Annotated in this window: 102 protein-coding genes (2 of these 102 cut by a window edge); 58 read left to right on the top strand and 44 right to left on the bottom strand. The window is 46.9% G+C overall.

What is annotated here, in order from left to right; genetic code table 11:
* Window positions 1-31: the 5' portion of an exodeoxyribonuclease VII small subunit gene (xseB, locus tag AOC28_RS05090; protein WP_072582862.1), read on the bottom strand. 203 nt of this gene lie to the left of the window's left edge; 31 of the gene's 234 nt are visible here — the first part of the coding sequence; the start codon lies at window positions 29-31; the stop codon falls past the left edge of the window.
* Window positions 32-193: 162 nt separating this feature from the next.
* Here xseB and AOC28_RS05085 point away from each other — a divergent pair, with 162 nt between their 5' ends.
* The gene (locus AOC28_RS05085; protein WP_072582861.1) at window positions 194-1,300 is read left to right on the top strand and encodes an aromatic ring-hydroxylating dioxygenase subunit alpha; all 1,107 of its coding nucleotides are present in this window, start codon (window positions 194-196) and stop codon (window positions 1,298-1,300) included.
* Between the two features lie 70 nt (window positions 1,301-1,370).
* Complete coding sequence (locus AOC28_RS05080) at window positions 1,371-2,201, top strand: sulfurtransferase (protein ID WP_072582860.1); 831 nt, start codon at window positions 1,371-1,373, stop codon at window positions 2,199-2,201.
* 6 nt (window positions 2,202-2,207) lie between these two features.
* Here AOC28_RS05080 and AOC28_RS05075 read toward each other — a convergent pair whose 3' ends face one another.
* From AOC28_RS05075 to polA, 3 genes are read right to left on the bottom strand one after another with little or no spacing between them, the layout of a single operon-like run.
* Window positions 2,208-2,981 (bottom strand): ZIP family metal transporter, encoded by a 774-nt coding sequence (locus AOC28_RS05075; protein ID WP_143143880.1) that lies wholly within the window; start codon window positions 2,979-2,981, stop codon window positions 2,208-2,210.
* Window positions 2,982-2,986: 5 nt separating this feature from the next.
* The gene (locus tag AOC28_RS05070; protein WP_072582858.1) at window positions 2,987-3,862 is read right to left on the bottom strand and encodes a dienelactone hydrolase family protein; all 876 of its coding nucleotides are present in this window, start codon (window positions 3,860-3,862) and stop codon (window positions 2,987-2,989) included.
* Between the two features lie 36 nt (window positions 3,863-3,898).
* A complete protein-coding gene (polA, locus tag AOC28_RS05065) occupies window positions 3,899-6,724 on the bottom strand; it encodes a DNA polymerase I (protein WP_072582857.1) in 2,826 nt (941 codons plus the stop codon).
* Window positions 6,725-6,840: 116 nt separating this feature from the next.
* Here polA and AOC28_RS05060 point away from each other — a divergent pair, with 116 nt between their 5' ends.
* From AOC28_RS05060 to AOC28_RS05050, 3 genes are read left to right on the top strand one after another with little or no spacing between them, the layout of a single operon-like run.
* Window positions 6,841-7,212 carry a hypothetical protein gene (locus tag AOC28_RS05060; RefSeq protein ID WP_237767737.1) on the top strand — a complete coding sequence of 124 codons (372 nt, stop codon included), beginning with the start codon at window positions 6,841-6,843 and terminating at the stop codon, window positions 7,210-7,212.
* Between the two features lie 22 nt (window positions 7,213-7,234).
* Complete coding sequence (locus AOC28_RS05055; protein ID WP_072582855.1) at window positions 7,235-8,209, top strand: homoserine kinase; 975 nt, start codon at window positions 7,235-7,237, stop codon at window positions 8,207-8,209.
* Window positions 8,206-8,985: a BPSS1780 family membrane protein gene (locus tag AOC28_RS05050; protein WP_072582854.1), complete on the top strand. Its 780-nt coding sequence runs from the start codon at window positions 8,206-8,208 to the stop codon at window positions 8,983-8,985. Before AOC28_RS05055 ends, AOC28_RS05050 begins: the two co-directional genes overlap by 4 nt.
* Window positions 8,986-8,993: 8 nt before the next feature.
* Here the strand turns inward: AOC28_RS05050 and AOC28_RS05045 are convergent, their stop codons facing one another.
* Complete coding sequence (locus AOC28_RS05045) at window positions 8,994-11,360, bottom strand: UvrD-helicase domain-containing protein (protein WP_072582853.1); 2,367 nt, start codon at window positions 11,358-11,360, stop codon at window positions 8,994-8,996.
* A 24-nt stretch (window positions 11,361-11,384) separates the two neighbouring features.
* Between AOC28_RS05045 and AOC28_RS05040 the strand changes: the two genes are divergently transcribed.
* Window positions 11,385-14,276, top strand: a complete 2,892-nt coding sequence (locus AOC28_RS05040; RefSeq protein WP_072582852.1) for a valine--tRNA ligase — start codon at window positions 11,385-11,387, stop codon at window positions 14,274-14,276.
* A gap of 22 nt (window positions 14,277-14,298) precedes the next feature.
* Complete coding sequence (gene galU / locus AOC28_RS05035; protein ID WP_072582851.1) at window positions 14,299-15,189, top strand: UTP--glucose-1-phosphate uridylyltransferase GalU; 891 nt, start codon at window positions 14,299-14,301, stop codon at window positions 15,187-15,189.
* 91 nt (window positions 15,190-15,280) lie between these two features.
* Here galU and AOC28_RS05030 read toward each other — a convergent pair whose 3' ends face one another.
* Together AOC28_RS05030 and alaS are read right to left on the bottom strand one after the other, a co-directional pair.
* Window positions 15,281-15,508, bottom strand: coding sequence for a sulfurtransferase TusA family protein (locus AOC28_RS05030; protein WP_072582920.1), 228 nt, complete (start codon window positions 15,506-15,508; stop codon window positions 15,281-15,283).
* Between the two features lie 14 nt (window positions 15,509-15,522).
* Complete coding sequence (alaS, locus tag AOC28_RS05025; protein WP_072582850.1) at window positions 15,523-18,147, bottom strand: alanine--tRNA ligase; 2,625 nt, start codon at window positions 18,145-18,147, stop codon at window positions 15,523-15,525.
* A gap of 121 nt (window positions 18,148-18,268) precedes the next feature.
* Between alaS and AOC28_RS05020 the strand changes: the two genes are divergently transcribed.
* The 3 genes from AOC28_RS05020 (at window position 18,269) to AOC28_RS05010 (ending at window position 22,104) form a co-directional block, all read left to right on the top strand.
* A complete protein-coding gene (locus AOC28_RS05020; protein WP_072582849.1) occupies window positions 18,269-18,727 on the top strand; it encodes a tripartite tricarboxylate transporter TctB family protein in 459 nt (152 codons plus the stop codon).
* Window positions 18,728-18,745: 18 nt separating this feature from the next.
* Window positions 18,746-20,248 (top strand): tripartite tricarboxylate transporter permease, encoded by a 1,503-nt coding sequence (locus AOC28_RS05015; RefSeq protein ID WP_072582848.1) that lies wholly within the window; start codon window positions 18,746-18,748, stop codon window positions 20,246-20,248.
* A gap of 83 nt (window positions 20,249-20,331) precedes the next feature.
* Window positions 20,332-22,104, top strand: coding sequence for a glutamine--tRNA ligase/YqeY domain fusion protein (locus tag AOC28_RS05010; RefSeq protein ID WP_072582917.1), 1,773 nt, complete (start codon window positions 20,332-20,334; stop codon window positions 22,102-22,104).
* Here the strand turns inward: AOC28_RS05010 and AOC28_RS05005 are convergent.
* The gene (locus tag AOC28_RS05005) at window positions 22,085-22,981 is read right to left on the bottom strand and encodes an SDR family oxidoreductase (protein ID WP_237767736.1); all 897 of its coding nucleotides are present in this window, start codon (window positions 22,979-22,981) and stop codon (window positions 22,085-22,087) included. The genes AOC28_RS05010 and AOC28_RS05005 overlap by 20 nt on opposite strands.
* A gap of 27 nt (window positions 22,982-23,008) precedes the next feature.
* Between AOC28_RS05005 and AOC28_RS05000 the strand changes: the two genes are divergently transcribed.
* Together AOC28_RS05000 and AOC28_RS04995 are read left to right on the top strand one after the other, a co-directional pair.
* Window positions 23,009-24,049, top strand: coding sequence for a CDP-6-deoxy-delta-3,4-glucoseen reductase (locus AOC28_RS05000; protein WP_072582919.1), 1,041 nt, complete (start codon window positions 23,009-23,011; stop codon window positions 24,047-24,049).
* A gap of 77 nt (window positions 24,050-24,126) precedes the next feature.
* Window positions 24,127-25,320, top strand: coding sequence for an acetylornithine transaminase (locus tag AOC28_RS04995; protein WP_072582847.1), 1,194 nt, complete (start codon window positions 24,127-24,129; stop codon window positions 25,318-25,320).
* A gap of 3 nt (window positions 25,321-25,323) precedes the next feature.
* On the opposite strand, the gene ispH is transcribed toward AOC28_RS04995, so the two are convergent.
* Window positions 25,324-26,265: a 4-hydroxy-3-methylbut-2-enyl diphosphate reductase gene (gene ispH, locus AOC28_RS04990; RefSeq protein ID WP_072582846.1), complete on the bottom strand. Its 942-nt coding sequence runs from the start codon at window positions 26,263-26,265 to the stop codon at window positions 25,324-25,326.
* A 3-nt stretch (window positions 26,266-26,268) separates the two neighbouring features.
* On the bottom strand, window positions 26,269-26,715 hold the full coding sequence (locus AOC28_RS04985; RefSeq protein ID WP_072582845.1) for an FKBP-type peptidyl-prolyl cis-trans isomerase: 447 nt from the start codon (window positions 26,713-26,715) through the stop codon (window positions 26,269-26,271).
* A 30-nt stretch (window positions 26,716-26,745) separates the two neighbouring features.
* Between AOC28_RS04985 and radC the strand changes: the two genes are divergently transcribed.
* The 3 genes from radC (at window position 26,746) to rpmG (ending at window position 27,998) form a co-directional block, all read left to right on the top strand.
* Window positions 26,746-27,441: a DNA repair protein RadC gene (gene radC, locus AOC28_RS04980; protein ID WP_237767735.1), complete on the top strand. Its 696-nt coding sequence runs from the start codon at window positions 26,746-26,748 to the stop codon at window positions 27,439-27,441.
* A gap of 144 nt (window positions 27,442-27,585) precedes the next feature.
* A complete protein-coding gene (gene rpmB / locus AOC28_RS04975) occupies window positions 27,586-27,819 on the top strand; it encodes a 50S ribosomal protein L28 (RefSeq protein WP_011903570.1) in 234 nt (77 codons plus the stop codon).
* Window positions 27,820-27,830: 11 nt separating this feature from the next.
* The gene (rpmG, locus tag AOC28_RS04970; protein WP_015421876.1) at window positions 27,831-27,998 is read left to right on the top strand and encodes a 50S ribosomal protein L33; all 168 of its coding nucleotides are present in this window, start codon (window positions 27,831-27,833) and stop codon (window positions 27,996-27,998) included.
* Between the two features lie 90 nt (window positions 27,999-28,088).
* Here rpmG and AOC28_RS04965 read toward each other — a convergent pair whose 3' ends face one another.
* From AOC28_RS04965 to purN, 3 genes are read right to left on the bottom strand one after another with little or no spacing between them, the layout of a single operon-like run.
* The gene (locus AOC28_RS04965) at window positions 28,089-29,282 is read right to left on the bottom strand and encodes an acyl-CoA desaturase (RefSeq protein ID WP_072582844.1); all 1,194 of its coding nucleotides are present in this window, start codon (window positions 29,280-29,282) and stop codon (window positions 28,089-28,091) included.
* A gap of 28 nt (window positions 29,283-29,310) precedes the next feature.
* Window positions 29,311-30,870 (bottom strand): RsmB/NOP family class I SAM-dependent RNA methyltransferase, encoded by a 1,560-nt coding sequence (locus tag AOC28_RS04960; RefSeq protein ID WP_072582843.1) that lies wholly within the window; start codon window positions 30,868-30,870, stop codon window positions 29,311-29,313.
* A complete protein-coding gene (gene purN, locus AOC28_RS04955; protein WP_072582842.1) occupies window positions 30,867-31,496 on the bottom strand; it encodes a phosphoribosylglycinamide formyltransferase in 630 nt (209 codons plus the stop codon). Before purN ends, AOC28_RS04960 begins: the two co-directional genes overlap by 4 nt.
* Window positions 31,497-31,535: 39 nt before the next feature.
* Between purN and AOC28_RS04950 the strand changes: the two genes are divergently transcribed.
* From AOC28_RS04950 to dut, 5 genes are read left to right on the top strand one after another with little or no spacing between them, the layout of a single operon-like run.
* On the top strand, window positions 31,536-32,486 hold the full coding sequence (locus tag AOC28_RS04950; protein ID WP_072582841.1) for a bifunctional riboflavin kinase/FAD synthetase: 951 nt from the start codon (window positions 31,536-31,538) through the stop codon (window positions 32,484-32,486).
* Window positions 32,479-35,340, top strand: coding sequence for an isoleucine--tRNA ligase (ileS, locus tag AOC28_RS04945; RefSeq protein WP_072582915.1), 2,862 nt, complete (start codon window positions 32,479-32,481; stop codon window positions 35,338-35,340). The genes AOC28_RS04950 and ileS overlap by 8 nt, the downstream gene beginning before the upstream one ends.
* A gap of 11 nt (window positions 35,341-35,351) precedes the next feature.
* Window positions 35,352-35,843 carry a signal peptidase II gene (gene lspA, locus AOC28_RS04940; RefSeq protein ID WP_072582840.1) on the top strand — a complete coding sequence of 164 codons (492 nt, stop codon included), beginning with the start codon at window positions 35,352-35,354 and terminating at the stop codon, window positions 35,841-35,843.
* A gap of 9 nt (window positions 35,844-35,852) precedes the next feature.
* Entirely contained in the window at window positions 35,853-37,064 is a 1,212-nt protein-coding gene (gene coaBC / locus AOC28_RS04935) for a bifunctional phosphopantothenoylcysteine decarboxylase/phosphopantothenate--cysteine ligase CoaBC (protein WP_072582839.1), read from the top strand.
* A gap of 20 nt (window positions 37,065-37,084) precedes the next feature.
* Entirely contained in the window at window positions 37,085-37,534 is a 450-nt protein-coding gene (dut, locus tag AOC28_RS04930) for a dUTP diphosphatase (protein WP_072582838.1), read from the top strand.
* 10 nt (window positions 37,535-37,544) lie between these two features.
* Here dut and AOC28_RS04925 read toward each other — a convergent pair whose 3' ends face one another.
* The 4 genes from AOC28_RS04925 to clpS all read right to left on the bottom strand — a co-directional run bounded on the left by AOC28_RS04925 (window position 37,545) and on the right by clpS (window position 41,987).
* On the bottom strand, window positions 37,545-38,924 hold the full coding sequence (locus tag AOC28_RS04925) for an APC family permease (protein ID WP_072582837.1): 1,380 nt from the start codon (window positions 38,922-38,924) through the stop codon (window positions 37,545-37,547).
* A 136-nt stretch (window positions 38,925-39,060) separates the two neighbouring features.
* A complete protein-coding gene (locus tag AOC28_RS04920) occupies window positions 39,061-39,294 on the bottom strand; it encodes a hypothetical protein (RefSeq protein WP_072582836.1) in 234 nt (77 codons plus the stop codon).
* 42 nt (window positions 39,295-39,336) lie between these two features.
* Window positions 39,337-41,643, bottom strand: a complete 2,307-nt coding sequence (clpA, locus tag AOC28_RS04915; RefSeq protein WP_072582835.1) for an ATP-dependent Clp protease ATP-binding subunit ClpA — start codon at window positions 41,641-41,643, stop codon at window positions 39,337-39,339.
* A complete protein-coding gene (gene clpS, locus AOC28_RS04910) occupies window positions 41,640-41,987 on the bottom strand; it encodes an ATP-dependent Clp protease adapter ClpS (RefSeq protein WP_237767734.1) in 348 nt (115 codons plus the stop codon). The genes clpA and clpS overlap by 4 nt, the downstream gene beginning before the upstream one ends.
* A gap of 285 nt (window positions 41,988-42,272) precedes the next feature.
* On the opposite strand from clpS, the gene AOC28_RS04905 reads away from it, so the two are divergent.
* Both AOC28_RS04905 and AOC28_RS04900 read left to right on the top strand, forming a co-directional pair.
* Window positions 42,273-42,476: a cold-shock protein gene (locus AOC28_RS04905; RefSeq protein WP_011903586.1), complete on the top strand. Its 204-nt coding sequence runs from the start codon at window positions 42,273-42,275 to the stop codon at window positions 42,474-42,476.
* Window positions 42,477-42,560: 84 nt separating this feature from the next.
* Window positions 42,561-43,025, top strand: coding sequence for a DUF192 domain-containing protein (locus tag AOC28_RS04900; RefSeq protein ID WP_083564230.1), 465 nt, complete (start codon window positions 42,561-42,563; stop codon window positions 43,023-43,025).
* Window positions 43,026-43,109: 84 nt separating this feature from the next.
* On the opposite strand, the gene AOC28_RS04895 is transcribed toward AOC28_RS04900, so the two are convergent.
* From AOC28_RS04895 to argF, 3 genes are all read right to left on the bottom strand, one after another.
* Window positions 43,110-43,415, bottom strand: coding sequence for a pyrimidine/purine nucleoside phosphorylase (locus tag AOC28_RS04895; RefSeq protein ID WP_072582833.1), 306 nt, complete (start codon window positions 43,413-43,415; stop codon window positions 43,110-43,112).
* Between the two features lie 53 nt (window positions 43,416-43,468).
* On the bottom strand, window positions 43,469-44,701 hold the full coding sequence (locus AOC28_RS04890; protein ID WP_072582832.1) for an argininosuccinate synthase: 1,233 nt from the start codon (window positions 44,699-44,701) through the stop codon (window positions 43,469-43,471).
* A 79-nt stretch (window positions 44,702-44,780) separates the two neighbouring features.
* A complete protein-coding gene (gene argF, locus AOC28_RS04885; protein WP_192846854.1) occupies window positions 44,781-45,728 on the bottom strand; it encodes an ornithine carbamoyltransferase in 948 nt (315 codons plus the stop codon).
* A 152-nt stretch (window positions 45,729-45,880) separates the two neighbouring features.
* Between argF and AOC28_RS04880 the strand changes: the two genes are divergently transcribed.
* Window positions 45,881-46,195 carry a DUF3579 domain-containing protein gene (locus AOC28_RS04880; protein WP_083564229.1) on the top strand — a complete coding sequence of 105 codons (315 nt, stop codon included), beginning with the start codon at window positions 45,881-45,883 and terminating at the stop codon, window positions 46,193-46,195.
* 73 nt (window positions 46,196-46,268) lie between these two features.
* Here AOC28_RS04880 and rpsT read toward each other — a convergent pair whose 3' ends face one another.
* Window positions 46,269-46,535, bottom strand: coding sequence for a 30S ribosomal protein S20 (rpsT, locus tag AOC28_RS04875; protein WP_071466054.1), 267 nt, complete (start codon window positions 46,533-46,535; stop codon window positions 46,269-46,271).
* A gap of 151 nt (window positions 46,536-46,686) precedes the next feature.
* On the opposite strand from rpsT, the gene murJ reads away from it, so the two are divergent.
* Window positions 46,687-48,240, top strand: a complete 1,554-nt coding sequence (gene murJ / locus AOC28_RS04870) for a murein biosynthesis integral membrane protein MurJ (protein ID WP_072582829.1) — start codon at window positions 46,687-46,689, stop codon at window positions 48,238-48,240.
* Window positions 48,241-48,245: 5 nt separating this feature from the next.
* Window positions 48,246-49,088 (top strand): tetratricopeptide repeat protein, encoded by an 843-nt coding sequence (locus tag AOC28_RS04865; protein ID WP_072582828.1) that lies wholly within the window; start codon window positions 48,246-48,248, stop codon window positions 49,086-49,088.
* A gap of 46 nt (window positions 49,089-49,134) precedes the next feature.
* Here AOC28_RS04865 and AOC28_RS04860 read toward each other — a convergent pair whose 3' ends face one another.
* Window positions 49,135-49,779, bottom strand: coding sequence for a VTT domain-containing protein (locus AOC28_RS04860; protein WP_072582827.1), 645 nt, complete (start codon window positions 49,777-49,779; stop codon window positions 49,135-49,137).
* 58 nt (window positions 49,780-49,837) lie between these two features.
* On the opposite strand from AOC28_RS04860, the gene miaA reads away from it, so the two are divergent.
* Window positions 49,838-50,845: a tRNA (adenosine(37)-N6)-dimethylallyltransferase MiaA gene (gene miaA, locus AOC28_RS04855; protein WP_072582826.1), complete on the top strand. Its 1,008-nt coding sequence runs from the start codon at window positions 49,838-49,840 to the stop codon at window positions 50,843-50,845.
* Window positions 50,846-50,856: 11 nt separating this feature from the next.
* Here miaA and purM read toward each other — a convergent pair whose 3' ends face one another.
* On the bottom strand, window positions 50,857-51,909 hold the full coding sequence (purM, locus tag AOC28_RS04850) for a phosphoribosylformylglycinamidine cyclo-ligase (RefSeq protein WP_072582825.1): 1,053 nt from the start codon (window positions 51,907-51,909) through the stop codon (window positions 50,857-50,859).
* A gap of 72 nt (window positions 51,910-51,981) precedes the next feature.
* On the opposite strand from purM, the gene AOC28_RS04845 reads away from it, so the two are divergent.
* From AOC28_RS04845 to panB, 6 genes are read left to right on the top strand one after another with little or no spacing between them, the layout of a single operon-like run.
* Window positions 51,982-52,971, top strand: a complete 990-nt coding sequence (locus AOC28_RS04845; RefSeq protein ID WP_083564228.1) for an AI-2E family transporter — start codon at window positions 51,982-51,984, stop codon at window positions 52,969-52,971.
* Window positions 52,972-52,982: 11 nt separating this feature from the next.
* The gene (gene hda, locus AOC28_RS04840; protein WP_072582823.1) at window positions 52,983-53,738 is read left to right on the top strand and encodes a DnaA regulatory inactivator Hda; all 756 of its coding nucleotides are present in this window, start codon (window positions 52,983-52,985) and stop codon (window positions 53,736-53,738) included.
* 18 nt (window positions 53,739-53,756) lie between these two features.
* Entirely contained in the window at window positions 53,757-54,437 is a 681-nt protein-coding gene (locus AOC28_RS04835; protein ID WP_072582822.1) for an HAD family hydrolase, read from the top strand.
* Entirely contained in the window at window positions 54,434-55,834 is a 1,401-nt protein-coding gene (pcnB, locus tag AOC28_RS04830; protein WP_072582821.1) for a polynucleotide adenylyltransferase PcnB, read from the top strand. Before AOC28_RS04835 ends, pcnB begins: the two co-directional genes overlap by 4 nt.
* Window positions 55,835-55,886: 52 nt before the next feature.
* Window positions 55,887-56,414, top strand: coding sequence for a 2-amino-4-hydroxy-6-hydroxymethyldihydropteridine diphosphokinase (folK, locus tag AOC28_RS04825; protein WP_072582820.1), 528 nt, complete (start codon window positions 55,887-55,889; stop codon window positions 56,412-56,414).
* A gap of 17 nt (window positions 56,415-56,431) precedes the next feature.
* Entirely contained in the window at window positions 56,432-57,250 is an 819-nt protein-coding gene (gene panB, locus AOC28_RS04820; protein ID WP_072582819.1) for a 3-methyl-2-oxobutanoate hydroxymethyltransferase, read from the top strand.
* A 26-nt stretch (window positions 57,251-57,276) separates the two neighbouring features.
* On the opposite strand, the gene dnaJ is transcribed toward panB, so the two are convergent.
* The 5 genes from dnaJ to hrcA form a co-directional block, all read right to left on the bottom strand.
* A complete protein-coding gene (gene dnaJ, locus AOC28_RS04815; RefSeq protein ID WP_072582818.1) occupies window positions 57,277-58,413 on the bottom strand; it encodes a molecular chaperone DnaJ in 1,137 nt (378 codons plus the stop codon).
* 100 nt (window positions 58,414-58,513) lie between these two features.
* The gene (gene dnaK / locus AOC28_RS04810; protein ID WP_072582817.1) at window positions 58,514-60,451 is read right to left on the bottom strand and encodes a molecular chaperone DnaK; all 1,938 of its coding nucleotides are present in this window, start codon (window positions 60,449-60,451) and stop codon (window positions 58,514-58,516) included.
* A gap of 164 nt (window positions 60,452-60,615) precedes the next feature.
* Window positions 60,616-61,164, bottom strand: a complete 549-nt coding sequence (grpE, locus tag AOC28_RS04805; RefSeq protein ID WP_072582816.1) for a nucleotide exchange factor GrpE — start codon at window positions 61,162-61,164, stop codon at window positions 60,616-60,618.
* A gap of 66 nt (window positions 61,165-61,230) precedes the next feature.
* Window positions 61,231-62,325 carry a ferrochelatase gene (hemH, locus tag AOC28_RS04800; protein ID WP_072582815.1) on the bottom strand — a complete coding sequence of 365 codons (1,095 nt, stop codon included), beginning with the start codon at window positions 62,323-62,325 and terminating at the stop codon, window positions 61,231-61,233.
* A 51-nt stretch (window positions 62,326-62,376) separates the two neighbouring features.
* Window positions 62,377-63,387 (bottom strand): heat-inducible transcriptional repressor HrcA, encoded by a 1,011-nt coding sequence (gene hrcA / locus AOC28_RS04795; RefSeq protein WP_072582814.1) that lies wholly within the window; start codon window positions 63,385-63,387, stop codon window positions 62,377-62,379.
* Between the two features lie 37 nt (window positions 63,388-63,424).
* Between hrcA and AOC28_RS04790 the strand changes: the two genes are divergently transcribed.
* Window positions 63,425-64,330 (top strand): NAD kinase, encoded by a 906-nt coding sequence (locus AOC28_RS04790; RefSeq protein WP_072582913.1) that lies wholly within the window; start codon window positions 63,425-63,427, stop codon window positions 64,328-64,330.
* A gap of 26 nt (window positions 64,331-64,356) precedes the next feature.
* Complete coding sequence (gene recN / locus AOC28_RS04785) at window positions 64,357-66,027, top strand: DNA repair protein RecN (protein WP_072582813.1); 1,671 nt, start codon at window positions 64,357-64,359, stop codon at window positions 66,025-66,027.
* A gap of 13 nt (window positions 66,028-66,040) precedes the next feature.
* Here the strand turns inward: recN and glnE are convergent, their stop codons facing one another.
* Complete coding sequence (gene glnE / locus AOC28_RS04780) at window positions 66,041-68,854, bottom strand: bifunctional [glutamate--ammonia ligase]-adenylyl-L-tyrosine phosphorylase/[glutamate--ammonia-ligase] adenylyltransferase (protein ID WP_072582812.1); 2,814 nt, start codon at window positions 68,852-68,854, stop codon at window positions 66,041-66,043.
* Window positions 68,855-68,931: 77 nt separating this feature from the next.
* Here glnE and AOC28_RS04775 point away from each other — a divergent pair, with 77 nt between their 5' ends.
* The 4 genes from AOC28_RS04775 to AOC28_RS04760 are packed head-to-tail and all read left to right on the top strand — an operon-like array spanning window position 68,932 to window position 76,589.
* Window positions 68,932-73,083 (top strand): YhdP family protein, encoded by a 4,152-nt coding sequence (locus AOC28_RS04775; RefSeq protein WP_072582912.1) that lies wholly within the window; start codon window positions 68,932-68,934, stop codon window positions 73,081-73,083.
* Between the two features lie 6 nt (window positions 73,084-73,089).
* Window positions 73,090-73,923, top strand: a complete 834-nt coding sequence (locus AOC28_RS04770) for a carbon-nitrogen hydrolase family protein (protein ID WP_072582811.1) — start codon at window positions 73,090-73,092, stop codon at window positions 73,921-73,923.
* Window positions 73,924-73,943: 20 nt separating this feature from the next.
* Entirely contained in the window at window positions 73,944-75,434 is a 1,491-nt protein-coding gene (gene tldD, locus AOC28_RS04765; protein ID WP_072582810.1) for a metalloprotease TldD, read from the top strand.
* A 30-nt stretch (window positions 75,435-75,464) separates the two neighbouring features.
* A complete protein-coding gene (locus AOC28_RS04760; RefSeq protein WP_072582809.1) occupies window positions 75,465-76,589 on the top strand; it encodes a 3-deoxy-7-phosphoheptulonate synthase in 1,125 nt (374 codons plus the stop codon).
* A 42-nt stretch (window positions 76,590-76,631) separates the two neighbouring features.
* Here AOC28_RS04760 and AOC28_RS04755 read toward each other — a convergent pair whose 3' ends face one another.
* On the bottom strand, window positions 76,632-77,201 hold the full coding sequence (locus tag AOC28_RS04755; protein ID WP_072582808.1) for a cob(I)yrinic acid a,c-diamide adenosyltransferase: 570 nt from the start codon (window positions 77,199-77,201) through the stop codon (window positions 76,632-76,634).
* A gap of 42 nt (window positions 77,202-77,243) precedes the next feature.
* Between AOC28_RS04755 and AOC28_RS04750 the strand changes: the two genes are divergently transcribed.
* Genes AOC28_RS04750 through proC form a run of 5 tightly spaced genes read left to right on the top strand, consistent with a single transcriptional unit; the run spans window position 77,244 to window position 82,753 of the window.
* Complete coding sequence (locus AOC28_RS04750; protein WP_072582911.1) at window positions 77,244-78,734, top strand: FAD-linked oxidase C-terminal domain-containing protein; 1,491 nt, start codon at window positions 77,244-77,246, stop codon at window positions 78,732-78,734.
* Window positions 78,734-79,879 (top strand): glycolate oxidase subunit GlcE, encoded by a 1,146-nt coding sequence (gene glcE / locus AOC28_RS04745; RefSeq protein WP_072582807.1) that lies wholly within the window; start codon window positions 78,734-78,736, stop codon window positions 79,877-79,879. The genes AOC28_RS04750 and glcE overlap by 1 nt, the downstream gene beginning before the upstream one ends.
* 8 nt (window positions 79,880-79,887) lie before the next feature.
* Window positions 79,888-81,165 carry a glycolate oxidase subunit GlcF gene (gene glcF / locus AOC28_RS04740; protein ID WP_072582806.1) on the top strand — a complete coding sequence of 426 codons (1,278 nt, stop codon included), beginning with the start codon at window positions 79,888-79,890 and terminating at the stop codon, window positions 81,163-81,165.
* Complete coding sequence (locus AOC28_RS04735; protein WP_072582805.1) at window positions 81,162-81,887, top strand: YggS family pyridoxal phosphate-dependent enzyme; 726 nt, start codon at window positions 81,162-81,164, stop codon at window positions 81,885-81,887. The genes glcF and AOC28_RS04735 overlap by 4 nt, the downstream gene beginning before the upstream one ends.
* A complete protein-coding gene (gene proC, locus AOC28_RS04730; RefSeq protein WP_072582804.1) occupies window positions 81,884-82,753 on the top strand; it encodes a pyrroline-5-carboxylate reductase in 870 nt (289 codons plus the stop codon). Before AOC28_RS04735 ends, proC begins: the two co-directional genes overlap by 4 nt.
* Here proC and ubiA read toward each other — a convergent pair.
* Both ubiA and recG read right to left on the bottom strand, forming a co-directional pair.
* Entirely contained in the window at window positions 82,750-83,613 is an 864-nt protein-coding gene (gene ubiA, locus AOC28_RS04725; RefSeq protein WP_072582803.1) for a 4-hydroxybenzoate octaprenyltransferase, read from the bottom strand. The genes proC and ubiA overlap by 4 nt on opposite strands.
* 10 nt (window positions 83,614-83,623) lie before the next feature.
* Window positions 83,624-85,687, bottom strand: coding sequence for an ATP-dependent DNA helicase RecG (gene recG, locus AOC28_RS04720; protein ID WP_072582802.1), 2,064 nt, complete (start codon window positions 85,685-85,687; stop codon window positions 83,624-83,626).
* A gap of 30 nt (window positions 85,688-85,717) precedes the next feature.
* Here recG and queA point away from each other — a divergent pair, with 30 nt between their 5' ends.
* The 5 genes from queA (at window position 85,718) to secF (ending at window position 91,242) form a co-directional block, all read left to right on the top strand.
* Entirely contained in the window at window positions 85,718-86,764 is a 1,047-nt protein-coding gene (queA, locus tag AOC28_RS04715; protein ID WP_072582801.1) for a tRNA preQ1(34) S-adenosylmethionine ribosyltransferase-isomerase QueA, read from the top strand.
* Entirely contained in the window at window positions 86,761-87,918 is a 1,158-nt protein-coding gene (gene tgt, locus AOC28_RS04710; RefSeq protein WP_072582910.1) for a tRNA guanosine(34) transglycosylase Tgt, read from the top strand. Before queA ends, tgt begins: the two co-directional genes overlap by 4 nt.
* Window positions 87,919-88,052: 134 nt before the next feature.
* Entirely contained in the window at window positions 88,053-88,379 is a 327-nt protein-coding gene (gene yajC / locus AOC28_RS04705; protein WP_072582800.1) for a preprotein translocase subunit YajC, read from the top strand.
* 25 nt (window positions 88,380-88,404) lie between these two features.
* Entirely contained in the window at window positions 88,405-90,264 is a 1,860-nt protein-coding gene (gene secD, locus AOC28_RS04700) for a protein translocase subunit SecD (protein WP_072582799.1), read from the top strand.
* 3 nt (window positions 90,265-90,267) lie between these two features.
* Window positions 90,268-91,242 (top strand): protein translocase subunit SecF, encoded by a 975-nt coding sequence (secF, locus tag AOC28_RS04695; protein ID WP_072582798.1) that lies wholly within the window; start codon window positions 90,268-90,270, stop codon window positions 91,240-91,242.
* A gap of 21 nt (window positions 91,243-91,263) precedes the next feature.
* On the opposite strand, the gene AOC28_RS04690 is transcribed toward secF, so the two are convergent.
* Both AOC28_RS04690 and purB read right to left on the bottom strand, forming a co-directional pair.
* Window positions 91,264-92,613: a 3-deoxy-D-manno-octulosonic acid transferase gene (locus AOC28_RS04690; protein WP_083564227.1), complete on the bottom strand. Its 1,350-nt coding sequence runs from the start codon at window positions 92,611-92,613 to the stop codon at window positions 91,264-91,266.
* Window positions 92,610-93,989, bottom strand: a complete 1,380-nt coding sequence (purB, locus tag AOC28_RS04685) for an adenylosuccinate lyase (protein ID WP_072582907.1) — start codon at window positions 93,987-93,989, stop codon at window positions 92,610-92,612. Before purB ends, AOC28_RS04690 begins: the two co-directional genes overlap by 4 nt.
* 95 nt (window positions 93,990-94,084) lie before the next feature.
* On the opposite strand from purB, the gene AOC28_RS04680 reads away from it, so the two are divergent.
* Entirely contained in the window at window positions 94,085-94,699 is a 615-nt protein-coding gene (locus AOC28_RS04680; protein WP_072582908.1) for a glutathione S-transferase N-terminal domain-containing protein, read from the top strand.
* Window positions 94,700-94,773: 74 nt separating this feature from the next.
* Here the strand turns inward: AOC28_RS04680 and mnmA are convergent, their stop codons facing one another.
* Window positions 94,774-95,886, bottom strand: coding sequence for a tRNA 2-thiouridine(34) synthase MnmA (mnmA, locus tag AOC28_RS04675; RefSeq protein WP_072582797.1), 1,113 nt, complete (start codon window positions 95,884-95,886; stop codon window positions 94,774-94,776).
* A gap of 177 nt (window positions 95,887-96,063) precedes the next feature.
* Between mnmA and AOC28_RS04670 the strand changes: the two genes are divergently transcribed.
* The 4 genes from AOC28_RS04670 to AOC28_RS04655 all read left to right on the top strand — a co-directional run bounded on the left by AOC28_RS04670 (window position 96,064) and on the right by AOC28_RS04655 (window position 99,853).
* Window positions 96,064-97,194 (top strand): Re/Si-specific NAD(P)(+) transhydrogenase subunit alpha, encoded by a 1,131-nt coding sequence (locus tag AOC28_RS04670; protein ID WP_072582796.1) that lies wholly within the window; start codon window positions 96,064-96,066, stop codon window positions 97,192-97,194.
* A gap of 24 nt (window positions 97,195-97,218) precedes the next feature.
* Window positions 97,219-97,557, top strand: a complete 339-nt coding sequence (locus AOC28_RS04665; RefSeq protein WP_072582795.1) for a proton-translocating transhydrogenase family protein — start codon at window positions 97,219-97,221, stop codon at window positions 97,555-97,557.
* Window positions 97,558-97,590: 33 nt separating this feature from the next.
* Window positions 97,591-98,958, top strand: a complete 1,368-nt coding sequence (locus AOC28_RS04660) for an NAD(P)(+) transhydrogenase (Re/Si-specific) subunit beta (protein ID WP_072582794.1) — start codon at window positions 97,591-97,593, stop codon at window positions 98,956-98,958.
* Between the two features lie 103 nt (window positions 98,959-99,061).
* Window positions 99,062-99,853, top strand: a complete 792-nt coding sequence (locus AOC28_RS04655; protein WP_072582793.1) for a hypothetical protein — start codon at window positions 99,062-99,064, stop codon at window positions 99,851-99,853.
* An 11-nt stretch (window positions 99,854-99,864) separates the two neighbouring features.
* Here the strand turns inward: AOC28_RS04655 and AOC28_RS04650 are convergent, their stop codons facing one another.
* The gene (locus AOC28_RS04650; RefSeq protein ID WP_083564226.1) at window positions 99,865-100,599 is read right to left on the bottom strand and encodes a hypothetical protein; all 735 of its coding nucleotides are present in this window, start codon (window positions 100,597-100,599) and stop codon (window positions 99,865-99,867) included.
* A 317-nt stretch (window positions 100,600-100,916) separates the two neighbouring features.
* Between AOC28_RS04650 and AOC28_RS04645 the strand changes: the two genes are divergently transcribed.
* A complete protein-coding gene (locus AOC28_RS04645; protein WP_072582792.1) occupies window positions 100,917-101,894 on the top strand; it encodes a tripartite tricarboxylate transporter substrate binding protein in 978 nt (325 codons plus the stop codon).
* Window positions 101,895-101,984: 90 nt separating this feature from the next.
* Here the strand turns inward: AOC28_RS04645 and groL are convergent, their stop codons facing one another.
* Entirely contained in the window at window positions 101,985-103,634 is a 1,650-nt protein-coding gene (gene groL, locus AOC28_RS04640; protein ID WP_072582791.1) for a chaperonin GroEL, read from the bottom strand.
* A 28-nt stretch (window positions 103,635-103,662) separates the two neighbouring features.
* Window positions 103,663-103,953 carry a co-chaperone GroES gene (locus AOC28_RS04635; RefSeq protein ID WP_072582790.1) on the bottom strand — a complete coding sequence of 97 codons (291 nt, stop codon included), beginning with the start codon at window positions 103,951-103,953 and terminating at the stop codon, window positions 103,663-103,665.
* Window positions 103,954-104,269: 316 nt separating this feature from the next.
* Here AOC28_RS04635 and AOC28_RS04630 point away from each other — a divergent pair, with 316 nt between their 5' ends.
* From AOC28_RS04630 to dacB, 4 genes are read left to right on the top strand one after another with little or no spacing between them, the layout of a single operon-like run.
* Complete coding sequence (locus tag AOC28_RS04630) at window positions 104,270-105,112, top strand: diguanylate phosphodiesterase (RefSeq protein ID WP_072582789.1); 843 nt, start codon at window positions 104,270-104,272, stop codon at window positions 105,110-105,112.
* The gene (locus AOC28_RS04625) at window positions 105,112-105,735 is read left to right on the top strand and encodes a response regulator transcription factor (RefSeq protein ID WP_072582788.1); all 624 of its coding nucleotides are present in this window, start codon (window positions 105,112-105,114) and stop codon (window positions 105,733-105,735) included. Before AOC28_RS04630 ends, AOC28_RS04625 begins: the two co-directional genes overlap by 1 nt.
* 6 nt (window positions 105,736-105,741) lie before the next feature.
* Complete coding sequence (locus AOC28_RS04620; protein WP_072582787.1) at window positions 105,742-108,168, top strand: response regulator; 2,427 nt, start codon at window positions 105,742-105,744, stop codon at window positions 108,166-108,168.
* Between the two features lie 31 nt (window positions 108,169-108,199).
* Window positions 108,200-109,729 (top strand): D-alanyl-D-alanine carboxypeptidase/D-alanyl-D-alanine-endopeptidase, encoded by a 1,530-nt coding sequence (gene dacB, locus AOC28_RS04615; RefSeq protein WP_072582786.1) that lies wholly within the window; start codon window positions 108,200-108,202, stop codon window positions 109,727-109,729.
* Here dacB and AOC28_RS04610 read toward each other — a convergent pair.
* From AOC28_RS04610 to pyk, 6 genes are all read right to left on the bottom strand, one after another.
* Window positions 109,675-110,781 carry an L-threonylcarbamoyladenylate synthase gene (locus AOC28_RS04610; RefSeq protein ID WP_072582785.1) on the bottom strand — a complete coding sequence of 369 codons (1,107 nt, stop codon included), beginning with the start codon at window positions 110,779-110,781 and terminating at the stop codon, window positions 109,675-109,677. The two genes, dacB and AOC28_RS04610, sit on opposite strands and share 55 nt — an antisense overlap.
* Before the next feature lie 2 nt (window positions 110,782-110,783).
* Window positions 110,784-111,968: a 5-(carboxyamino)imidazole ribonucleotide synthase gene (locus tag AOC28_RS04605; RefSeq protein WP_072582784.1), complete on the bottom strand. Its 1,185-nt coding sequence runs from the start codon at window positions 111,966-111,968 to the stop codon at window positions 110,784-110,786.
* A gap of 4 nt (window positions 111,969-111,972) precedes the next feature.
* On the bottom strand, window positions 111,973-112,467 hold the full coding sequence (purE, locus tag AOC28_RS04600; RefSeq protein ID WP_072582783.1) for a 5-(carboxyamino)imidazole ribonucleotide mutase: 495 nt from the start codon (window positions 112,465-112,467) through the stop codon (window positions 111,973-111,975).
* Between the two features lie 49 nt (window positions 112,468-112,516).
* The gene (locus tag AOC28_RS04595) at window positions 112,517-113,416 is read right to left on the bottom strand and encodes a phosphoribosylaminoimidazolesuccinocarboxamide synthase (protein WP_072582782.1); all 900 of its coding nucleotides are present in this window, start codon (window positions 113,414-113,416) and stop codon (window positions 112,517-112,519) included.
* 7 nt (window positions 113,417-113,423) lie between these two features.
* The gene (fba, locus tag AOC28_RS04590; RefSeq protein WP_072582781.1) at window positions 113,424-114,488 is read right to left on the bottom strand and encodes a class II fructose-bisphosphate aldolase; all 1,065 of its coding nucleotides are present in this window, start codon (window positions 114,486-114,488) and stop codon (window positions 113,424-113,426) included.
* Window positions 114,489-114,554: 66 nt separating this feature from the next.
* A protein-coding gene (gene pyk / locus AOC28_RS04585) for a pyruvate kinase (protein WP_072582780.1) crosses the window boundary here: on the bottom strand, window positions 114,555-115,343 show its 3' portion. The gene runs 648 nt beyond the window's last position; the window shows 789 of its 1,437 coding nt (coding positions 649-1,437); its start codon lies off the right edge, out of view; its stop codon occupies window positions 114,555-114,557.

Genomic DNA, 115,343 nt, shown 5'->3' with positions numbered 1-115,343 from the left:
GTTTTTGACTCTCTGACTTCTTGGCTGGCATAAGCTGGATTCCTTGGTATTTCCCACACGGACAGCCCTATATATTAAAGCGAGAAGCCGTTTGGATGGGTATAATCCACCCCTTCCTTTCCAATATCGATCCGTCGATGGTTGGATTGGTTATTCCGCTTAGCTTCGGCTGACGTTTTCGGGGGTGGGGAGAATGACTAATCTGGCTACCGCGCAGAAGCTTGCGCCGTCCAATTTGCAATTGCCGGTTTCGGCATATTTTGACGCTGACCTGTATCAGCGGGAAATCGAACTGCTTTTTAAGCAGGGGCCCGGCTATGTTGGTCACGAATTGATGGTGCCTGAAATGGGCTCCTATCAAACTTTAAGCGCAGAAAACGAAGGTCGCATACTTGTTCGCAATGAGTCTGGCGTAGAACTCCTTTCCAATGTTTGTCGCCATCGTCAAGCATTGATGCTCAATGGTCGCGGTAAAGCTGACAATATTGTTTGCCCATTACATCGCTGGACTTATGACTTAGGCGGCAATTTATTAGGTGCCCCTCACTTTGAAGATAAGCCTTGTTTAAATCTTGGCAAATCCCCTTTACAAAATTGGCAAGGACTCCTATTCGAAGGTCCACGCGACGTACGCACTGACCTCGCCAAACTGGGCGTTGCCGATGACCTCAAATTTGAAGGTTACGTTCTTGACCATGTTGAAGTACATGAATGCAACTACAACTGGAAAACATTCATCGAGGTTTATCTCGAGGACTATCACGTTGTGCCATTTCATCCAGGCCTTGGAAAGTTTGTTTCTTGCGAAGATCTACACTGGGAGTTCGGCGATTGGCATAGCGTTCAAACCGTTGGCATTCACAAAGATTTACAAATTCCAGGCTCACCAACCTATCGCAACTGGCATGAAGCTGTACTTCGTCAATTTGACGGCAAAGCCCCACGCCATGGTGCCATCTGGCTTACCTATTACCCCAATGTCATGGTGGAGTGGTACCCAGGCGTTCTGTGCGTATCAACACTGCACCCTATGGGTCCCAGCAAAACACGCAATATTGTTGAGTTCTACTATCCAGAAGAAATCGCTTTGTTTGAGCGTGAATTTGTGGAAGCAGAACGTGCTGCTTATATGGAAACTTGCATCGAGGATGATGAAATTGCTGAGCGCATGGATCAGGGCCGAGCAGCCCTACTTGCCCGCGGCATTAATGAAGTAGGCCCATATCAGAGCCCAATGGAAGATGGCATGCAACATTTTCATGAGTGGTATCGCCGGGTCATGAACTTCGAAGACGCATAATCAAAACGAACTTTACGGTTTTATTAATACCCTTTATTAATAACCCCCATCACTAAAAATAGGAAGCATCATGACTCCTCTAATCTCAGCTAACCAGTTAGAAGAAATCATTAATAGCGGTGAAAATGTATTGCTCTGTGACTGTCGCTTTGATTTAGTCGACCCACTGATCGGCAAAAAATCCTACGAAGAAAGTCATATTCCTGGTGCCATTTATGTAGACCTCGATAAAGATCTCTCAGGAAACAAGACTGGCACGAACGGCAGACATCCCCTGCCCAGTCCAGAAGCCTGGGCTAAAACTAAAACGCGCTTGGGCATTAACCCCAATACCTTAGTAGTTACCTATGACAAACAAGGCTCAGTGTATGCCAGCCGTTTGTGGTGGATGCTCAAGGCAACAGGACACGCTAATGTTCGAGTGCTAGATGGTGGCTTAGATTCTTGGAATGGTCCTATGGGCTCTATTCCAAAATCGCCTAGCCCTTGCACCGAAGCTATTGGAGCGATGCCTTATGCGGGCCTAGTTCTAGTTGATGAAGTGGCGGCTAATCTAGAGACAAAGAAAAACAAAATCATCGATGCACGCACTGAAGATCGCTTTCATGGTCAAAATGAAACGCTGGATCCAGTTGGCGGGCATATTCCCGGTGCAATGAATCGCTTCTTCAAAAATAATCTCAATGCGACTGCATTCAAAACTCCTGAGCAGTTATTCAAAGAATTTTCAGCATTCCTCGGGACCACTAAAGCTTCTGAAGTTATTCACCAATGTGGATCTGGCGTCACTGCCTGCCATAACCTTCTAGCGATGGAGCTTGCTGGCTTTAAAGGCTCACGCCTGTATGCAGGTGGCTGGAGCGAATGGTGCGCAGACCCCAAAAGGCCTGTTGAACTTTAAAACTTGTTAGTGCAATAGGGACAGTAGGATCACAAACCCTACGCCACAAGCAATCAAGACCGTCTGACGTAAAGACTCGACCCAGTGTGGGCGACGGTGCATTTGCGGGATGAGATCACTCACCGCAATATAAATAAAACTACTAGAAGCGACAACCAATAAATATGGCATCGCTGCATGCGCTTTTTCCAAGAAGAAATAAGCCAATACGCCACCCACTACTGCTGATAAACCGCAGATAAGGTTGTACAACAAGGCTCGTGCACGGGAAAAGCCAGCATTTAACAAGACAATGAAATCACCAATCTCTTGTGGAATCTCATGGGCAATGATGGCAATGGCAGTGAAGATACCCACTTGATAGTCGGCCATAAAGGCTGCAGCAATCAAGATGCCATCTACGAAGTTATGAATGCCATCCCCAACCAAAATCATCCAGCCACTACGCCCAGCATTTTCTGCATCATGCCCATGGTGGTGGTGGTGACCATCACCTTCATGATGATGATCGTGTCGCAGTAAAGCGATCTTCTCAAGCAAGAAGAAACCCAATAACCCAGCAAGCAAAGTAGCAAATAAGAACTGAGGTTTTGCACCTTCCATGCTAAATGCTTCCGGCAAGGAGTGGAGCAAAGCGGTTGCTAGCAAGATGCCGACCGATAGGCTCACCATATTGTTGACCATCTTGGAGAGCATGGCCAAAGAACAGCTTGCAGCCACCAAGACGCTAGCAGTCCCCGCTAACGCAGTCACCAGGAGGATGCTTTGTAAAACAGTCATCGAGCTTATGCCACTCCGTTTTTCTTAAACCAGGCTAGGCACTTTTCCCAACCATCTTTCGCAGGACCTTCACGATAGCTAGCGCGGTAATCAGCATGGAATGCATGGGGGGTATCTGGATAAACCACAAATTCACAAGCCTTGGCAACAGGATTCTTAGGGGCGGCCTGCGCCAAAGCGGCGCGCATTTGATCAATACTCTCCAAAGAAATTCCGGTATCAGCAGCGCCATACAAGCCGAGCACTGGCGCTTTTAAATCAGCAGCAATATCTATAGGATGGCGAGGATTGCCCTCAGTCTTCTCGCCGATGAGACGACCGTACCAAGCTACACCGGCACGCACCTGCGGCAAGGTTGCGGACAACCAAGTAATACGACCACCCCAACAGAAGCCAGTAACACCGACGCGTTTTAAGTCACCGCCATTTTTGCCAGCCCACACTAAAGCAGCCTGTAGATCGTTCAAGACTTGAGCATCCGGAGTCTTGGCCACAATATTAGTCATAATTTCAGCAATGGTGCCGTAAGTATTGGGGTCGCCTGCACGAGCAAAGAACTCTGGGGCAATCGCAAGATATCCCAACTTCGCAAAACGTCTGGTGACATCAGCAATGTATTCGTGCACACCAAAAATCTCGCTCGCCACAATAATGATTGGCAAAGAGCCTTTAGCTTTTTCAGGTCGAGAGACATACGCTGGCAACTGAAAGCTACCAACGGGGATCATCTGCTCACCAGCTTTGATGCCTTTGAAATCGGTTTCAATAGCCGCAGCCATCACAGGCTCAGAGGCTCCCGCAAATCCAACCCCAATAGCAGTCGCGCTAATTGCAGATGTTTTCATAAAATTGCGTCGACTATTTTGAATGTCTTTACTCATTACCTTATCTCCTGACTTGCATTTCTCATTGAATACTTAGTGCGCTTCTTCCCAATTATCGCCAATCCCAATACTAACCACTAAAGGCACCTTTAACTGGGCGACATTGCACATCAAACCGGGTAATTTAGCTTGCACTAGCTCAAGCTCATCAAAAGGCACGTCTAGCACCAACTCATCATGAACCTGAAGTAAAAGCTTCGTCTTGAGCTGCTCCTTTTCGAGCCAGTCCTCAACGGCGATCATGGCCAATTTAATTAAGTCAGCAGCAGTACCTTGCATTGGGGCATTAATCGCTGCCCGCTCAGCTCCCTGGCGTCGCGGACCATTGGAACCCTTGATTTCTGGCAACCAAAGACGTCGCCCAAAGACCGTCTCTACATAACCATTCTCTCTTGCTTCGAGACGGGTGCGCTCCATATATTGAGCCACCCCTGGATAACGATCGAAGTATTTAGCGATGTAGTTTTGTGCAGCAGAACGCTCAATACCCAGATTGCCGGCTAAACCAAAAGCACTCATTCCGTAAATCAGGCCAAAGTTAATGACTTTGGCGTAACGACGTTGCTCAGAATTAACATCATCTAATGGGACACCAAAAATCTCTGCTGCCGTGGCTTGGTGAACGTCTTTACCTTCTTTAAATGCCGTTAATAGATTTTCATCTTCGGCAATATGCGCCATGATGCGCAACTCAACTTGGGAATAATCCGCTGACAATAATTTGCATCCGTCTGCTGGAATAAAGGCCTCACGAATACGACGACCCTCTTCTGTGCGCACTGGAATATTTTGCAAGTTTGGATCGCTTGATGCCAGGCGACCTGTAACTGCAGTAGCTTGAGAAAAGTTCGTATGAACGCGACCCGTCTTGGGATCGGCCATGCGAGGAAGCTTCTCAATATAGGTGGACATTAGCTTTGCCAAACTGCGGTAATCCAAAATGCGCGCAGGCAAGGGATAGTCTTCCGCTAGCTTCTGCAACACTTCCTCATCGGTAGAGGGTGCACCTGAAGGCGTCTTTTTAATTACCGGAAGCTCAAGTTGTCCAAATAAAATTTCTGCGATCTGCTTAGGTGACTGAATATTAAATGGCTGACCTGCTAGCTTGTGAATTTCGCCTTCTAACTCAAGCAAACGTTTGCCCACCTGCTGGCCTTGTTTGGCCAATAATGCTGAATCAATCCGAATACCGTTACGCTCCATGATGCCGAGCACACGCATAGCGGGCATTTCTACCTTTTCATAGATATAGAGCAAGCCTGAGTTTTCCTGAATCTGTGGCCATAACTCCAAATGCAGACGCAAAGTAATATCGGCATCTTCTGCCGCATAGTCTGTTGCAATTTGGAGATCGACTTGATCAAAACCAATCTGGTGGACGCCTTTGCCGCACACCTCTTCATAGCGAATGGTTTTCATGCCCAGATGGCGTTCAGCCAAGCTGTCCATATTGTGGGGCATGTGCGACTCGAGCACATATGACTCTAGCAAGGTATCGAATGCAACACCCTTTAAGGTAATGTCATAGTTTGCAAAGATATGAGCATCGTACTTTAAGTTTTGACCTACTTTTAAATGCGTTGCGCTTTCTAACCAAGGCTTCATGCGCGCAAGCACTAAGTCACGATCAAGTTGTACCTCACCGTTGCGGTGAGCAACTGGAATGTAACAAGCTTCACCCGGCTTTACTGATAAAGAAATTCCAACAAGTTCTGCCGCAAGCGCATCAAGACTAGTAGTTTCCGTATCAACTGCCGTTAACTCAGATGCCTCAATCTTCTTAAGCCACTTCTCTAAACTCGCTTCGTCCACGACGCATTCGTAGTGACGCTCGACCGCATCTTGTGAGTCTCGAGTTTCTTGTGACAAATCTTTAGTCGGCGAGCCAGCAATCACGCGTGTCTTTTTTTCTTTATCTGCTCCGCCCTCAGAGGAAGAAATTGGGCTACCTGCCAAATCAAAGCTTGCTGGCTCAGCCTTACTATCCGGGCTTGTGAGCTGCTTTTCCACGTCACGCAACCAAGTCTTAAATGCATAGCGCTCAAATAATTCACGTAATAAAGGCGCGTCTTCAGACTTGGCATGCAAGTCATCTAAGCTTGGTAAATGGGGCGATAAATCACAATCGGTTTTTACCGTAATGAGTTGACGAGCTTGCGGCAACCAAGGAAGCGTAGCGCGCAAGTTTTCACCAACTACGCCTTTAACTTGATCGGCATTTGCCATCAAGTTATCGAGATTACCAAATTCCGCTAGCCATTTATTGGCCGTCTTTGGTCCCGCCTTCGGAACACCTGGCACGTTATCGACGGTATCGCCGATGATAGATAAATAATCCACAATCAATTCTGGTGGTACGCCAAACTTTTCTTTGACACCTTCGATATCTAGCTTTTCATTTGTCATCGTATTGATGAGGGTGACTGAAGGATTTACCAGTTGCGCCAAATCTTTATCGCCCGTGGAGATGATGGTTTCCCAACCCGCTTGCGTAGCTTGGCAAGCCAAAGTCCCAATGACGTCGTCCGCCTCAACGCCGGAGACCATCAATACGGGCCATCCTAAAGCCTTCACCATGGCATGAATTGGCTCAATCTGTTTAAGCAAATCCTCAGGCATGGGGGAGCGATGCGCCTTGTATTCTGAGTACATTTCGTCGCGGAAGGTCTTCCCTTTAGCATCAAAAACACAGGCAATATGGTCGGCCTTAAGCTCAGATCGGGCCCGGCGCATCATATTCACCATGCCATAAATAGCCCCAGTAGGCTCTCCAGCCCCATTTCTGAGGTCTGGCATGGCGTGGAAGGCGCGATAGAGGTAGCTAGAGCCGTCTACCAACAAGAGTCTATGTTTAGTCATACCGCAATCGTACAATCTAGTTGTGAATTGCCTACAGGTCTGGTTAGGGAACCGACCGAGAGTAGGCTTGAAAAGGTGAAAAAATGCATTATTTAACGAACTTAATTAGCCGCTCAATGAGTCAAAGCCTAACCCTAATGAGTTTTTTGGTGGTTTTTGGACTTTTTGGCACCACTTCAGCCCACGCTCAGAATAACAGCCAGGCACTGAGCCCATCAGAATTAAACCGTATCAATAGTCAGCCACTCGCACCTGCTGTGAGCGCAAGTGGGGCGACATCCAACCCTGAGCAACGCAAGCCAAACTATCAATACCGAGACAAAAACGGCACCACCGTTACCGAATATAAGGATGTCAATTCTCCAACACAGGTAGATGTAAAAACGCCATACACCAGCTATGAAATGGCACCACCCACATCTGTGATGCCAGGACCTCCAAAAGATACAGATCTGATCAGCGTTCCTAGCGTCAGCATTCCCTTTTAATTTAAAAAGCATTTACTGATTTATGGCTGTATTTACCCCGATTGAGCTTGAAGATATTTCTCAATGGATTACTCAAGACTTTGATATCGGCCAAGCCACTGAAATTCGTGGCATTCATGGTGGTATTGAAAACTCTAATTTTTTCTTAGATACCACCAAGGATGGCAAGAAGCGGGAATATGTTTTAACAATCTTTGAAAGATTGTCTGCGGAACAACTTCCTTTCTATTTAGAGTTAATGCGCCACCTGGCAAACAAAGGTGTGCCTGTACCCAAGCCGATTGAAAACAAACAGGGCAACATTCTCTTTACCCTCAAAGGCAAGCCGGCAGCCATTGTTACCAAGCTACCAGGCCTTTCCAGACTCCAACCAGAAGCCAATCATTGCGCTCTTGTTGGCGGGATGCTAGCGAAGATGCATTTGGCTGGAAAGGATTTTCCAAAGTCCCAAGAGAATCTTCGTAGCCTTGCTTGGTGGCAGAAAACAATACCTTCGGTATTGCAACATTTAAGCACGCCCCAGAAAGAACTCATTACTCATGAGTTAAAAACTCAAGAGGAATTTTTTGCCTCAGGCACCTATGATGGATTGCCGCAAGGGGCGAGTCATTGCGATCTCTTCCGCGACAATGTTTTATTTGACCCCAAAGGATCTGATATCTCTCAAGATCAATTGGGCGGCTTCTTTGATTTTTACTTTGCCGGCACTGATAAATGGCTATTTGATATCGCCGTCACCGTCAATGACTGGTGTCTTGCTGATAACAAGCAAGATTTAGATCCTATTCGCTTAGACGCGTTCATGAAAGCCTATCAGTTGGTTCGCCCTCTCACCAAAGAAGAGCAAGTTAGCTGGCCACTCATGTTGCGTGCAGCAGCTTTACGCTTCTGGGTTTCAAGACTCTGGGACTTCTATTTGCCGCGTGATGCGCAGATGCTTACCCCGCATGACCCTACGCACTTTGAACGTATTCTTTTAAGTCGCCGCTCACTATGAAACTGAATTCCGTAGCACCCAAAGAAGGCTACACCTGGATTAGACAAGGCATTTGGCTCTTTAAACAAAATCCCTTGGGCTTTTTAATGCTGGTCTTTATGTACGTCTTTGCAGCGCAGCTAGCAGTCGTCGTTCCAGTGATTGGCGTCTTTGCAGTGCTTCTGCTCACGCCAACTCTTTCAGTTGGATTCATGACGGCTTGCCGCCAAGGCATTCAAAAGGAGCGCATTAGGCCGATGGTCTATTTGATAGCCCTGCGGTCTGGCCCTATCGTGCGAAAAAGAATTCTGCAATTAGGCCTGGTGTATGCCGGCATGATTTTGTTGCTCAGCTTTATCTTAAGTCTCTTAGTTGACTTTGAATTACTGCTTCCACTGATGACTAGTGATAAACCTATCACGCCCGAGGCTTTGCGTCAGGTTTACTTGGTGCTTTGCTTTGGCGCGATACTGTACATACCAGTAGCGATGTTGATGTGGTTTTCACCAGTCTTGGTTGCATGGACCGATATGTCTGTGCCACAAGCACTCTTCTCTAGCGCATTAGCGTGCTGGGCCAATAAAGCCGCATTCTTTCTGTATCTAGCCATTTGGAGCGCCATTCTGATTGCCATTCCGCTAACAGTGGGAATGATTTTTGATGCGCTTGATCTGGGGCAGGCAGCCTCGTTCATCATCGCCCCGATTTCTATGGCGGGCTTGACGATAATGCACTGCTCTTTTTATGCGACTTGGAAAGCTTGCTTCACAGAAGATGAAGTGGTGTTACCTGTTTAATTAATTTATCAGTCAATCGCAGCAAGCTTCGCAATACTCAGCTGTAACCACTTGATGCCATGACGCTTGAAATTAACCTGCGCCCTTGCATCAGCATCTACACCTTCTAAACCAGTCACGCGTCCTTCACCGAACTTCGTATGAAAGACATTCTGCCCAATGGTGAATGGATAATTGCCGCGAGGTGGGGAGGCTAGTCTTTTCACCTCCATCGACGCTGAACCAACTCGCTTCGCCGGTCTTTGACGTTCAGAGCCTGAATCAAAAAAGTCATTCGACTCATATTCGCGTTGACGGGTATAACCATCTTGCCAAGTAGATCCTGATCTTGAGTTTCCACCGCCCCAGCGTGCATCTCTTGCTTTAGGAGTAAGCCATTTCAATGAGTCGGATGGGAGCTCTTCTAGGAAGCGGGAAGGCATGTTGTAGCGTACTTGGCCATGCAACATACGAGATTGGGTGTGTGAGAGATACAGTCGCTCCTTCGCACGCGTAATCGCCACATACATCAGACGACGCTCTTCTTCTAAGCCATTCTGCTCGTTCACACTGTTCTCATGCGGGAATAAACCTTCCTCGAGACCGGTAATGAACACCGAAGTGAACTCTAAGCCTTTTGCTGAGTGCACTGTCATCAGTTGGACGGCATCTTGCCCTGCTTGGGCTTGATTGTCACCAGCCTCCAATGAAGCATGGGATAAGAAGGCCGCCAAAGGTGAAACCTCTACAACGCCTGGAGCATTCTCTCCCGGCAACATTGCAGCGGCTGCGTCTTGACCGTAACCTTCTTCGGCAATAAAGGCAGTGGCAGCGTTAATCAATTCTTGTAAGTTCTCGACGCGATCCTGTCCTTCGCGCTCAGAGAGGTAATGCTGAATCAAGCCACTATGCTGAATTACAAATTCGACTGTTTCTGGCAAAGTGTTGTGACGCGTAGCTTCACGCATGTGATCTACTAAACGCACAAATCCACTAAGTGCGGCGCCGGCTTTGCCTTCTAAAGTAGAGGCAGCTAAATATAAAGAACACTGTTGTGCTCTGGCAGCATCTTGTAAGGCTTCGATTGATCTTGCACCAATTCCGCGGGTTGGAAAATTCACGACTCGAGAGAATGAAGTGTCGTCATTCGGATTTTCGAGCAAGCGTAAGTATGCGAGTGCATGTTTAATTTCAGCACGTTCGAAGAAGCGCAAACCGCCATACACACGATACGGAATACCCGCAGAAAATAATGCGTGCTCAATAATGCGTGACTGGGCATTACTACGATAGAGCAAAGCTACTTCAGTACGCTTGATACCACTATTGACTAAAGCCTTGATTTCGTCCACCAGCCAAGCGGCTTCGGCATGATCGCTCGGTGCTTCATAGATACGGACTGGCTCGCCATGACCAGCATCCGTTCGCAGGTTTTTACCCAGGCGCTCAGAGTTATTCGCAATCAGGTGATTTGCCGTATCTAAAATATGGCCGTGTGAGCGATAGTTCTGCTCTAACTTCACCATCAATGGGTGATATTGCTTTTCATAGAGACGCATATTTTCAACGTCGGCGCCACGGAATGCATAAATACTTTGATCATCATCCCCCACCGCAAAAACGGAACTACTACCCATGCCACTGACATTGATGCGACTTGCGTCATGACCCGATAACAATTTAAGCCATGCATATTGCAAAGCATTGGTATCTTGAAACTCATCAATCAAAATATGACGAAAGCGCTCTTGATAGTGAGTCCGAATCGCCTCGCTATGTTTGAGTAATTCATAACTGCGCAATAAGAGTTCAGCAAAATCCACCACACCTTCGCGCTGACATTGTTCATCGTAAGCCGCATACAGTTGCGCCATCTTGGCTTGGAAGTCATCGCCCAGCGCTAAATCTTTTGCGCGTTGACCGCGCTCCTTGGCGTGGGCAATAAAGTATTGCAACTGCTTTGCAGGATATTTTTCATCATCGACTTTTAAGCCCTTTAAAAGGCGCTTAATTGCAGAGAGCTGATCTTGGGTATCCAAGATTTGGAAAGTCGACGGTAAACCCGCTTCCTTGTGATGAGCACGCAATAAACGGTTACAAAGACCATGAAAGGTGCCAATCCACATCCCACGTGTATTAATCGGCAGCATGGCACTGAGACGCAGCATCATCTCTTTGGCGGCCTTATTGGTGAAGGTCACCGCTAGGACGCCAATAGGGGATACCTGGCCGGTCTGAATCAACCAGGCTATACGGGTGGTGAGGACGCGGGTCTTGCCGCTCCCTGCCCCAGCCAAAATCAAGGCTGACTGGGCTTGGCCATTTTCGTGGACGGGCGGGAGGGTCACTGCCTCGCGCTGTTCTGGATTGAGGTTCGCGAGCAAGTCTGAGTACATCAGCCCAATTATAATTTGCCTCTTATGCCAAATGCCTCAAATACCCCTAATTCACCAGCGGCCAGCTCAGCGGACGAGCTCGCCAAATCCTACGAACCCGCCCCGATAGAGGCCTACTGGGGTCCAGAGTGGGAACGTCGAGGTATCGCCGACTCGACTATGGATGAGGGCAAGGGTGACTTTTCTATTCAGCTGCCACCGCCTAATGTGACCGGCACCCTGCATATGGGTCACGCATTCAATCAAACCATCATGGATGGCTTGGTACGTCATGCGCGCATGTCAGGCAAAAATACTTTATGGGTACCGGGCACCGATCATGCCGGTATTGCGACTCAAATTGTTGTGGAGCGTCAACTCGATGCGCAAAAAGTTTCTCGCCACGACTTAGGCCGCGACAAGTTTTTAGAAAAAGTATGGGAGTGGAAAGAAACTTCCGGCAACACGATTACCCGCCAAATTCGTCGCTTAGGTGCTTCGATCGATTGGGGCAAAGAATATTTCACGATGGACAGTAAGATGTCCAAGGCAGTTGTCGAAGTATTTGTCCGCCTACATGAACAAGGTTTGATTTACCGCGGTAAACGCTTGGTGAACTGGGATCCTGTTTTGGGTACGGCAGTTTCTGATTTAGAAGTAGTGAGCGAAGAAGAAGATGGATCGATGTGGCATATACGCTATCCATTAACCGATGGCTCTGGCCACCTCACTGTTGCCACTACACGTCCAGAAACCTTATTAGGCGACGTTGCTGTCATGGTGAACCCAGAAGATGAGCGCTACAAGCATCTTATCGGCAAGTCAGTAAACTTGCCTTTGTGTGATCGCCAGATCCCCGTGATTGCTGATGACTATGTTGATTTGAACTTTGGCACTGGAGTTGTGAAGGTAACTCCCGCACATGACTTTAATGACTATGCAGTAGGTCAACGTCATCAACTACCCATGATCAACATCCTCACTTTGGATGCCAAAATTAATGAGAATGCTCCAGCCGCCTATCAAGGCATGGAAAGATTCGCAGCACGCAAACAAGTAGTTTCTGATTTAGAGGCTGCTGGTTTATTGGAAAAAGTTCAGCCACATAAATTAATGGTGCCACGCGGTGATCGCACCCAAACCATCATTGAACCAATGCTCACTGACCAATGGTTTGTGGCGATGTCTAAACCTAGTCCCGATAATAAGTATCAACCAGGCTCCTCGATTGCTGGTGCTGCCTTGGATGCGGTAACCAAAGGTGATATCAAGCTGGTTCCAGAGAACTGGATCAATACCTATACTCAGTGGTTAGAAAATATTCAAGACTGGTGCATCTCCCGTCAACTCTGGTGGGGTCATCAAATCCCCGCTTGGTATGGCGATGATGGACAAATTTTTGTCGGTCGCTCTGAGGAAGAGGCTAAAACGAAAGCTGCTGCCGCTGGATACACCGGCAAACTCAACCGTGACCCTGACGTTCTGGATACTTGGTTCAGCTCTGCGCTCGTACCATTTAGCTCTTTAGGTTGGCCAGAAGAAACGCCTGCTTTAAATCACTTCCTACCTTCATCTGTTTTGGTGACTGGTTTTGACATCATCTTCTTCTGGGTAGCACGCATGGTTATGATGACCTGCCACTTCACTGGAAAAGTACCATTCCACACTGTCTATGTGCATGGCCTAGTGCGCGATGCTGAAGGTCAGAAGATGAGCAAGTCCAAAGGCAACACTTTGGACCCAATCGATTTGATTGATGGCATCAAGATTGAGGAGTTGGTAGGCAAGAGAACTACCGGCCTCATGAATCCAAAACAAGCCGAGAGTATTAGCAAGAAAACAAAAAAAGAGTTTCCGGATGGTATTCCTGCGTTTGGCACTGATGCCCTGCGCTTTACTTTTGCCTCTTTGGCTTCGCTGGGTCGCAATATTAACTTTGATCAAAAGCGTTGCGAAGGCTATCGCAATTTCTGTAACAAACTTTGGAATGCCACTCGCTTTGTGCTCATGAATTGCCCTGGTGGCGATGAAGACAATGGCTTTGCACCTTGTGATAACCAATGCGGTCCCGATGGCTATTTGGATTTTTCACCAGCTGATCGTTGGATCGTTTCACAACTCCAAAGAACTGAAGCCGAAGTGGCCAAAGGCTTTGAAGCTTATCGCTTTGATAATATTGCCAGCAGCATTTACCAATTTGTTTGGGATGAGTATTGCGATTGGTATCTAGAGCTTGCTAAGGTGCAATTACAGACTGGCACTCCAGCACAACAACGCGCCACTCGCCGTACCCTCTTGCGCGTTTTGGAAACTATTTTGCGCATGGCGCATCCTTTAATTCCATTTATTACCGAAACGCTTTGGCAGACTGTTGGCCCTAAATCTGGAAAAGTTTTAGCCCAGCAAGAAAAACAAACCATTGCGCTCCAACCTTATCCTGTTGCTCAGCCTGAAAAGATTGATGAGAAGAGTGAAGCCTGGGTTATGCAGATCAAAGCAATTGTGGATGCCTGCAGAAATCTTCGTGGCGAGATGCAGGTTCCTCCTGGTCAAAAAGTGCCTCTCTGGATCTGCGGTCCAAAAGAGTTCCTGGAAAAAGCGACGCCTTATCTTATGGCCCTTGCTAAATTAACTGAGGTCAAAATCTACGGTGATGAATCTGCTTTAGAAAAAGATGCTCCCGGAGCACCAATTGCTTTGGTGGGTAATATCAAACTTCTTCTCAAGATTGAAGTGGATGTTGCTGCTGAGCGCATTCGCCTTGGCAAGGAAATTGAGCGTCTAGCTAATGAAATCAATAAAGCCAAGGGCAAATTAACCAATGAAAGCTTTGTGGCACGCGCCCCAGCCGAGGTTGTTGCCCAAGAAAAACAGCGTCTTGCAGGCTTTGAGCAAAACCATGAGAAGCTAGCTGCACAATTAGAGCGTCTCAAATAAAAACGATTAGAACGGACCATCCATGTCAATCCATTTCGGCTCCAAAAAAGTAACTAAGGCTGTATTTCCCGTTGCGGGATTTGGCACACGCTTTTTGCCTGCCACTAAAGCCAGCCCAAAAGAAATGCTCAATGTCGTGGATAAGCCGCTGATTCAATACGCTGTTGATGAAGCTGTTGCAGCTGGAATTACTGAGCTCATTTTTGTTACGGGTCGCAGCAAGCGCGCCATTGAAGATCACTTTGATAAAGCCTACGAGTTAGAGGCAGCCCTAGAAGCAAAGAATAAACAGGACCTTCTTCAACTTGTTCGCAGCGTTAAACCTGATAATGTAGACTGCATCTACATTAGACAAGCTGAACCATTGGGCTTGGGACATGCGGTTTTATGTGCTGCCAGAGTAGTTGGTGATGAACCATTTGCAGTTATTTTGGCCGACGACCTTTTGGATGGGCAACCGCCAGTTCTCTCTCAAATGCTCAAAGTGTATGAAGAGCAAGAGGGATCTGTTTTGGCAGTGGAAAAAATCGATCCTGCCAAAAGCAGCTCATACGGAATAGTCTCAGGAGATGAGGTCAGCAAAGGCATTTATCGCCTCAATGGCATCGTTGAGAAACCAAAGCCAGCAGATGCGCCTTCTGACCTCGCGGTAGTCGGGCGCTATGTGCTCTCAGCAAAGATTTTTGACCATATCCGCAATGTAAAACCTGGTGCCGGCGGAGAAATTCAACTCACCGATGCCATTGCTGCATTACTAAAAGAAGAGCCTGTATTTGCTTACAAATATGATGGTGTTCGTTATGACTGCGGTAGCAAGTTGGGCTACCTCAAGGCCTCTGTAGATTTCGCGCTGCGCCACCAAGAAGTGGGTGAGGAATTTGCAGAGTACTTAAAAAGCTGGTCTTTAAAGTAATCCTCTGGGGTTAGATATACAAAAAGGCAGAGATTAATCTCTGCCTTTTTGTTTGATTACTTACCAAGAAGTATAAGCGTCAGAATTTTTCTTATCTGCGCTTCATAAAGAAAACCAGTACATCACCTTCTGTAGTGCTTGCAAGCAACTCATTACCAGTTTGCTTGGCAAATGCAGGGAAGTCATGAGCGGCGCCCGCATCGGTTGCCTTAATCTTCAAGACCTCACCTGACTGCATCGTTGCCAAGGCTTTTTTAGTGCGCAGGATAGGCAATGGACAGTTCATGCCAATTGCATCTACCTCTGCATTAAAAGCAATATTCACTGGTTCACTCATTTGCTTGCTATCCAGTCTTTAACGCCGTCCAAGGCCTCACCCAGCTTACTAGGATCAGTTCCGCCGGCCATCGCCATTTCTGGTTTACCGCCGCCTTTACCGCCCACTTGTTGGGCAACAAAGTTCACGAGATCGCCTGCCTTTACTTTGCCAATCGAATCAGCCGTCACGCCTGCGATCAAACTCACCTTATCACCCTGCACCGAGGCCAACACAATGGCAGCAGTCTTCAACTTTGCCTTGAGAGCATCCATGGTTTCACGAAGCACGCCAGCATCAGCGCCATCAAGTCGAGCAGCAATGACTTTAATGCCATTTACATCGATGGCTTGACCTGCTAACTCATCGCCCTGGCTGGCAGCTAACTTAGAGTTCACTTTTTCTAAATCGCGCTCCGCTTGACGCAGGCTTTCTTGAAGTTGCGCAACGCGATTGACCAAATCACCAGGGTGGGTTTTGAGAATCGCCGCAGCTTCATTGATCTTGTCTTCCAAACCTTGCAAGAAATGCAGCGCGTTATTACCGGTCACAGCCTCAACGCGGCGGATACCAGCGGCAACACCGCCCTCCGAAACAATCTTCAAGCTACCGATATCGCCGGTGCGACCTACGTGAGTGCCGCCACAGAGCTCTTTAGAAGAACCGATCTCCAGCACACGCACTTCAGCGCCATACTTCTCACCAAAGAGCATCATGGCGCCAGTCTTTTGGGCATCATCCAAAGACATGACCTTGCCTGAAGTAGCGGTATTTTCCAGAATCTCTTGATTCACAATATCTTCAATGCGACGAATTTGCTCAGCCGTAATAGGTGCGTTGTGAGTAAAGTCGAAACGGGTCTTAGTGGCATCTACCAATGACCCTTTTTGTTGCACATGATCGCCCAGCACTTCACGTAAGGCTTTGTGCAAGATATGAGTAGCGCTGTGGTTACGCATCGTATCGGTTCTTTGCTGCACATCTACCAAGGCATTAAGCGCATCGCCGACCTTAAGCTCGCCCTCATGTAATTCGCCTTGATGGCCAAATACATCAGCCTGAATCTTGAAGGTGTCATCCACTGAGAAGCGCACAGTTTCATTACGCAACTCACCTTTATCGCCTACTTGGCCACCAGATTCCGCATAAAAAGGCGTGTTATCTAATACGATCACCGCTGCATCGCCAGCCTTCACTGAGGCGACCTCAGAGCCATCCACATAAAGGGCTGTGACTTTGGCGCCTTCATGCTTTAAGGTGTCATACCCATGAAATTGCGTAGGCTTACCCTTGTAATCAAGCCCTTGAGCTACCTTGAATTTGCCTGCGGCTCTTGCTTGATCACGTTGCTTCTGCATCGCCACTTCAAAACCTTCGGCATCAACAGTAACGCCACGCTCACGACAAACGTCAGCGGTTAAATCCAATGGGAAACCAAAAGTGTCATGCAAACGGAAAGCAGTTTCTCCATCGACTACTTTTGCGCCGCCAGCTAAAGCACCATCCAAAATTTCCATGCCATTAGCAATCGTTTGGAAGAAGCGCTCTTCTTCTTGCTTAATGACTTCACTGACTTTGTCTTGTGCGGCGCGCAACTCTGGATAGGCTTCGCCCATCTCTTTGACAAGCGCAGGCACCAACTGATAAAAGAATGGTTTACGTGCCCCTAACTTATAACCATGACGAATCGCGCGACGCGCAATGCGACGCAATACATAACCACGACCGGCATTACCTGGAATGACGCCATCAACGACAATGAAGCTACATGCGCGGATATGGTCTGCAATCACTTTGAGTGATGGGCTTTGTGCATCACAGTTTTCACCACCCGCCGCATCAACCGCATCCTTAGAAGCCTTAAGGAGATTGACGAAAAGGTCGATCTCATAATTGGAGTGAACATGCTGCAACACTGCTGCAATGCGCTCAAGACCCATGCCTGTATCAACGCTAGGCTTAGGTAGCGGATGCATTACACCGGCCTCATCGCGGTTGTACTGCATGAAGACGTTATTCCAAATTTCGATGAAGCGATCACCATCTTCATCAGGACTTCCAGGAGGGCCGCCAGGAATATGCTCACCGTGATCGTAGAAAATTTCAGTGCAAGGTCCGCAAGGGCCTGTGTCACCCATCATCCAAAAATTATCCGATGCGTAACGCGCGCCCTTGTTATCCCCAATGCGAATAATGCGATCGGCGGGCACACCAATTTGCTTATTCCAAATGTCATAAGCCTCGTCATCTTCAGCATAGACAGTGACTAGGAGTTTTTCTTTTGGCAACTGGAAAACTTGGGTCAATAAATCCCAGGCAAATTGAATAGCGTCCTTCTTGAAATAATCTCCAAAAGAGAAATTACCCAACATTTCAAAAAAGGTATGGTGACGCGCGGTGTATCCGACGTTATCCAAGTCATTGTGCTTTCCACCGGCTCGGATGCACTTCTGAGCAGTCGTCGCGCGGTTATATGGGCGCTTATCGAAGCCCAAAAACACATCCTTAAATTGGTTCATGCCTGCATTAGTAAATAGCAGGGTTGGGTCATCCCCTGGCACTACTGGGCTGGAAGGGACGATTTGGTGACCTTTTTGGGCAAAGAAGTCCAGATAGGCCTGGCGAATTTGGGAGACTTTCATGGCAATAATTATCGCATTGGCACCTGTCTAGGGCAAACCCTAGACAAGATCCCCGTATCCTGCCTTACAATCGCTCAACATCAATAAATCGACAAATAAGTCGGTAATTAAGGAGCGCAACTTGGAAATTCGTAATCAAAAAGATTTTGGGGCCGGCCTAATGTATATGGTCATTGGTCTCTTTTTTACCTTCATGGCTACCCAGTACCCAATGGGAACTCCCGCCAAAATGGGGCCTGGATACTTCCCCTTCTGGCTTGGCCTAGTTATGACAGCCCTGGGCTTAATAATCCTAGTGAAGTCACTCAGTGCCAAAGCAGCGATTGAAAAAATCCCTCCTTTCAACTGGAAGGTCATTGGCCTCATTACTGGATCCGTCATTGCATACGGCGCCCTCCTACCAACGATGGGCTTTATCGTAGCGGTCTTCGTTTTGGTATTTATGTCAGCCAGCGCAAGTCATGAATTTCATTGGAAAGGCACTTTAATCAATGCCACATTTCTAATTGTTTTCACTTATTCGGTATTCGTTTTGGGTCTGAAATTGCAGTTCCCATTACTGCCTTTCTTTCTTCAATAACGTACCGGGATACTGAAAATGGACTTATTTGCTAATTTAGCTCTCGGTTTTGATACCGCGTTTACATTACAAAATCTTCTTTACTGTCTGATCGGCTGTGTATTGGGAACCCTGATTGGCGTGTTGCCAGGCTTGGGTCCAATCGCCACTATTGCCATGTTATTGCCAGCTACTTATGCCTTGCCTCCAATCGCTGCATTGATTATGTTGGCTGGTATTTACTACGGCTCACAGTACGGTGGCTCTACAACAGCGATTCTGTTGAACATCCCAGGAGAAACATCCTCGGTGGTTACGGCGATCGATGGCTACCAAATGGCCAGAAATGGTCGAGCTGGTGTTGCATTGTTCACTGCCGGCATGGGTTCATTCTTTGCGGGTTGCGTGGCAACTTTAGTGTTGGCCGCTTTTGCTGCACCCCTCTCACAGTTGGCATTTAAATTTGGGCCCGCTGAATATTTCTCTCTCATGGTCTTGGGTTTGATTGGTGCAGTGGTCTTAGCATCCGGCTCTCTGATCAAAGCGATCGGCATGATCGTCTTGGGTCTTCTAATGGGCTTGATCGGCACCGACGTTAACTCGGGTGTATCGCGTTATGCGTTTGATATTCCTGAATTAAGTGACGGTATTGGTTTCGTAGCTGTTGCTATGGGTGTATTCGGTTTCGCAGAAATCATGGGCAACCTTGAGAAGACCGATGAGGACGAAGGCTTCCTCAATAAGATGACCACCATGATTCCTACCAAGGAAGACGTCAAACGCATGATTCCGTCTATCTTGCGTGGTACTTTTATTGGCTCAATTTTAGGCATCCTGCCAGGCGGAGGAGCAGCCTTGGCATCTTTCGGCGCCTACTCTGTCGAGAAGAAATCCTCCAAATACAGCCATGAGTTTGGTAAAGGTGCGATTGAGGGTGTAGCTGGTCCAGAGTCAGCCAACAATGCTGCTGCTCAAACATCATTTATTCCTTTACTTACCTTAGGTATCCCACCAAACGCAGTGATGGCATTAATGGTTGGCGCGATGACTATTCATAATATTCAGCCTGGCCCACAAGTCATGACCAGCAACCCTGCTTTGTTCTGGGGTCTGATCGCTTCCATGTGGATTGGTAACGTGATGTTGATTCTCTTGAACTTGCCCTTGATTGGTATCTGGGTAAAGTTACTGAAGATTCCTTATCGCTTCATGTACCCAGCCATTCTGGTTTTCTGCTGTATCGGCGTCTATACCGTAAACAACACTGTGTTTGACGTATACGTGACCGCTGCCTTCGGCATCATTGGTTACCTCTTCTTCAAACTGGGTTGCGAACCGCCTCCTTTGCTTTTGGGCTTCGTACTTGGACCAATGATGGAAGAGAACTTCCGCCGCGCATTATTGTTATCCCGTGGCGATTTCACTACCTTCTTGACTCGTCCACTTTCCTTGGGATTACTGATTGCATCAGCACTCTTGGTGGTCATGGTTACCTTGCCGGCAGTCAAGAAGACTCGCGAAGAGGCGTTTGTCGAAGACTGATTGTCTTAGACCTACCGGAAACGAGCCCGCAGCTGTTTGCGGGCTTTTTCTTTATGGGCCGGGGTTTTCTCTACAATGTGGCTATGTCCCAAGATAGCAAACCCTCCAAAGCAAATGCCGGCGCTGTAGCCGAATCGTCTAATTTCTTGCGTCAGATCATCGATCATGATTTGGCAAGCGGGGCTTTTGCACAGCGCACCAATCTTGCTGGGGAATCTATCCCATCGATCATCACCCGCTTTCCACCAGAACCTAATGGCTACTTACATATTGGTCACGCTAAAAGCATTTGTCTGAACTTTGGATTAGCTGCTGATTACAACAATCAAGCTGGGGGTGCGCGCTGCAATATGCGTCTAGATGACACCAACCCAGTTAAAGAGGATGTGGAATACGCCGACAGCATTTTGGATGCAGTGAAGTGGCTAGGTTTTGATTGGGGAACCCATCTTTATCACGCAAGCGACTACTTTGACAAACTCTATGAGTTTGCTGAAATCTTGATTCAGAATGGCAAAGCGTATGTCGATAGCCAAAGTGCTGATGACATTCATACCAATCGAGGTAACTTTGGCCAAGCTGGAAAAAATAGTCCTTACCGCGATCGCAGCCCAGAAGAGAATCTCTCCTTGTTCCGCGAAATGCGTGATGGGAAGTTCAAGGATGGCGAGCATGTATTGCGCCTGAAAATTGACATGACGCATCCCAACATTGTGATGCGTGATCCCGTGGTTTACCGCATCCGCCATACCGATCACCACCGCACTGGCAGCAAATGGTGCATTTACCCTTTATATGACTTCACACATTGCATCTCTGACGCATTAGAGAATGTCTCCCACTCCATCTGCACACTAGAGTTCGAGAACAACCGCCCCTTGTACGATTGGATTGTGAATTCATTAAAAGAATTGGGTGTCTTTAAAGACCCGGTGCCACATCAATATGAGTTCGCACGCCTCAACCTGACTTACACCATCACCAGCAAACGTAAGTTACTGCAGCTTGTAGAAGAAAAGCATGTTGAGGGTTGGGATGATCCTCGAATGCCAACCATCGTAGGCATTCGTCGCCGTGGTTACACCCCTGAAAGTATTCGCTTATTTTGCGAGCGCATTGGTGTCTCTAAAGCTGATAGCTGGATTGATATGAGCACCCTTGATCAAGCATTACGCGATGATCTAGAAGTCAGGGCTCCACGCGCTACTGCGGTACTCAAACCACTCAAGCTCGTAGTGGAAAACTTTGATGCCTCAGTAAAAGAAGCATGCTCTGCTCCACGCCATCCGAATCAACCCGAGTGGGGCAATCGTGAATTTCATTTCACGCGCGAACTGTGGATTGAAGCAGACGACTTTATGAAGGAACCCATCAAGGGATTCTTCAGACTTTATCCACCGATTGGAGATCAGCCTGGTAGCCGTGTTCGCTTACGCCATGGCTTTGTAGTGGAATGCACTGGTTTTGAAACCGACGCACAAGGGAATGTCACCCAAGTCAACGTGACACACTTTCCCGATAGCAAGAGCGGCACCGCTGGCTCTAATAACTACAAGGTCAAGGGCAATATTCACTGGATTAGCGCGGCTGAAGCGATTCCTGCAGAAGTGCGTCTATACGATCACCTGTTTAGCGACCCCCACCCAGATAGTGGTGACAAGAATTTCTTAGAATCGATCAATCCAAATTCAAAGCAAACAATTGCCGCTTACTTAGAACCCTGCATGAAAGATGCCAAAGCAGAAGATCAATTCCAGTTCGAGCGTCACGGCTACTTTGTTGCAGACAAGAATGACTCCAAACCTGGCAAACCAGTATTCAACCGTACGGTTGGCCTCAAGGATTCCTGGAAATAGTTTTTAGAAAATGTCCTACGCTGGGATAGCGTAGCGGTGTTTTTAATTCCGGTAGGCGCTGATTGGTAACCCTGCGTGACTCGCGCATAAAGGACCAAAGCATCGGACTAACAATTTTTTGCAACTCGCCGCCAGGCAATCTGGCTGGCCTTTCCAGACCAAAAGCATCCGCCACTTCATCAAAGTAATCACCCATTTTGGTCTCGCCACCATCACAGGCATTAATGATGCGCTGGGGTTTGCCGTGATAAACCGCTGCACACACTAACCTTGCCAAATCATCGCTGTGAATATGATTGGAATAAGCATCTTCCTCTGGCAGCAATGCGGGTGTTTGCGCCTGAAGCCTCTCAATCGGCAAGCGGTCTGCCGCATAAATTCCCGGGACGCGCAAAATAGTCAAAGTCACTCCATGGGCGGGCGCCCATAAACGGAGAATTCTCTCGGCATCCACCCTTCTTTGCGCACGCTCACTTTGGGGGTTTACTGGGGTAGCCTCACTCACCTTTCCACCCCTATGATCACCGTAAACACCCGTGGTGCTGATATAAATCAGGCGCCTGACGGCATTGGAGCCTTGGGCTAAAATTCGGAGAAGGTTGCGGGTTCGGCAATCACGATTTCCACCATTTTGCGGTGGCGCTAGATGAATGACGGTTTGAGCTAAACCGCTAAGGCGCCATAAAGACTCTGGATGATCCAGATTACCCAAAATAGGAATCGCGCCAACCGCCCTCAACTCCTGAAAGCGATTTTGTTGAGAAGTGAGCGCAAAGACACGGTGGCTTCGCGAAAGTTGTTTGGCTACCCGAAGACCGATGTCTCCGCAGCCAATAATCAGGATTGAAGGCTTACCAAAAGATTGCATAAGTGACATCGTAACGATTTATTGAAAGGAATGAGAGTGTCTTATCAGGTCACGCTCAAAACGAGCGGCAAACAATTTACTGTCAATTCAGATGAAAATCTTCTGGAGGCCGCTCTTCGTCAAGGTATCAACCTGCCCTATGGCTGCAAAAATGGTGCCTGTGGCTCTTGCAAAGGTAAAGTTTTAGAAGGTCAAGTCACTCATGGCCAGCATAGTGAAAGCGCTCTGAGCAAGGCCGATGAGACTGCGGGTGGCATTCTGTTTTGCTGCTCCCATCCCCAATCAGACCTGCTGATTGAAGCTCGTGAAGTCCAAGGAGCGGGCGATATTGCGATTCGTAAGGTGCCTTGCCGAGTCAACGCGATTACCAAACCTAGTGATGATGTTGCCATTCTCAAGCTTCAATTACCCGCTGCAGAACGCTTTCAGTTCTTAGCTGGGCAGTATTTGGAGTTTCTCCTTAAGGATGGCCAACGCCGCGCTTACTCAATCGCCATCGCGCCTGAGCAAGAAGGTCCGCTTGAGTTGCATATTCGTCATTTGCCAGGCGGCCTCTTTACTGACTTTGTGTTTGGTGCCATCACGCCCGCATTAAAAGAAAAAGATATTCTTCGTTTTGAAGGTCCCTTGGGGAGCTTTTTCTTAAGAGAAGATTCTAAGAAACCAATTATTTTTGTTGCAGCTGGCACGGGCTTTGCCCCAATCAAATCCATCATCGAACAAATGCGGGCGAAAAAGATTCATCGACCCATTCATTTGTATTGGGGTGGCCGTCGCCCTAGTGATCTGTATTTAGATGATTTGTGCAAAGCCTGGGAAAAAGAAATTGCTGACTTTAAATACATCCCAGTGATTTCAGATGCCTTTGCAGAGGATGGCTGGCAAGGTCGCACTGGCTTTGTGCATCAAGCTGTGATGACTGACCATCCTGATATGAAGGGCTTCCAGGTCTATGCCTGTGGCGCCCCGGTCATGGTCAATGCCGCCAGAAATGACTTCTCATCCAAGTGTCAATTACCAGAGGAGGAGTTCTTTGCTGACTCCTTCACCAGCGCGGCTGATGTAGCCACCGCATAAGTCCTGCGCCATAAAACCCATTCGGTTAGATAATAGAAACTTCATTTCACCCTGTCACCCTCACCCCTTAAATCAGCATGAATAAGCCAACCCAGACGATCGATACCCACTCAGTCATGTTTATTACACCGCGCCCTGATGTGATCATGGTCGAAGGTAAGGGTTCATGGCTCACTGATAACAATGGGAAACGCTATTTGGATTTCTTGCAAGGCTGGGCCGTTAATTGCTTAGGTCACTGCAACCCAGGAATGATTGAGGCGCTCAATAAACAAGCGAAGACGCTCATTAATCCTAGTCCGGCATTCTTTAACGAACCGATGATTGCCTTATCCAATCTACTGACTGAGAACAGCTGCTTTGACAAAGTCTTCTTTGCCAATAGCGGAGCTGAAGCGAATGAAGGCGCCATTAAATTAGCGCGCAAATGGGGCCAACTCAATAAATCTGGCGCATTTGAGATCATCACGTTTGATCACAGCTTTCATGGCCGCACACTAGCCACAATGAGCGCCTCTGGAAAGCCAAACTGGGACACGATGTTTGCTCCGCAAGTAGCAGGCTTTCCTAAAGCGGATTTAAATGATTTAGAGTCAGTTAAGAAACTTGTGACCGACAAAACCGTTGCAGTCATGCTTGAACCCGTGCAAGGCGAGGGTGGCGTGATTCCAACGACTCAAGAATTTATGCGTGAACTACGTAAGTTCACTAAAGAAAATAATATTCTGTTAATTGCCGATGAAGTACAGGCTGGTTGCGGCCGTACCGGCGCGCTCTTTGCTTACCAAAACTACGGCATCGAGCCAGACATCATGACTTTGGGCAAAGGTATTGGTGGAGGCGTTCCTCTAGCAGCCCTATTGGCAACAGATGCGGTAGCTTGCTTTGTACCTGGCGATCAAGGTGGAACCTATAACGGCAACCCCCTCATGACTGCTGTTGGTATTAGCGTCATTGAGCAACTATTAGCCCCAGGTTTTTTAGATAGCGTCAAAGCTAAAGGTGAATTACTTAAGTCTGAATTACTCAAGCTTTGTGCAGAATTTAACCTTGAAGGTGAGCGTGGCGAAGGATTACTGCGCGCATTGATGCTTGGAAAAGATATTGGCCCAAAACTGGTTGATCTTGCCAGAGATCGCAGCCCCGAAGGATTGTTGATTAATTCACCAAGACCAAACTTGTTGCGCTTTATGCCTGCTTTAAATGTATCAGACGATGAAATTCGTCAGATGTGTAATATGCTGCGTGAGCTGCTAAAGCAAGTCGACTAAGCTCTACCCAATTAGATTTTTGGGTAGAGAGAAAGTCACTTCCTCTATTACCCCATTAAGTGCCCGAACCTGTCTGGGGCCGAACTCCTGAATGCGACTCACAATCGATTGCGCCAAACTCTCTGGCGCTGATGCGCCCGCAGTTAAACCAACCCGTTTTTTACCAGCAAACCATTCTGGCTTGAGCTGCTCTGGTGCATCCACCATGTAAGAAGGAACGCCTAGCTTTTCAGAAAGCTCACGCAAGCGATTAGAGTTCGAGCTTGTCGCACTTCCCACCACAATAACGACCTCAACCTGAGGCGCCATAAATTTCACAGCATCTTGACGATTCTGAGTGGCATAACAAATATCTTGCTTGCGGGGCTGAACAATATTGGGAAACTTCATCGTTAGCGCATCGACAATTTCTTTTGTCTCATCTACCGAGAGTGTTGTCTGGGTAACAAATGCAATCTTTTCGTCGGCCGGGAAAGGCAAAGATCCCACATCGCCAACTCTCTCGATTAAGAAGACGCCCTCTTTCACCTGCCCCATCGTTCCCTCGACTTCAGGGTGACCCGCATGACCAATCATCAATACCGTGAAGCCGTCTTTACACATCTTGACAACTTCAAGATGAACTTTAGTTACCAAGGGACATGTAGCGTCATATACCTGCAAACCCCGCGCCTCGGCATCCTTGCGAACTTCCTGAGAAACCCCATGAGCACTAAATACAACAATGCCGCCTTTGGGAACCTCATGCAATTCATCTACAAATACCGCGCCCTTATCGCGCAACTCATTGACTACATAGGCGTTGTGAACAATTTCATGGCGCACATATATTGGTGCGCCAAAACGATTGAGCGCCTCATTAACGATGTTGATGGCACGATCTACGCCTGCGCAAAAACCACGCGGCTGAGCCATCAAAATTTCTGGTTGATTAGAGTCGCTCATGATTTACAAAATCGCCACAATCTCTGCTTCAAAGGTAACCGGTCTGCCAGCCAATGGATGGTTAAAGTCAAACCAGGCACCCTCTTCATTAATCGATTGCAGCACGCCTGCATATTGAGCGCCACCAGGCGCATTGAACTCAATCACATCCCCAGGATTAAATTCCACATCATCATCGCGACCTTCTTTAAGCGCCTTCAAAGATACCCATTGCACCAAATCTTCTTTGCGCTCACCAAAACTTTCTTCTGGCGCAAGCAGCGCACTTTTTTTCTCGCCAACACCTAAACCTAGCAACACATTCTCAAAGCAAGGAGCAAATTGTCCAGACCCCATCAAAACCGTCGCAGGACGATCGACAAAAGTGTTGATGTAATCCTCCCCGCTGGGCAAAGTGAGCCGATAGTTGAGAGTCAGGTAGGAATTAGGCAAAACAGTAAGCTTGGTCATAAGGTGATTGTATCTAGGCCCACGCTGGCTGTGCACTCTCCCATTACAGACTGGCCAAAAAATCAGCAGCCTCGAGAAAAACTCCGCCTAAATGGCGCGGCGGCTCTTTCTGATGCGGAGCTACTGGCCATCTTTTTGCGGGTTGGGGTTAGGGGCAAAAGTGCTGTTGCCCTAGCCAAGGATCTCCTGCATCACTTTGGTAGCCTCCCGAAACTATTGGCCAGCACCCCTGAAGAATTCACGCGCCTCCATGGCATGGGGCTTTCTAAATGGTCTCAAATTCAGGCGGCATATGAGCTAGTTAAGAGAAGCCTAGAGGATGGCTTGACCCATGACCCCATCTTTTCATCGCCTAACCACGTCAGAGAGTTCTTGCAGGCCAAAATTGGCCGCCTCCCCCATGAGGTCTTTCTATGCCTCTACTTAGACTCCCGACTTCACTTGATTGAGTGTGATGAGCTTTTTAGGGGGTCTATTGCCCAAACAGCCATCTACCCCCGTGAAATCCTAAAAGAAGCCCTTGCTAAAAATGCTAGCGCCCTCATCGTTGCCCATAACCATCCCAGCGGCAATCCATTACCGAGCGAAGCAGATCAAAAACTCACCAAAGTACTAGCAAATGCCTTGCAACTGGTAGATATTCAGCTCCTGGATCACTGTATTGTTAGTGGCAGCGGTTTTTTCTCTTTTTCTGACTCTGGGCTTATGGATATTGGACTTGAATGATAGTAAATGCTAACTTGATAGGCAATTTTCTGCCTAGATACCCCCTTTGTGCTCAATTCCCCCCAAACAAAGCCATTTAGGGCTAGCCGAAAATAGGCTGAGACTGATACAATCTTCTTTTTTCGCAATTAATGGAGTTATGTCATGGCAAAAGTTTGCCAAGTCACTGGGAAGAAGCCGATGGTTGGCAACAATGTATCCCATGCAAACAATAAAACGAAGCGTCGCTTTTTGCCGAATTTGCAAAATCGTCGTTTCTGGGTTGAATCTGAAAACCGTTGGATTAGCTTGCGCTTAACCAATGCTGGTTTGCGCGTTATCGACAAGAACGGCATCGATGCTGTGTTGTCTGATCTTCGTGCACGTGGCGAAATTTAAGGAGCGCACAAATGGCTAAAGGCGGCAGAGAAAAAATCAAGTTAGAGTCATCAGCAGGTACTGGTCACTTCTACACAACTTCAAAAAACAAGCGTACAAAGCCTGAGAAAATGGAGATCATGAAGTTTGATCCAACCATTCGCAAGCACGTTGCTTACAAAGAAACAAAGCTGAAGTAATTACTTCTTTCAGCAAATAAAAAACCCGCTACATCAGCGGGTTTTTTATTGTCTAGAAATTCTTCTAAGCGCTTGGTTTGAAATTTTTCTTTAAGCGTAACGACGCAATCTCAATGAGAACTCACGTAGGCTTGTTAAGCCACTTTCTTCAGCGCGCTGACACCAGACGTGCAACTGAGAGAGTAACTGCTCTTTAGTGGCATTAGAGCGACCCCAGATAGCCTGTAGATCACGACGCATCTCAATCATCTTGCGTAGCTGAGCATTACTCGCCATGAGCTCCTCAAGCTTTACTTTCTCTTGCTCAGTTAAACGAGTTTCATCTTTGGCCAGCCAAGTACGCGCATCAGTTAAATGCGTAGCTAAGACCTGCATATGCTGCACTTCATTACTAAAGAAGTTGCGCAATGTCTTGCTGTAGCGCGCCATAATTTCATAGCGGTTTGCAATGATGGCTTCTAAAGTGCTCTGGTCAGCAGGACGCAAATCGCTTAGTAACGGCTTAGGCGGCGTCTTCTTCACAGTAGCCAAGCCAACTGAACTCATGATCTGAATATACATCCAACCAATATCAAACTCATACCACTTGTTCGACAGCTTCGCGCTCGTTGCAAAGGTGTGATGATTATTGTGTAGCTCTTCGCCACCAATCAAAATACCCCAAGGCACAATATTTCGGGAGGCATCTTCGTTATCAAAATTACGGTAGCCCCAATAGTGACCGATACCGTTAATGATGCCAGCTGCAGTAATCGGAATCCAGAGCATTTGTACTGCCCAAACTGTTAAGCCAATCGCGCCAAACAAAAATACATCGATGATGAGCATGATGGCAACGCCCTGCCAAGAAAACTTGGAGTAGATGTTGTGCTCGATCCAATCATCTGGAGTGCCGTGACCAAACTTATCCAAGGTCTCTTGATTGGCTGCTTCTTGTTTATAGAGTTCTGCGCCACGAGAGAGCACTGTATTAATACCCAAAACCTGTGGGCTATGAGGATCATCAACAGTTTCACATTTAGCGTGATGCTTGCGATGAATCGCCGCCCACTCTTTGGTAAGCATGCCGGTTGTTAGCCAAAGCCAAAAACGGAAGAAGTGAGAAACGATCGGATGCAGATCCAATGCCCGGTGCGCTTGGCAGCGGTGTAAGAAAATGGTCACCGCAGCAATCGTGATGTGCGTAACGATTAAGGTGAAAACAACTATCTTCCACCATGACCAATCCAAATATCCATTAGCAAGCCAATGGAGGAACAAATCAAAACCTGAAGCTGTATTCAAAAGGGAATCCCTAAAGAGGTCTAAAACTCTATTTTAGTTCTTTAGGAGTCTTCTTGTTTTTGACCTTAGTCTCTTTTTGGGCATCTTTTTCTGACTCCGCAACTGGGGTTGCAGCTTTCTTCTGGAACACAGCACCAAAGAAGCCATCCGTTCCATGAATATGGGGCCATAACTGCCACCAAGGATTATCCGAACTACAACCTATCGGTAATTTATCCTTCGGAAACAACGGCTTAAGAACTTCAGCTGCCGGAACAGCCTCAAATTGAGGATGTTTTGCCAGAAAATCTTCGGCAATAGCTTGATTCTCTTGGGGTAACAGGCTGCAGGTGGCATAAACCAAGCGTCCGCCTGGTTTTAGCAAGCGCGCAGCTGAGGCCAAGATATTCATCTGCTTCTGATTGAGCTCCAAGACTCCGGCAGGGGTCTGGCGCCATTTCAGGTCAGGATTGCGGCGCAGGGTACCCATGCCACTACAAGGGGCATCCACTAGGACACGATCAATCTTGCCGGCCAAGCGTTTGATCTTGGCGTCATTCTCACTATCAATCCACACTGGATGCACATTAGAAAGACCGCTACGGGCCTGCCTTGGCTTCAAATTCGCTAAACGACGCTCTGATGTATCTAAAGCATACAAACGCCCTGTAGAGCGCATGATCGCCCCAATGGCCAAAGTCTTGCCGCCAGCTCCAGCGCAAAAGTCAACAACCATCTCACCACGTTTAGGTGCGAGTAAGTAAGCCAAAAGCTGACTACCCTCATCCTGCACTTCAAACATGCCGGCTTTAAAACCAGCAGTATTTTGCAGAGCAGGTTTGCCCATAATGCGCACGCCATCAGGCGCGTAAGGAGTTGGTATTGCTTGATAGCGACCGCCCAATGCATTCATCTGCACAAGCAGTTCTTCGCGATTGGTTTTCATGGTGTTCGCACGTAAATCTAACAGTGCTGGATGCATTAATGACTTAGCCAACTCTTCACGAGCTTCTTCACCAGGATATTTTCCAAATGCATCCCATAACCACTCTGGCAAATTGTTGCGCACAAGAGGATTTAATGCCGCAGGATCAACCGTTGCAAAACGTTGCAGCCACTCATATTCACCAGGCTTAAGAACATGTGCCAAGTCGGCGATAGCGCTCTCTGCACGATTAGCAGACCCCAAGCCGCCTTCAGACAGCGCAGACAGCAAACCCAATAGGGCTAAGCGTCTAGGCTGAGAGCCTTCGCCGCTCGAAGCAAATTGAGAGAACTCATTTTTACGACGCAATATGGCGAACGCACTCTCAGCAATCAAAGCACGATCGCGATTTCCGAGTTGTTTTTCTTCTCTGAAATAACGACTGACTACTCGGTCAGCTGGCTGTTCAAAACTCAGCAACTCGGGAAGTAAACGCTCAAGATGAATTGCATGCTGCGGCAATGCTTTCGCATTGGAAAAATTCTTTTGGCCTTCTGGCGCAATTAAATTACCACTGGCATTGCGACGCTCAGGACGACGCAATGGATCTTTCGATTTAGTCGCGTAACTTTTGTGTGGGGCTAGTCTGCTGCCAGATCTGCGGGGTGGACGTTCTGCACTCATAATTTAAAAAATTGCGACTCCGGGGGTTGTAACTTCACTTGATTACCTTCTATTCGCAATCGTCCATCGAGGAACCATTTTACGGCCCGCGGATAAATTTGATGCTCGGCAGCCAAAACACGGGCGGCCAAGGTGTCCGCATCATCACTTTCCAGCACTGGAACGGAGGCCTGACAAATAATTGGACCCTCATCCACACCCTCATTCACGAAGTGCACGGTGGCACCATGCTCTTTCACTCCAGCCTCCAGAGCCCGCTCGTGGGTATGTAAACCGGGGAAGGCGGGCAACAAGGCTGGATGGATATTGATCAAGCGACCCTCAAAATGGCGAATAAAGCCTGGAGTCAAAATTCTCATAAAGCCTGCAAGAACCACCAAATCAGCCCCTAAGGCATCAATCTGCGCAATTAAGGCAGCATCAAAGGATTCTCGGGTCGCGTGCTCTTTATGCTCAATGGTAAAGGCCGGAATACCCTGCGAGCGAGCAAAATCAAGGCCCTTAGCCGCCGAGTGATTCGCTATAACCCCAGCAAAAGTGACTGGCCATTGCTCTTTTTGAGCCATTTTGACGATAGCCTCGAAATTAGATCCGCGGCCGGAGATTAAGGTGACGATAGAAGGCATGCCCACAATATAATTGATGGCTACCCTGAAAGCGATTTTGTGAACGTATTCCGTGGCCCCACCCAGTTTTCTGCAGGACCAGCTTGTGCCCTAACCATCGGTAATTTCGATGGCGTGCACAGGGGTCATCGCGCCCTACTCAAGGAGTTGGTTGATGGAGCCAAGGATCAAGGCCTGGTTAGTTGTGTAATGACCTTTGAGCCTCATCCAAAAGAATTCTTTTCACCAGAACAAGCCCCGCCCCGCATTCTGAATTTGCGCGACAAATTAGCCGCACTTGCCGAGCTTGGAATAGATCGTGTTGTTGTAGAGCACTTCAACTCTGCTTTTGCCAAACTGTCGCCCGAAGAATTTGTTTCAGAAATTATTGTGAAACGACTGAACGCTAAATGGATTTTGATTGGTGATGATTTTTGCTATGGTGCAAAACGTGCAGGCAACTTTGCCAGCCTAAAAGCTGCTGGTGAAAAATATGGCTTTAAAGTCTCTAGCATCCAAACCATTCAAGAAAATGGTGAGCGTATTTCTAGTTCTGCACTTCGTACTGCGCTAGCTTCTGGTGACATGCAGTTAGCAGAAAAATTATTAGGGCGTCCTTACGGAATATCTGGGCACGTGCTTCATGGTCAGAAGCTAGGACGTCAACTTGGGTTCCCCACTTTGAATTTAGCGGTTGCCAATCATCTCCACCATCGCAAACCGGCAACGACCGGAATCTTCACTGCACAAGTGTTAGGCTTAAGCGATAAGCCACTGCCTGCTGTGGCGAGCTTGGGTGTTAGACCAACAGTGGAAGATGAAGGCAGAGTATTGCTAGAAACTCACATTTTTGATTACAACGCGGATGTTTACGGAAAAATTATTACCGTAGAACTATTAGAAAAAATCCGTGATGAGGCGAAGTATCCGGACCTCGAAACCCTTACACAAGCGATTGCAGCAGATGCAACACATGCCAGAAATTATTTCCAGAAAAAAGCTTATGTCTGAAAAAGAAAACTCTTATCCCGTCAATCTACTAGATACTTCTTTCCCAATGCGAGGAGATCTAGCTAAGCGCGAACCACAATGGGTAGCTGGCTGGCAAAAAAACAAGCTCTACGAAAAGATTCGTGCGGCCCATGCCAATCAACCAAAATTCATTCTGCATGATGGCCCTCCATATGCAAATGGCGATATTCATATTGGACACGCAGTAAACAAGATTTTGAAAGACATGATCGTCAAATCACGCTGGCTCATGGGCTTTGACTCTGTTTATGTACCCGGCTGGGATTGCCATGGTATGCCGATTGAAATTCAGATTGAAAAAGAGTTTGGCAAGAATTTACCAACTGCCGAAGTGCAATCCAAAGCACGTGCCTATGCTCATGTTCAAGTGGAAAAACAGAAGAAAGATTTTGAACGCTTAGGTGTATTAGGTGATTGGAATAACCCCTACCTCACTATGAACTTCCGCAATGAGGCTGATGAAATTCGTGCCCTTGGGAAAATCTGGGAAAAAGGATATGTCTTCCGCGGATTGAAACCGGTGAACTGGTGCTTTGATTGTGGCTCCGCGCTAGCTGAAGCGGAAGTGGAATACCAAGATAAAACTGACCCAACGGTGGATGTTGGCTTTGCCTTTGATGATGTACAGCGCCCACAGCTGGCAAAAGCATTTGGACTTGCTGAGCTACCAAATAAACCAGGTCAAATTGTCATCTGGACAACAACTCCTTGGACCATTCCTGCCAACCAAGCAATGAATGTCCACCCAGAACTTACTTACGCCTTAGTAGATGTTGGCAACAAGTTATTAATTCTGGCAAAGGACCGAGTTGAGATTTGTTTGCAAGACTATGGTCTAGAGGGCGAAGTGATTGCCACTTGCCAGGGTGCTCAATTGGCAAACATTTCTTTCTGGCATCCGCTAGCGCCATTGCATGAGGGCTATAAGCGTCTCTCACCTATTTATCCGGCAGAGTACGTTACCTTAGATACCGGTACTGGCATTGTTCACTCTGCGCCCGCTTATGGCGAGGAGGACTTTAAGTCTTGTAAAGCCAATAAGCTTGCTGATAAAGATATTCTGAATCCAGTCATGGGTAATGGCGTTTACGCATCTTGGTTGCCACTCTTCGCCAATGAATATATCTGGAAAGCCAATCCCAAAATTGTTGAAGCTATGCGCGAAGTAGGCAGTCTCCTGCGTGATAAAACGTATACCCACTCATACATGCATTGCTGGCGTCACAAGTCGCCTATTATTTATCGCGCAACCTCACAATGGTTTGCCAGCATGGACAAGAAACCGTCCGATGGCAAAGCAAGTTTGCGTGAGACTGCATTAGCGGGCATCGATAGCACTGAGTTCTTCCCGGCATGGGGTAAACAACGTCTTAACAGCATGATTGCCAATCGTCCGGACTGGACTTTGTCACGTCAGCGCCAATGGGGCGTGCCAATGGCGTTCTTTGTACATAAGGAAAGTGGTGAACCACATCCACGTACTGTTGAACTACTCGAAGAAATCGCTAAGCGTGTAGAAAAAGAAGGTATTGAAGCCTGGCAAAAATTGGAAGTTGCCGAGCTTCTGGGCGAAGAAGCTGCCCAGTATGAAAAGAACCGTGACACCTTAGATGTCTGGTTTGATTCTGGAACAACCCATTGGCATGTCATTCGTGGATCGCACCGTGATGAGTTATTAACTGCTGACGCAGAAACACCAAACGGTCGCTTGGCTGATTTATATCTCGAGGGTTCAGACCAACATCGTGGTTGGTTCCACTCCTCATTGCTGACTGGCGCCATGCTCGATGGCAAGCCACCATATAAGGCACTCCTTACGCATGGCTTTACCGTCGATGGTCAAGGCCGCAAGATGAGTAAATCTGTGGGCAATGTGATTGCGCCTCAACAAGTTGCCGACAAACTCGGTGCTGAGATCATTCGCCTCTGGGTTGCCTCTACCGACTACTCAGGTGAAATGACGATCTCAGACGAGATTCTCAAACGCGTTACTGAGAGCTATCGTCGTATTCGTAATACTTTGCGTTTCTTGCTAGCCAACCTATCAGATTTTGATCCTAGCAAGCACACGATGCCTGCTGAGCAGTGGCTTGAGATTGATCGCTACGCAGTTGCTCTTGCTAATCAATTGCAGAGTGATACGGAGGCGCATTACAAAGCATATGAATTCCAACCAGCAGTAGCTCGCATGCTGTCTTTCTGCTCCGAGGACTTGGGCGGCTTCTATTTGGATATTCTGAAGGATCGCCTCTACACGAGCGCACCCGACTCTCCTGACCGTCGCGCTGCTCAGAACGCCCTATTCCATATCACCCGAAACCTCTTAAAGTGGCTATCGCCATTCCTCTCCTTCACCGCAGAGGAGGCCTGGAAAGACTTCCCCCATGGCTCAGGCAGCAAGCCTGCAGAATCGATCTTTATGGAAGAGTTTGGCAAGTTCCCTGAGATTGCTCATGCTGAGGAATTGCTGGCTAAATGGAATCGTATTCGTGAAATTCGTTCTGAAGTAACTAAAGCAATTGAGATTGAGCGCGAAGCAGGTAATGTAGGCTCATCGCTGCAAGCTGAACTCACGATCAAAGTCGGTGATGTTGATTTCGCCATCCTCCACTCATTAGAAGATGATTTACGCTTTGTAACCATCACCTCTAGCGCCAATACTGAACTCAGTAATGAGGGGTTAGAAGTTTTGGTACGCGGTAGCCAATATAAAAAATGTGGGCGCTGCTGGCATCACACCAAAGATGTAGGAAGCAATGCCGACCATCCAGAATTATGTGGTCGCTGTATTAGCAACTTGTTTGGTGATGGTGATCACCGCCTCTTCGCTTGAGTAGCAGCCATATGAAAAGTCTTGCTCTACCTCGTTATCTAGCAATTGCTGTCATCGTGTTATTGCTAGATCAACTTAGCAAGTGGTCAGCACTCAGTAATTTGCAAATGGGTGTACCTGAACCTGTTCTGCCTTTTATGAACTGGCTACTCCTCTTTAATCCAGGTGCCGCGTTTTCATTTCTGGCGCAAGGCTCTGGTTGGCAGCGCTGGTTCTTCACCATTCTTGGGCTAGTAGCCTCTGTTTACATTATTTGGATGCTATATAAAAACCAAAGCGATAAGCTACTCTGCATAGCCTTGAGCTTCATTCTGGGTGGCGCACTTGGTAATGTCTTAGATCGCGTTATGTATGGTGCTGTAGTCGACTTTATTGACTTACATTACGGCAATTGGCATTGGCCCGCATTTAATATGGCCGATAGCGCCATCTGCATCGGTGCTGCCCTCATTATTTGGGGTGAATTACGCAAGTCATTTGGCAAATCCGCCCAATCCCATTAAGCTGGCGCCATGCAATCACTTATTAATAAGAAGATCGTTCTCGGAATCTCTGGTGGGATAGCGGCCTATAAAGCCCCTGAGCTTGCACGTCAACTCATGCAAGATGGTGCATCCGTACAAGTAGTGATGACCGAGGCTGCACAGCAATTTGTAACGCCTGTGACCATGCAAGCCCTCACAGGTAATCCGGTTTACCTGAGTCAATGGGATAGCACCATTCCAAACAATATGGCGCACATTGAGTTATCTCGTTCTGCAGATGCCATTCTGATTGCCCCTGCAAGCGCTGATCTCATGGCCAAGCTTTCTCTGGGCTTAGCTGATGACTTATTGACCACCTTATGCCTTGCAAGAGATTGCCCTCTCTTGCTGACTCCGGCGATGAACAAGCAGATGTGGGAGCATGCAGCTACCCAAAGAAGCATCAAACGGCTTGCGGACGATGGCGTTATCCTTCTTGGGCCTGCCAGCGGCTTCCAAGCTTGTGGCGAAGTGGGTATGGGCAGAATGCTTGAGCCTACAGAAATCACTGAGCAAGTCATTGCCTTCTTTCAGAAAAAAGTATTGGCCGGCAAAAAAGTATTAATTACTGCAGGCCCCACATTTGAAGCGATTGATCCAGTGCGTGGCATCACCAATCACAGCTCGGGCAAGATGGGTTTTGCTATTGCAAGAGCTGCTGTTGAGGCTGGCGCTCAAGTCCATTTAATTGCTGGGCCATGTAATCTCAGTACCCCACTTGAAGCTACCGGACAAATCACCCGCACCAATGTCGTTAGCGCCAAAGAAATGCATGCGGCTACTCTGAGTGCAACTGACTGCGATGTTTTCTTTGCAGTCGCCGCCGTCGCTGACTGGGGCATTGCTAAGCCCGCCAAAGAAAAAATGAAGCGCCAAGGTAATCAAGCGCCTCATCTAGAGTTTTCAGCTAACCCAGACATTCTGCTTGATGTTGCTAAGACAGTGAAAACTAAAGGTGGTAAGCCGCACCCCTATTGCGTAGGCTTTGCAGCAGAGTCAACAGATCTAGAAAAGCATGCCGATGAGAAGCGCCAGCGCAAAGGTATCCCAATGATTGTTGGCAACATTGGTCCCGATACATTCGGCAGCGACCTCAATCAATTGCTCGTGATTGACACCAGCGGCAGCAAAAAAATTGCTAAAGCAGAAAAGCTTCAGCTTGCACGTCAACTCATTGCGCTAGTTGCTAAGAAAATTTAAATCCCCGTTTTAGGAACATCATGCAATCTCTCCAAGTCAAAATTCTCGACGAACGTATGCGCGATCAGTTGCCAAGCTATGGCACCCCTGGCAGCGCTGGATTAGATCTGCGCGCCTGTATTGATGAAGCAATCGAGATTGCCCCTGGTCAAACGGTGCTCGTGCCTACCGGATTAGCAATCTATGTTGAAGATCCACGCTATGCGGCCTTTATTCTGCCGCGCTCTGGCTTAGGCCATAAGCATGGCATCGTTCTTGGTAACTTAGTTGGCTTAATTGACTCAGACTATCAAGGCCAGCTCATGGTGAGCACTTGGAATCGCGGCTCCACTTCATTTAAGCTCGAGCCGATGGAGCGTTTAGCTCAATTGGTTGTCATGCCGGTACAACAAGTAGAGCTCAAGGTAGTTGACGAGTTCACCGAGAGTAGTCGTGGCGCCGGTGGCTTTGGCAGCACAGGACGTGCCTAATTAAAACACTCTAACGAGTGGTAGCGAGTGCTCTTTTGCGACTAAATGCTAGGGGCAGAAAACCTAAAAGCAAACCTCCAACTCCCATCATGATGGTAAATGCATCAAAAGTCGGGATGCTGTAAATAGCAACGAATACCATGAATGCGCCTGAGAACCCAGGCCATATAACGTATGCCATCGCTGACCCGAAGCCGGCATTGAGTTTTTTCCTGTAATGCCATGCACAAGCAAAGCCAGTCAAACTCATATAAAAACAAATCTGAAATCCAATTGCCAAAATGGAGCTGGTCAAGATTGCTTTCACTGAAGGCATAAAGGATGAGGAAAAAAGTAATATCACCCCTAAAAACCAAATAACAAAAGTAGCTACCCAAGGCGTCTTATATTGGTCATGCACTTTTGCGTAGACCGGATGCAACATACCATCTCGCGCCATTGCAAACATGCTGCGACTGAATTGCAAAATTTGAGTCTCTATCGTTCCGACCGTACTAAATATGGTGCAAAAGACTGCAAGATAACTCCAGGGTGCCGGGAATAATTTATTGGCAATTGCAAAAAGGACATTGGTACCAGAGTCGGCAATTTCACGATCAGTTAAGACCATTAAAACCACAACCATCATCAGCACAAAGAAAAGCATCATATTCAGTACCGACCAAAATGCCCCCTTACCTGCAGCCCCACCTGCGTTTTTTTGCCCACCCTTACTCTCCTCACTTAAGTTCATGGTGACATCCCAGCCCCAGAAGAAAAAGATGGCCGTAAGCGCACCCGTAGCGAATAGTTGCGGAGAAAAAGAGAGCGGAGAAATCCATACAAAGGAAGGTGGGTGTGCCGGCTTTGACCAGTAACTCATCAGTCCACCAGCAATCAGCACGAATAAAATGACAGACTCAAAAAGAGTGAGCGCGATTTGCATAAAACTGGAATGCTTTATGCCCCGCCCAACAATTAATGAAACCACCGTTAACCAGACGGCAGCTATTGCCGAAATGAGTTGGGTGTTTTCAGCTTGATCAGGAGCGATGAGCAGCAAGGTAGAACTAGCCGCAGGAATGGTTGCCGAAACCATGAAAAAAATAGAGGCAATCAATAAACCCCAGCCAGCAAAGAATCCCCAAGCAGGTCCAAAAACATGACCCACCCAAGCATAGGCGGCACCAGCGTTAGGCTGAATCTTGCTCAAATGAATGAAAGCTAAGGTGATCCCAAACATAATGAGGCCGCAATACAAAATGCTTCCTACAGATAAAACACCGACCGAGGCAACAATAGCCGCGCTAGTTACGGCAACACTAAAGGCGGGCGCGGTCCCCGCAATACCCATAATGATTGACTCAAATACGCCTAGTGAATTTTCTGCCAAACCATCGGATGAGCTCATATATAGAAATATTGCTTAAATTGCCTAAAGAAGAGATTCTATTATTAAATAACCTAGGCGACGAACTTCAGCAAATTGTTTGCAAACGAGTAATAAAAAACCACCCGAAGGTGGCTCTCCTTAGATTACAAATTGCTTACTTACGAATATGGGCCTTACGTGCCGCATCTTGTGACATGCCTGCACCAGCGCCTTCACGAGATTCTTTTTCAGCAGTAATTTCTTTACGGCGCTCTTTGCAAGAACCAGCAATCTCCTGCAAAGCCTTACGAGCGCGTGCTGCAGAAGCTTTAATACCTTTGCCTTGAAACTTTTCATTCTCAGCTTTGTAGTTTTCAAAAGCTTCTAGTAATTTATCGTGATGAGACATATCTTCCTTTTTTGGGTTGTTTTTATTTAAAAAATTAGCGAATTAAATTTCTTCAGCAGGTGCTACATCTGCTTTAGAACGTTTTCCTGGCAATACTGGAGCATCAAAGTTCAATAGGACTTTGCCATCAGCATCAATATCAACATCCACATGACCGCCTTGAGCTAACTTACCAAACAGCAGCTCATCAGCAAGTGCTTTACGCACAGTGTCTTGAATAATGCGTTGCATCGGACGAGCGCCCATTAAAGGATCGAAGCCATGCTTGGCCAAATGGGCTCGCAAGGCAGGGCTAAATGTTGCATCCACTTTCTTCTCATGGAGTTGCTCCTCTAACTGCATCAAGAACTTATCAACCACGCGCATGATGATCGACTCATCAAGAGCTTTAAAGGAAACAATGGCATCCAAGCGATTGCGGAACTCTGGCGTAAAGAACTTCTTGATATCAGCCATCTCATCACCAGACTCACGCGCATTGGTAAAGCCAATGGTTGATTTCTGCATTGCCTCAGCGCCGGCATTGGTGGTCATGATGATGATCACGTTACGGAAATCGGTCTTGCGACCATTGTTATCCGTCAAAGTGCCATGATCCATCACCTGCAAGAGAATATTGAAAATATCTGGGTGAGCTTTTTCAATTTCATCAAGCAAGAGCACGCAATGTGGCTTCTTATTAACAGCTTCAGTGAGTAAGCCGCCTTGATCAAATCCTACATAACCTGGAGGCGCACCAATCAAGCGACTCACTGCATGACGCTCCATGTACTCGGACATATCAAAACGGAGCAACTCAATACCTAGAATATAGGCAAGCTGTTTAGCAACTTCAGTCTTACCAACACCAGTTGGTCCGGAGAACAAGAATGAACCAATTGGACGATCGATCTTGCCTAGACCAGCACGAGTCATTTTGATAGCACTAGCCAAGGCCTCGATCGCAGGATCTTGACCGAAGACCACACTCTTAATGTCACGATCCAGAGTTTGCAACTTACTACGGTCATCGACTGTGACTGATTGTGGCGGTATGCGGGCAATCTTTGCCACAATTTCTTCAATCTCTGGGCGACCAATAGTTTTCTTCTGCTTAGACTTCGGCAAAATACGTTGAGCGGCACCGGCTTCATCGATGACGTCAATCGCCTTATCTGGCAAATGACGATCATTGATATAGCGAGCAGAAAGTTCTGCGGCAGCAACTAATGCACCAGCCGCATACTTCACGCTGTGATGCTCCTCAAAGCGCGACTTTAAGCCGCGTAAGATTTGCACTGTTTGATCTACGGTTGGCTCTACAACATCCACCTTCTGGAAACGACGTGATAAAGCCGCATCCTTTTCAAAGATGCCACGGTATTCCGTAAAGGTGGTTGCGCCAATACATTTCAACTGGCCATTAGACAAAGCAGGCTTCAATAAATTGCTCGCATCCAATGTGCCGCCAGAAGCCGCACCCGCTCCAATCAGCGTATGAATCTCATCAATAAATAAAACACCATGAGTGTGATCTTTGAGTGACTTGAGAACACTCTTCAAGCGTTGCTCAAAATCACCACGGTATTTAGTGCCCGCTAAAAGAGCACCCATGTCTAAAGAGTAAACAGTCGCGTTAGCCAAAATATCCGGCACGTCGCCCTTCACAATTCTCCAGGCCAAGCCCTCAGCAATTGCTGTCTTACCTACGCCAGCCTCGCCCACCAATAACGGATTATTTTTGCGACGACGGCAGAGCACTTGAATCACGCGCTCTACCTCGCTCTCGCGCCCAATTAATGGGTCAATCTTGCCTTGACGGGCCATTACATTGAGGTTCTGGGTATATTGCTCAAGAGGGCTTTCTTTACCAGAAGATGCAGATTCCTCAGCCTCGTGCGAAGGCTCAACGGGCTTGACATGCTCTGATTGATCTTTACGCACACCATGACTGATGAAGTTCACGACATCTAAACGGGTAACGCCCTGCTGTTGCAAGAAATAAACCGCATGCGAATCTTTTTCACCGAAGATGGCGACCAGCACATTTGCGCCGGTCACTTCTTTCTTGCCGTTTGATGTTGACTGCACGTGCATGATGGCGCGCTGAATCACACGCTGAAATCCCAGCGTGGGTTGCGTATCTACTTCATCATTCCCCGGCACCACAGGCGTGTTGTCGTTAATAAAGTTTTTGAGTTGAGCGCGCAGCTCTGCGATATTGACTGCGCAAGCCTTTAAGACTTCGACCGCAGTAGCGTTATCCAGCAAAGCCGCGAGCAAATGCTCGACTGTGATGAACTCATGTCGCGATGCCCTTGCGTCAACAAACGCCATGTGCAAACTCGCTTCTAATTCTTGGGCAATCATGCTTCCTCCATAGTGCACTGTAGTGGGTGACCCGCTTCACGGGAGAGTTCGATAACTTGATGCACTTTCGTAGCGGCAACATCGCGGGTAAATACTCCGCAAACGCCCTTGCCAACTAAATGTACTTGCAACATGATGCGTGTAGCTGTTTCATGATCCTTATTAAAATACTCCTGAATCACCATCACCACAAATTCCATTGGCGTGTAATCGTCATTCATTAATAAAACTTTATACATCGAAGGCGCCTTAACTTGCTCGATTTGCTTTTCGAGCAGAAGGGTATCTTCAACGTACGGATTGCTGGGGTTGCCAGTGGTGGGATTTTTGGGAGCGCGACTCATGAGAAACATTCTAAACACAGATATCCAAACTTTAATTTACAGAGGCCATGTTGCGAAAAACACGCAAAAACCCCTCTTAAACCCATATTGGGGCATTTTTCGATAAAAAAAGGGGTAATTACTAGGGGGTAGGGACATATAACTCCTTGACACCCCTCGAAAAAGGGCAAACAATCGGGGGGTAGGCTTCAAGAGAGGTTCTATTTAGGCGTGTTGTGGATTGAGACTGATTAAAAAGTATTTACCCTCATCACGGTTGTTTTAAGTTTATGTAATGGAGTTCGCATGGCGACCGGAATTGTTAAGTGGTTCAATGATGCAAAAGGTTTTGGCTTTATCAAACCTGATGATGGTGAAGAAGAGTTGTTCGCGCATTTCAGCGCAATTACTATGCCTGGGTTCAAAACCCTCAAGGAAAACCAAAAGGTAACGTTTGACATTACCCAAGGTCCTAAAGGCAAGCAAGCTACCAATATCCAAGCGGCTTAATAGTCCTTAGATCATTATTAAAAACCCAGGATTCGTTCCTGGGTTTTTTTTCGCCTGCAATTTGTATGACTTAAAATACACAGCATGTCTATATCAATCTCCAGCACTTCACAATTATTGCGCCAAGTATTTTCTACTGCGCTCTTTCTTTACTCCACCCTAACGCTCGCCCAGGTTAACGTCGGTCTACCCAACATTGAATTAAAGACGGGCATCTACCGTATTCAGGCTGAGCTTGCCGATACACCGAAGGCTAGAGAAGTTGGTCTCATGAACCGAGCCAGCATGCCAACCAATTCTGGAATGTTATTTATATTCGAACAAAAAGCTGGTCACTGCTTCTGGATGAACAACACCAAGATCCCGCTCTCGATTGCGTTCATTGCAGATGATGGCAAGATTGTGAACATTGAAGAGATGCAGGCTGAAACTACCAACAATCACTGCCCTAAAGCAGCTGTGCGCTATGCACTGGAAATGAACAAGCAGTGGTTCTCTGAGCGTGTGATCGTCCCAGGGACGGTTGTTACGGGTTTGCCGAGAAATTAATTCAACATCACTCAAATCCATTGATGTTAGGCCAATAAAAAAACGCAGACCGAGGTCTGCGTTTTGTTTGTGGGCACCTTTGATTTATTCAAAATGGCAAACGTAGTGCACTGGTTGCTCAGCACGAATAATGAAGTAACCGCCCTTTTCCACTTCCCAGCTTTGACCAGCCTTGAACTCTTGCTCAGGGGCCCCATTGATGCTGACAAAAGCATTGCCATCAACTACTTCCATAATCTCCCTAGTACTTAAGTCAAAACGCAAGGTGCTTGGCAATACCACACCAACTGACTTACGAACGCCATTAGGCAATGTCACAGTATGAGAAACACACTTGCCATCAAAAAATACATTGGCCTTCTTGCCTACGGAAACTTGGTCAAATTGCATCTTGGTTCTTTCTATTCTGTTAGGTTCTAATAGTTTGCTTGTTTTATTGTTTTTTATTTCTTGGCGCGCTTACGTCTAGCTGTTTCAGCAATACGCATACGTAATGCATTGAGCTTAATAAAGCCGCCAGCATCTGCTTGGTTATATGCGCCACCGTCATCATCAAAGGTTGCAATATTTTGATCAAACAAAGTATTTGCTGAATCACGTGAAATCACGGAGACGGAACCTTTGTAGAGCTTGAGGCGCACAACGCCATTCACAGCCAGTTGTGTATGGTCAATCAAGGTTTGGAGTGCGAGACGCTCTGGCGCCCACCACAAACCGTTGTAGATCAAACTGGCATAGCGAGGCATCAAATCATCCTTTAAGTGGGCTACTTCACGGTCCAAGGTGATGCTTTCGATACCACGATGAGCCTTTAGAAGAATGGTGCCGCCAGGCGTTTCGTAACAGCCACGGCTCTTCATGCCAACAAAGCGGTTTTCTACTAGGTCGAGACGACCAATGCCATGTTTACCACCAAGACGATTTAATTCAGCCAACAACTCATGTGGCTTATAGGCTTTTCCATCAATTGCTACCGGGTCGCCAGCCTTAAATTCGAGCTCGATAATTTCTGGGGCATCTGGAGCCTTTTCAGGAGAAACGGTCCAACGCCACATAGACTCTTCTGCCTCTGCGTTTGGATTCTCGAGGTGACGGCCTTCATAGCTAATGTGCAAGAGGTTCGCATCCATTGAGTACGGTGAACCGCCTTGCTTATGCTTCATCTCAACCGGAATGCCATGCTTTTCTGCGTAAGCCATCAACTTCTCACGTGAGAGAAGATCCCATTCACGCCAAGGAGCGATTACCTTGATTCCTGGTTCAAGGGCGTAGTAACCTAATTCAAAGCGAACCTGGTCATTTCCCTTGCCGGTCGCGCCGTGCGATACAGAGTCAGCGCCAGTCAAGCGAGCAATTTCAATTTGGCGCTTAGCGATTAATGGGCGCGCAATAGAGGTGCCCAACAAATATTCACCCTCGTAAATCGTATTCGCACGGAACATTGGGAACACAAAGTCACGAACAAACTCTTCGCGCAAGTCATCAATAAAAATGTTTTCAGGCTTGATGCCAAATTGCAAAGCCTTAGCGCGTGCTGGTTCCAACTCTTCGCCCTGACCTAAGTCAGCGGTAAAGGTCACGATCTCGCAGCCATAAGTATCTTGAAGCCACTTCAAGATCACGCTGGTATCTAGACCGCCGGAATACGCTAAGACTGCTTTTTTAATATCGGACATGTTTTTCTTATTCAATCAAAATTAATGAAAACGAATTGCTTGTTATTTGTTAATTATTTTATTGCTGAAGTTTTATTACTTAATCCAAACGACCACAGAGTAAATATTCCATTAGGGCCTTTTGGACATGCAAACGATTTTCCGCCTCTTCCCAAACAATACTTTGTGGTCCGTCAATCACTTCTGCTGAAACCTCTTCACCACGGTGCGCTGGCAAGCAGTGCATAAACAGCGCATTAGGCTTAGCTAATGCCATCAACTCTTCATCCACCATCCAATCCTGGAAAGCATTCATGCGTAAAGTATTTTCGTCTTCATAACCCATGCTGGTCCAGACGTCGGTGCTCACTAGGTCAGCCCCGTTGCAGGCTTCTTTAGGATCGGCGCAAATGGTTAAATGCTTGGCGGATTTCGGCGACAAACGTGTTGCATCCAACTGATAGCCCTCTGGCGCAGAGAAGCGTAACTGAAAATCTAAACATTCAGCCGCTTGTATCCAGGTATAGGCCATATTATTGGCATCACCTACCCAAGCTACCGTCTTTCCTTGAATCGGGCCACGGGCCTCTACAAACGTGAAGATATCGGCCAATACTTGGCAAGGGTGAAATTCGTTTGTTAGGCCATTGATTACCGGCACCCGTGAATTCGATGCAAAACGCTCAATAATGTCTTGGCCAAAGGTGCGAATCATGATGATGTCAGTCATCCTTGAAATCACCTGAGCAGCATCCTCTACAGGCTCGCCACGACCCAATTGGGTATCTCTGGTGTTCAGGTATACCGCATGACCACCAAGCTGATGGATGCCCGCCTCGAAGGACAGACGAGTACGGGTGGAGTGCTTCTCAAAAATCATGGCCAAAGTGCGGTCATGCAGTGGATGCCAAGTTTCATAGCTCTTGAATTTGGCCTTAAGCCACGCCGAACGCTTGAGTAAATAGTCGTACTCTTGACGAGTCAGGTCAGAAAACTGCAGGTAGTGCTTTACCTTACCGGGCACTTGAGGCTTTGCCAGCGATGTCATAGTTGAGCTTTCTACTAAAGTTTTGGCTTGCATTTTTTTCTTCAAACATTCGGCTGCACGAAAATAGACCCTAAAGCCATCTTACGGCCAACTTGGGCTGTTAAGCTAGAGGACTTAGTAATACTATTTCTTACAACCATCATTACGCGAACTTGAACCACAAAAAGCTTTTCATTCAAGGCATTACCACTTCTGGCAAACCATTTCGACCCAGCGATTGGGCGGAGCGTCTGTGCGGGGTGATGGCTACTTTTCGCCCTCCCGGTGATTCCGGGGACCCTCGCTTCACTTATTCGCCCTATGTCAGACCAGTGCTTATTGCAAAAGTGAAATGCGTTGTTATTGATACTCGACTGAGGGATCTAGATCCCCGAGCGCTAGACTTTGTCATGAACTTTGCCAAAGACAATAGCCTACCAATCGAAGAGGCGTGTGAGTTCAACCCAACAACCCCAGCCCAGCCTTAAAAACAAAAACCCGCTCTGATGAGGAGCGGGCTTAGGTCGAAACTACTTCGACCAGCCTAAAACTAAAACTGTATTACGCTGCCATCGCCTTGATAGCTGCAGACAAACGTGACTTCTGACGAGCTGCAGTGTTTTTGTGAGCAATCTTTTTGTCAGCAATCTTGTCGATTGTTGCTTGAGTTGCCGCGAAAACTTTCGCTGCAGAAGCTTTGTCACCAGTTTCAATCGCTTTACGAACTGCCTTAATGGAAGTGCGGAGCTTTGAACGCAAACTGGAGTTATGTTCGTTTTGTTTTACTGCTTGGCGTGCACGCTTGCGCGCTTGTGCTGTATTGGCCATCTTTAAACCTTGCCTCTATAAATTGCAAAATGCGATTAGTTAAAAATCTTGCGGACTTGCCAGAATCATAAGCAAGCTCGCCAAAACCCAAGATTTTACCTTAAAGGGGCAAAAAAGCCCAGCCGACCGATAAATAGGTGAAAATCGCCTCATGAATCTGCTTTCTGCCGCTGCCAAGGTCAGCTCCCTAACTATGCTGTCCCGTATTACGGGCCTGCTCCGGGAGACCCTCATTGCCCGTAGTTTCGGGGCTTCCGAGTGGACAGATGCCTTTAATGTGGCTTTTAGACTACCCAATTTGCTACGTCGGCTATTTGCCGAAGGGGCCTTTTCTCAAGCTTTTGTACCGATTTTGGGCGAAATTGCCACAAACGAAGACCAAACCAAGGCCAAAATCCTCATAAATGCAGTCGCCACGCTCTTATTTTGGGCTTTGCTGCTTACGGTACTACTGGGAGTCATTGGCGCCCCAGTGCTCATTCTGGTCATTGCCACAGGGTTTAAAGGTGGTCCAGCCTATGACGCCAGCGTCGTTATGACCCGAATCATGTTCCCCTATATCGGGCTAATTTCTATGGTCTCCCTCTCAGCGGGGATCTTGAACACCTATCACCGCTTTGCAATCCCGGCATTTACGCCTGTCTTGCTCAATCTTGCCTTAATTGGTAGCGCCATCTTTTTGGCACCCCACTTAGAGCAACCAATTTATGCCTTAAGTATTGGTGTTTTACTTGGTGGAATACTGCAACTTGCCCTTCAAGTTCCAACGCTTGCTCGCCTCGGCCTATTGCCTCGCATTGGTTTATTGCCTGGCGCCATCAAATCAGCCGTCACCAATCCGGAAGCTCGGCGCGTCATGAAATTAATGGGGCCGGCAGTATTTGCTGTTTCTGTCGCACAAATCTCCCTCATCATTAATACCAACATTGCTTCACGTCTGCAGGCGGGAAGTGTGTCGTGGCTATCCTACGCAGATCGCTTAATGGAATTTCCAACTGCACTACTGGGTGTTGCCCTAGGAACCGTTCTTTTGCCAAGCCTCAGCAAGGCCAATGCCAAAAACGATTTAGTACATGCCGGTGAATTACTGATTTGGGGATTGCAACTTACATTCTTGCTGGCTGCGCCTTGCGCAATTGCACTCTTTATTTTTGGTGAGCCTTTGGCGGCAGTCTTGTATCACTACGGTAAATTCAGTGCGCTTGATGTCGTGATGACGCAACGTGCATTAGCGGCTTATGGTGTTGGCCTCATTGGTTTAATTCTGGTAAAAATTTTGGCACCCGGATTTTATTCACGTCAAGACATCCGCACCCCCGTCAAGATTGGATTACTCGTTTTAGTAGCCACCCAGTTAGCCAACCTAGTATTTGTTCCCTGGCTTGGGCATGCTGGCCTTGCCCTTTCAGTTGGTACTGGCGCCTGTCTAAACGCCGCCCTGCTATGGGTTGGCCTGCATCGACGCGGAGCTCTACCTAATTCAGGCTGGCTCAAGTACCTCGGTCAGCTATTGTTAGCTCTCATCCCCTTCGCAGCAGTGCTTTTTTATGCTGCTGGCACACACAATTGGATTGCCCTCCAAGCTGAGCCATGGCTACGTATTGGCTTGGTGGGAGCATGGCTAGGTCTTGCGGCCATTGTTTACTTCGCATCACTAGGTTTAGTTGGAATTCGCTGGCAAAAATTCTTGCGTCATGCAAAATAGCCAGTATGCCAACACAACAACTCGACTATTTCACCTCCCTAGTTGCTGAAGACGAACATCTTCCTTTAACGGAGGCAGCAATCGCTGTCGCACAGCACGCTTATCCTGATTTAGATGTTCAAGGGGCTCTCGATCAAATTGATGAGATGGGTAACAAACTCAAAACTCGCATCACGCCTGATACCTCACCCGTTCAGCGCTTACAAATTTTGAAGCATTTCTTTTATACCGAGCTGGGTTTTGGTCCGAACCCAAATGATTTCTATGCTCCTGAAAATTCGTACTTGCATTACATCCTTGAAAATCGCAGAGGGATCCCCATCTCATTAGCTATTTTGATGATGGAATTAGGCAATCAAATTGGCTTGAAAATTCGGGGTGTTTCATTTCCGAATCACTTCATGATGCGCATCTCTTTGCAACAGGGTGAAGTCATCATGGATCCCTTGACCGGTGAATCGTTATCAAAGACTCAGTTACAAGAAATGCTTGATCCCTACCTGGACGCCAAAGGCTATCGGGGTGAGTTGAGTCTGCCGCTCAATATCTTCCTACGTGCTTCTAGCTCAAGAGAGATTCTGTCGCGCTTTCTGAGAAACCTCAAAATGATTTACTCAGAACATGAGCGCTGGGAGCGTTTACTAGGCATTCAAGAGCGTTTGGTGATCCTGTTACCAGACTCTATTGAAGAGATTCGGGACAGGGGTTTGATTTTTGCGCAACTTGAGTACTTACGTCCCGCATTGGCGGATATGCATCGCTATCTCAGCGAAGTTCCAGAAGCTGAGGATGCTGGCGACATCCGCGAGCACATTGCCACACTTGAAAGTCAAACCAAGCTGCACTAAAGCCGAGTGGGCGTTAGTGTAAGCACTTTGGTTTTTTAAACTTCTGTTAGTTTTTCTTGCGCTGAAAAATTTTGTAGGTTGCTGCAAATAAAACTGGCACAACAGCTGCACCCACACCTACCAGGACGATCACATTGAGATTCTGGCGAATGACAGGGATATTGCCAAAGAAATATCCTGCTATGACCAAACCAAAGACCCACAAGGCCGCACCAGTGATATTAAATAACTGAAAGCGTGAGAAGTTCATCTCGGATACACCCGCAATAAAGGGTGCAAAGGTACGAATAATTGGCAAGAAGCGGGCAAGGATGATTGTTTTGCCACCATGCTTTTCATAAAAAGCGTGGGTTTTTAATAAAGCGCCTTGATCAATCCAGTGCGATTGACTGCTGAATACTCGCTTACCAATCCAGCGGCCAATGAAGTAGTTCACGGTATTGCCTGCGACCGCAGCAATCAATAAACCAATACACAAGGTCCAGATATTGAAATGCTCGGTAGCGCAATAGGCGCCTGCAATGAACAGAAGCGAATCACCTGGTAAGAAAGGTGCGACCACTAGGCCTGTTTCTGCAAAAACAATAGCAAAAAGGAGGCCATAGGCCCAAGGACCGTATTGCTGAATCACCACATCTAAATGTTTATCAATATGCAGCAATAAATCACTGATTTGCAAAAGGGTATCCATCAACTCGCTCTTTAACTTATGGGTTGTTGCGGATATTAACAGGCTCTTATAATCAGGTATGCAAACTGAACCCTACATTCAGCCTATGCATGCTCCAAATGAAGTCTCAACGCTTTGTATTGTTGGGCCTACTGGCGCAGGCAAAACCCATCTCGCCATGTCTTTGGCTGAGCATGCGAAATCCATTGGCTTAACGATTGAACTTATCAGCATGGATTCCGCTTTAGTCTATCGGGGTTTAGATATTGGCAGCGCCAAACCAACTAAGTCAGAGCAAGCTGCGGTTATTCATCATCTGATTGACATCATTGATCCGACTGAAGTGTATTCAGCGGCACGTTTTGCTAATGATGCAAAACGACTTTGCACCGAGATTCGTGCGCGAGGCAATATTCCAGTGGTGGTTGGCGGAACGATGTTGTATTGGCGGGCATGGGCGCATGGCCTCTCCTCGCTCCCTCCAGCAAATCCAGAAATTCGTGCTCGTTTGGATGAAGAGGGTAAAGCCATTGGCTGGCCAGCAATGCACGACAAGCTTGCCAAGGTTGATCCCAAAACTGCAGCGCGCTTAAAGCCAAACGATTCCCAACGAGTGCAACGTGCTCTAGAGGTTTATGAAATTACCTGCAAACCGATGTCTATATTACTGGCCGACTCACCCAGTGAAGATGGCAGAGAAGGTTCAGCGATTCCATCATGGATTAAGTTAGTTTCGCTTGAACCAAGTGATCGTAAGCGTTTGCATCTGAACTTAGAAAAGCGTTTTGATGAAATGCTTGCCGCTGGATTTATGGATGAAGTCAAAGCGCTACGTACCAATACTGGATTGCATGCAGATCTTCCAGCGATACGTTCGGTTGGTTATCGCCAAGCTTGGGAGTTTCTCAATGGTGAAATTGATGCTGAGGAAATGCGTTACAAAGCATTGGCAGCGACGCGCCAACTTGGTAAGCGTCAACTTACATGGCTGCGTGCAATAGATGGAAGAGGCACATTTGACCCCTTCAACCCCGAAGAGTTGAAGGCGGCGCTAGATTATTGCAAAAGCAATCTCATCCAAAAATAAAGGTAGATCGTTTAGATAACGATGGTTTGTGGCGCATCTTTTGGACGCTCAACCACTTCACCAACTGTCCAAGCCTTGAGACCTTGCGCAGTTAATGATTTGATTGCTGTATCCACTTGATCAGGCGCAACAATCACAACCATACCGATGCCGCAGTTAAATACGCGCACCATTTCTGCATCAGCAACGCCACCCTTCATTTGCAACCAACGGAAGAGGTCTGGCATTTGCCAGCTATCGCGATGCAAAACTGCTTGAGTGTTTTCTGGGAGCACGCGTGGCACGTTATCAACCAAACCACCACCCGTGATATGCGCCATTCCTTTTACATTGATTTCAGAAATCAATTTGAGCAGTGGCTTTACGTAAATTTCTGTTGGCGCCATCACCACATCACCCAATGGACGACCGCCCAAATCATCAGTAGGCTTTGCACCAGCACGCTCAATAATCTTACGGACCAATGAGTAGCCATTTGAATGTGCGCCACTAGAGCCAACTGCTAATACCGCATCACCCGGAACAATCGTTGCGCCAGTAATGATTTTGGATTTTTCAACTGCGCCCACGGCAAATCCGGCTAAGTCATATTCGCCTGGTGGGTACATGCCCGGCATTTCTGCGGTCTCACCACCGATTAATGCGCAACCAGATAATTCACAACCCTTGGCAATGCCACCAACAACCGTTGCTGCGGTATCCACAGTCAACTTGCCGCATGCAAAGTAGTCCAAGAAGAAAAGGGGCTCAGCACCCTGAACCAGGATGTCATTCACACTCATGGCTACCAAGTCTTGACCAATGGTTTCATGACGATTCCACTCAAAAGCCAGCCTTAGCTTAGTACCAACACCATCCGTACCGGATACTAATACTGGCTCCTTATAGCGCTTAGGTACCTCAAAAAGGGCCCCAAAGCCGCCAATTCCGGCCAAAACACCCTCGCGCATGGTTTTCTTGGCAAGCGGCTTAATGCGGTCAACCAGGGCATCGCCAGCATCAATATCGACACCAGCGTCACGGTAGGAAAGGCCTTTTGAGGAAGAATTAGTAGATGAGGTCATGTCAGCGCTGGAATATTAGTAAAAAATGCTACTAGGTCAGTAGAATCATTGAATTCTAGAGGATTACTCGTCATGGCTGAAATTTTTACCCCTTTTCTGGCTGCATTCATCCTTGCCTACATCCTGAGGCCTGCTTTTCTATGGCTGGAAAGAAGACGCATTCCCTCATCCCTGGCTGCAGGACTCACTGTCATCTTAGGGTTGGCTGCAGTAACGGCGATATTGAGCCTCTTTATAGGCCTCCTCAAAACAGAAATTCCCCTAATCAAAGCCCAGCTCCCAGGATGGATCTCAAATACACAAGCATGGCTGGGTCCTGAATTAGCTGAATTTCATATTGATGTTGATTGGGGTACTTTAAAAAACACAGCATCGCAAAAAATTTCAGAGCATATTAGCGACAATGCCGACTCACTAATGAGTACCACGATAGACACCGTACTGATGTCGGGCAGCTCGGTTATCACTGGCTTTGTAAATTCCGTATTAATTCTATTTGTGATGTTTTATTTATTGATTGATTGGAATCAATTTTTTCAGTACGTCAAAAATTTAGTACCTAAGCGCGCCCAAGAAACCGTACATCATCTTGCAATGCATACCGATGGACTGCTCTCTCAGTATCTCAATGGCATGGTAATCGTTGTCTCCATCATGTCCGCTTTTTATAGCATTAGCTTGACTTTGATTGGCATCAAAGGTGCGGTTGCTTTGGGTATTTTTACCGCCTTAATGATTGTGATTCCTTATATCGGCATTGCACTAGGATTCACGCTTGCTATAGTTTCGGCCCTTCTTCAATTTGGTCCGGGCTCAGAAATCATCGGTGTACTAGTCATCTATGGAATTGGGCAATTCTTAGAAGGCTTCTTCTTGACGCCACGCCTAGTGGGCGAGCGCATTGGCCTGCATCCCGTTGCCGTCTTGTTTGCGTTGCTTTTCTTTGGCAAGCTATTTGGCTTCTTTGGTGTATTACTCGCCCTACCAATTAGTGCGGTCAGCTTAGTCTTAGTCCAGTACTTATGGTCTATTTATACGCAAAGCTCTTGGTATCAAAAATAAGTTTGGTAGCAATGAATACACCCTCGCTTCCAAAACAATTTGCGCTAGACATTAGTCACTCACCCATAGCTAGTTTAGAAAACTATCTTCCCGGGAAAGATCTTGCCTTAATTTCTGCTCTGCAAAATATTGAAAAATCTTGGGGCAAGGTCAGCCCTCAAAGCTCTGATAACCCGCTCAATCAGCGCTGGATTTATTGGTGGGGGCCAGAGGGTTCAGGTCGTACTCATCTACTAAATGCCATTGAAAATGCGGCGAAGCATGCTGGCCTGTTACACATTGCCCTCTCTCCACTCGAACCTACTGCTTGGGTTCGCTTAGAAGAAAAGATGAATGCAATGACTGAAAGTGATACCCCTTCAGTCATCACCGTTGATGATGTTGACCAGCTAGATGATCGTCTTGTTGGCTCCTTATTTCGGATCCTGAATGGCGTTCAAGGAAGCAAAGCGATTCATATTTTTATGGCCGGAAACGCTGCTCCAGCCAATCTCAAGCTTCGAGAAGACCTGCGAACCCGTCTGGGCTGGGGCTTAATCTTTCAAACGCAGCTTTTGGATGATGATGAGAAAATACAAGCACTAGAGGAAGCGGCCAAAGAGCGAGGGCTTGTTTTATCCCCCGATGTGTTGCCCTGGCTGTTAAGTCGCTTTTATCGCGATATGCCCAGCTTGATGGCATTGATGGATGCTTTAGACGCTTACTCCCTTGAAACAAAACGTGCTGTAACCTTACCCCTTGTTCGCGAGCTCTTGCAGCCCAAATAATTTATTAAATATCAATTCGTGACTCAGCTAGCCCTTTTCGATTTAGACCACACCCTTTTGCCTTGCGATAGCGATTACGAATGGGGCCAATTTTTGGCTCGCATTGGTGTTGTAGACAGCGAATACTATGCACGACAAAACGAGCGCTTTTATCAAGACTATAAAGAAGGCAATCTGGATATTCATGAGTTTCTGCGTTTTGCTCTTAAGCCACTCTCAGAACATTCACGCGCGCAACTCAAAGAGTGGCACGACGCGTTTATGAAAGAAGTTATTAATGGCCAACTCCGACAACAAGCAATCGATCTAGTAAAACGTCACCAAGATGCTGGTGATCTTTGCTGCGTGATTACTGCCACCAACAGCTTTGTGACACGCCCTATTGTTGAAAGCTTTGGCATTGAGCACCTGATTGCCACAGAGCCAGCCACCGCAGACAACCATCCATTAGGTAACTACACTGGGGAAGTCAAAGGCATTCCCAATTTCCGCGAAGGTAAGATTCAAAATCTACACGACTGGTTAGCATCGCAAAAACTGTCTCTAGATGCTTTACCTTATAGTTATTTTTATTCTGACTCGATGAATGACCTTCCCTTGCTTGAAAAGGTAAGTCATCCTGTTGCTACCAATCCAGATGATCGCCTTCGCAACGAAGCTAAGCAGCGCAACTGGCCCATTCTTGAATTGTTTGCATGATCACTAAATTTATTAAACGTATTTTGCGGCGTGACCCGATGGTCAAACATACGCAGGCCAACAATACTGGCGCCCCAAAGCGCATCCCTAAAAAAGCACATCGAATTGATCCGCATTTGCTTTCTAAGAATGCAGTCAAGGTAACGCACACATTGCAGCAGGCAGGATTTGAGGCATTTATTGTCGGTGGCGCTGTTAGAGATCTTGCTCTAGGTATCAGTCCAAAAGATTTTGACGTGGCAACCAATGCAACACCAGATCAAGTGCAAAGACTCTTTCGCAAAGCGCGCCTAATTGGTCGCCGCTTTCAAATTGTGCACGTGACTTTTTTTGGCAAAGGCCACCCTGAAATCATTGAGGTATCCACCTTCAGGGCCCTATTAGATAACGCTGGAGATCACGTAGCTGAGAGCGGCCGGATCCTGCGCGATAACGTCTGGGGCTCGCAAGGTGAGGATGCTGCAAGACGCGATTTCACAATCAACGCAATGTATTACGACCCTTCGTCCGAAACTGTTTTGGACTATCACGGCGGCATGGCAGATATGCAAAAGAAAACTTTGCGCATGATTGGCGATCCAGCAAAGCGCTACCGCGAAGATCCTGTTCGCATGCTCAGGGCAGTACGCTTCGCAGCAAAGACTGGCTTTGAATTAGATGGTGCTACGCGCGCGCCCATTGCAAAGTTAGGCAAACTATTAAACGATGTCCCCTCTGCGAGGCTCTTTGATGAAATTTTGAAGCTCTTGATGTCCGGCTACTCTTGGGCAGCAATCCAAGGGCTCAAAGATGCTGGATTGCATCATGGTCTTCTCCCGCTCTTAGACCACATTCTGGATACAGGCGCAGACTCCAAGGGGGCCAATGATTTTGTAAAGCTGGCTTTGGCCAATACTGACGAACGCATTCAATCCGGTAAAAGCGTTTCTGCTGGATTTTTATTTGCCACCCTACTCTGGCCTGATCTACTAAAGAATTGGAAGGCCAACTCCGCTAAAGGAATGGCTAATATTCCTGCCTTGCATGATGCGATGGACGACACGATTGCCACTCAAAGTAGCGGCATGACGATTCAACGACGCTTCGAAAGCGATATGCGCGAAATTTGGTCTATGCAACCCCGCTTTGAGAGACGCGTGGGGCGATACCCTTATCGCCTCATCGAATCCCCACGTTTTAGAGCGGGTTATGACTTTATGTTGCTCCGCTGCGCCACCGAGGAATTAAACCCAGCAATCGGGCAGTGGTGGACAGACTTCATTGCAACCGACGTCACAGGGCAAGATAAGCTGATGGCTGGCGTCAAAAATGAATCTGGTAGCAGTCCAAGTCCTGCCAAAAGACGGCGTCGAAGAAAGCCAAAAGCGGCAGTGCCCCCAGAGAGTGCAGCAAGCTAAGCAGACTTAGAGAAATTTCAGTAAAGTAGTTTCATCTCTAGTTTGGAAACCTATGGCACGGGCATATATCGGATTTGGCGGCAACATCGGCGACACGCGTCAGCTTATTACTGATGCCATTGTTTGCTTGGCATTGCGGTCCGAACTTCAAATCTTGGCAAAAAGCTGTTTTTATCAAAGCGCGCCTGTTGAAGCTACAGGCGGCGACTACATTAATGCCGTCATTGAAGTCGAAACCGAGTTAAGCCCCTACGGCCTTTTACATGTTTGCCAAACCATTGAACAAGAATTTGGTCGTGAGCGCCCATATGCAAATGCCCCCCGGACTCTTGACCTAGACATCCTTTCGTTTGAAGGGGTTACTCAAAGCGAAACAGAATTGATGTTGCCGCATCCTAGAATTATCGAGCGCTCATTTGTACTCCTACCCCTGCTGGAAATCGCTCCCGATATCTTTTTGCCTAACTGGGGCGAACTCAAGGCCTACCTACCCAACGTGGCACACCAAAGAATTGAAAAACTCCCCTGCAGGAACTGTAATTGCGGGGAAAAAGACGTTTATAGCCAAACGGCGCATTAATTCATTAAACTCTCGCCATGGGTTACTTACAAGGCGACAAGCCAATCACAATTACTAAGCTCCTCGCAATGCATGCTGAGGGTGAAAAAATTGCCATGCTCACGGCATACGACTCAACTATGTCAGCGCTTCTCAATCGCTGCGCTGTTGAAACGATCTTGATTGGCGACTCTCTTGGGAATGTGATTCAAGGACACTCCAGCACTACGCCAGTGACCATTGAACAAATGGCGTATCACACCGAATGTGTAGCCCGTGCTAATACCCATGCATTTCTTATCGCTGACCTCCCATTTGCAAGCTACGGAGATCCAGTGCAGGCTCTCGAATCCTCTGCTCAATTAATGCGTGCTGGTGCAGATATGGTTAAGCTTGAAGGCGGTGGCGACTGGCAGATTGATGTCATTAGTCATTTAGTTGAGCGCAGTGTTCCTGTTTGCGCTCACTTAGGATTACTACCTCAATCAGTTCATGTCTTGGGCGGCTACAAAGTGCAGGGGAAATCTAAAGATGCTGCAAGCGTCATGCTTGAGCAAGCACTTGCCTGCCAAGAAGTTGGAGCCCAAATGGTAGTGTTGGAAGCAATTCCCTCTTCATTGGGCGAAAAGATTACTGCCGAACTTCATATTCCCACTATCGGAATTGGTGCTGGTCCAGATTGCTCTGGTCAAGTATTGGTTCTGCAGGATATGTTGGGCATCAGCCCCGGTAAGCCGCCGAAGTTTGTCAAAAACTTTATGGATGGCCATCACTCCGTTGAAGCCGCCATCAAGACTTATGTGCGCGAAGTGAAGTCCGGGAAATTCCCCGGACCCGAGCATGGCTTTGCTGGCTAATTGGCAGCTTGGCTGCCAATTAGTTACTAGCTAAAGAAACTCTTTACACCATCAAACCAACCCTTTTGTTGAGGGCTGTGTTTGTCGCCAGCAGATTTCAGACTGTCGTCAAACTGCTGTAGTAATTTCTTTTGCTCTTCAGTAAGCTTAATCGGAGTTTCTACCAGAACGTGGACAAAGAGATCGCCCAACATGGTTGAGCGCAATCCTTTGATGCCTTTATTTCGCAAGCGGAAAGTCTTACCCGTCTGAGTTCCCTCAGGGATTGGAAACTCCACGCGACCAGAGAGTGTTGGCACTTCGATTTCACCACCGATAGTAGCTGTCGCAAACGAAATCGGCATTTGAACGTGCAAATCACTACCATCACGCTCAAAGACTTTATGCGGCTTAACACGCACCTCTACATAAAGATCGCCGGATGGTCCACCATTGACACCTGGTTCACCGTTACCCACTGAGCGGACACGCATTCCATCATCAATGCCTGCCGGTATTTTGATCTCAAGTGTTTTTTGTTCTTTGTGTTTTCCACTGCCGTGGCAAGTTTTACATGGCTTAGGAATGTACTCGCCAGTGCCGCGGCACTTAGGGCAAGTTTGCTGCATGGAGAAGAAGCCTTGCTGCACACGCACTTGACCATGACCATTACAGGTTGTGCAAGTCTCAGCCTTAGATCCAGGCTCTGCGCCGGTACCATGACAAGGCTTGCAATTACTCCAGCTAGGTACACGAATTTGGGTTGTATAGCCTTCAGCCGCTTGCTCAAGCGTAATGTCCATGTTGTAGCGTAAATCTGCGCCTTTATAAACTTGAGGGCCAGAGTGACGGCCGCCGCCTTGACCGAAGATATCACCAAAGATATCCCCAAACGCATCAGAAAATCCACCGCCCCCGAAACCGCCACCGCCAAATCCGCCACCCATAGATGGGTCGACGCCAGCATGACCATATTGATCATAGGCAGCGCGCTTATTGGGATCAGTTAAGGTTTCGTAAGCTTCTTTAACTTCTTTAAATTGAGCTTCAGCCGTTTTGCTGTCGGGATTACGATCTGGATGATGTTTCATCGCCATCTTGCGATAAGCCTTTTTTAGCTCATCGTCACTGGCACCTTTTGCTACACCAAGCACTTCATAAAAATCGCGTTTACTTTTAGGCACGGCCTATTCCTCTCAACAACCTGAATGACACAAGTCGGCACGAGGCCGACTTGTTATTTAAGTACATCAAAACTACGTTAATGAATGTCCAATTACAGAATTACTTCTTGTCATCAACCTCTTTAAAGTCAGCGTCAACAACATCCGCATCAGGGGCAGCGCCAGGGGCTGCACCACCAGGAGCTGCACCAGGTGCTGCACCGCCAGCTTTAGCTTGTTCAGCCGCCATGACTTTTTCGCCCAGCTTCTGACTTGCTTTACCCAAAGCTTCTGTTTTAGCTTCAATGGCTTCCTTGTCGCTACCTTTAATGGCTTCGTCTAAGTCTTTCAAGGCCGCTTCAATCGCTTCTTTTTCGGAAGCCTCTAAGCTAGCACCATGCTCTTCCAAAGCCTTCTTGGTTGAGTGAGCCAAGGCATCTGCAGTATTGCGAGCAGTTACCAACTCAAGCGCTTTCTTATCTTCAGCAGCATTGGCTTCAGCATCCTTCACCATGCGTTGAATTTCTTCTTCAGTCAAACCAGAGTTTGCCTTGATGGTGATCTTGTTCTCTTTACCAGTGGTCTTGTCTTTTGCTGTTACATGCAAAATACCGTTAGCATCGATGTCAAAAGTTACTTCAATCTGTGGCATACCGCGTTGCGCAGGAGCAATACCTTCAAGGTTAAATTCCCCTAGCAACTTGTTTGCAGCAGCCATCTCGCGCTCACCTTGGAAGCACTTAATGGTTACAGCAGGCTGGTTATCTTCCGCAGTTGAGTAAACCTGTGAATGCTTGGTAGGGATCGTGGTGTTCTTAGGAATCATCTTGGTCATGACGCCACCAAGAGTTTCGATACCCAATGATAATGGGGTAACGTCCAAGAGCAATACGTCCTTACGATCGCCAGACAATACAGAACCCTGAATTGCAGCGCCAACAGCAACGGCTTCATCTGGGTTAACGTCTTTGCGTGGTTCTTTACCAAAGATTTCTTTTACTTTGTCTTGAACCGCAGGCATACGGGTTTGACCGCCAACCAAAATTACATCGTCGATGTCCGCTACGTTTACACCAGCGTCTTTAATCGCAGTTAAGCAAGGACCAGCGGTACGGCTAATCAGTTCCTCAACCAAAGACTCTAGCTTGGCACGGGTCAACTTTAAGTTCAAATGCTTAGGACCGCTAGCGTCAGCTGTTACATATGGCAAATTGATTTCAGTTTGTTGTGCAGATGACAATTCGATCTTGGCTTTCTCAGCAGCATCTTTCAAACGCTGCAACGCCAATACGTCTTTACTCAAATCAACGCCTTGTTCTTTCTTGAACTCAGCAATGATCCAATCAATGATGCGTTGGTCAAAGTCTTCGCCACCCAAGAAGGTGTCGCCGTTGGTAGAAAGCACTTCAAACTGCTTCTCACCGTCAACGTTAGCAATCTCAATGATGGATACGTCGAATGTACCGCCGCCCAAGTCATACACAGCGATCTTGCGATCCACTTTGTCTTGTTTATCCAAGCCAAACGCTAATGCAGCAGCAGTTGGCTCGTTAATGATGCGCTTCACATCTAAACCAGCAATACGGCCAGCATCCTTAGTTGCCTGACGTTGACTGTCATTAAAGTAAGCAGGAACAGTAATCACGGCTTCTGTCACTTCTTCGCCGAGGTAATCTTCGGCAGTTTTCTTCATCTTGCGCAGAATTTCAGCGGACACTTGTTGTGGCGCCATTTTCTTATCGCGCGCTTGAACCCAAGCATCGCCGTTATCAGCAGCAATAATTGAATAAGGCATCAAGCTGATGTCTTTTTGCACTTCAGGATCTGTAAATTTACGGCCCATCAAGCGCTTCACTGCGTAGATAGTATTTTTAGGATTGGTTACTGACTGACGCTTTGCAGGCGCACCAACCAATACTTCGCCATCTTCAACGTAAGCGATGATGGATGGAGTTGTGCGACCGCCCTCAGCGTTCTCGACAACTTTAGGTGCATTGTTTTCAACGACTGAAACGCATGAATTCGTGGTTCCTAAGTCGATTCCGATAATCTTTCCCATAATTGCTCCAAAAAATTAAATTGTTTGTTGTACTGATAAATATTTCGATACCCAGTAAGTGGGGTCTAAAAAAGGGATTTCAAGGGGATGAAGAGCAAAAAAGGCAGAACTCTGCCTTTTTCTACCTTTTTTATGCCTTTTTAGGGTTCTAGCCCTTCTTTAGCTTATTTTGGGGCAGTGACCGTTACTAAAGCAGGCCTGAGAACCCTGTCGGCCACGGTATAGCCCCGTTGCAATACAGAAACCACGGTATTGGCCTCTTGCTCGGAGGGCACTGAGGCGATAGCCTGGTGGTTATGGGGGTCAAATTTATCCCCAACCGCAGGATTAATTTCTGTCATGCGACCTTTTTCAAAAGCAGACAGCAGCTGCTTCAGGGTGATTTCCAAACCCTCTTTAAAAGCTTTGGCATCACCAGCATCGGTACTCAATGCAGCATAAAGACTGTCCGTCACGGGCACCAAATGCTCTGCAAAACTTTCAATCGCAAATTTATGCGCCTTCGCAATATCTTCCACAGCACGGCGACGAATATTTTCTCCTTCAGCCTTAGCGCGCAAGAAGTTATCTTGCAGCTCACCAATCTTTTGATTGAGTTCGGCAATTTCCTGTTCGGGCGTTTTCACAGCCGGAGCTTCTGCTGCAGCTTCATTGACTGGTTCTGCAGAAGGATTCTCTTGCTCTGGGGATGGGTTTTGGTTTTCTTGTGTCATGGGCGCTATTTTACTTTTCTATAAAGATGGCTATTACTTTGCAATATGGGGCTGATTGTTGCAATTTCAAGACTTCATTCTTTCAGCCAGCTCAGCCCTTTCATTACGCTTCGCTAATTCAGCGTCAGACTCCACGCCTAAAGACCAGCCTTGCAGATGATGATGAGCAATATCGCTCAGAGCCTCTATCCACTTGGGGCTGCTGTTTAGACAGGGAATATAGCGATAGTCTTTACCGCCATGCTCTAGGAAGATTTCGCGGGCTTCCATGGCGATCTCTTCTAAGGTCTCCAAGCAATCGGCCGGAAATCCAGGGCAAAAAATATCGATGCGCTGGCAACCTTCTTTGGCTAACTTTTCAATTGTTGGAGCTGTATAGGGCTTTAACCATTCCGCCTTACCAAAGCGGGACTGGAAGGTCACAATATATTGTCCAGGCTCTAAACCCAGAGACTCGCCCAGCAAGCGACCTGTTTTCAAGCATTCACAGTGATAGGGATCGCCCTTCATTAAATTACGCTTTGGCAAACCATGGAAAGACATCACCAAGCGATCGCCTTTTGCAAAATCTGGACGGCCATCTTTATCCCAGTTAGATAACACTTGATCACGCAATGCGGCAATATAAGCTGAGTTGTCGTGATAGTGCTTTACTAAACGCAGCTCAGGTTGATCGCGCCAAGTACCTAAAACACGAAAGACTTCATCAAAACTAGACGCCGTTGTTGTGGCAGAGTATTGAGGATATAAAGGCAATAACAATAAACGTTCCATACCTTGTGCCTTCAGGCCCTCTAGGACGACCTGTGTAGAGGGCTGACCATAGCGCATTGCCAAATCCACTAAAACTGCATGACCCTCATTGGCAAATTTCTCGCCCAATTCTTTCGCCTGCAAGCGTGAGTAGTGCATTAAGGGAGAGCCTAACTTTGGCAACCAAATAGAGGCATATTTTTTCGCAGAAGCACCACTACGAATTGGCAAAATAATGCCATTCAAAATGCACCACCAAATAATGCGCGGAATTTCTACTACGCGTGGATCCGAAAGAAATTCTTTTAAATAGGCACGTACCGCTTTAGATGTTGGAGCAGAGGGTGTCCCCAAGTTCAATAGCAAGACTGCGGTTTTGGAAGCGCGTAGATGCGGATTCGGATTCAAGATGTTCTGTCTCTGGTAATGAGTTTTAAATATAAAAAGTTAGACTTGGACTCAGGAGCTTAAGGCGCCCGATAGTAATTTTGAGGTGATATCCACAATCGGAATCACTCGGTCATATGCCATCCGTGTTGGCCCAATCACCCCAAGCGTGCCCACTATTTGACCGTCTACACTATATGGGGCGCTGATTACAGCGAGGTCCTCATAAGGCAATAAATCACTTTCACCGCCAATAAATATTTGAATACCGTCCGCATGACTTGATACGTCGAGCAATTGCATAAGTACCGATTTTTGTTCCAACATATCAAACATCTTGCGTAATTTATCGAGGTTGGAACTTAAATCTCCAACATTCAATAAGCGCCGCTCACCAGACAAAACCATATCGCCGCGCCCCATGTCGTAATCAGCAACACCGGTTTGCAAGGCCAAAGCCATTAACCCAGCAATATCTGTACGCAAATTATCTAAGTCGGATTTCAGATGCATGCGCACTTGATCAAAACTTTTTCCAGCAAATTGGGCGTTAATAAAGTTACCCGCTTCAATGAGTTGGCTCGGCGTGTAATCCTGATTTGTTGGCAATATGCGATTTTGCACATCCCCCTCGGGCGTAACCATGATGAGCAAAATCTTACCTTCACCCAAGCGCAAGAACTCAATGTGTTTAAAAACCTGAGCTCGTTTGGGTGTCATGACAACACCAGCAAAATGGGTCAAGTTGGACAAAATCTGCGCTGCCGAGTTCAGGACCCTTTGCGGAGAATCCGGTAGAAGGCCTTTTTCAACCTCTCTAGCAGCCATCGCTTCCAAAGGGCGCACCGTCACCATGGTGTCTACAAACAGGCGATAACCCCGCGGGGTTGGAATGCGGCCAGCTGAAGTATGGGGGCTGGTAACAAGCCCCATCTCCTCTAAATCCGCCATCACGTTACGTATAGTGGCTGCGGAGAGGTCCAAACCCGAGAATCTAGACAGTGTGCGCGAGCCAATAGGCTGACCCTCCTCGATATAGCGCTCGATGAGAGTTTTTAGTAAGGCGCGGGAACGTTCATCCATGGTGGAAGGGATTTTATGCCTATGGTTTAATCGTTATATGTTAAGCCCATCCCCAAATTCCAGCAAAAAGGCATTTAGCCGGGTTGCGCTTGTCGGCAAATTTCATGCTGATGGCATTGAGGAGCACCTAAAAGACCTAGCCAAAGTAGTCTCAGGATTGGGTTGTGAGGTCTTTATTGAGTCTGAGACAGCCACTCACCTTGGTTTGAACACCTACCCCACAAAAACTGCGAAAGACTTTGCTGGAGCAATTGACCTTGTTGTTGTTTTGGGGGGCGATGGCACCATGCTGGGCATTGCACGTCAATTGGCAGGCAGCAATGTTCCGCTCGTTGGAATCAATATGGGTCGCCTTGGTTATATGACTGATATTCCAATTCAGTCGGTTCAGACTACGCTACCCAAAATTATTTCCGGGGAATACGAAGCCGATACACGCACATTGCTCGATGCTGTAGTGCTTCGTAATGGCAAAGAAATTAATCGCGCATTAGCGCTTAATGATGTTGTCGTGAATCGCTCTGGCATTTCAGGAATGGTCGAGTTGGCAGTTCACGTCAATGGCTCATTTATGTATAACCAACGATCCGATGGCTTGATCGTATCGACCCCTACCGGCTCAACCGCTTATGCTCTCTCTGCAGGCGGACCTATTTTGCATCCGCATGTGGCAGGTATATTGCTTGTCCCGATTGCGCCACACTCACTTTCCAATCGGCCAATTGTTTTGCCGGAGGATAGTGTCACGGTGATTGAGGTGGTCAATGGACTTGAAGTGATTGTCAATTTCGACATGCAATCACAAACGAATTTACAAAGCGGTGACAAGATTGAAGTGCGTCAGTCTGATAAAACTATTGATCTATTACACCCCAGCAATCACAGTGACTACAAGACTTTGCGTGAGAAATTGCACTGGAATGAATACCCATCGACTTTCTGATGTCGAGTTTTTTGCTACGCTAATACATGCTTCAAACCATCTCACTCCGTGACTTTGTCATTGTTGATCAGCTAGAGCTAGATTTCTCAAGCGGGTTTACTGTGCTCACCGGCGAGACCGGTGCAGGCAAATCAATTCTGCTAGACGCCCTTGGTTTAGTGCTGGGTGAGCGTGCTGATAGCAGCCAAATACGTGAAGGCAGTAACCGCGCAGAAATTTCATCACTCTTTCGGATTGAGCCAGAGCTAGTGCAATCGTTTAGTCAGTGGCTGGATGAGCAAGGATTCCCCATTGAAGATGAGGGCCAAAGCTTATTACTCAAAAGAACCGTAGAAAGTAATGGACGTAGTCGTGCCTTTATTAATGGCAGCGTTGCGACGCTAGCGCAATTACGTGAAGCTGGTGATCAGCTAGTGGACATTCACGGACAACATGCCCACCAACTCTTATTAAAGGGTGGTGCTCAACGCGAACTTCTCGATCGCCACGCTGGCTTGCTACCACTCTCTGCAGAGGTAGCCCAAACCTTCAAAACACTGGCCAATTCTCGTCGCCGTCTTGAGCAAGCAGAAAACGCAGGCCAAGACGTTGAACGCGAACGTGAGCGCCTTAAGTGGCAACTGGAAGAACTCACCGAACTCTCCCCGCAAGAAGGTGAATGGGTCAACATTCAAAGCGAGCACGCCCGCTTAGCAAATGGTGCAAAGTTAATTGGTGGTTGCCAAGAAGCAATTGAAGTGTTGAGTGATGCCGATAACTCCCTGGAATCTACCTTGTCGAAGGTATGCGCCAATGTAGGCGCCCTAGCGGAGCATGACCCAGCCTTAGGCGAGATCAATCAAGCACTAGAGTCAGCCAGCATTCAGCTAGATGAAGCCATTCATGGGCTCAATCGTTACCTGCAAAAGATTGACTTAGATCCCGCTCGACTTTCCGAAGTAGAAGAGAGGATGCAAGCATTGCATAGCACGGCTCGCAAATACCGTGCAGAAGTTGAGGAACTACCAAAACTTCTTCAGGAGACATCAGAGCGACTGGATGCTTTAACCGCATCCCAAAATATTGAAGCACTCCGAGATCAAGTCAAACAAGAAGAAGCGGTTTACTTAAAGCTAGCAAAACAGCTTTCACAAAAACGCAGCAAGGCCGCCAAAGAGCTAGGCGATTTAGTGACTAATGCCATGCAAGATTTATCCATGGCAGGTGGGCGCCTAGAGATTGCTTTGGCACCCCTTAGCGAGGGTGGATTCCAAGGTCTTGAGCAAATTGAATTTTTAGTAGCCGGTCATGCTGGTAGCACTCCTCGCTCACTTGCTAAGGTAGCCTCAGGTGGAGAGCTAGCCCGCATTAGCCTAGCAATTAGCGTTATTACAAGTAAAGCATCATTCACCCCCACGCTCATCTTTGATGAAGTGGATGCGGGGATTGGTGGCGCAGTTGCTGAAACAGTAGGCAAACTATTGCATCAATTGGGTCAATCTCACCAGATCTTATGTGTAACCCATTTGCCACAGGTAGCGGCTCAAGGCAACCATCACCTCAAAGTGAGCAAATCTCAAAACGGTGAGAAGACGGTATCGCAAGTACAGATTTTGGGTAGGGCTGAACGGGTGGAAGAAGTGGCCCGCATGCTTGGTGGCGCTACCATTACCGACACCACTCGTCGTCATGCCCGTGAGTTACTAGAGCAAAACTAAAGCTGCATTACCTCTAGCCAATACTTGAGGGCGCTTTAAAAATCTCCAGCCAAAGCGCTTGAACTGCATTTCTTGCCGCAATGAGCTCAATCTCATTTTCTAGATTGATCTGGGTCTTTTCAGCCCCATCCAAACGCAAGCGATGTTGACGGGCCCTCAGCAATCGATACGCATTGCCAACAGTGAGTGCAGCCTCTTGCGTAATTAAGCCCACATCACCAGCAATTCGCAACAAAGCAATGTTACCTAGATTGCCAATGAGTTGAGCATGCTGATGGGCATAAGCCAAGACTAAGAACTGCACAATAAATTCAATATCGACCATACCACCAGAATCATGCTTTAAGTCAAAATCAGCCTTGGTATTGGGATGACCTGCATGCACCTTGCGGCGCATTTCTAAAATTTCTGTCCTGAGCTGACCAATATTGCGTTTCTGACTTAACACCTCGGAACGAACTAAGTCAAAGAATTTGCCCACGCCCCGATTACCGGCCGAGCAACGAGCTCGCGTAAGGGCCTGATGCTCCCAGACCCAAGCCGCATTATCACCTTCTCGAAGTTGATATTTTTTAAAGGCATCCGCGTTCGTTACTAAGAATCCAGCGGAGCCATTAGGACGAAGACGCGTATCGATCTCAAATAAGCTACCAGTAGAAGTAAACGCAGTTAACCAATTAATCATGCGCTTTGCTAGCAAAGCATAAACTTCTTGAGCCGCATAGTCTGAGTCTTCCGCTTGATACAAAAAGATAATGTCTAAATCAGAGGCATAGCCTAATTCTTTGCCACCCAATTTGCCATAAGAAATAATTACAAATGGAGGGCTAGCCTCGAGAGGTAAATCAAACTTTTGAGCCACACTAGGCCAAACCCGCTCAAATGTCGTCTGCAAAATTAAATCCGCTAAAGCAGATAGGTGGTCACTAACCCGCTCCACCGGCAACGCTTGTTGCACGCCAATACCTAGATCCGTCAATAGCGTGATGAAGGTTTCGTTGTGATGGGTGACTCGTAGGATATCCATCGCCTGCTCAGAGCCATCACTATCGGCCACAACATCATCGAGCCGCATATTGAGATTGGCTCGCACCTCGGTCCAATATCTTGATGGATCCTCGATTAAAGTTCTCTCGGTTTGAGAGTTCAATAAGTGATCCAGTAAATGTGGATGACGCGTAAGATATTGCGCACCCCATTGTGACGCCTTGAGTAAGTCAAGCACATTAGATAATGCCCTGGGATACTCGGCCAAAATGGAAAGATAGGCACTACGCCTCGCAATTGCCTCAAGCAAATCAAACAAACGCAATAGTGTTTGGTCAGCATGTGCCGAGGTAGCAGCTTCAATCTGTAAACTCTCTGCCGCCTTGCACATCAAGTTATCGAAAATTAAACGACTTTTTTTCGGCAGTAATTTTTGTTTTGGGCTATCAATCCACGACTGCCAACGAATATAGGAGTCAGGGAAAAATATTGGGTCAGGCGCCCAGTCCCGAGCTAAGGGCGCAATCTCGAGACGCGAGCCATCGTCCAGTAAAAATGCTTTTTCAAAAAGTTGAGCAACCTTATTTTGATGCCGCTCTAGTTCGGTCATAAAAGCGTTTACTTGCGCTTGTTGGCCTTGCATCGAAATCGCCAACCGTGACCGTACTTCAGCATCATCAGGCAGATAGTGGGTTTGCTGGTCATCCCATACCTGAATACGATGCTCCAAGCGCCTTAAGAAAACATAGGCCGCCTGTAAGGCATCTACCTCATCGGCGGGCAAGATGCTACATTGCTTAATGAGATCTAAGACCTCCAAGCTTGGGCGGACTCTAAAGCGAGGATCTGTACCGCCCCGCATGAGTTGAAACATTTGCGCCAAAAACTCAATCTCTCGAATGCCCCCGCGCCCTAACTTGATGTCACGTGAACGCCCCTGATGACCCGAAGAGCGTTTTTCTGCTTCTGCCTGAATTTGCGCATGCAAATCCCGAATGGAGGCAATCACACCGTAATCTAAATGTCGACGATACACAAAAGGACGAATCAGTTGGTCAAGCTCTCTTTGGCAGCGAGAAAAATCTGGGGCACCAGGTAGAGGCGCGATTAATCTACCTTTAATCCAGGCGTAGCGCTCCCACTCTCGCCCCTGAACCAATAGATATTCTTCCAGCATATCCAAACTACATACCAGGGGTCCTGAATCTCCATTGGGACGAAGGCGCATATCCACCCTAAAAACAAACCCATTGGCGTCGTGCTCAGCAAGCAGCTTAATTAAGCGTTTGCCCATTCTCGTGAACCATTCCTGGTTGGATAAACTCTTAGGCCCACCAGTGGTTTCACCCTCATGCTCATAGAGAAAAATCAAATCGATATCTGATGACAGGTTGAGTTCAAGGCCACCCAATTTACCCATGCCGACAACCATGAGCGGCATCTCTGATTGCGTTGCGTTACTCCAAGGCAAGCCGAAACGGGCTTTGAGGTCTTCCCTAATAAAGGCAATCGATGCGGAAACTGCTAATTCAGCAAAATGGCTCAGCGCCTGAGTCACCTCTTGCAAGGCGGCCATGCCATTTAAGTCTCTGAATGCAACCCAGAGCATCAATCGCTGCCTTGCCAAGCGCAAATTGGTCATCCATAGGGCCTCGTCTTGCGCATCAGCCCGTTCATCGACACCACAGTCTTTTAGCAAGGCCTTAATGCCCTGTATATCGACTTTTTTCTGCCCTTGAATACGGAGCCACTCAAGCCACTCAGGGTGAGCAGTTAGCCAACGTCGCGCATAAGTCGAGTGCTGCACTAAAAAATCGATTTGCTGGGAAAAATCATCCATTCCCCCATCTTAATCCGACCCCAAGGCACAAGCCAGAAGCTTGTCGATCAGGCTGGGGCTGAAGGATAATGGAGGTCATGCTGCAAAACATCATCCCGCCTCGCCTCAAGAGCGTGCTTGCTAAACGTCCTCAAGGTTCGAACGGGGCTTGGCGTAAGCGTGCCCTCATCTTGACGGGCGTTGTTTTGGCTCTTTGTGTGCTGGTGCATGTGGGCGTGCGGTTTGTTCTTTGGCCGCAAATTGAGAAATCCAAAACCTCCGTTGAAAGACTCATTAGCGCTCGCATTGGTGCCGATGTATCTATGGACTCTCTACAAGTTTCATGGACGGGCATTAGACCTAATTTTGAAATTGAAGGTTTGCGCTTCAACGCGCCCGATAAAGCGAAACCGCTCTTACTCATTCAGAAGATTAATGGACAACTCAGCTGGGCAACTTTTTATCACCTAGCACCATTCTTTCATGAGCTCAATATCGAGGGCGCCGAAATTTATGGGCAACGTAATGGCAAAGGCGTCATTACTGTTGCTGGCATACCCATAGATAGAAAATCCAATGACTACTCTACTGAGAATTGGCTCTTTTCTCAAAATGAGATTCGTGTAAGTAATGTCAAATTATTTTGGGATGATCAACTCAAAAAGAAACCCATTACTTCAATAGATATTCAAAAGCTTTCTCTTAGTAACGGCATTCGTAGCCATCAAGGCTCACTGAGTGTCATTACCCCCTGGACCAAAGGGCCGGTCTCGCTTGATATTGATCTTGTTCACCATATCGGCGGCCAAGCGGGTAATTGGCGCGATTGGATCGGGACTATCTCTTGGAATATAAATGAACTCCAGCTCACTCAAATAGCAAATGAATTTGCTCTCTCGCTCAATATGCTTGAGGGAGTAGTGAACTCCAATGGAAAATTAAAAATTGACAACGGCAAACCTGATGGCGGAGAAATTTATCTTGCTGCCGATCGTTTAACTATTCAACTATCTAAAGATGAAGATGCTATTGCTCTTGGAAGGCTAGAAACCAACCTGGTTCAAGAAACTGATAATGGATTGATATCTGTTACTACCAAGACATTTGCCTGGCGTGATATTGAGAGTCCAGCATCTACCCCCCTCGAGAATTTAAGCCCAATGACTTTCCGCTGGAGACCACCAGCAGGAGACGGGGAAATTAAAGAGTTTAGTTTTTCATCGCCAAAGATTTCGGTTGAAGATGTTGCCTTATTTGCCCTCAACCTACCGCTATCTAAAAAAGTTCATCAGTGGATTAAAGCCTCACAAGCTGATGGTGAGTTACAAGATCTCGATATCAATTGGTCTGAAAGTAAATCACCCTTATCTGCCCTCAATATTCCCGGCGGCTGGTTCAAGTCGAACAAAGTAGACTTTACTGTGAGCGGAAAACTCATCGACCTCAGCTTTGTTGGCATCAATAAAGCGATGCCTTCAGTATCCAAACTGTCTGGCTTCCTTTCTGCCGACCAAAACAAGGGCAGCTTCTCGATTAAATCCAGCGATCTAGAGCTCGAGGTTAAGGACCTATTGGTTGATCCAAAAATCAAGCTTGATCAAGCCAATGGTCAAATTTCTTGGGCAAAACAAAAAGGGAATTGGGTCGTTAATGCAAAGCAGTTGGCGCTTAGTAATTCTGAGATTTCAACCACGCTCAATCTCAATTACATCATTGGTGAAGGTAAAAATCCTGACTTCATGAACCTGGACATGAATTTTGCTCAGGCTGACCTCAAAACCGCCTATCGTTATTTACCCGTTGGCATGGGTAGTGATGCCAAATCCTATTTAAGTAAAGCCTTTGATGCAGGCATCATCAAAAATGGTAGCTTGCATATTAAAGGTGATCCTAATGAAGTGCCCTTCCCCAAATCGGGTACCGTAGAATTTAGCCTCAAACTTCCAGTTACTGACGCTACTTTCAGCCCAGTGCCAAGCTCATCTACCGCACAAGGTATCTGGCCCGCATTCAATAAAGTAAATGGCATGATCAATATGCAGAATGCCAACTTTACGGTAGACATTGATCAAGCAAACTACAAACAAGTTGCACTAAGCAAATTTCATGCAGAAATTCCTAGTGTGAGCGCAAAGCAATTACTTCTGACGGTGAATGGTGAGGCTCAAGGTGACGCCCCACAACTACTTGAATATCTATTTTCCTCACCTGTTGGTAAAAAACAGATTGCGCTTGAGCGCAATCTAAAGGTTACAGGACCTACCAAGCTCAATTTGGCTCTTAGCATTCCCCTATCAGGGAATGAAGACACCAAAACTGACATTCAATTAAGTTTTCCTGGCAACAGAGTCCAGTGGGATGACTTGCCTCCTCTGGATAACCTCAAAGGAAAGATTCGTATAACCGAGATCAATCCTGAATTCGAAGATATCACCGCTAATTTCCTAGGTGGCGCTATTAAGATTTCAAGCGCAACGCCAAATCAAGGCGGCCAGAGCTACAACATCTCAGGCGATATTAGCGCTAGCTTTATTAGAGACTACTTTGCAAAAGATGCATCGGTTCAGGTGGCGCCGATTTTGCAAGCAATGAGCGGCGTAGCAAGGTATGAGGGTGCCATTCATTTTAATAAAGGCAATAGCGAAACCAATCTCAAGATTGATATGCGTGATTGGGCCAGTTCGGCGCCAGCACCCGCGAAAAAGCAGATGGGGGCACCCATGTCAGGCCAATTAACTCTGAAGTCCTTTGCGAAATCACCCTCCACCTCCAGTCGCTTTACATGGGATGGGAAAATTGGTGACGCCTACTTTATTCAAGGTGAACTTGGCAGTGATGACACTCTTCGTCATGCCGTAGGCATTGGCACTAACGCAGTGCCACCAGCTCAAGGATTTCAACTCAATCTTGCAACTTCAGAGCTCAATCTCGACGTATGGCAAGATTTTTTAGAAAGCCAAAAGAAGAAAGGCTCCTCTAAAGCGGAAGAAAATAATCCAAGCAATATTCAAATTGCCGCCCAAGTAAAAAAAGTCATTTTGTTTGAGCGCAATTGGCAGGATCTGAATTTTTCAGCAAGCAATAAAAATGCTGCTTGGCAAATGCGCATTAATTCACCCTCCATTGCCGGCCAACTGCAATACACAGAGCCTAATAAGTCGCAGCCAAGTGGCTTGATTAGTGGCCGTCTAGCACAACTCAAGTTTCCCGAGAAAGTCAGCGCTCCAATTGAGGTCAAAAAGCCAGCCTCAAAAAATCTTCCTGTCAAAACTGCGGTTAATCCTGACTCCATTCCCAGTATTGACTTAGCAATTGATGACTTCAACTGGGGCAAGGCTCAACTTGGTCAGGTGAAAATTAAAACTAGGACAAACAACAACGTCCTCAATATGGATTCCATTCAATTTAATAACCCCCAAGGTAGCTCTGTTTTGACTGGTCGCTGGATTGGTGCTGCTCAGAATCAAGCTGAGCACACAACGGTGAATATTGATTTAGACATTAAGGATGCTGGTCAAATTATTGGACATTGGACCAGCCAAAAATCAGTCGAAGGTGGCCAGGGCAAACTCACAAGTAACGTGGAGTGGGATGGCACTCCTTTCACACCTCAATATGACACTCTAGCCGGTAAGGTAACTTTGAATCTTGAAAAAGGTCGATTGTTAGAGGTGAATACTAGCGGCGCTAAGCTACTGGATGTTCTCAGTCTACAAAGTTTGTTTAGATTTGCTACTTTGGACCTCAAGGGAAGCGTGGGCAATATTGTGACTAAGGGAACTCCGTTTAATTCGATTGATGCTTCTTTTGATATTAGCTCTGGAGTTGCTCAAACAAAACAATTCACAATGGGTTTAGACCAAGCACGGGTTGCCATGAATGGACAAATCAATATCCCCAAACAAACGCAAGATTTACGTGTCACTATATTCCCAACAATTGATGCAACAGCCGGCTCATTGGCTGCCTTTGCTATTAATCCCATCGTAGGTCTGGGCGCATTGGTTGGGCAGTACTTAATTACGAGTCAAATTAACCGAAATCTCCAATCAGACTATCTGGTCCAGGGCTCTTGGGATGATCCAGAAGTGATTCCCCTTGATCAAAAGGGTCAGCCAATTGACTCGAAAACATTAGACACTATTCGCAGCAAAGACTTGTTAAAAGAACAAAGCAAGCCAAACAGCACTAACTCTGGACCACAAAGTAACCCAACCAATTCAGGCAACCTCAATAAAACTTCCAACTAAATCATCATGAGCCCATCAGCAAACAGCGTAGATCTCAAGATTTCCTCCATTCAGATGGTTTCCACTCCTGATTTACGGGAGAACTTATCTGCAGCAAGCAGGCTCATCGCCGCAGCTGCAACTGACGGCGCACAACTAGCCGTCTTGCCAGAGTATTTTTGCTTAATGGGTCTCAAGGACACCGATAAAGTGCGCGCCCGCGAAAGTATTGGAAACGGCCCCATCCAAGAACAACTTTCGGATATTGCAAAACAAAATAATATTTACCTAGTGGCAGGCACTATTCCACTGGAAGCAAAAGATCCTAATAAAGTACTCAACACAACGCTTGCCTTTAATCCTGCAGGCGAGCAAATTTCTCGTTACGACAAAATCCATTTATTTGGCTTTCAAACAGAAACTGAGCGCTATCAAGAATCAGAAACCATTGAGGCTGGCAATAAGCCAGGCCTCTTAAAAATTTCAATTAATGGAAATGATTGGACATTTGGCTTAAGTATTTGTTATGACCTGCGCTTCCCAGAGCTCTATCGCGCCATTGGACAGGTAGATTGCCATATCATCCCGGCTGCCTTTACCTATACAACTGGTAAAGACCATTGGGAAATTCTCTTGCGCGCTCGCGCTATCGAAAACCAATGCTATGTATTAGCTTCTGCCCAAGGCGGCATTCATCAAAATCAGCGTCGCACTTGGGGCAACAGTATGTTGATTGATCCTTGGGGCAGCATCCTGGCTAACCTCCCTGAGGGGGAAGGCTTTATTTCAGGGGTTTTGTGCAAAGATAAATTAAACGAGGTACGCTCTAAGTTACCCGCACTTACGCATCGCACGCTTTAAAGAAAGATTTGCTGAATCACATGAATGCACCAGAAGCACTATTCCCCGCCAATTGGACCAAAGCCAAAAAGCAAGCAGACCTCATCAAACTAGCCAAATCTATTTTGCTCGAACCAACCGGCTTATCCGAGCAAGATTTGCACGGCACCTTTGGCAACCTATTTGCCCATCGCCTTGATGATGCAGATCTTTACTTCCAACATACTCGGAGTGAAAGTTGGAGTCTTGAAGAGGGTATCGTTAAATCCGGCAGCTTTAATATTGATCAAGGCGTTGGTGTGCGCGCTATCTATGGCGATAAGACGGCTTTCGCTTATTCGGATGAGATTAATTTAGAAGCATTAAATAAAGCAGCCAAAGCTACTCGAGTAATTGGGCCCGAGGGTGGCAAGCAAGCGGTTGCAAGCAAACTATTTAATCCCATATCCAATAAGCTCTACTCGGATGTCAATCCTTTAGATTCTCTTGAGCCCAAAGAAAAAATCGCGCTTCTGGAAAGCATAGAACGTCGCGCTAAAGCACGTGACCCACGGATCATCCAAGTGATGGCCAGTCTGGCTGGGGAATTTGATGTTGTATTGGTTGTGCGTGCAGACGGCTTGTTAGCGGCAGATGTACGCCCACTAGTACGCGTTTCGGTACACGTTATTGCAGAACAGAATGGTCGACGTGAATCAGGCTCTTCTGGCGGCGGTGCACGTCATGACTATCTTTACTTTAATACTGATTTGATTAATCGCTATGTCGATGAGGCTGTTGACGGAGCCCTAGTAAATCTGGAATCGCGCCCAGCGCCTGCTGGTCCAATGACAGTTGTAATGGGACCAGGCTGGCCTGGCGTTCTATTGCATGAGGCAGTAGGTCATGGTCTCGAAGGTGACTTTAATCGCAAAGGATCCTCTGCTTTTGCTGGTCGCATTGGACAACGTGTTGCAGCTAAAGGTGTCACCGTTGTGGATGATGGAACTTTATCTGGACGCAGAGGCTCTCTGAATATCGATGACGAAGGTACTCCCACTCAATGCACCACCTTAATTGAAGACGGCATATTGAAAGGTTACATTCAGGACAGCCTGAATGCCCGACTCATGAATATGCCCCTCACCGGCAATGGTCGCCGTGAAAGTTTTGCTTCGCTGCCAATGCCGCGCATGACAAATACCTATATGTTGGCCGGTAAAGAGGATCCTCAAGAAATTGTCGCCAGCATCAAGCGCGGTTTATACGCAGTGAACTTTGGTGGTGGTCAGGTTGATATCACTAGTGGCAAATTTGTGTTTTCTGCTTCAGAGGCCTACTGGGTTGAGAACGGCAAAATTCAATATCCCGTCAAAGGCGCGACCATTATTGGTAGCGGGCCAGAATCCCTAAAACAGGTTTCTATGATCGGAAATGACCTGAAATTAGACGGTGGGGTTGGGGTTTGTGGCAAGGAAGGGCAAAGTGTTCCAGTCGGGGTTGGGCAGCCTACCCTGAGGATTGATAGCCTGACTGTGGGTGGGACTGCCTAATACTGGCTAATTACGGCTTAAAATAGCCGGATGAGCCAACAAAATACGAATCCCGCCAATTGGTACTCTGCTGTCGACAAGACTTCAGATACTGACGATCAACGCATTGACAACATTTCTGTTCTGCCTCCGCCAGAGCATTTAATCCGTTTCTTTCCGATTTCTGGAACACCTACTGAAGCGTTGATCAGCAACACTCGCAAAAAGATCCGCGACATTATTCATGGCAAAGATGACCGCTTACTCGTGATCATCGGACCATGCTCCATTCATGACCCAAAAGCAGCGTTGGAATATTGCCAACGCCTCTTAGCTGAGCGCGAGCGTTTTGCCGGTGAATTAGAAATTGTGATGCGCGTGTATTTTGAAAAGCCACGCACTACTGTTGGCTGGAAGGGTTTGATTAACGACCCGTATCTGGATGAAAGCTATCGCATCGAAGAAGGTCTTCGCCTTGCGCGCCAAGTGCTAATGGAAATTAATCGCCTTGGCATGCCTGCTGGTAGCGAATTCTTAGATGTGATTTCTCCGCAATATATTGCGGATCTGATTTCATGGGGTGCTATTGGTGCGCGTACTACTGAGAGCCAAGTTCACCGCGAACTTGCATCTGGCCTATCGGCACCTATCGGATTTAAGAACGGTACTGATGGCAACATCAAAATTGCTACCGATGCGATTCAAGCAGCAGGTCGCCCTCATCATTTCTTATCCGTTCATAAAAATGGTCAAGTATCGGTTGTGGAAACTAAAGGCAATAAAGATTGCCACGTGATTTTGCGTGGTGGCAAAGAGCCAAACTATGAAGCTCATTTTGTGCAAGCGGCCTGCTCTGAGCTAGAGGCAGCCAAGCTTCCAGCCAGTTTGATGGTTGATTTATCCCATGCCAATTCAAGTAAGAAGCATGAGCGTCAGATTGTGGTTGCTGACGATGTGGCGCAGCAAATTGAGTCTGGCTCACACCAGATTTTTGGCGTGATGGTTGAGAGTCATTTAAATGATGGTGCTCAGAAATTTACGCCAGGAAAAGATGACCCAAGTAAATTGGAATACGGCAAGAGCATTACGGATGCCTGCATCAACTGGGATGACTCTGTGAAGGTACTAGAGCGTCTAGCTACAGCCGTTAAGAAACGTAGAAGCAAGAAAAAGTAATACTGCAGTATTTTTTAAGTACCACTGATAAAAGAGACTAATTTATTTAGTCTCTTTTTTTTCATGCTTCCACAACACATCCGAACCGCCAGCCGCACGATTCAAAATACGTGCAAGCACAAAGAGCAAATCAGATAGGCGGTTGACATATTGACGAGGGGAATCATATAAAGGCTCTTCCCAACCCAAGCGAACAATCGAACGCTCTGCCCTGCGACATACGGTGCGGCAAACATGGGCTTGTGCAGCAGCACGAGTACCGCCCGGCAAAATGAATTCAGTCAAAGGGGGTAATTGTTTGTTGTATTTTTCGAGCCAAACATCTAGCTGCGCTACATGCTCAGGATTGAGCAGTTTGTAATTAGGGATGCAAAGTTCACCCCCTAAATCGAATAAATCATGCTGCACCTGCAGAAAAAGCTCCTGTAATTCAGCAGAAATGCTCGCTGGGATCTCCTCAGTCATTAAAACCCCGATTTCTGAGTTCAGCTCATCGATATCGCCCATGGCGCAGACCCGAAGGTGATCCTTCTCTACGCGACTTCCGTCACCCAAGCCCGTCATTCCTGCGTCACCGGTTCTAGTGGCGATTTTTGATAGTCGATTTCCCATAAGCTTAATTATAGGTAAATGGCTAAAATGATTCTTATGAATATGGTGACCCCACCCCCCGAATTAGCCGCTATTAGCGCCCTTCAGTCCAAATTGGTTGCGGCCTTGCGCCCAATCCTGCCGGAACATGCCCTTCTATGGGAGCCAGAAGATACCATTCCCTATGAATGTGATGGTCTGGCCGCTTACCGTCGGATGCCTTTGGCAGTAGCTCTGCCAGAAACAGAAGGGCAAGTTACCCAAATTTTGAAGATTTGCTATGCAATGCAAATCCCCGTAGTGCCTCGCGGATCGGGAACTGGTCTCTCGGGTGGTGCAATGCCTATTTCTCAGGGGTTGGTACTGTCATTAGCCAAGCTCAAGAAAATTGTCAGCATTGATCCATTTACCCGCACTGCAGTTGTTCAACCTGGCGTGCGCAATCTTGCTATTTCTGAAGCAGTTGCCCATCTTGGCTTGTATTACGCTCCAGACCCCTCCTCTCAGATTGCCTGCTCTATTGGTGGCAATGTCAATGAAAACTCCGGTGGTGTGCACTGTCTTAAATATGGGCTTACTCTGCACAACGTTCTGCGTGTGCGTGCAATCCTCATGAATGGTGAGATTGTTGAATTTGGCGGCCTAGCACCCGATGCACCAGGCCTTGATTTATTAGCCATCATGATGGGCAGCGAGGGCATGCTAGCTGTTGTGACTGAAGTTACGGTCAAATTGGTTGCTAAACCAAAATTAGCACGTGTCATCATGGCGAGTTTTGATGACATTGAAAAGGGTGGTAATGCAGTTGCCGCCATTATTGCTGCTGGCATTATTCCTGCCGGTCTTGAAATGATGGACAAGGCTACTACCCGCGCTGTAGAAGAGTTTGTACATGCTGGCTATGACTTAGACGCTGCAGCTATTTTGCTCTGCGAATCTGATGGCACTCCTGAAGAAGTAGCTGAAGAAATTGAACGCATGACTAAAGTACTCGAAGAATCTGGCGCTAGTGGCATTCAGATCTCCAAAGATGAAAGCGAGCGCTTAAAGTTTTGGAGTGGGCGCAAGAATGCCTTCCCTGCTGCAGGTCGGCTGGCAGCTGATTACTACTGTATGGATGGCACTATTCCGCGCCGCCATATTGCTACGCTCCTCAAGCGCATTCAGGGCATGGAAGAAAAGTACGGCCTTGGTTGTTTAAATGTTTTCCATGCGGGTGACGGCAATATGCATCCATTGATTTTATTTAATGGTGCCGATCAAGACGAATGGCATCGCGCAGAAGAATTCGGCACTGAAATATTAGAAGCCTGTGTTGAGCTTGGTGGCACCATCACTGGTGAGCATGGTGTTGGCATTGAAAAAATTAATTCGATGTGCGTTCAGTTTGGTGAAGGTGAGCGCGAATCTTTCTGGGGCGTGAAGAGTGCCTTTGATCCAGAAAAATTACTCAACCCAGACAAAGCTATTCCGACTTTAAGTCGCTGCGCAGAATATGGTCGCATGCGCATTAGCGGCGGCCAATTGCCTCACCCAGAATTGGAGCGCTTCTGATGAGTCACTCCCATCCACAAATTAATGCATTCCAAGAGCAAATTCTCAATGCAGCAAAGAATAAAACCCCGCTCTCGATTGAAGGCGGTGGCACTAAAGCTTGGTATGGCAATCCGAATGGCTATACAAAGCTAGATACACGTACTTACTCCGGTATTTTGGAGTATCAGCCAGAAGAATTAGTCATCACCGCCTGTGCAGGCACTCCGCTAAAAGAAATTGAAGCAGCTCTAAAAGAAAAGAATCAGGTGTTTGCTTTTGAACCACCACACTTTGGTGAACATGCAACCTTTGGTGGTGCAATTGCCGCCGGACTTGCTGGCCCAGGGCGCATTGCTGTGGGCAACTTCCGTGACTTTGTATTGGGTGCTCGCATTATTGATGGCAAAGGCCAAGATCTTTCCTTTGGCGGTAAGGTCATGAAGAACGTAGCGGGATATGACGTCTCTCGTTTACTGCCCGGCTCTTTGGGAACGCTTGCTCTTTTGTTGGAAGCCTCAGTCAAGGTCTTACCTAAACCTGCGGCGACCGCAACCTTACGGTGCCAGATCTCCCAAGAGAAAGCCCTCAAGATATTGAACGAATGGGCTGGACAGCCACTACCTTTATCTGCAAGCTGCTGGATTGGTTCCACTACAGGCGGCGATGGAGAGTTAACTTTCCGTCTTGCGGGTGCCGCAGCCGCGGTTAAAGCCGCAATTCCTCTCATGAGTTCTTTGGTTATGGCTACTGAGGTTAATCCTGAAACCGCAGAACATTTCTGGAATGATTTACGTGAGCAAAAACTTTCTGCATTTGCCAATCTAGGTGCCGATCAAACGCTTTATCGCTTAGCACTCCCTGCAGCCAGTGGGCCAATTACTATCAGTGGTGCCTCGGATGAAATTGTTCTAGAGTGGCATGGTCAACAACGTTGGATTACAGCGCCTGGCGATGATGCTACCTTTAAAGCCATCAAGGCCATTGCTAATTCCCATGGCGGACATGCAACTCGCTTTAAACAGGGTGCCAATGTAGATCCTAGCAATCAGCGCTTTACCTTGCTATCCGAGCAAGCTCACTCCTTTGCCCTTGAGGCAGTGCAAGAACGCCTGAGATCAGCTTTTGATCCTGCAGGTGTATTCGCTACTAAACGCCTTCCATAAGTATTTCTATGCAAACTCAACTCGCCCCTCAATTTGCCAACACACCGGAAGGTATCGAGGCAGCCCGCATTCTGGGCAAATGTGTTCACTGTGGTTTTTGTACGGCCACCTGCCCTACCTATCAAATACTAGGTGATGAGTTAGATGGGCCTCGCGGACGCATCTATCTGATTAAGCAGATCGCAGAAGGGCAGGCACCCACTGAAAAGACTCGCCTGCATTTAGATCGCTGTTTAACTTGTCGCAATTGCGAGAGTACTTGCCCGAGCGGTGTTCAATACGGCAACTTAATAGACATTGGTCGCAAGTGGGCAGAAGAAAATACGCCTGAGCGCCCAATCGGCCAACGCTTGACCCGTTGGGCCCTAAAAGAAGGTTTAACTAAGCCTGCTTTATTTAATACGGCTATGACCCTAGGTCGCTTAGTGCGTCCGTTAATGCCAAGCGGCATCAAGCGCAAGATTCCGCTAACTGTTAATAAAGCACTGGCCGATTCCACTGATGCTTACGCAAGACCTACTACAACCCATCAGCGCAAAATGGTTTTACTCGAAGGTTGCGTACAGCCTGGCATGCTCCCAAATATCAATTCAGCAACAGCACGTGTGCTTAACGCGTTAAAGATTCAAATGACTAGTGCGCCCAATGCCACTTGCTGTGGAGCACTACGCTATCACCTTAATGATCAAGCTGGCGGTTTAGATAATGCCAAGCAAAATATTGATGCGTGGTGGCCTTTGGTTGAAAGTGGTGTGGAAGCGATTGTGATGACAGCATCTGGTTGCGGTGTGATGGTGAAGGACTATGGCCATCTCTTTGCAAATGATCCCATCTACGCAGCCAAAGCGAAAAAGATTTCAGATCTGACCAAGGATATTTCTGAAATACTGCCTTCCTTGCAAAATGAGCTGGTGCAGCTGGTAGGTACAGATCCAAAACCAGGCGTCGTATATCACCCGCCTTGCACCTTGCAACACGGCCAACAAATTCGCGGCAAGGTTGAGGGCTTACTTTCTAGTATCGGTATTGGTGTGCGTTTATGTGCGGACAGCCATCTTTGCTGCGGCTCTGCAGGCACTTACTCTGTTACTCAACCAGAACTCTCTGAGCAACTTCGTAAAAATAAGTTAACCCACTTAAATGCCGCCTGCGAGGAATCTGGTGCAGAGGTCATTGTTTCTGGAAACATTGGCTGCATCACCCATCTGCAGCAAGAAGACACCCCAGTAGTGCATTGGATTGAAATCGTAGATCAACTACTTAGCAAATCTTCTAAGGCCTCATGAATTCCATTGTTGTCAATCTGATGCAAGTCAGAGCAAGGATTGAACTTGCTGCCCTAGCAGCAAAGCGTGAGCCGGAAGATATTGAACTTTTAGCTGTTAGCAAAACCTTTCCTGCCGCTGCCGTTGAAGAAGCTATGCATGCTGGTCAATCGGCTTTTGGTGAAAACTATGTGCAAGAGGCCGTTGAAAAAATTGAGAAGTTAGCCAAATTACGCCCTTGGTTGAACTGGCATTTCATTGGACCTTTGCAGAGCAATAAAACCAGAGAAGTAGCCCAACATTTCGATTGGGTTCATAGTGTGGACCGCCTCAAAATTGCAGAACGCCTATCCGCCCAACGTGGCGAGTTTCCAGATTTACCGCCATTGATGGTTTGCGTACAAATCAATGTTAGCGAGGAAGAGAGCAAAAGCGGCATTTCTCTGGTTGAAGTTGAAGAACTCTGTAACGCTATTACCTCTTTACCAAACTTAGTTCTGCGGGGCTTGATGGCAATTCCCGCACCTAATCCAGACCCTGTCTTGCAACGCCAGGCTTTTGCAGCCGTACAAGATTGTTTCAAGCGCATACAAGCCAGCCATTTCACTGAACTTGGTTACCAGTTCTTTGACACCCTTTCGATGGGCATGTCCGATGATTTAGAGGCCGCCATCGCTGAAGGCAGCACTTTAGTTCGCGTTGGTACAGCCATTTTCGGGAAGCGCGATAAGATTAGCAAATGAGCACAAACAAAATCGCACAAAATAATAGCAATGCGCACATCACCTTTGTTGGTGGCGGCAATATGGGGCGCGCCCTCATTAGCGGCCTTCTTGCTAGTGGATTCGAATCCAATCAAATTTCTGTTGTAGAAGCAAATGCTACAACCGCCCTCAAGCTGCACGAAGATTTTGGCGTTCAAGGCATTAGCGCTTTAGAACATATCTCTTTTGACTTCTCTAAAAATAATGTGCTTGTCATGGCGATCAAACCCCAAGACTTCAATGTCGTCGCCAAAGGTTTGGCATCTAAACTTAAGCATGCTAGCGCTCCCGGCCCACTCATTCTGAGCATCGCTGCCGGTATTCGCCTAAAAGATATGAGTCGCTGGCTTGATCACACACGCTGTGCGCGCGCTATGCCCAATACTCCAGCCTTAATTGGTAAAGGGATTACCGGTCTTTTTGCAGATGCAGCTGTAGATCAATCTGACCGCGCCTTAGCTGAAACCATTTGTAATGCGGTAGGTCAAACCGTTTGGGTAAAAGAAGAAAAATTGATGGACGCAGTAACTGCTGTTTCTGGTAGTGGCCCAGCCTATGTCTTTGCATTTTTAGAGGCAATGCAATCTGCTGGAGAGAAGCTCGGTCTTGATACAGAGACGGCTCGCAAGCTGGCGTATGCCACTCTTGAAGGCGCTACACAGCTCGCCCATAACTCTGATGAGCACGCTGGCGTTCTCCGCGAGAGAGTCACTTCAAAAGGCGGAACCACTGCTGCTGCTCTAGATGTCATGAAACAACAAGGTTGGCATGAAATTTTAGAAAAAGCGATTGATGCAGCCAGTCAGCGTGGCAAAACGATGGGCGATGAACTCGGCCAGAGTTAGTTAATACCTAAACCCAGCACAATTCCTATAAATAAAAATCCGCCTAACCAGTTGTTATGGCGGAATGCTTTAAAGCAATTATCTCTATTGCGAGTTGAAACCAACTTCAAGTGATAGATTGCGCAAGCCAATGCAGCGAACCAACCCACTAAATAATAATTGCTTAAGTTGGCTAATTGCGCCACCCATAGCTGACTCAGAAAAAGCATCCCGTAGCTTATTGCTATAGCGACGACATCGTACTGACCAAAAGTAATGGCCGATGTTCTCAACCCTAGGCGCAGATCATCATCGCGATCAACCATGGCATAAGCGGTGTCATAAGCAATCGCCCAAAAGATGTTCCCAATAAATAAGAACCAAGCCTCTAGGGGGATGAAATCCAAAATAGCCGCATACGCCATCGGAATGCCAAAGCCAAAGGCAATACCCAAGACAGCTTGAGGCATGACAAAAAAGCGTTTCGTAAAGGGATAGACGAAGGCTACTATTAAAGCAAGCACGGACAACTGCTTTGTAAATAGGTTCAGGGGCTGAATGAGTAAAAACGCAATTAAGGCCAATACCCCAGCCACAGCTACGGCCTCTTTACCCGAGATTTTTCCACTCGTGACTGGGCGACCTTGGGTCCGTTTAACATGCCGATCAAAATCACGATCAGCATAATCGTTGATTGCGCAGCCCGCACTACGCATCAAAAAAGTACCAACCGTAAAGATCAGCAAAATAGATAAATCAGGCACGCCACTGCTTGCCAACCAAAGAGCCCAGAGCGTAGGCCATAACAGTAATAGCGTACCAATTGGCTTATCTAGCCTGATTAGGTACCCGTAAGAAATAAAACGATCTTTTAAATTCATAAGGTAATTATCAGGCCTTCAGAAATTCAGCTCGAGATCCGAGCCAGCGCTCTAAATGACGCTCTACCAGATCTGCATGCTCAGCGAGTAAGCGCTCAGCCGCCTGTTGAGCCAACTCAATTAACCAGGCGTCGCGTTGCAAATCAACAAAGCGCAACATCGCATCCCCTGATTGCTTTGCGCCCAATAATTCACCCGGACCACGCAGTGATAAATCTCGCTCAGCAATCACAAAACCATCTGAGGTCTCACGTAAAGTTTGTAGACGCTCCTTGGCGGCCATTGAAAGTGGTTCGGCATACATCAAAATACAGACCGAATCCGCAGACCCTCTACCCACGCGCCCGCGTAATTGATGAATCTGGGCATAACCAAAACGCTCAGCATGCTCAATCACCATTAACGCCGCATTAGGTACGTCTACCCCAACCTCAATTACCGTAGTAGCCACTAAGAGCTGAATCTCGTTTGCCTTGAAGGCAGCCATGACTGCCGCTTTTTCTTCTGCTTTTAATCTGCCATGTACCAGGCCAACCTTGAAGTCAGGTAAAGCCTGCGTCAGTTGCTCGAAGCTCTCAACTGCGGTTTGCAATTGCAGCACTTCAGACTCTTCAATGAGAGGGCAAACCCAGTACGCTTGCAACCCCTTGGATAACCAACTTTGCAAACCACCGATCACCTCATCACGGCGACTGGCTTTAACTACCTTGGTAGCAATCGGTTTTCGGCCAGGAGGTAATTCATCGATGACAGAGACATCTAAGTCCGCATAGTAGGTCATCGCTAAAGTGCGTGGTATTGGTGTCGCTGACATCATCAGCTGATGGCAGTAGAACAATTCTGAGCCAACCCGTTGCTGAATCTCTAAACGCTGCCTCACTCCAAAGCGATGTTGCTCATCAATCACTGCGAGGCCAAGTTTGGCAAAGCTCACATTTTCTTGAATAAGAGCATGCGTACCAATAATGAGTTGGGCTTGCCCATTCTCGATCACTTCTTGCGCCAATCGTTTTTCTTTGGCTTTCAGACTCCCTGACAGCCAAGCGATTTTTACCCCCAAAGGTTCAAACCATTCTTTCATTTTGAGGTAGTGCTGCTCAGCCAAGATCTCCGTAGGCGCCATGATGGCTGCTTGATAACCATGATCCATCACCCGCGCTGCAGCTAAAGCAGCCACTACGGTCTTGCCGCTACCCACGTCTCCTTGTAGAAGGCGATTCATCGGAAATGATTGAGAAAGATCATTACTAATTTCAGACCAAACACGATCTTGAGCATTAGTTAATTTAAAAGGCAATACCTTTAACAAACCCCCTTCAAGGCTTTGTTTCTTTGCCCTTGGAAAGCTTGGTGCATGCCGCTCCCGACGAATCGCATGGGCACGCTTTAACGAAATTTGCTGAGCAAGGAGTTCCTCAAACTGCACTCGACGCCAAGCAGGATGAGTACGCTCTAGCAATGCTTGGGTATTTGCATCAGCAGGTGGTTGATGCAAATAGGTAATCGCCGCTTGCAAGTTTGGCCAATCATGACTTGGTAGCAACTCTGCCATCAGTTCTTTGGGCAAGAACTCAGCCAAACTATCTTGCAGACTTGGTTCACGCAAGGCTTGTGTCACTGCCTTACGAATAATGGTTTGCGAGACTCCAACACTTGCTGGATAAACTGGAGTCAAACTAACGGGCAAAGGTGCATCTGGAGCGACAGCTCTCACCGTAGGGTGCACCATCTCTGGACCCTGAAAACCTTCACGCACTTCACCGCGGACTCGAATATTGACCCCAACAGCCATTTGTTTTTGCTGGCTAGGATAGAAGTTCAGGAAACGCAGATTTAAGGTTTCAGTTTCATCCTCAATAGTGACTATCATCTGCCTTCTGGGTCTAAATAAGACCTGATTACGAATAACTGCACCTTGAGTCTGAGCGGAGTTAAATCGACCCTGATGTATTGCCTCCTCGATAGTGAGCAGCTCGGTCTCATCCTCGTAACGGGATGGCAAGTGCAAAGCAAGGGCCATAGGGGTATCTAAACCCATCTTTTGGAGTGTGCTTGGCGCTTGTTTAGTAGTCATCGTTAAAATCTAATACCTGATGGTAATGCTATGCAACTCTCCGACTTTAATTACGAACTCCCACCCGAGCTAATCGCCCAACATCCCTTGGCGAATAGAACCGATAGCCGCCTCTTAGAGGTCATGGCTGATGGGCCAAATCACGTCCAATTGGTAGATCGACAGTTTAAGGACATTCTGAGTCTTCTTCAGTCTGGGGACTTATTAGTCTTTAACGACACCAAGGTTATTCCTGCGCGCTTACACGGCAAAAAGGAAACTGGCGGGAACGTGGAACTGCTCATTGAACGCATTAGCGGTGAAAAGCAGGCTTGGGTACAAATTAGAGCCTCCAAGGTACCTAAGACTGGAACCACTGTTCATATTCACAATCAGGCTGGCGAAACCTTTCCTGTAGAGATGATTGGGTATGACGGACGTTTTTATGAGGTGCGCTTTCCGGAGAATGTGTTTTCTTTGCTTGAGCGTTTTGGTGAGCTCCCATTGCCCCCCTATATTGAGCATCAACCTGATGGAGAAGACGCGCAGCGTTATCAAACGGTAGTTGCCAAAAATCCAGGGGCGGTAGCTGCCCCAACAGCAGGCTTACATTTTGATGAATCTATCTTGCAAGAACTCAAGAAGTTAGGTGTTCATCAAGCGGCCGTCACATTACATGTGGGAGCCGGAACATTTACGCCCGTGCGTGAAGAAGATCTTTCAAAACATAAGATGCACTACGAATGGTTCTCTATTCCCAATGCGACATTAGAAGCCATTGAGACTACCAAGAAAAATGGTGGCAAAATTGTTGCGGTAGGCACTACCAGTCTGCGCGCACTAGAGAGTCAGGCTGCTAGCGGGCAAAATAGCGGCGAGACCAATCTCTTTATTACCCCCGGCTACCAATTTAAAACCGTAGATTGTTTGCTTACGAACTTTCATCTGCCAAAATCTACCTTATTAATGTTGGTCAGTGCTTTTGCGGGAATGGAAAACATTCGCGCCGCTTATCAACATGCCATTCATCAGAAGTATCGTTTCTTCAGCTATGGAGATGCGATGTTTCTATGTCGACTCGAGAATCCAAAGTTATGACCAAACCTGTTCACTTCAATATCCTGGCACGCGACTCGCAAAGCCCAGCTCGCCTTGGTCAGCTTGACCTTCCACATGGCAGCGTGCAAACACCAATCTTCATGCCCGTGGGAACGTATGGCACCGTCAAGGCAATGACACCGCGTGATTTGAATGAAGCCAAAGCCCAAATTATTTTAGGCAATACCTTTCATCTCTGGTTAAGGCCGGGATTAGATGTGATTAAAAAACATGGTGGCTTGCATCGTTTTATGGGTTGGGACAAACCGATCCTCACTGACTCTGGCGGCTTTCAGGTATTTAGTTTGGGCGCGCTGCGCAAGATCTCTGAAGAGGGCGTGACCTTTGCATCTCCAATCAATGGCGACAAATTATTTATGTCTCCAGAAGTGTCAATGGAAATTCAGGCGGTTCTCAATAGCGATATCGCGATGCAGTTTGATGAATGCACTCCTTATGAAATCAAAGGTCAACCCACTTCTGAAAAAACAGCTCGTGCATCACTAGAGATGTCTTTGCGCTGGGGCGATCGCTCTCTCAAGCGTTTTCGCGAACTGAATACAGGCAACGGACTCTTTGGCATTGTCCAAGGCGGCATGTTTGAGAATCTGCGTGAATTTTCTTTAGATGCCGTAAGTCAGCAAGGTTTTGATGGGATTGCTATTGGTGGCTTATCAGTTGGAGAGCCTAAACCCGAGTTTGAGCGGATTCTCAATTTCACTGCACCCAAATTGCCAGAACATATGCCTCATTATTTAATGGGCGTTGGCACTCCAGAAGATCTGATATTGGGCGTTAGCCTAGGCATTGATATGTTCGATTGCGTGATGCCAACCCGCAACGCCCGCAATGGCTGGCTCTTTACCCGCTTTGGCGACCTAAAGCTCCGTAATTCTGGGTACAAGGACGATGATCGCCCAGTAGACCCTACCTGCGCCTGCTATACCTGCCAAAACTTCACCAGATCCTATTTAAATCACCTCCAAAAGGCGAATGAGATCCTAGGGTCCCAGCTAAACACCATTCATAACCTGTCCTACTACCTCCAGCTGATGACTGAGGTCCGCGAGGCTCTCAGCAAAGACCGCTTTAGCGCCTATCGTGAGGAATTTCATAGCAATCGCCAGCGTGGTGTTGAGCCTGGGCAGGACTAATAGCCCTACAGGGGGCAAAACCCCCTGTAAATCACCTCCAAAGCCCCACACAGTTTAGAATTGCGGGTTACGGCCATCGGTTTAAAGGTCGAAAAATATCGCAGTTTTTAATTGGTAATTAACGGAGGTTTTGTATGTGGATTAGTAACGCTTTTGCCCAAGCTCCTGCAGCGGGCGCAGATTCCAGTGGCTTGATGAGCTTTCTCCCTTTGATTTTGATGTTTGCAGTTTTGTACTTCATCATGATTCGCCCACAAATGAAGCGTCAAAAAGAAACTAAGGTAATGCTCGAGTCATTAGGCGTTGGCGATGAAGTTGTTACTGTTGGCGGCATCATGGGCAAAGTAACGGCATTGAAAGACCAAATAGTTACCGTTGAAATTTCTGCTGGCACTGAAGTGCACATGCAAAAAGGTGCCATCACTACAGTATTGCCAAAAGGCACTCTGAAGTCTGCTTAATTTATTTGTTTAAAAGTATCTCAATATGAATCGCTACCCTCTCTGGAAATATCTAGTCATTGCCGTTGCATTACTGATCGGCGGACTATATTCATTGCCCAATTTCTATGGTGAGGCTCCAGCGGTTCAAGTCTCGTCTGCCAAGCCAACCATCAAGGTTGATTTGGCAACGCAGGCTCGTGTCGAAAAGATTCTTGCAGAAGCCAACATTAATAACACCGGTCTCTTCTTCGAAGTCGCTGGCAATGTAGGCTCGATCAAAGTTCGCTTCAATAACACTGACATTCAGTTGCGCGCACGCGATCTATTGCAGCAGAAATTAAATGTAGATCAAAATGATCCCAACTACACTGTTGCCTTAAACCTGCTGTCTAATACACCGGGCTGGTTAAGTGCAATCAATGCATTACCAATGCCACTAGGCCTTGATTTGCGTGGCGGTGTCTATTTCCTCTTGCAAGTGGATATGAAGGGGGCAGTCCAGAAAAAAGTGACTTCCTTGGCAGGCGATATTCGCAGTCAATTACGCGATAAGAGCATCAGGCATCAAGGTATTGAACGTGGCGCTGACTTTATCTCCATTAACTTCGCCAATGTCGAAGATGCAGATCAAGCGCGCGCAGTACTTACAACGGGGCAACCTGAGCTCATTTGGTTAATCAAATCCAATGGCTCTTTACCTAAATTAGTGGGTGAATTTAAGCCAGCTGCTCTCAAGGCCATTCAAGATAACGCCGTCAAACAAAATATCATCACCCTCAATAAGCGCGTCAATGAATTAGCGGTTAAAGAGCCAGTGATTCAACAACAAGGTGCTGAGCGCATTGTGGTGCAGTTACCTGGCGTACAAGATACCGCTCGTGCCAAAGACATCATCGGTCGCACAGCAACTCTAGAGTCTCGCTTAGCTGACCCCTTGGCGTCTACCATCAGCTTAGGCGAAACCCCTCCTCCAGGCATGGATACTTTCCGCTTTGGTGAAAATCGCTTGGGTGTATTTAAAAAATCAGTCATCTTCAGTGGTGATCGCATTACCGATGCTAGTGCTGGCTTTGACCAAAACCAACGCCCAGCAGTAAACATCTCCCTGGATGCCGCTGGTGGTCGCGTCATGCAAGAAGTGACTCGCGAAAATATCGGCAAGCCGATGGGCATGATCTTATTTGAAAAGGGTAAAGGTGAAGTGCTCACCATCGCCACCATTCAAAGTGAGTTTGGCTCTAAGTTCCAGATCACTGGTCAGCCAACTACCGAGAGCGCTAATGACTTAGCCCTGCTCTTGCGCGCTGGATCATTAGCGGCACCAATGGAAATCATTGAAGAACGCACTATTGGACCAAGCCTTGGCGCAGAAAATATTGAGAAGGGCTTTAAGTCGCTCTTGATCGGCTTTACTGCGATCGCGATTTTCATGATGGTCTACTACTTACTGTTTGGCACTTTCTCCGTTGTCGCTTTGGCGGTGAACTTGCTCTTGCTCATCTCAGTGCTATCGATGCTGCAAGCCACGCTCACCTTGCCGGGCATCGCTGCGATGGCCTTGGCTCTGGGTATGGCTATTGACTCCAACGTGTTGATTAACGAACGTATTCGTGAAGAGTTACGTAACGGAGCTTCACCACAAACAGCCATTTCTGTCGGCTTTGATAAAGCTTGGGCAACAATCCTGGACTCTAACGTAACAACCTTAATTGCTGGTCTGGCCTTGTTAGCATTTGGATCTGGCCCTATCAAAGGCTTCGCAGTGGTTCACTGCTTAGGTATTCTGACTTCAATGTTCTCGGCTGTCTTCTTCTCACGTGGCCTTGTTAACCTCTGGTACGGCAGACATAAGAAGATTCAAAAACTCGCTATCGGCCAAGTTTGGCGTCCACAGGAGAAATAAGCCATGGAATTTTTCCGGATCAAAAAAGATATTCCCTTCATGCGCCATGCATTGGTGCTTAATGCGATTTCTTTAGTTACTTTTTTAGCTGCAGTCTTTTTCCTCTGGCATAACGGCCTGCATCTCTCCATCGAATTTACTGGTGGAACGGTGATGGAAGTCAGCTATCCACAAACTGCGCCTTTGGACTCCATTCGCACCAAGGTTGAGAAGCTGGGCTATGCAGATACTCAAATTCAGAACTTTGGTAGCTCACGCGATGTCATGATTCGCCTACCATTGCAAAAAGATGCTGAAGGTAAATTGATTTCTTCTGCTGATCAGAGCACGGCAGTAATGCAAGCGCTTGAACCAGCAACGACTGGCGTGAAATTGCAACGTGTTGAGTTTGTTGGTCCACAGGTGGGTCAAGAGTTGGCCATTGACGGCTTAAAAGCACTCATCTTTGTAATCATTGGCATCGTGGTGTATCTATCCTTCCGCTTTGAGTGGAAGTTTGCGCTTGCCGGCATCATTGCGAACTTACATGACGTTGTCATTATCCTGGGCTTCTTTGCCTTCTTCCAGTGGGAGTTCTCCCTCTCAGTGTTGGCGGCTGTTCTCGCAGTTCTAGGGTACTCAGTAAACGAATCTGTGGTGATCTTTGACCGTATTCGTGAGAACTTCCGTAAATATCGCAAGATGAATACCCGTGAAATCATTGATAACGCAATTACAAGCACTATCAGCCGTACCGTAATCACTCACGGCAGTACTGAGATGATGGTCCTGGCAATGTTAGTCTTTGGAGGCCCAACACTCTTCTACTTTGCACTAGCACTGACCATTGGTATTTTGTTTGGTATCTACTCTTCAGTCTTCGTTGCTGCGGCATTGGCCATGTGGCTTGGTGTTACACGCGAAGATTTAGTGAAGGGCGATAAAAAGCCAGATGATGATGCCCGCAAAGATGATCCCAACTACGGGGCACGGGTCTAACTTAGACTTTTTAGTTCAGCGTTAGTTTTGTTGATTAAGGGCAGCTAAGATTCTGTTAGTTGCACCTTGATGCTCTGTTGAATAAGACTTAGCGGCCGCACTCATCTTTGCTAACTCATTAGCATTTAGAAGCAACTCTTTCAAAGCTTCCATTAAGGCTATTGGCTCCGTTAAAAGCAATTCGCCATGAATGCGTTTAGCAGCACCACTATTAATCGCATCTAAGGCAGCCTGTTGAAAGTTATAGGTGTGCTCCCCCAAAAGAACAGGACAGCCAGCTGCACAAGCCTCAATCAAGTTTTGACCTCCAAAGGGCAGCAAGCTTCCGCCCATTAGCACTAAGTCAGAAGCGCTGTAATACATCGGCATCTCACCCATGGAGTCACCCAGAACAACATCCAATCCAGCGCACTCACTCGGAGTACCAGACCACTCGCTACGACGGCGAAACTTGAAACTAGCATTGTTAATTTGATCTGCTACTTCTGCGAAGCGCTCGGGATGGCGCGGGACCAAACAAAGTAATGGAGGAGTTGCAAATGCATTGCTTAAGAGCAAATCTTTCCAAGCCTTCAGAATGATGGCCTCCTCTCCATCGCGCGTGCTCGCTGCACAAACCATCAAGCGATTTCCAGCATGTAGCTCCCTCTGCCATTCTTTACCCTCAGCAAGCAATTTCGGATCGAGTGGAACATCAAATTTCAGATTGCCGGTAATAACAATATTTTTAACGCCTAGGCTACGGTAACGCCCAGCATCAAACTCAGTCTGCGCCAGGATTCCCGCAAAAGCTTGAAATAATGCGCGCCCCGCTTGACCAAATCGATTAACACGTCGGGCACTTCTCTCGGAAAGGCGGGCATTTACTAGAAATAGGGGTAAGCCAATTTCTTTGCAACGAAAGACCACAGTCGGCCACGCCTCGGTTTCCATGAAGAGGCCAAACTTTGGCTTAAATGTCTTCAAGAAATGCTCTATAGACCAGCAGAGGTCGTAAGGTAAATAAACTTGACGAATTTGCCCAGCAGCAATCTCTTTAGCAAATAACTGCTTGCCAGTACGGCGGCCATTCAAAGTCATGTGGGTGAGCAAAATAGATTCGCCCTTAGCTAAATAAGCCTCAATCAATGGTTGAGCAGCACGCGTCTCACCTACTGATACCGCATGAATCCAAATAGAGCCCAGAGCAATAGGCTTGCTGTAGCCAAAGCCCAATCGCTCAGGAATGTGATGAAGATAGGAGAAGGCATGACGTGCACGCCAAGCTAGACGTATAAATGCTAATGGCAATAAGAGGTGCCATAGCAATTGATAAGCAGCAAACCAGATCCGGGGACGCGCCCCGTATTCTGAATTGGGAGTCAAGCTCACTTTTTGAGACGTTCGGTCAACTCGACCGCCTTACCTAGGTAAGAAGATGGTGTCATCTCCAACAAGCGTACTTTTGCATCCTCAGGAATCTTCAAACCACGAATAAAGGTTTGCAGGTCTGCTTGATTAATCCCTTTGCCACGAGTCAATTCTTTTAACTGCTCATAGGGATTCTCGATACCATAACGGCGCATCACAGTTTGCACCGGCTCAGCCAATACTTCCCAACAAGCGTCCAAATCAGCAGCGATTGCAGCATGATTTACCTCTAACTTACTAAGGCCGCGCAAGGCGCTGTCATAAGCCAGTACGCTGTGGCCAAAAGCAGGGCCTAGATTGCGCAAGACAGTAGAGTCAGTCAAGTCACGTTGCCAACGAGAGATTGGTAATTTTTCTGCAAGGTGACGCAGCAATGCGTTGGCAACACCCAAGTTACCTTCAGAGTTTTCAAAATCAATCGGGTTCACTTTATGCGGCATCGTCGATGAACCGATCTCTCCTGCTTTAGTGCGCTGCTTAAAGTAGCCAACCGAGATGTAAGCCCAGAAGTCGCGATCCATATCCAAAAGAATCGTATTAGCACGAGCGATCGCATCAAAGAGCTGAGCCATACCATCGTGTGGCTCAATTTGAATGGTGTAAGGATTGAACGTTAAACCTAGACGCCTCTCAACCACACTCTTGGAAAAATTTTCCCAATCAAAATCAGGATACGCTGACATGTGAGCGTTGTAGTTACCAACTGCACCATTCATCTTACCTAGTAAAGGGGCTGCAGCGATAGACTCGATCGCGCGCTCTAAACGCTTGGCAATATTGGCAATCTCTTTACCCAAAGTGCTTGGTGAAGCTGGCTGGCCATGAGTGCGAGAGAGCAAAGGCACTTTAGCGTTCTCAATCGCGAGATCAGTCAGTACTGAGAGTACTTTTCTGAGTTGAGGCAATAGAACCTCATCACGTGCACCGCGCAACATTAAACCGTGAGAAGTATTGTTAATATCTTCTGATGTACAGGCAAAGTGAATAAACTCACTTGCTTTCAACAAATCTGGTCGTCCAGCAACCTTTTCTTTTAAGAAATATTCAACTGCCTTTACGTCGTGGTTCGTTACTGCTTCGATATCTTTGATGCGCTGAGCATCTGCATCAGAAAAGTTTTCTGGGAGCGAAAGCAAAAAAGCTTCGTCAGCAGCATTAATTTTTGGAACATCAGGCAAGCCGGCAGCAGCCAAAGCTAAGAGCCAATGAATTTCCACAAAAACACGCTGACGCATAAAAGCGGCTTCGGAAAGCCAGGGGCGTAAGGCATCCAGTTTTCCGGCATAACGGCCATCTAGGGGTGAAAGGGCATTGAGGGTTGAAAGCGGCTGACTCACGAATATTGCCTTTGCATTGAATATGTCAATAAAAGCTGATTTTAATGCGTTCCGGCGTACAGCAAAGCCCAAATAGGATGGCTATACTTGAGCCCATGAAACTTATCGGATCCCTTACTAGCCCCTATGTGCGTAAAGTACGCATTGTTTTTAACGAGAAAAAGGTTGATGTTGACCTCGAATTAGAGAATGTATGGGCTGCAGACACCAAAATAGCCCTTAACAACCCCCTAGGGAAGGTTCCTTGCCTTATGGCTGACGATGGAGAGGCCATTTACGACTCCCGCGTCATTGCCGAATATGCCGACGGCCTCAGCCCAGTAAGCAAGCTCATTCCTGCCGATAACCGTGAGCGTGCCGCAGTAAAAACCTGGGAAGCGCTAGCAGACGGAATTGTCGACGCGAGTATTTTGGCTCGTCTAGAACTTACATGGCGCCCAACTGAACAACAAAGCCAGGCATGGGTAGATCGTCAAATGAGCAAAATTGATGTGGCGCTGCGTCACATGTCCGAGCAACTGGGTGGAAATGCCTGGTGTCATGGCAATCAACTAACTTTGGCAGATATCGCCGTAGGTTGCGCAATCGGATATTTATTATTTCGCTTTCCAGAGGTGAAATGGCAAACTCAATATCCAAATTTAGATCGTCTGTATCAAAAGTTATTACAGCGACCTTCCTTTATTGAAACCGAACCACCTGCCGCTTAATTCACTTGCTGCTGAATTAAAAATGCCAATCAAAACTGATTGGCATTTTTGTATCCGCTACTTGCTAATGAAAATTATGCAGAAATAATTCCGCCACCCAAACAAATATCTCCGTCATACAAGACAGCAGATTGCCCTGGAGTAACAACCCACTGCGCTTCTGGAAAACTTAAGTCGAAGCTTAGTGCTTCAGCACCAGCACTCAAAGTACAAGCAGAGTCTGCTTGTCGATAACGAGTCTTAGCAGAATAATTTCCGGGTGTTGGTGAAGCACCAGAAACCCAACTGGCGTCCATTGCGGCAAGCTGATTAGCCAATAGCCACGGGTGTTCGTGGCCTTGGGCTACATATAAGGTGTTATTAGGAATATCCTTGCGCGCTACATACCAAGCGTCACCATTGCCATCTTGACTACCACCCAAACCAATACCTTTGCGCTGACCTAAGGTGAAGAAGGCTAAGCCCATATGCTCGCCAACTGTTTTACCTTCTGGGGTTTTTATCGGGCCAGGTACGCGCGGTAAATAACGATTTAAGAATTCTCTAAAAGGACGTTCACCAATAAAGCAAATACCGGTGGAGTCTTTCTTTTTAGCATTGTGCAAACCAATTTTCTCTGCAATTTTTCTGACTTCCGTTTTTGGAATTTCTCCAAGCGGGAACATCACGTTTGCCAATTGTTGCTGCGTTAAGCGATGTAAGAAATAACTTTGGTCCTTACTGGCATCGACAGCTTTCAACAACTGTACTCTGCCACCTTCATGACGCACGCGCGCATAGTGCCCTGTTGCAATCGCATTCGCACCCAAACTCATGGCGTGATCTAAGAAAGCTTTGAACTTAATTTCGGCATTACATAAAACATCAGGATTGGGTGTTCGCCCTGCAGCGTACTCGCGCAAGAAATCAGCAAATACGCGCTCACGGTATTCAGCAGCAAAATTGACTGCTTCGACGTCTATTCCGATCAAATCGGCGACTGAAACCACATCGAGCCAGTCTTGACGAGCAGAACAGTACTCGTCGTTATCGTCATCCTCCCAATTTTTCATAAAAAGGCCAATAACTTCAAAGCCTTGCTCTTTGAGCATCCAGGCAGCCACCGACGAATCTACCCCCCCAGACATGCCAATAACGACTTTCTTGGGCTGGGAGGACGGGATTAAGGAAGAATTGAGCGGGATCATCAAAAAATGCGAGAATTTAATATAAGCTTACAGGCCATATTGTAGAAGTCTTAGCCTGATTTCACAGAATTTCGGGCAAAAACCAAGCAAAAGGACTTAGGGGTGAGTAAATAGGCGCAACGAGCCCTATTTAACTAAAATAGATTTTTTATAAATTTTTGCTTTTGGAGACATGCCATGCGCATAGGAGTGCCACTGGAAACAAGGCCCGGGGAAACTCGAGTAGCCGCCACACCAGAAACCGTTAAAAAATTAATTGGTCAAGGTCATACCGTCGTTATTCAAAAAGACGCCGGAGTAAAAGCCAGTCAACCTGACTCCGCTTATGAAGCTGTGGGCGCAAGCATTGGTAGCGCTGCAGATGCGTTTGGTGCAGAGATTGTTCTTAAAGTACGTGCGCCCGAGGCAGCCGAACTTAAACAGATTAAAACCGGCGCCGTGCTCTTGGGCATGCTCGATCCGTTTGATAACGACATGATTGCAGCCATGGCTGCAAAAGGTGTTACTGCATTCTCTTTAGAGGCTGCACCACGCACAACACGCGCACAAAGCATGGACGTCTTATCTTCCCAGGCAAACATTGCTGGTTACAAAGCAGTATTGGTTGCAGCTAACGAATATCAACGCTTCATGCCAATGCTGATGACTGCTGCAGGAACTGTGAAAGCAGCTCGCATACTAATCTTGGGTGCTGGTGTTGCAGGCTTGCAAGCGATTGCTACTGCAAAACGTCTTGGCGCCGTGATTGAAGCATCTGATGTGCGCCCAGCAGCTAAAGAACAAATCGAATCATTAGGCGCGAAGTTTGTTGACGTTCCTTATGAAACTGATGAAGAGCGTGAGATTGCACAAGGTGTTGGTGGTTATGCCCGCCCAATGCCTGAAGCCTGGATGAAGCGTCAAGCGGCCTTGGTTGCAGAACGCGCGCAACAGGCTGACATTGTGATCACCACTGCATTGATTCCAGGACGCAAGCCGCCTGTACTTTTGCATAGCGACACTGTTGCCAATATGAAGCCAGGCTCAATCGTGATCGACTTGGCTGCAGGTAAAGGTGATAACGGTTCAGGCAACTGCCCGTTAACACAAGCAGACAAAGTAGTCGATGTGAATGGCGTGAAGATTGTTGGCTACACCAACCTAGCCAGTATGGTTGCAGCAGATGCTTCCGCTCTCTACTCACGCAACTTGCTCGATTTCATGAAACTCATTGTGGATAAAGAAGCCAATTTAGTTATCCCAAGTGATGATGACATCGTTACTGCTTGCTTAATGTGTCGTGATGGTCAGGCCATCCGCAAAAACTAATAGTAAAAATACTAAGGAAACACTATGGATCTCGCTGCCTTTCAAAGCATCCTCACCGTTCAAAACATTACCGTGTTTGTATTGGCCATATTTGTTGGCTATCACGTAGTTTGGAACGTAACGCCAGCATTGCATACGCCTTTAATGGCGGTGACTAATGCCATCTCCGGCATCATCATTGTTGGCGCATTGCTCCAAACTGAAGTTATCGGTGGCAATGAAATCACCCTCACCAGCATTATTGGTGCAGTAGCGGTATTCCTCGCGTCTATCAATATTTTTGGTGGCTTTATGGTCACCCGTCGCATGCTTGAAATGTTCAAGAAAAAAGCTCCTAAAGCTGATGCGGCTGGAACCAAATAAACCTAGAACAAGACCCATATAGAGACCAAAACTATGTCAAACATAACCGCCATTTCTTATCTCATTTCATCGGTGTTGTTCATCCTCGCTTTGCGTGGCTTGTCTTCACCAACCACTTCACGTCAAGGTAATACTTTTGGCATGATTGGCATGTTGTTAGCCGTTGTCACCACTTTCTTCATTCCCGACTTCAAGCCAGTCGTCTCGTTGATTGGTGTTGCGGTTGTGGCTGGCGCCATCATTGGTACGCTCGCTGCTAAGCGCGTGCAAATGACCAAGATGCCTGAGTTGGTTGCTTTGATGCACTCCTTCGTAGGTTTATCGGCCGTATTAATTGCGATTGCTGCTGTATTTAATCCAGCGCATGACCATACTGGCGCACAGAAGATTGAACTTTTCATTGGCGCGTTTATTGGTGCCATCACCTTTACTGCATCTGTCATTGCATTTGGTAAGTTATCCGGCAAAGTCAGTGGTAAGCCAGTTACTTTCGCTGGTCAACATTTGCTGAATTTGATTTTGGCCGTCTCAATGGTTGGCGCTGGTATTGCTTATTACATGGGTGATAGCCACGCAGCTTTCTTGGCAATGTGTGCCGTTGCTTTGGTATTGGGCGTGACCTTGATCATCCCTATCGGTGGCGCTGATATGCCAGTGGTTGTATCAATGCTGAACAGTTATTCTGGTTGGGCAGCGGCTGGTATTGGTTTCACATTAAACAACCCAGTATTAATTATTGCGGGTGCTTGCGTAGGCTCATCCGGTGCGATTCTGTCTTACATCATGTGTAAGGCGATGAACCGCTCCATCTTGGCTGTATTGCTAGGCGGCTTTGGCGCTGAAGCTGCTGCCGGCGGTGCTGATGATGGCGGTCCTAAGAACTACAAAACAGGCTCACCTGAAGATGCCGCTTTCCTCATGGAAAATGCTGACACCGTGATCATTGTTCCAGGTTATGGCTTGGCAGTGGCTCGCGCTCAACATGCATTGAAAGAATTGACTGAAAAGTTAACTCATCATGGCGTGACTGTGAAATACGCGATTCATCCCGTAGCAGGTCGTATGCCTGGTCACATGAACGTACTATTGGCTGAAGCTGAAGTACCATACGATCAAGTATTTGAGATGGAAGACATCAACAGCGACTTTGGTCAGGCTGACGTAGTGCTAGTGCTTGGTGCCAACGACGTGGTGAACCCTGCCGCACGCACTCCAGGTAGCCCAATCTTTGGTATGCCAATCTTGGAAGCATTTAAAGCCAAAACCATCATCGTCAATAAGCGTTCGATGGCAGCTGGCTATGCCGGTCTAGATAACGAACTCTTCTACATGGATAAAACCATGATGGTCTTCGGTGATGCGAAGAAGGTAGTTGAAGAGATGGTTAAGGCGGTTGAATAAGCCTGAGTCAAGAATCATCAAATAATTAACCGCCTTCGGGCGGTTTTTTATTACACTAAGCAAACTCCTTAATTAAAGCGAAACCATCTTATAAGAGCTTGCTATGCCAAATTTCGTTGAGAATCATCTTAATATCGTTCAATATGCGCCACTAATATTTTTTACTTCGATCCTGACATTCTTACTACTAGGCTGGCTCTATGGAAGATATCGAACCCGCACAACGGAACACGTCGTCGTCCGAGATTCATTAGCAACAGCAATTTTTGGGTTATCAGCACTTGTACTCGGCTTTACTTTTTCAAATGCAACCGATCACTACGACAAACGGATGAGCTTAATACGCGACCAGGCGTATACCCTCAAGCAGGTTTATCAATCGAGCAATTATCTGAATCCTACAGATCGTGTTACGGTACAAAATACCCTAAAGCAAATACTTGACTTGAGAATGTCTAAGTATGAAAACATTAAAAAAATGGATGACCTTGACGCCAATAATAATGTCTTAGCTCAGTCTTTAAATACCCTTAATGAAGAAGTCAATAAAGCTATTGGCCGTGCGCCAGTCAGCACTAGGGATTTAGCTGATGCTATCTTGAGGCCTCAACTCGCCCATCTATTAGATGTTTTCCAAGAAGGAATACTCAATGGAAAACATCATCCCCCAGCAATTATTGACCGCTTCCTCTTTACCCTGCTCTCAATAGGTGCCTTATTAAGCGGCTACTCTATGGCAATCAAAAAAGAGGAGGACTGGTTTCTGACAGCTCTCTACTTAGGCTTGATGGGATTCGCGCTTTACGTGATTTTTGCCTTGGAATTTCCACATCAACTACAAGATCCACAACTCATGAATGCAGACTTTTTAAAACTTCATAAAGTCTGGCAGTAATTTTTACAAAATTACCTTCTCTGGTAACTATTGGATAAGTTGTCCTGCAGTACATAGGCAACGCCATTGGCTACCAAAGAAAGGTCTTGGTCGAGCACGCGGCTTCGGTAAGTCCAGCCAGCAGGCAATTTCAGCTGCTCACTCAATACCGGAAGATCTTTCATACCGAGTGCGGGATTCACGATTTGTGAATAAGACTGCATTACATAAACATCACCCCCAGGAGAGGTCAGTTCGTATACAGCACTACCAACTCTATAAATAAAATTAGTAGTACGCGTAATTTCATTTGGGGTGTATTGTTTGCTACCCATCAATTGCTTTAACAAACTCAATTGGATTGTTGCCCGTAAATTCATCTCGATACCGCCAAAAGATTCTTTTACGTCATTGATAGTGTTGCCCGCCGCCTGAATTTCATCCATAGTCCAATAGCGCGGTCCATTGAGGACGGCAAAAGAGGCATCGAAACTCTTTTCAATAGATTCTTTAGTTAAAGTCTTCCACTGTATTTCAGGGCAAAGATTAAGACCTTGCGTATTAAATACCTTTACTTCCAAGTTAAGCCACGCTCGCTTGCCCACCAGAACTTCGCAATAACGCTGATTACGCAGGTTGGAGACACTTTTCTGAAATACTGGCTGAGAGTCGACTGACTGGGCGATTGAAGCTCCACAAAGGAAGGTGGAGCTCAGAAAGAGCAAACCCATTGAAATAAGGGGGGTTGCTTGATTGCGACTAGTCATCTTGACGCCCGTTCCAGTGGTAATGTTCGGTACAGCTTACACCTATAAATAAAAAACGCCCGGTCTTTTGAATCAGGCGCTCTTATTTCTACAGCCAGATAACTGAAGAAATTAACAGCTATTACATTATGCTGGCCATATTAGGCATACCATCAGCAGATTCATCTTTTAGGTGTTCGGTGATGCGAAGAAGGTTGTTTATTAAATTTAAGAACTAGTCGCTTTAGAAAACTGCCTACAGGCGGTTTTTTTATTACGCTAAGATACGTCATAGAAGCGTCGACAGAATGCTTCATCACTTAATAAGTCGAGACAATATGCAATTCAAATCAGCATTTATTAATTTTCTCATCTCAATCTGCGCAATCTTTTGGGCAGGATCAGCCAGCTCACAAAGCAACTATCCTAACCGAACTATTCAAACCATCATGCCACTTCAAGCAGGGAGTGGCGTTGACATCTTGATGCGCCCAGTTGCACAAAAAATGGGTGAAAACCTAGGTCAAGCAATCTTAATAGAAAACATTCCAGGAGGTGCGGGAATAATTGGCGCAGCTAAGGTTGCACAAAGTCCTGCTGATGGCTATGTCTTGGGCGCATTTAATGACAGCATCCTAACGATGTTACCCAATCTATACAAAAAGATTGATTACGATCCGATTCAAAGTTTTGCTCCAATATCTGAAGTGGCTGCGATTACTTTTGTGATGGTTGCCAACCCAACATTTCCCGGGAATACGGCAGCAGACCTAGTGCGCATTGCTAAAGAAAGGCCTGGTAGGATTGACTACGCATCTGGGGGCAATGGTTCGCCACAGCATATTGGCATGGAAATCTTCCGCCAATTCACCGGTGCCCCAATCGTTCATATTCCTTATCGTGGAGCTGCTGCTGCAGTCACTGACGTCATGGCTGGTCAAGTGCCAGTGATGATCAGCGCTTTATCAGTTGTACTGCCCCATATTCGTGCTGGGAAGCTGAAGGCATTGGGGGTGGCGAGCAAAACACGATCTCCGTTGCTACCCAATACTCCAACAATTAGTGAGAGTGTGAAAGGTTATGAATTCTCAACCTGGGGCGCTCTACTAGCACCCAAAGGCACTTCACCAGCAATTATTGAAAAACTAAATGAGTCTTTAGCAACTGCGCTAAGAGATCCAAAGCTACGTGAACAACTTATTCAGCAAGGCTTTGAATTTGTTCCTCTTGGCCCAGATCATTTAAAGGAAATGATTGCACAGGGATTGGTAAAGATGAAAAAAGTAATTAAGGATGGCGGTATACAGCCCGACTAATTCGAGCAGAGAATCCAATAAAAAACGCCCGGTCTTTTGAACCGGGCGCTCTTATTTCTACAGCCAGTTGGCTGAGGAAATTAACGGCTATTACATCATGCCGCCCATTCCGCCCATTCCACCCATGCCACCCATATCAGGCATACCACCAGCAGATTCATCTTTTGGTGCTTCGGAGATTGCGCAATCGGTTGTCAACAACAGGCCAGCAACAGAAGCAGCATTTACCAATGCAGTTTTTGTTACCTTAGTTGGGTCGATAACACCTTGTGCAACGAGGTCGCCGTATTCACCAGTAGCAGCGTTGTAGCCGTTATTGCCTGTACTTGCTTGTACTGCATTAACAACCACACCAGCATCTTCACCAGCGTTGCTAACGATCGTACGCAATGGCTCTTGCATAGCGCGCAATACGATGCTGATACCAGCGTCTTGATCGGCGTTATCGCCTTTCAAGCCTTTGATACCTTGCATTGCACGAATCAATGCTACGCCACCGCCAGGAACAATGCCTTCTTCAACAGCTGCACGAGTTGCGTGCAATGCGTCGTCAACACGAGCCTTCTTCTCCTTCATTTCCACTTCAGTAGCAGCACCAACACGAATCACTGCAACACCGCCAGCCAACTTGGCTACACGCTCTTGCAATTTTTCTTTGTCGTAGTCGCTAGTAGCTTCTTCGATCTGAACACGAATGTTCTTCACGCGAGCTTCGATTGCTTTAGCATCGCCAGCGCCGTCAATAATGATGGTGTTTTCTTTACCTACCTCGATGCGCTTCGCTTGACCTAAATGCTCAAGAGTTGTTTTCTCGAGTGTGAGGCCGATTTCTTCAGCAATTACTGTGCCGCCAGTCAAAATCGCGATGTCTTCCAACATGGCTTTACGACGGTCACCGAAACCAGGAGCCTTAACAGCACAAGTCTTAATGATGCCGCGGATGTTGTTCACTACTAAAGTTGCCAAGGCTTCGCCTTCAACATCTTCTGCAATGATCAACAGTGGGCGACCAGACTTCGCTACTTGCTCGAGTACTGGGAGCAAATCACGGATGTTGGCAATCTTCTTGTCAAACAAGAGAACGTATGGGCTTTCCAATACGGCAACTTGTTTTTCTGGTTGATTGATGAAGTATGGAGAGAGGTAACCGCGGTCAAACTGCATACCTTCAACCACTTCAAGCTCGTCTTCCAAAGACTTGCCATCTTCAACAGTGATAACGCCTTCTTTACCTACTTTTTCCATTGCTTCTGCAATGCGCTGACCAATACTGTGGTCGCTGTTTGCAGAGATAGAACCTACTTGAGCGATTTCTTTAGTAGTGGTGCAAGGCTTGCTGATTTTTGCGAGTTCTTGGATAGCGGCTGCAACAGCCTTATCAATACCACGCTTCAGGTCCATTGGGTTATGGCCTGAAACAACATACTTCATACCTTCGCGAACGATAGACTGCGCCAATACAGTAGCGGTAGTTGTACCGTCACCAGCGATGTCAGCAGTTTTGGAAGCAACTTCCTTAACCATCTGCGCGCCCATGTTCTGGAGCTTGTCTTTGAGTTCGATTTCTTTTGCTACGGATACACCGTCTTTAGTAATTGTTGGTCCACCGAATGAACGCTCAATCACCACGTTGCGACCTTTTGGTCCCAAAGTTGTTTTCACTGCATTAGCAAGAATGTTGACGCCTTCGACCATCTTGGTGCGGGCGCTATCTCCAAATACAACGTCTTTTGCTGCCATGATTAAATTCCTCTCTTAAATACCGAAATTACTTCTGTACAACAGCCATGATGTCGTCTTCACGCATCACGATGAGTTCTTCGCTGTCAACTTTTACTGTTTGACCTGCATATTTACCAAACAACACGCGATCGCCTACTTTGACGTCAGGTGCGTTTAATTTGCCGCTGTCATCACGTTTACCTGGGCCTACTGCCAATACTTCACCTTGATCAGGTTTTTCTGCAGCAGCGTCAGGAATGATGATTCCGGAAGCAGTTTTTGATTCTTGATCTAAACGCTTGATGATTACGCGATCATGTAAGGGACGCAAATTCATCTCTTCTCCTATGTTAGTAAGTGTTAACTATTTAAATAAACTATATAAATCAATGCTTTATGATCTCTTCACACGGAAGCCAAGGGTTATTTAGGTATAAATCGCCTCTTTAGCACTCGCATGTAGGGAGTGCTGATTATATAGGTCTGATTCCCTGGATTTCAAGGGCGGATCACCATAAATTCTTTAAGGATTTAGCCTATTTTTATAATAGGGACAGGCTGGTAGGTCAATTCCTACAGATAAATCAGCCTAAAGCCCTTACCGCTCCAATCCGTCCTGCCTAGACTGGATAGTCACCGATTGGAGAATGCTGATGAGCCCGAAATCCCGGCTGTACACGCTTGTAAAGGCATGGAAGAACAAACCCTTCCAGGAAGTACGAGACGCCTGTGGCGATCCCTGGCTTGGCCTTAGTAACCAAGCCCTTGAAGAACACCAATCCTGGTCTAAACGACAAGCGATTAGTCATGAACCCATTTTTAACTGTAAGGGAACCAAACTGACAGGATCTTTATTTAGACCATTACTGACTACCTCTGATATGCAATTGCTACGCCTTTTTATGGAAGGCCTAGACACCATTGCCTATTGGTATCGCAGTGGTCGTTTTATTCCTGGAATTTTGCCAATACCAACGTATGCCATAGCGTCAAGCGGCTACGTGGATGCCATGAGTGAGCTGATTCTGAACTCACGTCTACCAGTGGGCTTGGTCAGTATCGGCATTCAAAGTATTCCTGAGCCCGACAGCGCTGATGCTTGCAAAGAAGGATTACTTCGTTTGCGACGGCTTGGTGTATTACTACATTTCCTCACATTCACCGGAAGCATTGAAGAGTTGCAGTGGATCACGGAGATGCAATTGGAAGGTGTTCATATTGATATGAGTCAAATGCGTGAGCGTGAGATGGCAAGTGATGCCCTTTCTCAACTCAGGCAATCACCCTACTCACCTACACAAATTTATGCCAGCAATATTGGATTAGTAAAAGATTTAGAAAATGCCTCCACTTTGATTGCCGACCATTCCTATGGTGGTCTCATGATGTCGCCTGTAAGCCGCCATCAGATGCTGCAGATTAACGATAGCCGTATCGCTAAAGCCATTTTTTCGCTGCACCCTCATCAACACCCAAACCAAAACGGAGACAAGTAATGAGAAAACGCGTTATGTTGGTAGATGACCATCCGGCAATGCTGATGGCTCTTAAAAGTATGTTGCAGGACCAGTTGCTATTTGAGATCGCAGGGCAAGCTCAGAATGGAGAGGAGTGCCTTAGGTCCATGAAAGAGGTGAACCCCAATATGGTGATCTTGGATCTCGATATGCCCAAGACGGATGGCTTTGATGTTATACGCCGTATCGGATTAATGTATCCCGAAGTTCGAATGCTGGTTCTTTCCAGTATGGACGAGGCTGTTTATGGCGGGAGAGTGCGCTCATTAGGTGGACATGGTTTTGTAAATAAAACTGCAGGTGCAGATGTCATCCTAGCCGCCTGCGTTGCCATATCCCAAGGCTATAACTTTTTCACTCATGGCAAAAATGGCAATAGCTCATTAAGTGACAACGATAAGCTTGCGTTAATTTCTGATCGTGAGTTACAGGTTATGAAATATCTGGGCAAAGGGAACTCAAACCAACAAATCTCTGAAATGCTACATATCAGCAATAAGACAGTAGCTACTTATAAGACCAGAGTCTTTGACAAGCTGGGCATTAACAATATTGCAGACTTGATTTTGTTCTGTCGTATGAACAACATTATCGAAAGCTAATTCAGCATGCGTCGGTCCATCACCCGTATTGCCGTTTTTATCCTATTCAATGGGATATTAAGCAATGCCTATGCGAACTTACTGAACCCAGCAGAGCAACGGTGGATCGATGCCCATCCCATAGTACGTTTTAGTATTCATGAAAAATATGCGCCTTACTTAGATGTGCATGAAAAGGGTGAGCCTGGAGCTTTTCATGGCTTTCTAAAAAAGCTCAGCGAATTTACCCAACAGGAGTTTTTACCGACGTGGCGTAAGAGTGATCAGGAGGGACTTGAGCAACTAGCCAATGGAGAGGTGGATTTCATCATTGATCCACCCGCTCTAGATGACGAGTATCTGAAGTTTGGCTCCTTATCAGAAGCAATCTTTTGGGGGCATGACGCTATTCTGACTAAACGGTCCAAAAACGATGCGCCTATTGAGCCAATTAATATCGCCTACTTTGACCGTGGCTTTGAAAACCCACCGATACCCAATCATCCCCAAGCCAGCGTATCCGGCCATGCGGAAAAATTAATATTTGATCTCCTCAAAAACGATATTGAAGCGCTTGTCTTACCGCTTCGTCTTGCGCAACAACTCATTCAGAAATTAAACGCAGACAAGTTACAGGTTGACGGGCTTTACAGTAGAGAGCCCTTTGAATATCGCTGGCTTATCTCGAATCAAGATGAAGATTTGCATGGAGTACTTGAGCAGTTTCTCAATAATCTAGATCCAATCGCATCACGAGATCTTTTTAACATCAACGTGTCTACTTTTGAAAGAGGCCACTCATCCCCACCCAACCATTTACCTTGGCTCTCCACTTTGGCAATCCTACTGATAGGCTTTACCTTGCTTTGGCGTATGCATCAGAGACAAACAATTCAAAAACAAGAAGCGAAACACCTTATTTCATCGAAGGAGCAGGCAGAAAATGCAAACGCTGCAAAGTCTGCCTTCCTAGCCACAATGAGTCATGAGATCCGTACGACAATGAATGCCATTTTGGGAGTGCAGGAGTTATTGCTCAGCAGCTCCCTACCTGCAAATGAAAAAACTTTACTGAAGAGCGCACACTCATCAGCAGAATCTCTTTTGGGAATCCTAAACCAGGTTTTGGATCTTTCAAAGATTGAGGCAGGCAAGCTCACACTCAATATTGAGCCTTGTAATCTCAATGCTTTGATTGATGACATCGATTCGGCATTCTCAACGGTTGCCCATAGGCAGAGTCTCAAGCTATATACCTCCAAAGATCCACGCATTGCAGAAGTTTTATTGTTAGATTCTTTGCGTCTACGTCAAATACTGCAGAACTTGATTAGTAATGCTATTAAGTTCACTGATCATGGTGAAATCTATTTCTCTATCAGCGTGCTGGCAGATGATCATGCGGGACAATTAGTTGAATTCAGAGTCATTGATACCGGTGTTGGTATGGGTACAGAAGAAATTACCCTAGCACTGCAAGCTTTTGAGCAAATACCAGGTAATACCGAACAGACTAATGGCACTGGCCTTGGTCTAACCATCACAAATCACTTAGTCACTTCCATGAACAGCCAGCTCTACTTTGAGAGCGCGCCAGGCTTTGGTAGCAATATTCATTTTTGCGCTGCATTCCCACGTACCAGCATTGCTGCAACCAGAGCCTCAAGACCTGAACATAGCAATATATCCAGAAAGCTAGTCTCCAAGCATGCTCAAAATAATGAGCGCCTATTGCAAGCCTTAGTAGTGGAAGATCACCCAGCAAGCCGCCAAATTATCTCGCTTCAACTTCAGGCGCTAGGCATTGAAGTATCAGTTTGCGATAACGCCAATACTGCGCTTGATCTCATCAATCAAAAGCATTTTGATCTTCTGTTAACAGATCAATCTATCCCAGGCATGCAGGGTTCAGAGCTTGCCAAGCACATACGTAATATAGGTAATCAAGACCTCATCATCATCGGAATTACCGCAGATATCTATGCCCTAGATTCACGACATCAATTCTTGGAGGCCGGCATGAATGGTGTCCTGATCAAACCATTAAGCCTCATGACTTTAGAGAATGAACTTTCTCGCTATTTCCAAGTCGAAGAATTAACTGAGACTACAACTCAAACTGGGGGTCTGGAGGAGTATTCATTTGACGCCTTCGGAAATCTCCTCAAACACAGCCCAGAGTACATTCTGGTCATCCTTGAAGAAATTAAAAAGGTGCATGATGAGGCCCTTCTTTCCCTGAGGAATGACGCCGTGGATGAAGGCGCCTTCAGAAGTATGGTTCATAAAGTCAAAGGGGGAGCTCAACTCCTCCATGCCAAAAACTTTACTAGGGCATGCGAAGCTCTAGAGCAAGAGAAGAATTTAGATGCTCGAATTACCACCTTTATTCAATTGCTGGAGGACCAAAATCTAATTATTACTAGGTATCAATCTCAATATGCAAAGCTTTAATCTTTGATGCGGTGGGTTTATCCTATGGGAGATGCGTTTTTCTCCTCTTCGCCCATCCGCTTTTATCGCAATCCTCCTTTGGACGGCTAGTTCTTTAGCCTTTGCCGGCGAGACTGCATCCCCAGTAATTCCACCATCCGTAGCGAGTAGCCTCGAGCGCAATCAAATTCCTCTTGATACGGTAAGTATTTCAGTTCTAGAGATCGAACCCGGTCGCCCCGGAAAGAATGTAGCTAAGAAAGTTTTAGATTGGCGCGGTGGCGATCCAATGAACCCCGCTTCAACGATGAAGTTATTAACAACGCTTTCTGGTTTAGACATCTTAGGTCCTCAATATCGTTGGCGCACTAATGTCTATACCGATGGTGTTATTCGTCAGGGAGCTCTGAAAGGTAATTTATATTTACAGGGAACTGGTGATCCCAAGCTTGTTCCGGAAGAGTTAGCTAAGATGATGAAGGACCTTCAAGGTCTGGGTATCCAGAAGATTGATGGCAATCTATTCTTTGATCGCAGTGCTTATGCGGCTAATGTCATGGAGCAAAATACTATTGATGGCGAAGCTCTGCGTGCATACAACGTTCCGCCAGATCCTCTGCTCTATGCATTTAGGACTTTGTCGTTTCAACTAGGTAAGTCACGCACTGCGGATTTTATTGACATTAGTTACACCCCATCCCTCTCCCAGCTAAAGGTATCCAACCAAATGCAGCTGGTCGATCGCTCATGCGATAACTGGAAAAGCAATATCCGCTTTAATTTAGATCCGGAAGGTGTCACCAATACCGATCAGCCTTTAACTGCACAGTTCTCTGGGGCGTTCCCAAGCTCCTGTAAGGGAGTGAACTTTAACGTTGTTGCGCTTGACGCCAATACCTTTCTAACGCAAGGCTTTGCTGCCGCTTGGGAATTGGCTGGTGGCAGCTGGGCACAAGCTCCTATCGGTAAAGATGGTTCAGTTCCTTTAGCCGCCCGACTTCTTTTGCAATTTGAAGGCAGCAAACTTGCCGATGATGTTGTTGATATAAACAAGTACTCCAATAATGTCATGGCTCGCCAAGTTCTTTTGACTATGGCTTTAGAGAAAATGGGTAAGCCAGCAACAACTGCCAATGGTGAGTTAGTGATTCAGAGTTGGCTCAAACAAAATGGTTTGGACTTTCAGGGGCTGGTGATTGAGAATGGCTCTGGGCTATCTCGCAACGAAGCAATCTCTGCCAGTCAAATGAATCAGCTCTTGCTCACTGCTCGTAATTTACCAGTGGGTGATATTTTATATAACAGCCTACCAATTGCAGGTACCGATGGCACGATGCGCAATCGCTTAATGGTTCAACTACGCAAGTTTTTACATCTGAAGAAAAAACCAGAAGCCAGAATTAAAACCGGTTCTCTTGCAGATGTGCGAGCTATCTCAGGTTATGTAATGAGTAAATCTGGAAAGATGTATGCGGTGACTTCATTCATCAACCACCCCAATGCTTGGAAGGGTCTAGAGGCGCACGATCAGTTGCTATCGTGGCTGCTTGAAGATGGGCCAGAACCAAAGCATGCGCGCTGAAGACGATCTCTAACGCCGTCCCACTCCTCGCCCGCTGGCGGTTCAGGGAACAAAATCAAATCCCAACCTTGCTGATCTAAATCACGCAAGGAGCGATATAGCCGACTCGCAAAGGCACCGCTATCGCTTGGAACCTCAACCTCCTCAAAGTGGGCCGAAGGATGCCCATCCTCACTTAAGGAGGATTCTGAATCCCACACCGCTACAGCAACGCGCGATTTAATATCTGGATATTCAGTCAAGGCATCCAAGACACGACCCGGGGCATATAGGCGCAAAGGCGTAGTTGGTGCGTAATGGGCTTTGAGACTTCCAGATACCCTTGGTAGATCTGCCGTTGCTTCATTGGGCGCTTCATTCCCTTTTACTTCTCCAGGCTGATAAACCTTTACACCTGTCTTGGTAAAAATTTCACTTGGAGTGATTGCGCCGGGTCTGAGTAGCACAGCCTTATCGCCAGATGACAAATCAATGATGGTTGACTCGATACCGACTTCACAATCGCCACCATCCAAAATCATTAAATCCAACATACCCTCGAACTCATTACGGACGTCGGCAGCACTAGTCGGCGATACCTTACCAAAGCGATTGGCTGATGGCGCAACAACTCCGCCTTTAAATTTACGTAATAACTCCTGTGCAACAGGATGAGAAGGAGCCCGAATCGCTACCGTATCTTGGCCGCCAGTCAGTTCATTTAAAACACTTTTATCTTTCTTGAAGACTAAAGTTAATGGCCCTGGCCAAAAGGCGTTAATGAGCTTTAAGGCTTCCTCGGATAAGTCTCTTACCCACGGTGCCAAGAGCGCAACCCAATCGATTTGAGTTTGATCGAATTTATCTGGCGCAGCTAAATGAACAATTAGGGGGTGATTTGATGGGCGACCCTTAGCGGTAAAGATTTTCTTAATCGCTTCAGGATTTTTAGCATCCGCGCCCAAGCCATAAACGGTCTCTGTGGGGAATGCAACCAAACCACCGTCACGCAAGCTTTGTACTGCCTCATTAATCACTGCAGAAGATTGCAAGTGGGTACTGTCTGCGGACATTTCTAGGGCTCGATCCCTAGTTCGGTAGCAACAGCTGCGCAATTTTTCCGAGCCTCATTGAGATTCTCGCCTAAGCAGTTAATGTGACCCATTTTTCTACCAATGCGTGGCGCAGATTTGCCATACAGGTGTAGCTTTGCATCAGGGTGAGCCAGAACTTTATTCCATGCAGGCTCTTTTGGTTGATCTTCACTACCCTCAAACCAAAGATCACCCAACAAGTTCAACATGGATACAGGCGCAAGCTGACGGGTATCACCCAAAGGCAAACGAGCCATTGCTCGTACCTGCTGTTCAAACTGACTGCTCACACAAGCATCCATGGTGTAGTGACCAGAGTTGTGCGGGCGTGGTGCGATTTCATTAGCCACGATGTCGCCGTTCTTCAGCACAAAGAATTCTACGCAAAGAACACCAACGTAATCGATCTTCCGAATCAGCGCCTTGGCTGCATCAATGATTTTCTTTTCCTGAGCAGGCTTCAGTGAAGGGGCTGGCACAGTCGAGGTATGCAAAATACCGTCACGATGGATATTTTGGGCCACTGGATAGGCTACTACAGCATCGTCATAACCACGCACTACCAAAGCTGACACTTCAAAATCTAATTCCATGCGCTTTTCTAAAACACAAGGCACGCGCCCGAACTCATTCCATGCAGTAGTCAATTCATCTGCACTGTAAACAGTAGCCTGACCTTTGCCGTCATAACCCATTCGAGCAGTCTTCAAGATTCCAGGGAAGAGCTCCTTTGGAGCATGGGCAATATCAGCCTCATGCTCAATCACAAAGTTGGGAGCTGGGCCAATATTGGTCTCTGACTTCCAAGTGGCTAAGAAATTTTTCTCAGCAATACGATTTTGGGCAAGAGACACGCAACTGCTGCGTGGCGCCACAAATACACCCAAAGACTCCAACTCATCCAAAGCTTGAGCGGGAACATTTTCAAACTCAGTACTCACTGATGAACATAGTGCAGCCATCTCTTTTAAAGCGGCACTATTAGTGTAGTCAGCTTGAATAAATTTTTCAGCAATAGAGCCTGCAGGACTATCAGAGCCAGGGTCGAGCACGCAAACCTTGTAGCCCATCGCTTGAGCGGCTTGAGTAAACATCCGCCCCAATTGACCGCCACCTAAAATTCCTAAATATGAACCCGGCAAAATGGGTTCCATACGATCTGCCATGTAATTAATATCCCGGCAAATTCATTGAGCGTGCAGCATCAGACTGCTTGGCACGGAAATCTTCTAAGCGCTTTGCTAAATCAGCATCATGCAAAGCTAAACCTGCAATCACATGCAAGGCAGCATTTGCTGCGCCGGCTTCACCAATCGCAAAAGTAGCAACCGGAATACCTTTAGGCATCTGCACAATAGAAAAGAGAGAATCTTCTCCACGCAAATATTTACTAGCGACAGGTACGCCATAAACAGGAACAATCGTTTTTGAGGCGAGCATGCCTGGTAGATGAGCTGCGCCACCTGCACCAGCAATGATGGCTTGCAAACCATTCGCCTGCGCTTTTTCAGCGTACTGAAACATGTCATCTGGCATGCGGTGTGCGGAGAGTACTTTTGCCTCATGAGCAATGCCGAATTGCTCAAGCATTTGAGCGGCGTGCTGCATGGTGTCCCAATCTGAATTGGATCCCATCACTATTCCGACGATTGGCTTCTTACTCATTTACCTCTCCAAATGCCTTATAACCATTAAGGACTCTATTATCCCTGACTCAAGAAGTCTCAGTAAGGCGGGTAAGCGCTTCACGATACTTTTGGGCAGTCTTTTCAATCACATCTGCTGGCAATTGCGGTGCAGGGGCTGTTTTAGGCCATAACTTACCATCCACCATGGCGGTTTCTAGCCAATCACGCACAAACTGCTTGTCATAAGAAGGTGGGTTAGAGCCTACATAGTAGGTCTCTGCAGGCCAAAAACGAGAAGAGTCGGCTGTCAGGATCTCATCCATCAACACCAGTTGGTCATTGGCATCTAAGCCAAACTCAAACTTGGTATCAGCAATGATGATTCCACGAGTAGCTGCGTATTCAGAAGCCTCTTTGTACAAACGAATACTCACTTCACGAATTTGATTGGCTAACTTTTCACCAATGAGCTCGATGACTTTCTCAAATGAGATGTTTTCATCATGCTGACCAAACTCTGCTTTAGCAGCAGGAGTAAAAATAGGCTCAGGTAATTTCTGGGCATTCTCTAAACCTTCCGGCAAAGCAATGCCGCAAACCTTGCCAGTTTCTTTGTAGTCTTTCCAGCCACTACCAGCTAAGTAACCACGGACCACTGCCTCAACCAAAATGGGCTTTAAGCGTTTAGCAACTACCGCACGACCTTTGACTTGGCTAATCTCATCCGCTGCCACTACAGTAGCTGGATCAATGCCAGTCAAATGATTAGGAATCACTGCAGCCAATTTATCAAACCAAAAATTGGCCATTTGATTGAGAACTACACCCTTCTCAGGAATGGGCTCACCCATCACTACGTCAAACGCAGAAAGACGGTCGGTAGTAATCATCAGCAACTTGTTGTCATCTAATGCATAAACATCACGCACTTTACCCTTGGACAACAAAGGTAATGACTTAATAGAGGTAGCGTACAAAGCAGGCATATTTAAATCACTTCACAATTTGAGTTAATTTGCCGCTCTTATATAGCTCAGCCATCTTCTCTAAAGAAATCGGTTTAATTTTGGAGGCTTGACCTGCAGAACCAAAGGCCTGGAAGCGTGCAATACAAACCTTCTTGGCGGCTTCACGGGCTGGCTTCAAATAATCGCGTGGGTCAAACTTGCTTGGATTTTCAATAAAGTAACGACGAATTGCACCGGTCATTGCCAAGCGGATATCCGTATCGATATTGATCTTACGAACGCCATTCTTAATGCCCTCTTGAATCTCTTCAACCGGAACACCGTAAGTTTCTTTCATATCACCGCCGAATTCACGGATCTCAGCAAGCAACTCTTGTGGAACACTAGAAGAACCATGCATTACCAAATGCGTATTAGGTATGCGCGCATGAATTTCTTTAATGCGATCGATTGCCAAAATATCGCCCGTCGGCTTTTTAGTGAACTTGTATGCCCCATGGCTAGTACCGATCGCAATTGCTAAGGCATCGCACTGAGTAGCCTTTACAAAATCAGCAGCCTGCTCAACGTCAGTCAACAATTGCTCACGAGTCATCTTGCCATCAGCACCATGACCGTCTTCTTTATCACCTTGCATGGTCTCTAGTGAGCCCAATACACCCAATTCAGCCTCAACCGTAACTCCAATAGAGTGGGAGAACTTCACCACTTCTTTGGATACGTCTACGTTGTACTCGTAGCTAGCAACACTTTTACCATCGGCCTCTAAGGAGCCATCCATCATCACACTGGTAAAGCCACTCTTAATCGCAGCCATACACACTGCTGGGCTTTGACCGTGGTCTTGGTGCATCACTACCGGAATATGCGGATAAGCCTCAACCGCAGCAGAAATCAGATGGCGCAGGAACGCCTCACCAGCATATTTACGTGCACCAGCAGAAGCTTGCATGATGACAGGGGAGTCAGCTTCATTTGCTGCTTCCATAATCGCCGTTACTTGCTCTAAGTTGTTCACGTTAAATGCTGGCAGGCCGTAACCATTTTCAGCAGCATGATCCAAGAGTTGTCTTAAAGATACTAAAGCCATGATGTTCTCTTAATAAATAGTAATGAGGTTAAAAATAAATTTGTTTTGAGTCATTTTCAATGTGAATTACTTCACGTGAATAATCTTGAGGGTATTGGTACCACCGGGCTCGCCCATCGGTTCGCCAGAAGTAAGCACAACAGTATTACCTGTTTTTACAGCGCCCGATTTTTTCAAACAAGCCTCGACCTCTTGCAAAGCAGTGTCACGATCTTTTGTGTAATCCAGGCCAATCGGTGTGACATTACGATAGGTGCTTAATGCCCGCTGTGTAGCGATCTTAGAGGTCAATGCAAAAATCGGGACGTGAATATTATGACGACTCATCCAAATGGCTGTTGAGCCAGAATCCGTTAAAGCTGCGATAGCATCGGCATTTAAATGATGAGCAGTAAACAAAGCTCCTAGGGCAATCGTTTGATCGATACGAGTAAAAGTCTGATCTAAGAAGTCGGTGTCGAGTTTCACGCGATCTGACTTTTCTGCCTCAACGCAGATCTCTGCCATTGCTTTAATAGTCTGCACGGGATACATGCCTGCAGCAGACTCAGCAGATAACATCACTGCATCAGTACCATCCAATACTGCATTAGCAACGTCGCTGACTTCAGCACGCGTTGGTACTGGCGCATTAATCATCGACTCCATCATTTGCGTAGCCGTAATCGTAAATTTGTCTGCCTCACGCGCCCAAGCAATCATGCGCTTTTGTAATGCAGGCACTGCTGCATTACCCACTTCAATGGCGAGATCGCCGCGAGCAACCATGATGCCGTCGCTCTCAGCAATAATACTTTTAAGGGCTTCAGGCTCAATCGCTTCTGCACGCTCTACCTTCGCAATCGTTCTGACTTT

This window comes from Polynucleobacter sp. MWH-Adler-W8 (genome assembly GCF_001889925.1).
GTDB lineage: Bacteria > Pseudomonadota > Gammaproteobacteria > Burkholderiales > Burkholderiaceae > Polynucleobacter.
The sequence above is the reverse complement of the archived record's forward strand: the minus strand, read 5'-3'. Positions and strand labels throughout refer to the sequence as shown.

Bases quoted from the DNA above. Each gene is read 5' to 3' on its own strand.
- AOC28_RS05085 (WP_072582861.1), top strand. From the start codon at position 194: ATGACTAATCTGGCTACCGCGCAGAAGCTTGCGCCGTCCAATTTGCAA.
- AOC28_RS05080 (WP_072582860.1), top strand. From the start codon at position 1,371: ATGACTCCTCTAATCTCAGCTAACCAGTTAGAAGAAATCATTAATAGC.
- AOC28_RS05075 (WP_143143880.1), bottom strand. From the start codon at position 2,981: ATGACTGTTTTACAAAGCATCCTCCTGGTGACTGCGTTAGCGGGGACT.
- AOC28_RS05070 (WP_072582858.1), bottom strand. From the start codon at position 3,862: ATGAGTAAAGACATTCAAAATAGTCGACGCAATTTTATGAAAACATCT.
- polA (WP_072582857.1), bottom strand. From the start codon at position 6,724: ATGACTAAACATAGACTCTTGTTGGTAGACGGCTCTAGCTACCTCTAT.
- AOC28_RS05060 (WP_237767737.1), top strand. From the start codon at position 6,841: ATGAGTCAAAGCCTAACCCTAATGAGTTTTTTGGTGGTTTTTGGACTT.
- AOC28_RS05055 (WP_072582855.1), top strand. From the start codon at position 7,235: ATGGCTGTATTTACCCCGATTGAGCTTGAAGATATTTCTCAATGGATT.
- AOC28_RS05050 (WP_072582854.1), top strand. From the start codon at position 8,206: ATGAAACTGAATTCCGTAGCACCCAAAGAAGGCTACACCTGGATTAGA.
- AOC28_RS05045 (WP_072582853.1), bottom strand. From the start codon at position 11,360: ATGTACTCAGACTTGCTCGCGAACCTCAATCCAGAACAGCGCGAGGCA.
- AOC28_RS05040 (WP_072582852.1), top strand. From the start codon at position 11,385: ATGCCAAATGCCTCAAATACCCCTAATTCACCAGCGGCCAGCTCAGCG.
- galU (WP_072582851.1), top strand. From the start codon at position 14,299: ATGTCAATCCATTTCGGCTCCAAAAAAGTAACTAAGGCTGTATTTCCC.
- alaS (WP_072582850.1), bottom strand. From the start codon at position 18,147: ATGAAAGTCTCCCAAATTCGCCAGGCCTATCTGGACTTCTTTGCCCAA.
- AOC28_RS05015 (WP_072582848.1), top strand. From the start codon at position 18,746: ATGGACTTATTTGCTAATTTAGCTCTCGGTTTTGATACCGCGTTTACA.
- AOC28_RS05010 (WP_072582917.1), top strand. From the start codon at position 20,332: ATGTCCCAAGATAGCAAACCCTCCAAAGCAAATGCCGGCGCTGTAGCC.
- AOC28_RS05005 (WP_237767736.1), bottom strand. From the start codon at position 22,981: ATGTCACTTATGCAATCTTTTGGTAAGCCTTCAATCCTGATTATTGGC.
- AOC28_RS04995 (WP_072582847.1), top strand. From the start codon at position 24,127: ATGAATAAGCCAACCCAGACGATCGATACCCACTCAGTCATGTTTATT.
- ispH (WP_072582846.1), bottom strand. From the start codon at position 26,265: ATGAGCGACTCTAATCAACCAGAAATTTTGATGGCTCAGCCGCGTGGT.
- AOC28_RS04985 (WP_072582845.1), bottom strand. From the start codon at position 26,715: ATGACCAAGCTTACTGTTTTGCCTAATTCCTACCTGACTCTCAACTAT.
- rpmB (WP_011903570.1), top strand. From the start codon at position 27,586: ATGGCAAAAGTTTGCCAAGTCACTGGGAAGAAGCCGATGGTTGGCAAC.
- rpmG (WP_015421876.1), top strand. From the start codon at position 27,831: ATGGCTAAAGGCGGCAGAGAAAAAATCAAGTTAGAGTCATCAGCAGGT.
- AOC28_RS04960 (WP_072582843.1), bottom strand. From the start codon at position 30,870: ATGAGTGCAGAACGTCCACCCCGCAGATCTGGCAGCAGACTAGCCCCA.
- purN (WP_072582842.1), bottom strand. From the start codon at position 31,496: ATGCCTTCTATCGTCACCTTAATCTCCGGCCGCGGATCTAATTTCGAG.
- ileS (WP_072582915.1), top strand. From the start codon at position 32,479: ATGTCTGAAAAAGAAAACTCTTATCCCGTCAATCTACTAGATACTTCT.
- lspA (WP_072582840.1), top strand. From the start codon at position 35,352: ATGAAAAGTCTTGCTCTACCTCGTTATCTAGCAATTGCTGTCATCGTG.
- coaBC (WP_072582839.1), top strand. From the start codon at position 35,853: ATGCAATCACTTATTAATAAGAAGATCGTTCTCGGAATCTCTGGTGGG.
- dut (WP_072582838.1), top strand. From the start codon at position 37,085: ATGCAATCTCTCCAAGTCAAAATTCTCGACGAACGTATGCGCGATCAG.
- AOC28_RS04925 (WP_072582837.1), bottom strand. From the start codon at position 38,924: ATGAGCTCATCCGATGGTTTGGCAGAAAATTCACTAGGCGTATTTGAG.
- AOC28_RS04920 (WP_072582836.1), bottom strand. From the start codon at position 39,294: ATGTCTCATCACGATAAATTACTAGAAGCTTTTGAAAACTACAAAGCT.
- clpA (WP_072582835.1), bottom strand. From the start codon at position 41,643: ATGATTGCCCAAGAATTAGAAGCGAGTTTGCACATGGCGTTTGTTGAC.
- clpS (WP_237767734.1), bottom strand. From the start codon at position 41,987: ATGAGTCGCGCTCCCAAAAATCCCACCACTGGCAACCCCAGCAATCCG.
- AOC28_RS04905 (WP_011903586.1), top strand. From the start codon at position 42,273: ATGGCGACCGGAATTGTTAAGTGGTTCAATGATGCAAAAGGTTTTGGC.
- AOC28_RS04900 (WP_083564230.1), top strand. From the start codon at position 42,561: ATGTCTATATCAATCTCCAGCACTTCACAATTATTGCGCCAAGTATTT.
- AOC28_RS04895 (WP_072582833.1), bottom strand. From the start codon at position 43,415: ATGCAATTTGACCAAGTTTCCGTAGGCAAGAAGGCCAATGTATTTTTT.
- AOC28_RS04890 (WP_072582832.1), bottom strand. From the start codon at position 44,701: ATGTCCGATATTAAAAAAGCAGTCTTAGCGTATTCCGGCGGTCTAGAT.
- argF (WP_192846854.1), bottom strand. From the start codon at position 45,728: ATGACATCGCTGGCAAAGCCTCAAGTGCCCGGTAAGGTAAAGCACTAC.
- rpsT (WP_071466054.1), bottom strand. From the start codon at position 46,535: ATGGCCAATACAGCACAAGCGCGCAAGCGTGCACGCCAAGCAGTAAAA.
- murJ (WP_072582829.1), top strand. From the start codon at position 46,687: ATGAATCTGCTTTCTGCCGCTGCCAAGGTCAGCTCCCTAACTATGCTG.
- AOC28_RS04865 (WP_072582828.1), top strand. From the start codon at position 48,246: ATGCCAACACAACAACTCGACTATTTCACCTCCCTAGTTGCTGAAGAC.
- AOC28_RS04860 (WP_072582827.1), bottom strand. From the start codon at position 49,779: ATGGATACCCTTTTGCAAATCAGTGATTTATTGCTGCATATTGATAAA.
- miaA (WP_072582826.1), top strand. From the start codon at position 49,838: ATGCAAACTGAACCCTACATTCAGCCTATGCATGCTCCAAATGAAGTC.
- purM (WP_072582825.1), bottom strand. From the start codon at position 51,909: ATGACCTCATCTACTAATTCTTCCTCAAAAGGCCTTTCCTACCGTGAC.
- AOC28_RS04845 (WP_083564228.1), top strand. From the start codon at position 51,982: ATGGCTGAAATTTTTACCCCTTTTCTGGCTGCATTCATCCTTGCCTAC.
- hda (WP_072582823.1), top strand. From the start codon at position 52,983: ATGAATACACCCTCGCTTCCAAAACAATTTGCGCTAGACATTAGTCAC.
- pcnB (WP_072582821.1), top strand. From the start codon at position 54,434: ATGATCACTAAATTTATTAAACGTATTTTGCGGCGTGACCCGATGGTC.
- folK (WP_072582820.1), top strand. From the start codon at position 55,887: ATGGCACGGGCATATATCGGATTTGGCGGCAACATCGGCGACACGCGT.
- panB (WP_072582819.1), top strand. From the start codon at position 56,432: ATGGGTTACTTACAAGGCGACAAGCCAATCACAATTACTAAGCTCCTC.
- dnaK (WP_072582817.1), bottom strand. From the start codon at position 60,451: ATGGGAAAGATTATCGGAATCGACTTAGGAACCACGAATTCATGCGTT.
- grpE (WP_072582816.1), bottom strand. From the start codon at position 61,164: ATGACACAAGAAAACCAAAACCCATCCCCAGAGCAAGAGAATCCTTCT.
- hrcA (WP_072582814.1), bottom strand. From the start codon at position 63,387: ATGGATGAACGTTCCCGCGCCTTACTAAAAACTCTCATCGAGCGCTAT.
- AOC28_RS04790 (WP_072582913.1), top strand. From the start codon at position 63,425: ATGTTAAGCCCATCCCCAAATTCCAGCAAAAAGGCATTTAGCCGGGTT.
- recN (WP_072582813.1), top strand. From the start codon at position 64,357: ATGCTTCAAACCATCTCACTCCGTGACTTTGTCATTGTTGATCAGCTA.
- glnE (WP_072582812.1), bottom strand. From the start codon at position 68,854: ATGGATGATTTTTCCCAGCAAATCGATTTTTTAGTGCAGCACTCGACT.
- AOC28_RS04775 (WP_072582912.1), top strand. From the start codon at position 68,932: ATGCTGCAAAACATCATCCCGCCTCGCCTCAAGAGCGTGCTTGCTAAA.
- AOC28_RS04770 (WP_072582811.1), top strand. From the start codon at position 73,090: ATGAGCCCATCAGCAAACAGCGTAGATCTCAAGATTTCCTCCATTCAG.
- tldD (WP_072582810.1), top strand. From the start codon at position 73,944: ATGAATGCACCAGAAGCACTATTCCCCGCCAATTGGACCAAAGCCAAA.
- AOC28_RS04760 (WP_072582809.1), top strand. From the start codon at position 75,465: ATGAGCCAACAAAATACGAATCCCGCCAATTGGTACTCTGCTGTCGAC.
- AOC28_RS04755 (WP_072582808.1), bottom strand. From the start codon at position 77,201: ATGGGAAATCGACTATCAAAAATCGCCACTAGAACCGGTGACGCAGGA.
- AOC28_RS04750 (WP_072582911.1), top strand. From the start codon at position 77,244: ATGGTGACCCCACCCCCCGAATTAGCCGCTATTAGCGCCCTTCAGTCC.
- glcE (WP_072582807.1), top strand. From the start codon at position 78,734: ATGAGTCACTCCCATCCACAAATTAATGCATTCCAAGAGCAAATTCTC.
- glcF (WP_072582806.1), top strand. From the start codon at position 79,888: ATGCAAACTCAACTCGCCCCTCAATTTGCCAACACACCGGAAGGTATC.
- AOC28_RS04735 (WP_072582805.1), top strand. From the start codon at position 81,162: ATGAATTCCATTGTTGTCAATCTGATGCAAGTCAGAGCAAGGATTGAA.
- proC (WP_072582804.1), top strand. From the start codon at position 81,884: ATGAGCACAAACAAAATCGCACAAAATAATAGCAATGCGCACATCACC.
- ubiA (WP_072582803.1), bottom strand. From the start codon at position 83,613: ATGAATTTAAAAGATCGTTTTATTTCTTACGGGTACCTAATCAGGCTA.
- recG (WP_072582802.1), bottom strand. From the start codon at position 85,687: ATGACTACTAAACAAGCGCCAAGCACACTCCAAAAGATGGGTTTAGAT.
- queA (WP_072582801.1), top strand. From the start codon at position 85,718: ATGCAACTCTCCGACTTTAATTACGAACTCCCACCCGAGCTAATCGCC.
- tgt (WP_072582910.1), top strand. From the start codon at position 86,761: ATGACCAAACCTGTTCACTTCAATATCCTGGCACGCGACTCGCAAAGC.
- yajC (WP_072582800.1), top strand. From the start codon at position 88,053: ATGTGGATTAGTAACGCTTTTGCCCAAGCTCCTGCAGCGGGCGCAGAT.
- secD (WP_072582799.1), top strand. From the start codon at position 88,405: ATGAATCGCTACCCTCTCTGGAAATATCTAGTCATTGCCGTTGCATTA.
- secF (WP_072582798.1), top strand. From the start codon at position 90,268: ATGGAATTTTTCCGGATCAAAAAAGATATTCCCTTCATGCGCCATGCA.
- AOC28_RS04680 (WP_072582908.1), top strand. From the start codon at position 94,085: ATGAAACTTATCGGATCCCTTACTAGCCCCTATGTGCGTAAAGTACGC.
- mnmA (WP_072582797.1), bottom strand. From the start codon at position 95,886: ATGATCCCGCTCAATTCTTCCTTAATCCCGTCCTCCCAGCCCAAGAAA.
- AOC28_RS04670 (WP_072582796.1), top strand. From the start codon at position 96,064: ATGCGCATAGGAGTGCCACTGGAAACAAGGCCCGGGGAAACTCGAGTA.
- AOC28_RS04665 (WP_072582795.1), top strand. From the start codon at position 97,219: ATGGATCTCGCTGCCTTTCAAAGCATCCTCACCGTTCAAAACATTACC.
- AOC28_RS04660 (WP_072582794.1), top strand. From the start codon at position 97,591: ATGTCAAACATAACCGCCATTTCTTATCTCATTTCATCGGTGTTGTTC.
- AOC28_RS04655 (WP_072582793.1), top strand. From the start codon at position 99,062: ATGCCAAATTTCGTTGAGAATCATCTTAATATCGTTCAATATGCGCCA.
- AOC28_RS04650 (WP_083564226.1), bottom strand. From the start codon at position 100,599: ATGACTAGTCGCAATCAAGCAACCCCCCTTATTTCAATGGGTTTGCTC.
- AOC28_RS04645 (WP_072582792.1), top strand. From the start codon at position 100,917: ATGCAATTCAAATCAGCATTTATTAATTTTCTCATCTCAATCTGCGCA.
- groL (WP_072582791.1), bottom strand. From the start codon at position 103,634: ATGGCAGCAAAAGACGTTGTATTTGGAGATAGCGCCCGCACCAAGATG.
- AOC28_RS04635 (WP_072582790.1), bottom strand. From the start codon at position 103,953: ATGAATTTGCGTCCCTTACATGATCGCGTAATCATCAAGCGTTTAGAT.
- AOC28_RS04630 (WP_072582789.1), top strand. From the start codon at position 104,270: ATGAGCCCGAAATCCCGGCTGTACACGCTTGTAAAGGCATGGAAGAAC.
- AOC28_RS04625 (WP_072582788.1), top strand. From the start codon at position 105,112: ATGAGAAAACGCGTTATGTTGGTAGATGACCATCCGGCAATGCTGATG.
- AOC28_RS04620 (WP_072582787.1), top strand. From the start codon at position 105,742: ATGCGTCGGTCCATCACCCGTATTGCCGTTTTTATCCTATTCAATGGG.
- dacB (WP_072582786.1), top strand. From the start codon at position 108,200: ATGCGTTTTTCTCCTCTTCGCCCATCCGCTTTTATCGCAATCCTCCTT.
- AOC28_RS04610 (WP_072582785.1), bottom strand. From the start codon at position 110,781: ATGTCCGCAGACAGTACCCACTTGCAATCTTCTGCAGTGATTAATGAG.
- AOC28_RS04605 (WP_072582784.1), bottom strand. From the start codon at position 111,968: ATGGCAGATCGTATGGAACCCATTTTGCCGGGTTCATATTTAGGAATT.
- purE (WP_072582783.1), bottom strand. From the start codon at position 112,467: ATGAGTAAGAAGCCAATCGTCGGAATAGTGATGGGATCCAATTCAGAT.
- AOC28_RS04595 (WP_072582782.1), bottom strand. From the start codon at position 113,416: ATGCCTGCTTTGTACGCTACCTCTATTAAGTCATTACCTTTGTTGTCC.
- fba (WP_072582781.1), bottom strand. From the start codon at position 114,488: ATGGCTTTAGTATCTTTAAGACAACTCTTGGATCATGCTGCTGAAAAT.